Annotated in this window: 88 protein-coding genes (1 of these 88 running past the window's edge); 53 read left to right on the forward strand and 35 right to left on the reverse strand. The window is 73.2% G+C overall.

What is annotated here, in order from left to right; genetic code table 11:
- Positions 1-154: 154 nt before the first annotated feature.
- The gene (locus tag ACZ4Z1_RS31115) at positions 155-379 is read right to left on the reverse strand and encodes a helix-turn-helix transcriptional regulator (RefSeq protein ID WP_468489988.1); all 225 of its coding nucleotides are present in this window, start codon (positions 377-379) and stop codon (positions 155-157) included.
- A gap of 573 nt (positions 380-952) precedes the next feature.
- On the opposite strand from ACZ4Z1_RS31115, the gene ACZ4Z1_RS31120 reads away from it, so the two are divergent.
- Together ACZ4Z1_RS31120 and ACZ4Z1_RS31125 are read left to right on the forward strand one after the other, a co-directional pair.
- Positions 953-1,411, forward strand: a complete 459-nt coding sequence (locus ACZ4Z1_RS31120) for a hypothetical protein (protein WP_468489989.1) — start codon at positions 953-955, stop codon at positions 1,409-1,411.
- A gap of 380 nt (positions 1,412-1,791) precedes the next feature.
- Positions 1,792-3,057 carry a tyrosine-type recombinase/integrase gene (locus ACZ4Z1_RS31125; protein WP_468489990.1) on the forward strand — a complete coding sequence of 422 codons (1,266 nt, stop codon included), beginning with the start codon at positions 1,792-1,794 and terminating at the stop codon, positions 3,055-3,057.
- Between the two features lie 154 nt (positions 3,058-3,211).
- Here ACZ4Z1_RS31125 and ACZ4Z1_RS31130 read toward each other — a convergent pair whose 3' ends face one another.
- Positions 3,212-4,630 carry a sugar porter family MFS transporter gene (locus ACZ4Z1_RS31130; RefSeq protein WP_468489991.1) on the reverse strand — a complete coding sequence of 473 codons (1,419 nt, stop codon included), beginning with the start codon at positions 4,628-4,630 and terminating at the stop codon, positions 3,212-3,214.
- A gap of 379 nt (positions 4,631-5,009) precedes the next feature.
- Here ACZ4Z1_RS31130 and ACZ4Z1_RS31135 point away from each other — a divergent pair, with 379 nt between their 5' ends.
- The 4 genes from ACZ4Z1_RS31135 (at position 5,010) to ACZ4Z1_RS31150 (ending at position 8,923) form a co-directional block, all read left to right on the forward strand.
- A complete protein-coding gene (locus tag ACZ4Z1_RS31135; RefSeq protein ID WP_468489992.1) occupies positions 5,010-5,921 on the forward strand; it encodes an SIS domain-containing protein in 912 nt (303 codons plus the stop codon).
- A 221-nt stretch (positions 5,922-6,142) separates the two neighbouring features.
- Complete coding sequence (locus tag ACZ4Z1_RS31140; RefSeq protein ID WP_468489993.1) at positions 6,143-7,027, forward strand: class II fructose-bisphosphate aldolase; 885 nt, start codon at positions 6,143-6,145, stop codon at positions 7,025-7,027.
- Positions 7,028-7,280: 253 nt separating this feature from the next.
- The gene (locus tag ACZ4Z1_RS31145) at positions 7,281-8,084 is read left to right on the forward strand and encodes a DeoR/GlpR family DNA-binding transcription regulator (protein ID WP_468489994.1); all 804 of its coding nucleotides are present in this window, start codon (positions 7,281-7,283) and stop codon (positions 8,082-8,084) included.
- A gap of 95 nt (positions 8,085-8,179) precedes the next feature.
- On the forward strand, positions 8,180-8,923 hold the full coding sequence (locus ACZ4Z1_RS31150) for an N-acyl homoserine lactonase family protein (protein WP_468490111.1): 744 nt from the start codon (positions 8,180-8,182) through the stop codon (positions 8,921-8,923).
- Between the two features lie 78 nt (positions 8,924-9,001).
- Here the strand turns inward: ACZ4Z1_RS31150 and ACZ4Z1_RS31155 are convergent, their stop codons facing one another.
- The 3 genes from ACZ4Z1_RS31155 to ACZ4Z1_RS31165 form a co-directional block, all read right to left on the reverse strand.
- A complete protein-coding gene (locus tag ACZ4Z1_RS31155) occupies positions 9,002-9,787 on the reverse strand; it encodes an SDR family oxidoreductase (protein WP_468489995.1) in 786 nt (261 codons plus the stop codon).
- Positions 9,788-9,935: 148 nt separating this feature from the next.
- A complete protein-coding gene (locus ACZ4Z1_RS31160) occupies positions 9,936-10,883 on the reverse strand; it encodes an SDR family oxidoreductase (protein WP_468489996.1) in 948 nt (315 codons plus the stop codon).
- Positions 10,873-11,721, reverse strand: coding sequence for an SDR family oxidoreductase (locus ACZ4Z1_RS31165; RefSeq protein WP_468489997.1), 849 nt, complete (start codon positions 11,719-11,721; stop codon positions 10,873-10,875). The genes ACZ4Z1_RS31160 and ACZ4Z1_RS31165 overlap by 11 nt, the downstream gene beginning before the upstream one ends.
- Before the next feature lie 98 nt (positions 11,722-11,819).
- Between ACZ4Z1_RS31165 and ACZ4Z1_RS31170 the strand changes: the two genes are divergently transcribed.
- The 5 genes from ACZ4Z1_RS31170 to ACZ4Z1_RS31190 all read left to right on the forward strand — a co-directional run bounded on the left by ACZ4Z1_RS31170 (position 11,820) and on the right by ACZ4Z1_RS31190 (position 15,840).
- Positions 11,820-12,647, forward strand: a complete 828-nt coding sequence (locus tag ACZ4Z1_RS31170; protein WP_468489998.1) for an enoyl-CoA hydratase family protein — start codon at positions 11,820-11,822, stop codon at positions 12,645-12,647.
- Positions 12,644-13,555, forward strand: a complete 912-nt coding sequence (locus ACZ4Z1_RS31175; protein ID WP_468489999.1) for a CoA transferase subunit A — start codon at positions 12,644-12,646, stop codon at positions 13,553-13,555. Before ACZ4Z1_RS31170 ends, ACZ4Z1_RS31175 begins: the two co-directional genes overlap by 4 nt.
- Positions 13,552-14,349, forward strand: coding sequence for a CoA-transferase subunit beta (locus ACZ4Z1_RS31180; protein WP_468490000.1), 798 nt, complete (start codon positions 13,552-13,554; stop codon positions 14,347-14,349). The genes ACZ4Z1_RS31175 and ACZ4Z1_RS31180 overlap by 4 nt, the downstream gene beginning before the upstream one ends.
- Complete coding sequence (locus ACZ4Z1_RS31185; protein WP_468490112.1) at positions 14,346-15,401, forward strand: NAD(P)H-dependent flavin oxidoreductase; 1,056 nt, start codon at positions 14,346-14,348, stop codon at positions 15,399-15,401. Before ACZ4Z1_RS31180 ends, ACZ4Z1_RS31185 begins: the two co-directional genes overlap by 4 nt.
- A gap of 127 nt (positions 15,402-15,528) precedes the next feature.
- Positions 15,529-15,840 carry a hypothetical protein gene (locus tag ACZ4Z1_RS31190; protein WP_468490001.1) on the forward strand — a complete coding sequence of 104 codons (312 nt, stop codon included), beginning with the start codon at positions 15,529-15,531 and terminating at the stop codon, positions 15,838-15,840.
- A gap of 20 nt (positions 15,841-15,860) precedes the next feature.
- On the opposite strand, the gene ACZ4Z1_RS31195 is transcribed toward ACZ4Z1_RS31190, so the two are convergent.
- Genes ACZ4Z1_RS31195 through ACZ4Z1_RS31205 form a run of 3 tightly spaced genes read right to left on the reverse strand, consistent with a single transcriptional unit; the run spans position 15,861 to position 18,537 of the window.
- Positions 15,861-17,018, reverse strand: coding sequence for an acetyl-CoA C-acetyltransferase (locus ACZ4Z1_RS31195; protein WP_468490002.1), 1,158 nt, complete (start codon positions 17,016-17,018; stop codon positions 15,861-15,863).
- 55 nt (positions 17,019-17,073) lie between these two features.
- Positions 17,074-17,700, reverse strand: a complete 627-nt coding sequence (locus ACZ4Z1_RS31200; RefSeq protein WP_468490003.1) for a TetR/AcrR family transcriptional regulator — start codon at positions 17,698-17,700, stop codon at positions 17,074-17,076.
- Positions 17,701-17,721: 21 nt separating this feature from the next.
- Positions 17,722-18,537, reverse strand: coding sequence for an SDR family oxidoreductase (locus ACZ4Z1_RS31205; RefSeq protein WP_468490004.1), 816 nt, complete (start codon positions 18,535-18,537; stop codon positions 17,722-17,724).
- 112 nt (positions 18,538-18,649) lie between these two features.
- Between ACZ4Z1_RS31205 and ACZ4Z1_RS31210 the strand changes: the two genes are divergently transcribed.
- The 5 genes from ACZ4Z1_RS31210 to ACZ4Z1_RS31230 all read left to right on the forward strand — a co-directional run bounded on the left by ACZ4Z1_RS31210 (position 18,650) and on the right by ACZ4Z1_RS31230 (position 24,477).
- The gene (locus ACZ4Z1_RS31210) at positions 18,650-19,819 is read left to right on the forward strand and encodes an acyl-CoA dehydrogenase family protein (RefSeq protein ID WP_468490005.1); all 1,170 of its coding nucleotides are present in this window, start codon (positions 18,650-18,652) and stop codon (positions 19,817-19,819) included.
- Positions 19,820-19,847: 28 nt separating this feature from the next.
- The gene (locus ACZ4Z1_RS31215) at positions 19,848-20,852 is read left to right on the forward strand and encodes an acyl-CoA dehydrogenase family protein (protein ID WP_468490006.1); all 1,005 of its coding nucleotides are present in this window, start codon (positions 19,848-19,850) and stop codon (positions 20,850-20,852) included.
- Between the two features lie 50 nt (positions 20,853-20,902).
- Positions 20,903-22,723: an FUSC family protein gene (locus ACZ4Z1_RS31220; protein WP_468490007.1), complete on the forward strand. Its 1,821-nt coding sequence runs from the start codon at positions 20,903-20,905 to the stop codon at positions 22,721-22,723.
- A gap of 189 nt (positions 22,724-22,912) precedes the next feature.
- Complete coding sequence (locus tag ACZ4Z1_RS31225; RefSeq protein ID WP_468490008.1) at positions 22,913-23,419, forward strand: MarR family winged helix-turn-helix transcriptional regulator; 507 nt, start codon at positions 22,913-22,915, stop codon at positions 23,417-23,419.
- Between the two features lie 323 nt (positions 23,420-23,742).
- The gene (locus ACZ4Z1_RS31230) at positions 23,743-24,477 is read left to right on the forward strand and encodes a class I SAM-dependent methyltransferase (protein ID WP_468490009.1); all 735 of its coding nucleotides are present in this window, start codon (positions 23,743-23,745) and stop codon (positions 24,475-24,477) included.
- Between the two features lie 78 nt (positions 24,478-24,555).
- On the opposite strand, the gene ACZ4Z1_RS31235 is transcribed toward ACZ4Z1_RS31230, so the two are convergent.
- Positions 24,556-25,644: an oxidoreductase gene (locus ACZ4Z1_RS31235; RefSeq protein WP_468490113.1), complete on the reverse strand. Its 1,089-nt coding sequence runs from the start codon at positions 25,642-25,644 to the stop codon at positions 24,556-24,558.
- A 238-nt stretch (positions 25,645-25,882) separates the two neighbouring features.
- Between ACZ4Z1_RS31235 and ACZ4Z1_RS31240 the strand changes: the two genes are divergently transcribed.
- Positions 25,883-26,197 (forward strand): GNAT family N-acetyltransferase, encoded by a 315-nt coding sequence (locus ACZ4Z1_RS31240; RefSeq protein WP_365840652.1) that lies wholly within the window; start codon positions 25,883-25,885, stop codon positions 26,195-26,197.
- Positions 26,198-26,269: 72 nt separating this feature from the next.
- Here ACZ4Z1_RS31240 and ACZ4Z1_RS31245 read toward each other — a convergent pair whose 3' ends face one another.
- The gene (locus ACZ4Z1_RS31245; RefSeq protein ID WP_468490010.1) at positions 26,270-27,775 is read right to left on the reverse strand and encodes a sigma factor; all 1,506 of its coding nucleotides are present in this window, start codon (positions 27,773-27,775) and stop codon (positions 26,270-26,272) included.
- Positions 27,776-28,053: 278 nt separating this feature from the next.
- Between ACZ4Z1_RS31245 and ssgD (ACZ4Z1_RS31250) the strand changes: the two genes are divergently transcribed.
- The gene (gene ssgD, locus ACZ4Z1_RS31250) at positions 28,054-28,467 is read left to right on the forward strand and encodes a spore wall synthesis regulator SsgD (RefSeq protein WP_468490011.1); all 414 of its coding nucleotides are present in this window, start codon (positions 28,054-28,056) and stop codon (positions 28,465-28,467) included.
- A 137-nt stretch (positions 28,468-28,604) separates the two neighbouring features.
- Positions 28,605-29,573, forward strand: a complete 969-nt coding sequence (locus ACZ4Z1_RS31255) for an aldo/keto reductase (protein ID WP_468490012.1) — start codon at positions 28,605-28,607, stop codon at positions 29,571-29,573.
- A gap of 27 nt (positions 29,574-29,600) precedes the next feature.
- Here the strand turns inward: ACZ4Z1_RS31255 and ACZ4Z1_RS31260 are convergent, their stop codons facing one another.
- On the reverse strand, positions 29,601-30,212 hold the full coding sequence (locus ACZ4Z1_RS31260; protein WP_468490013.1) for a TetR/AcrR family transcriptional regulator: 612 nt from the start codon (positions 30,210-30,212) through the stop codon (positions 29,601-29,603).
- Positions 30,213-30,308: 96 nt separating this feature from the next.
- On the opposite strand from ACZ4Z1_RS31260, the gene ACZ4Z1_RS31265 reads away from it, so the two are divergent.
- The 3 genes from ACZ4Z1_RS31265 (at position 30,309) to ssgD (ACZ4Z1_RS31275) (ending at position 32,926) form a co-directional block, all read left to right on the forward strand.
- Positions 30,309-30,827 (forward strand): PH domain-containing protein, encoded by a 519-nt coding sequence (locus ACZ4Z1_RS31265; protein WP_468490014.1) that lies wholly within the window; start codon positions 30,309-30,311, stop codon positions 30,825-30,827.
- On the forward strand, positions 30,824-32,362 hold the full coding sequence (locus ACZ4Z1_RS31270) for a PH domain-containing protein (protein WP_468490015.1): 1,539 nt from the start codon (positions 30,824-30,826) through the stop codon (positions 32,360-32,362). The genes ACZ4Z1_RS31265 and ACZ4Z1_RS31270 overlap by 4 nt, the downstream gene beginning before the upstream one ends.
- Positions 32,363-32,518: 156 nt before the next feature.
- Positions 32,519-32,926 (forward strand): spore wall synthesis regulator SsgD, encoded by a 408-nt coding sequence (gene ssgD, locus ACZ4Z1_RS31275; protein WP_468490114.1) that lies wholly within the window; start codon positions 32,519-32,521, stop codon positions 32,924-32,926.
- Positions 32,927-33,070: 144 nt separating this feature from the next.
- Here ssgD (ACZ4Z1_RS31275) and ACZ4Z1_RS31280 read toward each other — a convergent pair whose 3' ends face one another.
- Complete coding sequence (locus tag ACZ4Z1_RS31280; RefSeq protein ID WP_468490016.1) at positions 33,071-33,823, reverse strand: polysaccharide deacetylase family protein; 753 nt, start codon at positions 33,821-33,823, stop codon at positions 33,071-33,073.
- A 188-nt stretch (positions 33,824-34,011) separates the two neighbouring features.
- Between ACZ4Z1_RS31280 and ACZ4Z1_RS31285 the strand changes: the two genes are divergently transcribed.
- The 6 genes from ACZ4Z1_RS31285 (at position 34,012) to ACZ4Z1_RS31310 (ending at position 41,036) form a co-directional block, all read left to right on the forward strand.
- Positions 34,012-34,722, forward strand: coding sequence for a response regulator (locus ACZ4Z1_RS31285; RefSeq protein ID WP_468490017.1), 711 nt, complete (start codon positions 34,012-34,014; stop codon positions 34,720-34,722).
- Positions 34,719-36,425, forward strand: a complete 1,707-nt coding sequence (locus tag ACZ4Z1_RS31290; RefSeq protein WP_468490018.1) for an ATP-binding protein — start codon at positions 34,719-34,721, stop codon at positions 36,423-36,425. The genes ACZ4Z1_RS31285 and ACZ4Z1_RS31290 overlap by 4 nt, the downstream gene beginning before the upstream one ends.
- A complete protein-coding gene (locus ACZ4Z1_RS31295; RefSeq protein WP_468490019.1) occupies positions 36,422-37,009 on the forward strand; it encodes a GerMN domain-containing protein in 588 nt (195 codons plus the stop codon). The genes ACZ4Z1_RS31290 and ACZ4Z1_RS31295 overlap by 4 nt, the downstream gene beginning before the upstream one ends.
- Positions 37,010-37,109: 100 nt before the next feature.
- Entirely contained in the window at positions 37,110-38,699 is a 1,590-nt protein-coding gene (locus ACZ4Z1_RS31300; protein WP_468490020.1) for a GMC family oxidoreductase, read from the forward strand.
- Between the two features lie 145 nt (positions 38,700-38,844).
- Positions 38,845-40,545, forward strand: coding sequence for a CocE/NonD family hydrolase (locus ACZ4Z1_RS31305; protein ID WP_468490021.1), 1,701 nt, complete (start codon positions 38,845-38,847; stop codon positions 40,543-40,545).
- Positions 40,546-40,637: 92 nt separating this feature from the next.
- Positions 40,638-41,036 (forward strand): VOC family protein, encoded by a 399-nt coding sequence (locus tag ACZ4Z1_RS31310; RefSeq protein ID WP_468490022.1) that lies wholly within the window; start codon positions 40,638-40,640, stop codon positions 41,034-41,036.
- A gap of 17 nt (positions 41,037-41,053) precedes the next feature.
- On the opposite strand, the gene ACZ4Z1_RS31315 is transcribed toward ACZ4Z1_RS31310, so the two are convergent.
- The gene (locus ACZ4Z1_RS31315) at positions 41,054-42,316 is read right to left on the reverse strand and encodes a DUF4185 domain-containing protein (protein WP_468490023.1); all 1,263 of its coding nucleotides are present in this window, start codon (positions 42,314-42,316) and stop codon (positions 41,054-41,056) included.
- 242 nt (positions 42,317-42,558) lie between these two features.
- On the opposite strand from ACZ4Z1_RS31315, the gene ACZ4Z1_RS31320 reads away from it, so the two are divergent.
- From ACZ4Z1_RS31320 to meaB, 3 genes are read left to right on the forward strand one after another with little or no spacing between them, the layout of a single operon-like run.
- Complete coding sequence (locus ACZ4Z1_RS31320; protein ID WP_468490024.1) at positions 42,559-44,451, forward strand: methylmalonyl-CoA mutase family protein; 1,893 nt, start codon at positions 42,559-42,561, stop codon at positions 44,449-44,451.
- A complete protein-coding gene (scpA, locus tag ACZ4Z1_RS31325) occupies positions 44,451-46,676 on the forward strand; it encodes a methylmalonyl-CoA mutase (RefSeq protein WP_468490025.1) in 2,226 nt (741 codons plus the stop codon). The genes ACZ4Z1_RS31320 and scpA overlap by 1 nt, the downstream gene beginning before the upstream one ends.
- Before the next feature lie 12 nt (positions 46,677-46,688).
- Positions 46,689-47,720 (forward strand): methylmalonyl Co-A mutase-associated GTPase MeaB, encoded by a 1,032-nt coding sequence (gene meaB / locus ACZ4Z1_RS31330; RefSeq protein ID WP_468490026.1) that lies wholly within the window; start codon positions 46,689-46,691, stop codon positions 47,718-47,720.
- A gap of 24 nt (positions 47,721-47,744) precedes the next feature.
- On the opposite strand, the gene ACZ4Z1_RS31335 is transcribed toward meaB, so the two are convergent.
- From ACZ4Z1_RS31335 to ACZ4Z1_RS31350, 4 genes are read right to left on the reverse strand one after another with little or no spacing between them, the layout of a single operon-like run.
- The gene (locus ACZ4Z1_RS31335; protein WP_468490027.1) at positions 47,745-48,119 is read right to left on the reverse strand and encodes a VOC family protein; all 375 of its coding nucleotides are present in this window, start codon (positions 48,117-48,119) and stop codon (positions 47,745-47,747) included.
- A gap of 57 nt (positions 48,120-48,176) precedes the next feature.
- On the reverse strand, positions 48,177-49,070 hold the full coding sequence (locus tag ACZ4Z1_RS31340) for a LysR family transcriptional regulator (protein ID WP_468490028.1): 894 nt from the start codon (positions 49,068-49,070) through the stop codon (positions 48,177-48,179).
- A gap of 13 nt (positions 49,071-49,083) precedes the next feature.
- Complete coding sequence (locus ACZ4Z1_RS31345; protein ID WP_468490029.1) at positions 49,084-49,896, reverse strand: SDR family NAD(P)-dependent oxidoreductase; 813 nt, start codon at positions 49,894-49,896, stop codon at positions 49,084-49,086.
- A gap of 5 nt (positions 49,897-49,901) precedes the next feature.
- Entirely contained in the window at positions 49,902-50,945 is a 1,044-nt protein-coding gene (locus ACZ4Z1_RS31350; protein ID WP_468490030.1) for a multicopper oxidase domain-containing protein, read from the reverse strand.
- Positions 50,946-51,264: 319 nt separating this feature from the next.
- On the opposite strand from ACZ4Z1_RS31350, the gene ACZ4Z1_RS31355 reads away from it, so the two are divergent.
- Positions 51,265-53,658, forward strand: a complete 2,394-nt coding sequence (locus tag ACZ4Z1_RS31355; protein ID WP_468490115.1) for a ThuA domain-containing protein — start codon at positions 51,265-51,267, stop codon at positions 53,656-53,658.
- Positions 53,655-55,574 carry an OmpL47-type beta-barrel domain-containing protein gene (locus ACZ4Z1_RS31360; RefSeq protein WP_468490031.1) on the forward strand — a complete coding sequence of 640 codons (1,920 nt, stop codon included), beginning with the start codon at positions 53,655-53,657 and terminating at the stop codon, positions 55,572-55,574. The genes ACZ4Z1_RS31355 and ACZ4Z1_RS31360 overlap by 4 nt, the downstream gene beginning before the upstream one ends.
- Before the next feature lie 68 nt (positions 55,575-55,642).
- Here ACZ4Z1_RS31360 and ACZ4Z1_RS31365 read toward each other — a convergent pair whose 3' ends face one another.
- Complete coding sequence (locus ACZ4Z1_RS31365; protein ID WP_468490032.1) at positions 55,643-56,158, reverse strand: lytic polysaccharide monooxygenase auxiliary activity family 9 protein; 516 nt, start codon at positions 56,156-56,158, stop codon at positions 55,643-55,645.
- Between the two features lie 290 nt (positions 56,159-56,448).
- Entirely contained in the window at positions 56,449-56,910 is a 462-nt protein-coding gene (locus ACZ4Z1_RS31370; protein WP_468490033.1) for an SCP2 sterol-binding domain-containing protein, read from the reverse strand.
- 326 nt (positions 56,911-57,236) lie between these two features.
- Between ACZ4Z1_RS31370 and ACZ4Z1_RS31375 the strand changes: the two genes are divergently transcribed.
- A complete protein-coding gene (locus ACZ4Z1_RS31375; protein ID WP_468490034.1) occupies positions 57,237-57,740 on the forward strand; it encodes a hypothetical protein in 504 nt (167 codons plus the stop codon).
- Between the two features lie 193 nt (positions 57,741-57,933).
- Here the strand turns inward: ACZ4Z1_RS31375 and ACZ4Z1_RS31380 are convergent, their stop codons facing one another.
- Positions 57,934-58,272 (reverse strand): hypothetical protein, encoded by a 339-nt coding sequence (locus ACZ4Z1_RS31380; protein WP_468490035.1) that lies wholly within the window; start codon positions 58,270-58,272, stop codon positions 57,934-57,936.
- 57 nt (positions 58,273-58,329) lie between these two features.
- Between ACZ4Z1_RS31380 and ACZ4Z1_RS31385 the strand changes: the two genes are divergently transcribed.
- The 10 genes from ACZ4Z1_RS31385 (at position 58,330) to ACZ4Z1_RS31430 (ending at position 69,924) form a co-directional block, all read left to right on the forward strand.
- A complete protein-coding gene (locus ACZ4Z1_RS31385; protein WP_468490036.1) occupies positions 58,330-58,722 on the forward strand; it encodes a cupin domain-containing protein in 393 nt (130 codons plus the stop codon).
- 93 nt (positions 58,723-58,815) lie between these two features.
- Positions 58,816-59,121 carry a putative quinol monooxygenase gene (locus tag ACZ4Z1_RS31390; RefSeq protein ID WP_468490037.1) on the forward strand — a complete coding sequence of 102 codons (306 nt, stop codon included), beginning with the start codon at positions 58,816-58,818 and terminating at the stop codon, positions 59,119-59,121.
- A 439-nt stretch (positions 59,122-59,560) separates the two neighbouring features.
- Entirely contained in the window at positions 59,561-61,135 is a 1,575-nt protein-coding gene (locus ACZ4Z1_RS31395; RefSeq protein ID WP_468490038.1) for an AMP-binding protein, read from the forward strand.
- Positions 61,136-61,352: 217 nt separating this feature from the next.
- A complete protein-coding gene (locus tag ACZ4Z1_RS31400) occupies positions 61,353-62,822 on the forward strand; it encodes an aldehyde dehydrogenase family protein (protein WP_468490039.1) in 1,470 nt (489 codons plus the stop codon).
- Positions 62,819-64,465: an APC family permease gene (locus ACZ4Z1_RS31405; RefSeq protein ID WP_468490040.1), complete on the forward strand. Its 1,647-nt coding sequence runs from the start codon at positions 62,819-62,821 to the stop codon at positions 64,463-64,465. Before ACZ4Z1_RS31400 ends, ACZ4Z1_RS31405 begins: the two co-directional genes overlap by 4 nt.
- 294 nt (positions 64,466-64,759) lie before the next feature.
- Positions 64,760-65,935 (forward strand): L,D-transpeptidase family protein, encoded by a 1,176-nt coding sequence (locus tag ACZ4Z1_RS31410; protein ID WP_468490041.1) that lies wholly within the window; start codon positions 64,760-64,762, stop codon positions 65,933-65,935.
- Between the two features lie 286 nt (positions 65,936-66,221).
- Positions 66,222-66,737, forward strand: a complete 516-nt coding sequence (locus tag ACZ4Z1_RS31415; RefSeq protein ID WP_468490042.1) for an XRE family transcriptional regulator — start codon at positions 66,222-66,224, stop codon at positions 66,735-66,737.
- Positions 66,738-66,931: 194 nt separating this feature from the next.
- A complete protein-coding gene (locus tag ACZ4Z1_RS31420) occupies positions 66,932-67,456 on the forward strand; it encodes a hypothetical protein (RefSeq protein ID WP_468490043.1) in 525 nt (174 codons plus the stop codon).
- Positions 67,457-67,465: 9 nt separating this feature from the next.
- Positions 67,466-68,710 carry an MAB_1171c family putative transporter gene (locus tag ACZ4Z1_RS31425; RefSeq protein ID WP_468490044.1) on the forward strand — a complete coding sequence of 415 codons (1,245 nt, stop codon included), beginning with the start codon at positions 67,466-67,468 and terminating at the stop codon, positions 68,708-68,710.
- Positions 68,711-68,718: 8 nt separating this feature from the next.
- Positions 68,719-69,924: a cytochrome P450 family protein gene (locus tag ACZ4Z1_RS31430; RefSeq protein ID WP_468490045.1), complete on the forward strand. Its 1,206-nt coding sequence runs from the start codon at positions 68,719-68,721 to the stop codon at positions 69,922-69,924.
- A 78-nt stretch (positions 69,925-70,002) separates the two neighbouring features.
- Here the strand turns inward: ACZ4Z1_RS31430 and ACZ4Z1_RS31435 are convergent, their stop codons facing one another.
- Entirely contained in the window at positions 70,003-70,749 is a 747-nt protein-coding gene (locus ACZ4Z1_RS31435) for a thioesterase II family protein (protein WP_468490046.1), read from the reverse strand.
- A 239-nt stretch (positions 70,750-70,988) separates the two neighbouring features.
- Between ACZ4Z1_RS31435 and ACZ4Z1_RS31440 the strand changes: the two genes are divergently transcribed.
- Positions 70,989-71,873, forward strand: coding sequence for a DUF2268 domain-containing putative Zn-dependent protease (locus ACZ4Z1_RS31440; protein ID WP_468490047.1), 885 nt, complete (start codon positions 70,989-70,991; stop codon positions 71,871-71,873).
- Positions 71,874-71,905: 32 nt separating this feature from the next.
- Here ACZ4Z1_RS31440 and ACZ4Z1_RS31445 read toward each other — a convergent pair whose 3' ends face one another.
- A complete protein-coding gene (locus ACZ4Z1_RS31445) occupies positions 71,906-73,297 on the reverse strand; it encodes a tetratricopeptide repeat protein (RefSeq protein WP_468490048.1) in 1,392 nt (463 codons plus the stop codon).
- 158 nt (positions 73,298-73,455) lie between these two features.
- Here ACZ4Z1_RS31445 and ACZ4Z1_RS31450 point away from each other — a divergent pair, with 158 nt between their 5' ends.
- Positions 73,456-75,486 (forward strand): M6 family metalloprotease domain-containing protein, encoded by a 2,031-nt coding sequence (locus tag ACZ4Z1_RS31450; RefSeq protein ID WP_468490049.1) that lies wholly within the window; start codon positions 73,456-73,458, stop codon positions 75,484-75,486.
- Between the two features lie 75 nt (positions 75,487-75,561).
- Here ACZ4Z1_RS31450 and ACZ4Z1_RS31455 read toward each other — a convergent pair whose 3' ends face one another.
- The 3 genes from ACZ4Z1_RS31455 to ACZ4Z1_RS31465 form a co-directional block, all read right to left on the reverse strand.
- Positions 75,562-76,320, reverse strand: a complete 759-nt coding sequence (locus tag ACZ4Z1_RS31455; RefSeq protein WP_468490050.1) for a lysophospholipid acyltransferase family protein — start codon at positions 76,318-76,320, stop codon at positions 75,562-75,564.
- Between the two features lie 147 nt (positions 76,321-76,467).
- Complete coding sequence (locus ACZ4Z1_RS31460; RefSeq protein ID WP_468490051.1) at positions 76,468-77,580, reverse strand: isoaspartyl peptidase/L-asparaginase family protein; 1,113 nt, start codon at positions 77,578-77,580, stop codon at positions 76,468-76,470.
- A 139-nt stretch (positions 77,581-77,719) separates the two neighbouring features.
- Positions 77,720-79,792 carry a phosphocholine-specific phospholipase C gene (locus ACZ4Z1_RS31465; protein ID WP_468490052.1) on the reverse strand — a complete coding sequence of 691 codons (2,073 nt, stop codon included), beginning with the start codon at positions 79,790-79,792 and terminating at the stop codon, positions 77,720-77,722.
- Positions 79,793-80,300: 508 nt separating this feature from the next.
- Here ACZ4Z1_RS31465 and ACZ4Z1_RS31470 point away from each other — a divergent pair.
- The 5 genes from ACZ4Z1_RS31470 (at position 80,301) to ACZ4Z1_RS31490 (ending at position 85,995) form a co-directional block, all read left to right on the forward strand.
- Entirely contained in the window at positions 80,301-81,257 is a 957-nt protein-coding gene (locus tag ACZ4Z1_RS31470; protein WP_468490053.1) for a hypothetical protein, read from the forward strand.
- Between the two features lie 372 nt (positions 81,258-81,629).
- Positions 81,630-83,081 carry an amino acid permease gene (locus ACZ4Z1_RS31475; RefSeq protein ID WP_468490116.1) on the forward strand — a complete coding sequence of 484 codons (1,452 nt, stop codon included), beginning with the start codon at positions 81,630-81,632 and terminating at the stop codon, positions 83,079-83,081.
- A 136-nt stretch (positions 83,082-83,217) separates the two neighbouring features.
- Positions 83,218-84,168, forward strand: coding sequence for a GNAT family N-acetyltransferase (locus tag ACZ4Z1_RS31480; protein WP_468490054.1), 951 nt, complete (start codon positions 83,218-83,220; stop codon positions 84,166-84,168).
- A 157-nt stretch (positions 84,169-84,325) separates the two neighbouring features.
- Entirely contained in the window at positions 84,326-85,204 is an 879-nt protein-coding gene (locus tag ACZ4Z1_RS31485; protein ID WP_468490055.1) for a sigma-70 family RNA polymerase sigma factor, read from the forward strand.
- Positions 85,205-85,215: 11 nt separating this feature from the next.
- Complete coding sequence (locus tag ACZ4Z1_RS31490; RefSeq protein ID WP_468490056.1) at positions 85,216-85,995, forward strand: GNAT family N-acetyltransferase; 780 nt, start codon at positions 85,216-85,218, stop codon at positions 85,993-85,995.
- Between the two features lie 24 nt (positions 85,996-86,019).
- On the opposite strand, the gene ACZ4Z1_RS31495 is transcribed toward ACZ4Z1_RS31490, so the two are convergent.
- Positions 86,020-87,150, reverse strand: coding sequence for a prephenate dehydrogenase (locus tag ACZ4Z1_RS31495; protein ID WP_468490117.1), 1,131 nt, complete (start codon positions 87,148-87,150; stop codon positions 86,020-86,022).
- Entirely contained in the window at positions 87,150-88,478 is a 1,329-nt protein-coding gene (locus ACZ4Z1_RS31500) for an aminotransferase-like domain-containing protein (RefSeq protein ID WP_468490057.1), read from the reverse strand. Before ACZ4Z1_RS31500 ends, ACZ4Z1_RS31495 begins: the two co-directional genes overlap by 1 nt.
- Positions 88,479-88,855: 377 nt before the next feature.
- On the opposite strand from ACZ4Z1_RS31500, the gene hppD reads away from it, so the two are divergent.
- The gene (gene hppD / locus ACZ4Z1_RS31505; RefSeq protein ID WP_468490058.1) at positions 88,856-89,953 is read left to right on the forward strand and encodes a 4-hydroxyphenylpyruvate dioxygenase; all 1,098 of its coding nucleotides are present in this window, start codon (positions 88,856-88,858) and stop codon (positions 89,951-89,953) included.
- The gene (locus ACZ4Z1_RS31510; RefSeq protein ID WP_468490059.1) at positions 89,943-91,133 is read left to right on the forward strand and encodes an alpha-hydroxy acid oxidase; all 1,191 of its coding nucleotides are present in this window, start codon (positions 89,943-89,945) and stop codon (positions 91,131-91,133) included. The genes hppD and ACZ4Z1_RS31510 overlap by 11 nt, the downstream gene beginning before the upstream one ends.
- Positions 91,134-91,245: 112 nt before the next feature.
- Here the strand turns inward: ACZ4Z1_RS31510 and ACZ4Z1_RS31515 are convergent, their stop codons facing one another.
- From ACZ4Z1_RS31515 to ACZ4Z1_RS31550, 8 genes are all read right to left on the reverse strand, one after another.
- Positions 91,246-91,467 carry a ferredoxin gene (locus tag ACZ4Z1_RS31515; protein WP_468490060.1) on the reverse strand — a complete coding sequence of 74 codons (222 nt, stop codon included), beginning with the start codon at positions 91,465-91,467 and terminating at the stop codon, positions 91,246-91,248.
- A gap of 58 nt (positions 91,468-91,525) precedes the next feature.
- Positions 91,526-92,740 carry a cytochrome P450 gene (locus ACZ4Z1_RS31520; RefSeq protein WP_468490061.1) on the reverse strand — a complete coding sequence of 405 codons (1,215 nt, stop codon included), beginning with the start codon at positions 92,738-92,740 and terminating at the stop codon, positions 91,526-91,528.
- An 8-nt stretch (positions 92,741-92,748) separates the two neighbouring features.
- Positions 92,749-93,939: a cytochrome P450 gene (locus tag ACZ4Z1_RS31525; protein WP_468490062.1), complete on the reverse strand. Its 1,191-nt coding sequence runs from the start codon at positions 93,937-93,939 to the stop codon at positions 92,749-92,751.
- A gap of 25 nt (positions 93,940-93,964) precedes the next feature.
- Entirely contained in the window at positions 93,965-95,482 is a 1,518-nt protein-coding gene (locus ACZ4Z1_RS31530; protein ID WP_468490063.1) for a tryptophan 7-halogenase, read from the reverse strand.
- A gap of 83 nt (positions 95,483-95,565) precedes the next feature.
- A complete protein-coding gene (locus tag ACZ4Z1_RS31535; protein ID WP_468490064.1) occupies positions 95,566-96,834 on the reverse strand; it encodes a cation:proton antiporter in 1,269 nt (422 codons plus the stop codon).
- A 70-nt stretch (positions 96,835-96,904) separates the two neighbouring features.
- Positions 96,905-97,129 carry an MbtH family protein gene (locus ACZ4Z1_RS31540; protein ID WP_468490065.1) on the reverse strand — a complete coding sequence of 75 codons (225 nt, stop codon included), beginning with the start codon at positions 97,127-97,129 and terminating at the stop codon, positions 96,905-96,907.
- Positions 97,126-103,722, reverse strand: a complete 6,597-nt coding sequence (locus tag ACZ4Z1_RS31545) for an amino acid adenylation domain-containing protein (protein ID WP_468490066.1) — start codon at positions 103,720-103,722, stop codon at positions 97,126-97,128. The genes ACZ4Z1_RS31540 and ACZ4Z1_RS31545 overlap by 4 nt, the downstream gene beginning before the upstream one ends.
- Positions 103,723-103,758: 36 nt before the next feature.
- Positions 103,759-115,343, reverse strand: the 3' portion of a protein-coding gene (locus ACZ4Z1_RS31550) for a non-ribosomal peptide synthetase (protein WP_468490067.1). 3,409 nt of this gene lie beyond the right edge of the window; 11,585 of the gene's 14,994 nt are visible here — the last part of the coding sequence; its start codon lies off the right edge, out of view — the gene reads right to left on this strand; the stop codon is at positions 103,759-103,761.

Here is a 115,343-nt window from a genome sequence, read left to right on the forward strand (position 1 = left end):
GGGACTCGGTCAAGACCAGCTCACCCGGCCGGTCTGGGATCATGTGGGACACGGGGTCCTCTTCTCTCTCGCAGGATGGATGCGTGCAGAGGGGTGGAACTCGTAGGCCCCGGCTGCCGGTGTGTGAGAGCCCGGCGGTTGGGGCCGCATACCGCTAGGCGGCGGCCTTGGCTTCGACCGGGGCGTTGGCCGGGTCGAGAGCGGGATTGGAGTGCGGGTCCGCCGCCTCCTGAGCGGCGAGCCAGGCTTCGAGCGCCGCGATGCGGTAGACGACTCGGCCACCTGCCCGGAAGCTCGCCGGCCCCTTCCTCTTGAGCCGCCACTTCCTGAGCGTGCTGGGCTCGTATCCGAGACGGTCGGCGGCATCCGAGAGCCACAAGCACCCAGGCGGGGCCTTCCGCGGAGTGTTCGACACGGCGATCCTTTCGATTGACATGGGCGTTCTACCGTCAAGCCGCTTCGTCTCGCGGCGGAGACGACGGGGGCACGAAAAGAGTCAGAACCGCCACGCCGACGGCCTCCGCGATGCCGTGCGCCAGATCGGGGCTGCAGTCCTTGCGCTCGCCACTCAGGAGGTGTCCGATCAGCGAGTGGTGACTGAGGCCGACGGCTTCCGCGAGGGATCGCACGGTGTACGGGGCGCCTCGGCCGGGGTGCTTCATGACGAACTGGAGCCACTCCCGGCTGCGCAGCGTGTATCGCGCTCTCAACGGCTCTCCATTGGGACGAAGCGTCTTCGATTGAGACCAGTGAAGCATCACCGAGACGATCCGTCTACACCCAGAGACGGCCGGATCTGAAGTTTCTGTGTAGTTGCAGCGGCGATAGCATCGCCCTGTAGACGAAATGTCTTTACAGCGGAATGGTTGTAGGGGCTGACCTGCAATTTGTAGAGTCGCCCCGACTCCATCGAGAGACAGTCGGTGCAAATGTGACGCGGAAGGATGGCGACATGGAGGCTGCGGCCCCGGACCGTGAACGAGACGGCAGCCCAACGCCCCTGCCCGACTCCCTGACGCACGACATGGACCGCGACGAGCTGAGCCGACTGATCCGCGAGGCGAACGACCGCGGGATGAGCTACCAGCAGATGGCTACGAAGGCCGTCGACCCCGAGACGGGCGAACAGGTCTCCAAGGCGTACCTGCAGAAGCTGGCCACCAACGTGATCACCGTGGCACCGAGCGCCGACCGCCTGAAGGCCATCGCTGTAGCGCTGGGCCGCCCCTTGTCCGTGATCCAGCGCGCCGCGGCGATCCAGTTCCTCGATTACCAGGCAACCGAGCTGTCCGGGTACGACGACGACGTGCGCGTCATCGTCGCCCATCTGGCAGGGATGCCTCCGGCGGAGAAGAGGAAGTGGCGCGCCATGATGGAGGCTGCAGAACGAGCCGAGCGCGACCTGCAGTGAGCCCGGAGGGCCATGCGCCGGCTCCGTACCGATACAGATCGTCTACGGACTGTTGTCCGTTCATCTTCTTGGCGGTAGCTTTTCGGGACTGAACACATTCGTCCCAGGGGAACCCCCACACCCCTGTGTGCGCGCATGGGGGTGCAGGATGCTCGATGTCCAGTACGTCTACTCCGAAGACCGGACCCTCGACGAGCCCGTAGCTGTCAGGGAAACCCGCGGAAAGATCAAGTTCGAACTCTACCGTGGCCTGTTCCTGCCCGAAGGGGTAGCAGCAATGAACTCGGCCACCGCCCAAGTCCTCGCCGGCGGACAATGGTTCCAGCTGTGGAGGGGCGAGGTCGTCTCCATACACTCGCCGGAACTGAGGGGGTTCACGCATGGCCGGGTACATCGAGGATCGCTGGTGGACCAAGCGCCCCGACCCGGAAACGGGTAAGAAACGCAAGACCGCCCTCTACGGCAAGGGTAGGCGCTACAAGGTCACCGGCATCCCCGGAGTACGCGCCAGGTCGTTCCACGCCAAAGCGGATGCCGACCGGTGGAAGGCCAAGGCGGAGAACGAGTCCCAGCAAGGGGAGTTCCTCGATCCCCGCCTCGGCCGGATCACGCTGTCCGATTACATCAAGGATCACTGGTTGCCCGCTCGCCACGACGACCCGGCAACCCGCAGGACGATCCTCGGCCGGCTGAAACACATCGAGGCACATCTCGGGGCTACCGAGATCGGCGCGATCAAGGCCCAGCAGCTGCGACTGTTCCTCAAGGAGCTGCAGTCCCGCATAGGTCCCAACACGACGCTTGCAGTGTGGGGCTACCTGTCGGCCATCTTGCAGGCTGCCGTAGACGACGAACGAATCCGCAAGAACCCCTGCAAGACCAGGTCGATCATGCTGCCGACGCTCCCCGATCGGGAAGTCCAGCCATGGGCCCGGGAGCAGGTCCGCGCCGTGCGATCCGCCCTGCCTGAACGCTTCCGAACAATGGTGGATGTAGGCGTCGGAGCTGGCCTTCGGCAGGGGGAGGTCCTCGGCTTGGCAGAAGACGACATCGACGTGGAGGGCGGCGTCATTCACGTGCGCCGCCAGCTGAAGAAGGTCGGCTCCAAGCTGGTCTTCGCCCTGCCGAAGAGGGGAAAGGTTCGCGCTGTCCCCGCTCCGCCCTACCTGCTGGCGCTGCTGAAGGCACATATGGAGGCGTTCCCGCCGAAAAAGATCACCTTGCCCTGGGGTAACCCGGATGCCCCTGCCTCGGAGAAGGAGGAGAAGGAGCGGGCCCCACAGACCTTCCCCCTTGTGTTCACGAGTGCCCGGGGGCGCGCAATCCGTCGCGATTCCTGGAACCAGTGGAGCTGGAAGCCGGCTCTCGCCGCGGCCGGAGTCATCCCCGAGCCGGAGATGGTTGCTCAAGGCTCCTCAGGGCGCATTGTCCCCCGCTACGCGGAGGCGCGGGAGGACGGCTTCCACGTCCTGCGACACACCTTCGCCTCGGTGCAGCTGCACGCGAGGGAGACGATCGTGGCAGTATCGAAGTGGCTGGGGCACGCCGATCCGTCGATCACGCTGCGCGTGTACGCGCACATGATGCCCGAGGCAGACGGCCGCGGCCGGCACGCGATGCAGCGGTGGTTCGAAGCAGATTCCTAAAAGATCTCCCTGTTTGCTCCCTGGGGCAGTTACCGGCCGCTCCGCTCAGGCGTCACGCCAGCGGTCGCAGGTACAGCCCTCTAAGAATCACCCCAGCCGACACCTATGCTGAGCTGGGGTGATCCCAAATTGGAGCCTTCTCGCGCCTCCGCCGCTACGGGGCCGGGGTGGGCCAGCGCCCCCCGTTGAGCCAGAAGCCCTGGATCTCCTCCAGTTGCCGCCCCTTGGTCTCGGGAGCGGTGCACGCGGCGAAGACCAGCGCGCCCAGCGCGAGGAGGCCGAGGCCCGCGAAGGTCGTCGCGGCCCCCGCCCAGGACATCAGGGACGGGAAGAACTGCGCGATGAGGAGGTTGGCGACGAGGTCGGCCGTCAGCATCGCCGACGCGCCGGTGGAGCGCAGCTGGGCGGGGAACGCCTCACTGGCGTACACCCAGATCAGCGACCCGAAGCCGAAGTTGAAGGCGGCGGTGAAGAGCAGGATGGCGCCGAAACCGATCCACGTCCCGGAGCCTTCCATGTCCCCGAAGCCGAACACGGCGGTCAGCACGCCGAGCATGGCCGTCATCGTGGCGATGCCGGAGAGCAGGACGACGCGGCGGCCGAGCCGGTCGATGATGAGGATGGCGAGGATCGTCGCGGCCAGTGAGGCCAGCTGCACGAAGGCCGGCAGCAGGAAGTTCTGCCCGTCGCCGGTGAAGCCCATCTCCTCGAAGATCTGCGGGCTGTAGTACGTCACCGCGTTGATGCCGGTGATCTGGCAGAAGAAGCCGAGCCCGACGACGAACAGCGCGGCGCGGGCGTACGGCCTGCGCAGCAGCGAGCGCAGCGAACCGCCGCTCTCCTCGGCCAGCGCGGCACGGACCGCCTCGGTCTCCGCGCGCGCGTCGACGTCGGGGTCGGTCAGCGCCATGACCTCGACGGCCTTCTCGGTCCGGCCCTTGAGGACGTACCAGCGGGGCGTGTCGGGCAGCCGGAACAGCGGGATCAGCACGAGGGCGGCGGGGACCGCGGACAGGCCGAGCATCAGCCGCCAGTGGCCGCCGTCGGACAGTCCCCAGTTCACGAAGTATGTGAGGGCGATGCCGGCGACCGTGGCGACCTGGTACGCGGCCACGGAGGCGCCGCGGGTGCGCGCCGGTGTCGACTCGGCGATGTACAGCGGGGCCGCCACGATCGAGATGCCGATGGCGACGCCGAGCAGGAACCGTACCGCGTCCAGGACGATGACGTTCGGGGCGAGGGCGGAGAGCGCCACGAAGACCGTGTACGAGCCGGCGACGATCAGCATGGCGGCCTTGCGGCCCAGCGTGTCGGCCAGCTTGCCGCCGATCAGCGCGCCCAGGATCGAACCGAACACCAGGATGCTGTTGACCAGGCCTTTCTCGGTGTCGCTGAGGTGAAAGTCCTTGCTCAGGAACACCAGGGCGCCGGAGATGCTGCCGGTGTCGTAACCGTAGATGACGCCGACGACGGCTCCGGTGAGGGCGAAGAGCCGGCCGGCGCGCCGGGGCGGCGGGCCCTCGGGGCCCGGCGGCGAGGACGGTGACTGCGTGGAGCGCGTTGCGACGGACATGGGGAGTCCTTTGTGACGACTGTCGGCGGAACGGCCTTGCTGCGTGACGATCACTGCGGCAGCTGCCGTCGGACGGCCGGTGACCGGACGTACCGCCCGGCGCCGGCGCTGCCCGCGCTGCCTGACGGCCGCCGCCCCACTGCGGCTGCATGAGTGATCCTGCGAGTATTTGACTCCTTTCCTTCATGTGTCAACAGTCACTTCGGGCGACCAGGTCTTTCGTATACCTCCTGTACGGAGCGCCAGTTCGTGGTCCATCCCTTCCCGCCTTACGGGCACTCCCACCCTTCCGAGGGATGGATTACGCCGCAGGGCGTGCGTAGAGTTGCTTGCAACCGAGCATGTTGTTGCAAGTTCACGCAGACAACTGGAGGGCGTCGTGAGCGGGACCTCGTACATGGAGCAGGAGCTGCGCAGCCAGCCGGGGACCTGGCGGGAGGCGGCGCGGATCGGCGGTGGGGACACCCCGCTGCCCGGCGCCGGCCGGCGGGTCGCGGTGGTGGGCTGCGGCACCTCGTGGTTCATGGCGCAGGCGTACGCGGCCCTGCGCGAGGGCGCCGGGCTGGGCGTGACGGACGCCTTCGCCGCCTCCGAAGCGTTCCTCGGCGCCGACCGGGGGTACGACGCCGTCGTGGCGATCACCCGCTCCGGGACGACGACCGAGGTCCTGCGCCTGCTGGAGCAGGTCAAGGGGCGCATTCCGGCCGTGACGGTGCTCGGTGACCCCGACACCCCGGCCACCGGACTGTCGGACGCGACGGTCACCCTGCCGTTCGCCGACGAGCGGTCCGTGGTGCAGACCCGGTTCGCGACGACCGCGCTCGCGCTGCTGCGGGCCCACCTCGGTGAGGACCTGACCGGCGCGGTGCGCGACGCGGAGGAGGCACTGACCGCGCCCGTGGAGAAGGAGTGGCTGGACGCCGAACAGTTCTCCTTCCTCGGCACGGGCTGGACGTACGGGCTGGCCAACGAGGCGGCGCTGAAGATGCGCGAGGCGTCGCAGAGCTGGACGGAGTCCTACCCCGCGATGGAGTACCGCCACGGCCCCATCTCCATAGCGGCACCGGGCCGCGTCACCTGGGTGTTCGGTCCGGTACCGGAAGGCCTGGAGGCCGATGTCGCACGGACCGGCGCCGGGTTCGTGCACCACGGGCGCGACCCGCTGGCCGACCTGGTGCTGGTGCAGCGGATCGCCCTGGAGCGGGCCCGCGCCCGCGGCCTGGACCCCGACAACCCGCGCAGCCTGACCCGCTCGGTGCTGCTCACGGCGCCGGAACCGACGGCCGGGTAGCGGGGCTCACGGGCCGACGGGGGCGTACGGCCGCCCTGGCCATACGGGCTGACCCGGCCGTACGGGCGGCCGTAGGGGCCGACCGGCCGGATGTGCCGTACGCCTCCTGAGGGCCCCGCCGACCCGCTGCCCCGCCCCCCGACCCGTCCCGACCCGTCCCGTCCCGTCCCGCCCACGAAACCGCCGGCAACGGCCCCGTCCCGCAAGGGAGTCAGGATCCCATGCCCCTCGTCCCCACCTCGTCGATCGTCACCGCCGCACGTGAGGCGCGGGCCGGTGCCGCGGCGTTCAACGTCATCCACCTGGAGACCGCCGAGGCGCTCGTCGCGGCCGCCGAACGCAGCGGATTGCCGGTCATCCTGGGCATCAGCGAGAACTGCATCCGCTACCACGGCAGCCTGCTGCCCATCGTCCGCGCCACCCTGGCGCTCGCCGAAGCGTCCGCCGCCCGGGTCGCCGTGCACCTGGACCACATCACCGAGGCGGAGCTGGTGCGCGAGGGCGTGGCGGCCGGGGTGCGGTCGGTGATGGTGGATGCCTCGGCCCTCCCGTACAAGGAGAACGTCGCCGCCACGGCTGAGCTGACCGCCTGGTGCCATGAGCGCGGCGCCTACGTCGAGGCCGAGCTGGGCGAGGTCGGCGGCAAGGACGGCGTGCACGCCCCCGGTGCCCGTACCGACCCCGACGAGGCGCTGGCGTTCGTCCGGGCGACGGGGGTGGACGCCCTGGCCGTCGCCGTCGGCTCCTCGCACGCGATGCACGAACGCACCGCCGTCCTGGACAAGGAGCTGATCGCGGCGCTGGCCGGGAAGCTGCCGGTGCCGCTGGTGCTGCACGGCTCCTCGGGTGTGCCCGACGACGAGCTGCGCCGGGCCGTCGCGGCCGGCATGACGAAGATCAACATCTCCACCCACCTGGTCTCCGTCTTCACCCGCAGCATCCGGGACACCCTGGATGCGGACCTCACCCTCGTCGACTCGCGCAGGTACGTGAAACCGGCGCGTGAGGCGGTGGCGCAGGAGGCCGCCCGGCTGCTGGCCCTGCTCGGTGCCCCGGCCGCGGTCCCGGGCCAGTCGGCCGCCGCGGAGGCGCCGGTGCAGGGATGAGCTGAAGCGAACGGATGGAAGCCGAGCGGGAACGGGCATGGCGGAGTGCGCGGGGGAACGGGGGCGTGCGGGGGTGGTGCGGGAGGGAGCATGTGCCGTCGGCTGGTTCACCCCCCTCCGGCAGATGACGCGAAAACGCTTGCGTACCCTCCCACCACGGGGTGTGTACGGCGCCTGCCCCTCCCCCGCGCCCGGCCGGCCGGCGGGCTCCCCGATATCACGCAGGCCGCCGGAGAGGACTTAGGCTCGCGCCATGAACCGCCATGAACGGATGAACGCCCTCCTGGAGCTGCTCGGCGAACGCGGCCGGGTGGAGGTCGAGGAGGCCGCGACCCAGCTGGAGGTGTCCGCCGCGACGATGCGGCGCGACATGGACGCCCTGGCCGACCAGCAGCTGCTGACCCGTACCCGGGGCGGCGCGGTGCTCAGCTCGGTGGCGTACGACCTGCCCATCCGTTACAAGCGGGCGCACCGCGCCGCCGAGAAGGAAGCGGTGGCGCAGGCCGCGGCGAAACTGGTCGAGCGCGGCGACGTGGTCGGCCTCAGCGGCGGCACCACGACCACGGAGATCGCCCGGGTGCTGGCCACCCGGCCGGAGTTCGCCGAGGCGGGGCCGCAGCCGCACCTGACCATCGTCACCAACTCGCTGAACATCGCCAACGAACTCGCCGTACGGCCGCAGATCAAGATCGTGCTGACCGGCGGCGTGGCACACTCCAGATCGTTCGAACTGGTCGGCCCGTTCAGCGAGCTGGTCCTCCAGCAGATCTCCGTGGACATCGCCTTCATCGGCGCCAACGGCATAGAGCCGGTGATGGGCGCGACCGTGCACGACGAGGCGGAGGCCCGGGTCAACCGCCTGATGGCCGAACGGGCCCGGCGCGCCGTGGTCGTCGCGGACTCCTCGAAGATCGGCGCCCGCTGCTTCGCCCGGGTCGGCGGCGCGGACGTCTTCGACACCCTCATCACGGACAGCGGCGCGAAGGAATCCGTGCGCCGGGAGTTCGGCGAACGGGGCCTGCGGGTGGTGGCCGCCCGGGCGGCCGCGGACGACTGACCGGAGCGCCCTGTCCCGCAACGGTGACCGGCCGGGACCGACACCGACACCTCGCCGGATCCGCCCTCCCCTGCCACGATGGCCGGATGGATGCCATGGGCCACGAGGTGACGGTACGCAGGCGTACGGCGCGCGGCTTTCCGGTGCGGGATGTGCGCAGGCTCGATCTCGGGTATTTCGTCCGTCCCGCGTCGGAGACCGGTGGAGCCGAGCCGCGGGTGGAGCCGGTGCTCGCGTACCTGGTGCGGCACGCTGCCGGGCTGCTGCTGTTCGACACGGGGATCGGGGCTGCCGATCCGGGGACCGAGGCGCACTACCGTCCGCGGCGCCGTCCCCTGGAGGCCGCGCTGGCCGCGGCGGGGCACCGGCTCGCGGATGTCTCCGTGGTGGTCAACTGTCATCTGCACTTCGACCACTGCGGCGGCAACCCGCTGCTGGGCGGGCGGCCTGTCCTGGTGCAGGCGGCAGAGCTGGCCCTGGCGCGCTCGGGCGGGTACACGGTGGACGCGCTGGTCGACTTTCCCGGCGTCGTCTACGAGGAGTTGCGCGGCGAGGCCGAGGTGTGGCCCGGCGTGCACATCATCCCTACGCCGGGGCACACCGCGGGGCACCAGTCCCTGGTGGTGGAGCAGCGGGACGGCGCGGTGGTCCTCGCGGGCCAGGCCCGCGACTTCGCCTCGGAGTTCGCGTCGGACCAGCTCGCCCGGCGGGCCGCCCTCGACGGAGTCGGCGCCCCGCTGCCCGGTCATCCGCCCTGGCTGGAGCGGCTCGACGCGTTCGATCCGCGGCGGGTGATGTTCGCCCACGACGGTTCGGTGTGGGAGCCGTCCGAACCGTAGGGGCGTACGGGCCCGTGCGGGCCGTCACCGGCCGACGCGACGTCACCGGCAACGCCACCAGCGATGTCGCCGGCGGCATCACCAGGTGCTGTCCCCCCGCAGTACCGCGTCGGCACCGCCGTCGAGGAAGACGACCTGCCCGGTGACGTGCGTGTTCTCGGGCGATATCAGCCAGGTGAGGAGCGCGGCGGCCTGTTCCGGGCGGGCGTGGCCGTGCAGCGGCATCGGCACACTGGAGTCCACGACCCGCCGCGTCTCCGGGTCGGCGAGCATGGGGGCGGTCATGGGGGTGAGGACGGTGCCCGGCGCGACGGCGTTGAGCGGGATTCCGGCGCCCGCCCAGCCGGCGGTCGTGGCGGTACGGCGGACCCAGCGGGCGACGGCGGCCTTCGAGGAGCCGTAGAGGAGGTATCCCTCGCCACGGTCGACGGCCGCCTCCGCCGCGGCGACCGCCGCCGGTTCGTCCCCGGCCAGCGCGGCATCGACGACGGCGGTGTCACAGGGGTGCACGGACGCCACCGAGGAGACGACGACCGCGCGCGGGTCGGTGCCGGCGGCGAGCAGCGGGCGCAGGCCCTCCAGGGTGGCCACCGCTCCGAAGTGGTTCACCTTGACGGTCAGCGGGTCGAAGGTGGCGACACCGGCGCAGGCGATCACCGCGTCGAGCCGGCCGCCGGTCAGTTCCCGGGCGCGGGCCACCAGTTCCGTACGGCCTTGTGGGGTGGCGAGGTCCGCCTGGATGTCGGCGCCGTCGAGGTCGGCGCCGAGCACGGTGTGGCCCTGCGCGCGGAGGCGGGCGGCGGTGGCCCGGCCTATGCCGGAGGCCGCTCCGGTGACGAGGCAGGTACGGGACGGGGACGGCATGAGGTGCTCCTCGGCGGGCGTGCTGATCAGCGAGTGGTGCGGCTCGCCAACCTACCCACGCACCACCGGCACCCTGACACCGCACACGCCACGGCCTCCCGTACCCCGCACCCACCGCCTCACAGCGCCCCCGCGCATCTCCCCCGCCTCACTTGGCCCCGTACACCGGCTCCGGCGCGCTCGCCTCGGCGAGGAGCCGGCGCGCCGTGTCGCCTGCCCCGGCCGGGGTGAAGCGGGCCTGCTGGTCGGCGGTGGGCCCCGAGTGCCAGCCCTCCATGACCGTGATGCGCCCGCCTTCGGCCGCGAAGACCCGGCCGGTGACGCCTTCGGAGGCGGTGGAGCCGAGCCAGACGACGAGCGGGGAGACGTTCTCCGGGGCCATGGTGTCGAAGGTGCCGTCCGTCGGTGCCGCCATGGTCTCGGCGAAGGTCCGCTCGGTCATGCGGGTGCGGGCGGCCGGGGCGATGGCGTTGACCTGTACGCCGTACCGGCCCAGTTCGGCGGCGGCCACGAGGGTGAGGCCGAGGACGCCTGCCTTGGCGGCGGAGTAGTTGGCCTGGCCGACGCTGCCGAGCAGGCCGGCTCCCGAGCTGGTGTTGACGACGCGGGCCTGCGGCGGCCGACCGGCCTTGGCCTCCGAGCGCCAGTGTGCCGCCGCGTGCTGGAGCGGCAGGAAGTGGCCTTTGAGGTGGACGCGCAGGACGGTGTCCCATTCGTCCTCCGCCAGGTTGACCAGCATCCGGTCGCGTACGAAGCCCGCGTTGTTGACCAGGGTGTCCAGGCGTCCGTAGGTGCCCAGCGCGGTGGCGACGAGCGAGGCGGCGCCGGCGGGCGTGGCGATGTCACCGCCGTGGGCGACCGCCTCGCCGCCCGCCGCGCGGATCTCCGCGGCCACCTCCTCGGCGGGGCCGCCCGCGCCCTCGCCCGGGGCGCCGTCCGGCCGTGCTCCCAGGTCGTTGACGACGACGCGGGCGCCCTCGGCCGCGAAGGCCAGGGCGTGGGCACGGCCGAGGCCGCGGCCCGCACCGGTGACGGCGACCACGCGCCCGGCGCAGAGGCCGGCGGAGGTGTTCTCGGTCGGGTGGTCAGCGGTCATGTCCGCCCTCCGGGTCGGCAGTGGCGGCCGGGGTGGCCGTCGGGAGTGGGTCCGGCGCGCCGGGCCGCTGCCCGGCCGCCGCCAGGAAGGCCGGCCGTTCGCCCCCGCCGTGGACGGCCAGGCTCGCGCCGCTGACGTAGGCGCACCGGTCACTGGCCAGAAAGGCGCAGAGTTCGCCGACTTCGTCGGGGGTCGCGAGTCTGCCGAGCGGGACGGTACGGCCGACGGCGGCGATGCCCGGTTCGTCGCCGTAGTGCAGGTGGGAGAGTTCGGTGCGGACCATGCCGACGACGAGTGTGTTGACGCGGATGTGCGGTGCCCATTCGACGGCCATGGCGCGGGCGAGGTTCTCCAGGCCCGCCTTCGCGGCCCCGTAGGCGGCGGTGCCGGGCGAGGGGCGGGTGCCGCTGACGCTGCCGATCATGATGATGGAGCCGCCGGTCGTCTGCCGCGCCATGACGGCTCGTGCGGCGAGGGAAGCGGTCAGCGGCGCGGTGAGGTTCAGTTCGACGACGCGGGCGGCCTGCCGTGGTGAGGAGTCGTCGAGGAGCCGGTACGGGGTGCCGCCCGCGTTGTTGACGAGGATGTCGAGGCGTCCGTGGCGGGCCCGTACGCGCTCGAAGCACGCGGCGACCGCGTCGGGGTCGCGTACGTCCACCGGTTCGAAGGCGGCGGCGCGCCCGTCCGTCGCCGCGACCGGCCGCTCGGGCGGGCGGCGCGCGCAGGCGACGACCTCGGCGCCCGCCGCCAGCAGGGCCCGGCCGATGCCGGCGCCGACGCCTCGCGTGCCGCCCGTGACGACCGCGACGCGTCCCGACAGGTCGATGTCGAGCGCCAATTCGCCACCTCCGCCCTCCCGTTGCGGGCGTCGCGCTGCTACCTTCTCCAGCAGCCTGCACCTAACAAACGTTTGGTGGAAAGGTAGCTGATCCGCCCATGGGTGTCTCCACCACCGTCACCGCCTCCCGCCCCGAGGACGGCATCGCGCTCGTCACCGTCGACCGGCCGCCGGTCAACGCCCTGCCCGTACAAGGGTGGTTCGACCTGGCCGACGCGGTCCGCACGGCCGGCCGCGACCCCGGGGTCCGCTGTGTGGTGCTCGCCGCCGCCGGCCGCGGGTTCAACGCGGGCGTGGACCTCAAGGAGATGCAGCGGACGCCGGGGCACGCGGCGCTGCTCGGCGCCAACCGCGGCTGTTACGAGGCGTTCGCGGCCGTGTACGACTGCGCGGTGCCAATCGTCGCCGCCGTACAGGGCCACTGCCTGGGCGGCGGCATCGGCCTGGTGGGCAACGCGGACGCGATCGTGGCGGGCGACGACGCGACGTTCGGCCTGCCCGAACTGGACCGCGGTGCGCTCGGCGCTGCCACCCACCTCGCCCGGCTCGTCCCGCCGCATCTGATGCGCACCCTCTACTTCACCTCGCGCACCGTGACCGCCGCCGAACTCCACCGGCACGGGGCGGTGTGGGACGTGGTGCCGCGTGCCGAGGTGCTGCCGGCGGCACTGGCGCTGGCAGGGGAGATCGCCGCGAAGGACGGGTACCTGCTGCGGCTGGCCAAGGCCGCCATCAACGGCATCGACCCGGTCGACGTCCACCGCAGCTACCGCTTCGAGCAGGGCTTCACCTTCGAGGCCAACCTCAGCGGCGTCGCCGGCCGGCACCGGGACGCCTTCGCACGGAAGAGCGCCCCGGAAAACGGTCCGGGAGACGGCCCGGAACGCGCACGCGGCGCCGGCACGCCCGGAGAGGAGCCGAGGTGAGCGACAAGACCATGACCGCCGACGACGTGGCGGCCCGGCTGGAGAGCGGGATGACCATCGGCATCGGCGGCTGGGGCTCGCGCCGCAAGCCGATGGCGCTCGTACGGGCCCTGCTGCGGTCCGGGCTGACGGATCTCACCGTCGTCTCCTGCGGCGGCCCGGACGTGGGCCTGCTCGCGGCGGCCGGAAGAATCCGCCGGCTGGTCACGCCCTTCGTCACCCTGGACTCGGTCCCCCTGGAGCCCCACTACCGCGCCGCCCGCGAGCGCGGCGCCCTGGAACTGACCGAACTGGACGAGGCGATGTTCCTGTGGGGACTGACCGCGGCGGGCCAGCGGCTGCCGTTCATGCCGGTGCGGGCCGGGCTCGGGTCCGACGTGCTGCGGGCCGGCCCCCGCATCCGTACGGTCACTTCGCCGTACGCGGACGGTGAGGTGCTGGTCGCCGCCCCGGCGCTGCGGCTGGACGCGGCGCTGGTGCACCTGAACCGGGCGGACGCGCGGGGCAACGGGCAGTACCTGGGGCCCGACCCGTACTTCGACGACCTCTTCTGCGAGGCGGCGGACGCGGCGTACGTCTCGTGCGAGCGGATCGTGGACCCCGCGGACCTGTCCCGGGCGGGCGGCCCGCAGACCCTGCTGGTCAGCCGGATGTTCGTCAGCGGTGTCGTCGAGGCGCCGTACGGGGCGCACTTCACCTCCTGTGCGCCGGACTACGGCCGGGACGAGGCGTTCCAGCGGGCGTACGTCCGGGCGGCGGCGGACCCGGACGCCTGGGCCGCGTTCGCCGAGCGCTTCCTGTCGGGCGACGAGGGCGACTACCGGGCCGCGGTGGCGGCCTTCGCCGACGAGACCGGGATCGCGACCGCGACCGCGACCGCGACGGGGAACGCGAAGGAGCGCCCATGACAGCCGACACCGACACGGGCACCGGCACCGGCACCATCACCCGCGCCGAGTACTGCGTGCTGGCGTGCGCCGAAGCCTGGCGCGGCGCGGGCGAGGTGCTCGCCTCCCCCATGGGCACCGTCCCAGCTCTCGGGGCGCGGCTGGCGCGGCTGACCTTCTCCCCCGATCTCCTGCTGACCGACGGCGAGGCGCTGCTCGTCGGCGACGCACCGGAGGCGGGCTCCGGACCGGCGGTGGCGGAGGGCTGGCTGCCCTACCGCCGGCACCTGGCGCTGGTCGCCACGGGCCGCCGGCACGTCATGATGGGCGCGAGCCAGATCGACCGGTACGGCAACCAGAACATCTCCTGCATCGGGGACTGGGCGCGCCCGTCCCGCCAGCTGCTCGGAGTGCGCGGTGCGCCCGTCAACACCCTCAACAACCCGACCAGTTACTGGGTGCCGAGGCACTCGCCGCGCACCTTCGTGGAGCGGGTCGACATGGTCTGCGGCGTCGGGTACGACCGGGCCGCGGCGGCCGGGCCGTCCGCCACCCGCTTCCACCGCATTCCGGAGGTCGTCAGCGACCTCGGCGTGTTCGACTTCGAGACGCCCGACCGCACGATGCGGATCCGGTCGCTGCATCCCGGTGTACGGCTGGAAGACGTACGGAAAGCCACCGGGTTCGCGCTCCTCGTGCCGGACGGCGGGGTACCGGCCACGCGTGAGCCGGACGCCGCCGAGCTGCGGCTGATCCGCGAGGTGCTCGACCCGCGCGGGCTGCGCGACCGCGAGGTGCCGCCATGCGGCCCCTGACCACCGCGCTCACCGAGCTGACCGGCGTCCGGTGCCCCATCGTCCAGACCGGCATGGGATGGGTCGCCGGGCCGCGCCTGGTCTCCGCGACCGCCGAGGCCGGGGCGCTCGGCATCCTGGCCTCCGCCACCATGCCGACCGGGCGGCTGCGTGCCGCGGTCCGTGAGGTCGCCGCCCGTACGGACCGGCCCTTCGGCGTCAACCTGCGGGCGGACGCCGGGGACGCCGCCGAGCGGGTGCGGATCATCGTCGAGGAGGGCGTACGGGTGGCCTCGTTCGCCCTGGCGCCCTCACGGGAGCTGATCGCCCGTCTGAAGGACGCGGGGGTCGTCGTCATCCCGACCGTGGGGGCGCGGCGGCACGCGGAGAAGGTCGCCGCGTGGGGCGCGGACGCGGTGATCGTCCAGGGCTCGGAGGGCGGCGGGCACACCGGTGACGTGGCGACCTCGGTCCTGCTGCCGCAGGTCGTGGACGCGGTGGACATCCCGGTCGTGGCGGCCGGCGGCTTCCACGACGGGCGCGGGCTGGTGGCCGCCCTGGCCTTCGGGGCGGCCGGTGTGGCCATGGGGACGCGTTTTCTGCTCACGTCCGACAGCACAGTCCCGGCCGCGGTCAAGGCGCGCTATCTGGCGGCCTCGGTGCAGGACGTCACCGTGACCCGCGCGGTGGACGGGCTGCCGCACCGGATGCTGCGGACGGACCTGGTGGCCGCCCTCGAACGGTCCGGGCGCCCGGCGGCCCTGCTGCGGGCCGCGCGGCACGCGGCGGCGTTCCGCAGGCAGGCGGGGACGGGCTGGGCCCGGACGGTGCGCGACGGGCTGGCCATGAAGCGCGGCGCCGGGCTGGCCTGGAGCCAGGTGCTGCTGGCCGCGAACACGCCGATGATGCTGCGGGCCGCGCTGGTGGAGGGCCGTACGGACGCCGGGGTGATGGCGTCCGGGCAGGTGGCCGGGGTCATCGACGACCTGCCGTCGTGTGCGGAGCTGGTCGGCCGGATCATGGCCGAGGCGGCGGCGACGCTGGACCGGCTGGGTCCGGGCGGCACGGCCTGAAGGGACCGGCCGGCCGGGACCACGACCCGAACACCGGTCTGGATTTCGCCGCACTACGGTGGAGAATGACCATCGAAGGCCGCCCGGGGTCCCACCGCGGGCAAAGGTTTCCATCGGGGGAGATCACATGCGTAAATTCCTCGCCACGGCCGTCGCGGTGACGGCGCTCAGCACGACGCTGGGTCTGGCCACGGCCTCGCAGGCCGCGGCGGCCCCGCGGGCACCGCAGTGCGCCAAGGTGATGAAGTACTTCACCAAGGACCACCAGCGGTTCGTCCGCCTGAAGAACCTCTGTGCGCAGCGCACGGCCTGCTACACGATCGTCGTGCCGGCCCGGCCCGCCGTGAACGGCCGCCTCGCCAAGGGTGCGACGAAGGACGTGCGGTACGGGACGGACCGGGGGCCGCGCGCGCTGTACGTGAAGAACCGGGCCTGCTGAACGGCTGCCCGGCCGGACGGTCACAGCCGTTCGATCACCGTCACGTTGGCCTGCCCGCCGCCCTCGCACATCGTCTGGAGGCCGTAGCGCCCGCCGGTGCGCTCCAGCTCGTGCAGCAGCGTGGCCATCAGTTTGCAGCCGGTCGCGCCGAGCGGGTGGCCGAGCGCGATGGCGCCGCCGTTGACGTTGACCCGGGCGGGGTCGGCGCCGGTCTCCTCCAGCCAGGCCAGGACCACCGGCGCGAACGCCTCGTTGATCTCGACGAGATCGATGGCGTCGATGCTCAGCCCGGTCTTCTTCAGCGCGTGCGCGGTGGCCGGGACCGGTGCGGAGAGCATCCGGATCGGGTCCGCACCGCGTACGGACAGGTGGTGGACGCGGGCGCGCGGCGTCAGCCCGTGGTCCCGTACGGCCCGTTCGCCCGCCAGCAGCAGGGCCGCCGCGCCGTCGGACACCTGGGAGGAGACGGCCGCCGTGAGCCGGCCGCCGGGCACCACCGGCGCGAGGGCCGCCATCTTCGCCGCCGAGGTGTCGCGCCGTGGGCCCTCGTCGGCCGTCACGTCCCCGTACGGGACCAGCTCGCGCGCGAAACGGTCCTCGTCGGCGGCGCGCACGGCCCGCCGGTGCGAGCGCAGCGCGTACTCCTCCATGTCCGTACGGGAGATGCCCCACGCGTCCGCGATCAGTTCGGCGCCGTGGAACTGGTCCACCGGCCGGTCGCCGTAGCGGGCGCGCCAGCCCGTACTGCCCGCGTAGGGCCCGTCGGCCAGCCCGAGCGGTTCGGCGGCCCCTCGGCTCGCGAAGGCGATGGGGATCATCGACATGTTCTGCGTGCCGCCCGCGACGACCAGGTCCTGGGTGCCGGAGAGCACGCCCTGCGCGGCGAAGTGGACGGCCTGCTGGGAGGAGCCGCACTGCCGGTCGACGGTGACGCCCGGCACCTCCTCGGGGAGCCCGGCCGCCAGCCAGCTGGTGCGGGCGATGTCGCCGGCCTGCGGGCCGACGGCGTCCAGGCAGCCGAAGACCACGTCGTCCACGGCGGCCGGGTCCACGCCCGTGCGGTCCATCAGCGCCTTCAGCACGTGCGCGCCGAGGTCCGCCGGGTGCGCGGCGGCGAGCCCGCCGCCGCGCCTGCCGACGGGGGTGCGCAGCGCGTCGATGATGTAGGCCTCTGCCATGCCGGCTCCTCGGTCGTCGGGGCGTGCTCTGTCTGTCGGCTGTGAGGCGGTGCGGTCAGTCCCGTACGGCGATGCCGTCCAGCACCATCGACAGGTACTGGCGGGCGATCTCCTCCGGGCCGTGCAGGCCGCCCGGCCGGTACCAGCCCGCGGCGACCCAGACGGTGTCGCGGACGAACCGGTAGGTGAGCCGGACGTCGAGGTCGGGGCGGAAGACGCCGTCGGCGACGCCGCGTTCCAGCGTGCCGAGCCATGCCTTCTCGAACTTCTGCTGGGAGTCGGCGAGATAACCGAAGCGCGGCTTTCCGGCGAGCTGCCGGGATTCCTTCTGGTAGATGGCGACGGCGGCGCGGTGCCGGTCGATCTCCCGGAAGGACTCGGTGACCAGGGCCTCGATGGTCTCCCGGGGGCCGAGTCCGGCCGCGAGCACCGCGTCGTACCCGGCCCACAGCTCATCCAGGAAGCTGCTCAGGATCTCGTCCAGCATCGCTTCCTTGGAGTCGAAGTGGTAGTAGAGGCTGCCCGCGAGCAGACCGGCCCGGTCCGCGATGCGGCGTACGGTCGTCGCGTCGTAGCCGTGGGCGGCGAACACCTCGGCGGCGGTGGCGAGCAGTTCACGGCGGCGGGCGGGCGACGGCGGGGTCGCGGCGGCCGGTCTGTCGTTCTTCTTCGCGGTGGGCACCGGCTCATTGTCCCTCTGCGGTCACGCGCGCTGACTGCTGACCGGGACCGTCTCGCCGGTCATGTACGAGGCGTAGTCGCTGGCCAGGAAGACGATGACGTTGGCGACCTCCCAGGGCTCTGCGGAGCGCCCGAACGCCTCCCGGGCGGTCAGCTCGGTCAGCAGCTCCTCGCCGGTGACCTTCGCCAGGTGCGGGTGGACGGCCAGGCTGGGCGAGACGGCGTTGACCCGGACCCCGTAGGCGGCGGCCTCGGCCGCGGCGCAGCGGGTCAGCGCCATCACCCCGGCCTTGGCGGCGGCGTAGTGCGCCTGGCCGCGCTGGGCCCGCCAGCCCACGACCGAGGCATTGTTGACGATGACGCCGCCCCGGCCGCCCGCGCGCATCCGGCGCAGGGCGGCCCGGGTGCAGCGGAAGGTCCCGTTCAGGGTGACGTCGAGGACGGCGGTCCACTGCGCGTCGGTCATCTCCACCAGGTCGGCGGTGCCGCCGAGTCCGGCGTTGTTGACGACGACGTCCAGCCGTCCGTGCCGCCGCTCGACGGCGTCGAAGAGCGCGTCGATCTGCGCCGCGTCGGTGACGTCGCAGGGCTGTGCGGTGACCCGGCCGGCGCCGAACTCTGCGGTGAGCGCCGTCTCGGATTCCTTCAGGCGCCGGGTGTGCGCGTCGGAGAGGACCACGTCCGCCCCCTCTTCGAGGAGCTTGCGGGCGGTGGCGCCGCCGATGCCGGTGCCCGCGGCGGCGGTGACGACGGCTGTGCGGCCGGTGAGCAGGCCGTGTCCGGGGACGTAGGGGGGCGGGGATGCCGGGTGCGCCGTCGGAGGCTTCTCGGGCGTCATGGCCGTACGCTAACCTACCAAACACTTGTTAGGGAACGGTCCCGGGCAGCCCCGCGGCCCCCTGGAACGCCGCACCGGAGCCTGCCGCCACCGCAGGGGAGGCCGCTCGTCGATGGATCTCGAACACGCCCCGGAGGACGAGGAGTTCCGGCGCCAGGCACGGGACTGGTTGACCGCCCACGTGCCCGCCGAGCCGCTGCCCTCCCTGGAGACGGCCGAAGGCTTCACCGCCCACCGGGAGTGGGAGCGCGAGCTGCACACCGGCCGCTGGTCGGCCGTGACCTGGCCGGAGGAGTACGGCGGGCGCGGCGCGTCGGTGCTCCAGTGGCTGCTGTTCGAGGAGGAGTACTACACGGCGCGTGCACCCGGCCGGGTCTCCCAGAACGGCGTCAGCCTGCTCGCGCCCACCCTCTTCGAGCACGGTACGGACGAGCAGCTGGCGCGCGTCCTGCCCGCGATGGCGAGCGGCGCGACCATCTGGGCGCAGGCGTGGTCCGAGCCCGGTGCCGGTTCCGATCTGGCCGCGCTGCGGTCGGCCGCCGTACGGACCGAGGGCGGCTGGCTGCTGCGCGGGCACAAGACGTGGTCCTCCCGGGCGGCCTTCGCGGACCGGGCCTTCGGGCTGTTCCGCAGCCACCCCGGCGCGGACCGGCCGCACCACGGCCTGACGTATCTGATGTTCGACCTGGCCGCGCCGGGCGTGACGGTGCGGCCCATCGGCCGTCTCGACGGGAAGCCGGCCTTCGCCGAGCTGTTCCTGGACGACGTGTTCGTGCCGGACGCGGACGTGATCGGCGAGCCGGGGCACGGCTGGCAGGTCGCCATGAGCACGGCGGGCAACGAGCGCGGGCTCACCCTGCGCAGCCCGGGGCGCTTCACGGCCGCCGCCGCCCGCCTCGCCGCCCTGTGGCGGGCCACCGCCGACCCCACGGACACGGCGCTGCGCGACCGGGTCGCCGACGCGGTCATCGGCGCCCGCGCCTACCAGCTGGCCGCCTACGCCGGCGCCGCACGGCCCACGGCGGGCGGCACCCCGGGCGCCGGGGCCAGCCTCGGCAAAGTCTTCTGGTCCGAACTCGACATCGCCCTGCACGAGACGGCGCTCGACCTCCTCGGCCCGCACGGCGAGCTGGCCGCCGACGCCGCCGCGGCGCCGGACCACGGGAGCTGGGCCGACGGCTGGATCTTCGCGCTGGCCGGTCCGGTCTACGCCGGTACGAACGAGATCCAGCGCGACATCATCGCCGAACGGCTGCTGGGCCTGCCGAAGGGACGGCGCTGAGCACGCCGCGCCGGCGAGAGGAGTGGGGATGCGGTTCCTGCTGGACACGGAGCAGGCGGAATTCGGCCGGACCCTCGGCCGGATGCTGGCGGCGGCGGACACCCCGGCCGCCGCGCGGGCGTGGGGCGCCGGCGACAGCGGTCCGGGGCGCGCGGTGTGGCGGCGGCTCGGGGAGGCCGGGGTGTTCGGGCTGGCCGTACCGGAGAAGTACGGGGGTGCGGGGTTCCTGCCGGTCGAACTGGTCGTGGCGTGCGTCGAGGCGGGGCGGTACGCCGTCCCGGGCCCGGTGGTGGAGACGGCCGCGGCGTCCGTACTGCTCGACCGGCTCGGCGATGCGGGCCCGGCCGCGGAGTGGCTGCCCGCCGTCGCGGCCGGGGCGGCGCTGGTGTCGTACGCGGATCCGGCGTGCGGGCCGTACGCCCTCGACGCGGCGGCCGCCGATGCCACGCTCCTCGTGAGCGGCGGCACGCTGCGGCAGGCGGACGGGGGCGGGCCGGTCCAGCCGTCGGTCGATCCGGCCCGGCGGCTGTCCCGGTACGAGGCGGACGGCGGAACCGTGCTGGCCGGCGGGCCGGCCGTGCGGGCCGCCGCCGCGCACGCAGCGGACGCCGCGCGGCTGCTCACCGCGGCGCAGGCGCTCGGTGTCGGGCGGCGGCTGCTGGACGACACCGTGGCGCACGTCAAGCAGCGCACTCAGTTCGGTGTCGCCGTCGGCTCGTTCCAGGCGGTGAAGCACCGGCTGGCGAACGTGCTGCTGGGGCTGGAGTTCGCCGAGCCGCTGGTGTACGGGGCGGCGGTGGAGCTCGCGGGCGGCGGGGAGGCGGGCGGCGGCATCGCGATGGCGAAGGTGGCCGCGGGAGAGGCGGCCTACGCCGCGGCGCGGGCGGCGCTCCAGCTGCACGGCGCCCTGGGCTACACCGACGAGCTGGACCTCTCCCTGTGGATCCGCAAGGCGCGAGCGCTGCGTGGCGCCTGGGGCACGCCCGCAGAGTGCCGGATCCGGGTACTCGCCTCCCCCGTTCCGGGCGGGTGAGTCCGCAGAGGCAAATCTTTTACGAGTAAAACACCTGTTAAGGTTTTGGTATGGGGAAACATGCCAGACCTACGGGAAAGCGAGCGGCGGCCCTCTCAGGGAGCGGCAGCACGGTCCGCGCGCGCCCACTGCCCATCCGCAGCACCGTCCTGCTGCGCCGCCCCGTGGACATCTGGCACAAGCCCGCGCTGAGCGCGGTCGTCGCCCTCGGCATCCCCGAATTCACCCTGCTCGCGCTGGGCCGCCTGGACCTGGTGCTGTACACCTCGGCCGGGGCCATGTGCGCCCTGTACGCGCACGGCCTGCCGTACGCCGCCCGCGCCCGCACCCTGGCCTGGGTGATCCTCGGCATGGTCGCGAGCCTCGGCGCCGCCCTGACCGCCGCATCCCTGATCAGCTCGGTCCCACTGCTCGTCCTCCTCGCCTCACTGGTCGCCGCCGCACACAAGACGGTCTGCGACGCCACGCGCGTCGGCCCGCCGGGAAACCTGATCTTCACCTTCATCTCGGCGTCGGCCTTCTTCGTGCCGCAGCGCATCGGGCAGGTGCCCTTCCACCTGTCGCTCGCCCTGGGCGCGGGCGCGCTCGCCTGGCTGGTGTGCATGGCGCCCGCGCTGGTCCGGCCGCGCGGGCCGGAGCGGATCGCGACGGCGCGGGCGCTGGAGGCCGCCGCGGCGCTGCTGCGCACCGGTCCGGCGTCCGGCGACGCCCCCGCCGGTCCGGACCGCGCCCGGCACGCCACCGCCGCCGCCGTGAACGCCGCCTGGCACACGCTCTTCCAGGTTCCCGGCCGTACGGCCGCCGCGGCCGCCGACCGCTCCGGTCTGGAGCGGCTGCTCGTACGGGCCGAATCGGCCCTCGCTGCACAGCAGGCCGACACGGAAGAGGCCGAGCGCTGCACGGCGTGGGCCCGCGACCTGCGCCGGGGCCGGGCGCTGCCCGAGGTCGCGCTCACCGGGGCCCAGTCCGGCGAGCTGGCCGGGATCGCCGCGGAACACGCGGACCACGAAAAGAATCCGGGCCCCGCGGGCCTGGAGCCACGCCGCCCCGCGCCCGGTCACCCGCGCGGTATCCGGGCGGTGCTCCACCGCCTGGCGCCCGGCTCACCGCTGCTGCCCATCGGCGCGCGGGTGGCCGCGGGCTGCGCGCTGGCGGGCTGGGGTTCGATGGCGGCAGGCGTCGGCCACCCGTACTGGGCCGTGGTCACCGCGGCCTCCATCTACCAGGCCAACACCACCCTCTCCTGGCAGCGGGCCCTGCAGCGCACCATCGGCAACCTCCTCGGGCTGCTGCTCTTCACCGCCCTGCTGCCGGTCATCCACACCGGCCACCTCGCGATGATCCTGCTGGCGCTCACCTTCCAGTTCTGCGCCGAGGCGAGCATCACCCGCAACTACTGGCTCGGGTCGGTCTGGGTCACCCCGATGGCCCTGCTGCTCACCGAGTTCGGCAGCCACCTGCCCGCGCGGACGCTGGTCACCGACCGCTGGACCGACACCGTCGTGGGGGCGGCCGTGGGCCTGGCCTGCTGCGTCCTGGTCACCAACCGCCGCGCCGCCGACCGCATCGAGGCGGCGCTGGACCGGGTGGCGGCCGCCGAGGCCGCGGCGCTGCGGCTGCTGGACGGCTCGGCCGCAGGGGAAGAAGGCCTGGACGCCGCGGTACGGGACGACGACGCGCGCGAGACGGGCTGGGCACGCGACCGCCTGGCCGCGAGCCTGGTCGAGCTGCGGGAGGCGGTGGAGGTGTCGGCCGGCGAGTGGTGGCAGCGCGCCGTCCCCGAGGAACGCGTCACCCTGGCCGAGCAGCAGGGACACCGCACCCTGGCCCGGCTCGTCCGCCGGCTGTCCGCGCCGGCCCTGGCCGCGTAGCCGCGTGCCGCACCCGTACCGCAGGGCGCGCGCCCGTACCCGTACCGCCCCGCCCTGCTGCCCGCGGCGGCACCAGGCAGAATTGTCCGGGCGCAGCGCGGCACGGGGCCTGCACCGCGGCCCGCGGCACGCTCTGCGCGCATCAGTTCGCCGACGGGGGCCGGGAGTGCCCGGGAAGAAGAGGTGCGCGTGACCGAGGACATCGTCGCGGGGGTGCTGCGGCAGTGGCAGCAGGTCCACCCGGGGCTGGACACCGGCCCGATGGCGGTGATCGGGCGGCTCAACCGCTGTTCCGCGCTGCTCCAGCAGGCCGCCGACGCGCCGCTGCGGCGGGAGGGGCTGACCCGTCCGGAGTTCGACATCCTCGGCACGCTGCGGCGGATGGACCGCGAGCTGACGCCCGGCCGCATCGCGCGCGAGACGTTCGCCTCCGGGGCGGCGGTCACCAAGCGGGTACGGCAGTTGGAGACGCGGGGGCTGGTCGCGCGGCGCCCCGACGAGCGGGACCGGCGGGTCTCGCACCTCTCGCTCACCGACGAGGGCCGCGCGGTCATCGACCGGCTGCTGCCCGAGCAACTGCGCTACGAGGCCGGTCTGCTGGAGGGCATCGACGGCAAGCGGCGGGACGAACTGTCCGAGGGGCTGAGCGAGTTGCTGGTGCTCCTGGAGGGGCGGCTGGGGAGCCTGCTGGACTGACGGCTCCCGGAGAGAGAGGGGCCCGGGCGTTGCCGCGGCGGCGCGCCGCCCGGCGCCTCCGCGGCAACGCGCGCGGGCTGCGGAATGATGCCTTCCGTGAAGGCTCCCAGGTGCCCGGCCGGCGGACACCGCGGCGGTGCCGGTGCTGTGCGGGCGGAGGGAGGAACGCCGGTTTGCCTGATCGCACGCCCGCCCCCGCGGGAGGCCGTCGGGAACGGCTCCCCGCCGCCGGCGGACGCGGGCCCCCGGGCACGTACCCCGCCGCGCCCGTCCGTCCACCGCCCGCCCCGTCGCCCGGCGACCCGCACTCCTGAGGCAGCGTCATGACCACCCAATTCGACGGTATGGCCGCTCTGCACGAGCGCAGCATCGACGAGCTGCCCTTCAGACGGCACATCGAGATGCCCTCCGTCCTCGCCGCGGCGGACGGCGTCGAGGGGCGCCGGGTCCTGGACCTCGGCTGCGGTTCGGGGCACTACGCCCGCTTCTTCGCCCGCAACGGGGCGGGCAGCGTGCTCGGCGTCGACCGGTCCCCCGGGATGATCGCGCACGCCCGGCACCGGGAGGAGGTGGAACCCCTCGGCGTGTCCTACCGCGTCCTCGACGCGGTGACCGCCGACACGCTCACGGGAGCCTTCGACGTGACCGTGGCCGTCTACGCGCTGTCGTACGCCGCCACCCCGGCCGCGCTCACCCGGCTGTGCGCCGCCGCCCGCGACACGCTCGCCCCGGGCGGCCGCTTCGTGGCCGCCACGCTCAACCCGGACTTCGCGACGGTCCCGCACTACTACCGGCCCTACGGCTTCGACCTCACCGTGGCCGACGCCCACCTGCGGGACGGGGACCCCGTCGGCCTGCACGGCCGGGCCGACGAGGAGACCTTCCAGGTGACCGCTTACTACTGGTCCCGCGAGGCGCACGAACGGGCCCTGACGGAGGCCGGGTTCACCGGCATCGCCTGGCAGCCGCCGCGCACCGCCGCCGGCGGCAGCGCGTCACTGTTCGCGCGCTACCTGGCGGCGCCGCACGTCCTGGCCGTGTCGGCGCGCGCCGCCTGAAGACCGGGGCGGCTCCACGGTCCGGCCCCAGACCGGTCCGAGGGGCCGATCCCGGGCCGCCGCCCGAGGGGCGGCGCGTCACGGCTCCAGGCGGGCGACGCGCCCGTCCTCGCCCGCCGCCCAGCAGCCGAAGTCCGCGGCACAGTCGACGGTGTCGTACGAGCCGCCGTCGAATCGGTGCCAGCTCCGGCCACCGTCCAGCGTGACGTCGCTGCCCGTCGGACCGACGGCCAGCGCGACGCGCGTGGTGCGGGGGAACCAGGCCACACCGGACCGGTAGCGCTTCGGCGGTCTGGCGGACGCCTGCCAGGACGCGCCGCCGTCCGCGCTCACCGCGGCGGCCTTCGGCGAGGGCCTGCCGGTCCGGTGGTCGCCGCCGACCGCGAGTCCGTGCGTACGGTCGCGGAAGGCCAGGCCGAAGACACCGCGCGCCGGGTCGCCCGCCGGGACCGGCGTCTCGGACACCGTCCAGCTGCGCCCGCGGTCCGGGGAGTACAGGACCCGGCTCTTCGCCGCGCCGCCGGTGGCGAACCACGCGTCGTACGCGCCGGAGCTGACCAAGCACTGGCCGCTGGCCGCGAAGGACGCCTCACCGGGCTGGGCCGGCGGCATCCCGCGGGTGGGCAGCACCCGCCAGTTGCGGCCGCCGTCGACGGTGGACAGGATGCGGTACGTCCCGTCGACGGGGTCGGCGAGCGCGATGCCGTGGCTGCCGTCGAAGAACGTCATGCAGTCGTAGAAGGCGCGCGGATCGGTGTTGCGGAAGCTCTCGGTCCAGGTGGCGCCGCCGTCGTCCGTACGGAAGACCCGGGACGCCGCCCCCTCGCCGGCCGCCAGGACCACGGCGTGCCGCGCGTCGAACGCCTCGATGTCGCGGAACTCCAGGGCCTCGGCGCCCGGCGGTGACACGTCGCGCCAGTGGTCGCCGCCGTCACGGGTACGCAGCACGGTCCCGTCGGTGCCGGCGACCCAGGCGGTACTGCGGCTGACGGCGGCCAGGCCGCGGAAGCGCGCGTCGGTGTCGGTGTCCTTCAGGTCCCAGCCGCCGTCCAGCAGCCCGGAGGCGGCCGGCGGTGCGGCGGCGGGCCGTGCTGCGGCGGGCGTCTGTGCCGACACGGGGGCCGCACCCGCGGCACCGAGCGCCGCGGCACAGAGCACCGCCCACATCGCGCGCGTGCGTCTCCCGCGCCCCGGCCGTCCTGACTGTCCCGGCTTCCCCTTGACCCTCATGACGCTGGAAGCTAGCCCAGCCGGGACGCCCCGTCCAGACATTCCCGTACCGCCTCCGTACGACGCCTCGCCTCGCGCGGGCCGGGTGCCCCTCCTACTGTGCTGCACAGGGGTACGGAAGCAGCCGGGGGAGGACGCAGGAGGAGACGGTGATGGTCCGGCAGGAGATCCGCTCATGAACGCGCCGGCCCCGGTGACGGTGACCGACGACCGCGCCGCGAACCGCTACGAGGCCCGGCTCGGCGGCGAAGTCGCGGGCGTGGCGGCCTATCTGCGCGCCGAGGGGCTCATCGCCCTCGTGCACACCGAGGTCGACCCGGTGTACGAGGGCAACGGCGTCGGCTCGGCGCTGACGCGGCACGCGCTGGACGCGGCGCGGGCCGACGGGCTGCGGGTGCTGGCGGTGTGCCCGTTCGTCGCGGGCTGGATGGAGCGGCACCCCGAGTACGGGGATCTCGCGTACGAGAACCGCAGCGCGGTCACGGACTGACGGCCGTCATGGGCTGACGTCGCCTCTGCCGTACGGGCGCGAGCCCCGGCCGGTCCCGGCCCGGCGGGAAGGTCAGCCGGTGCGGCAGACCCAGACCGGGAGCCGGCCCCACCAGACCCAGCCGCAGTGCGCGGGCGGGGACGGGTCGGTGGTGGGTGCGGGCGTGGGGACGGCGGTGGGCGTGGGTGTGGGCGGGGACGAGCGGGTGGGCGTCGGTGCCGGGGTGGGCCGGTCCGTGGGGCTGCCGGTCGGTGCGGGGGTGGGAGCGGCGGTCGGAAGTGTGGGCCCGCCGGTCGGTGCCGATGCCGTCGGGTCCGGGCCGGGGCTCGTCGAGGGGCTGCCGGGGCCGGGGGCAGGGCCCGGCCGTCCGGTCGCGGTCGGCGCGGGGGTTTGCGAGGCAGTCGGTGCGCCCGCGCGGGGCGCCGGGGTCGCACTCGCCGTGCCGCGCGCCGCCGGTGCGGACGGAGCACCGGTGGGTACGGAGGTCGCCGGCCGCTCCGCCGTGGCGTCGGGCACCGCCCGGCCCGCGCCGCTTCCGGGCGCCTCCGGGGCCGCTGCCGCCCGCTCGGCCGGCGGCGCCGTGTTGTCACTGGTCAGCGCGATGCCCGCGGCGACCGCCACCCCGGCGGCCACCGCGACGCCGAGGCCCGCGACGGTGGCGGCCGCCGGCCCGGCCTGCCCGATCTGGCCGCGCAGCAGATGCCGTACGGACTTCTGTACGGCTTCGTGCACGCACGTGAGCGCCTTCTGCGCGGAAGCGGCCGCGCCGCTGCCCGCCGTGTGACCGCTGCCGGCCGCGGCGGCCCCGGCGCCCGCGAGCGGCAGCAGGAACTTCGCCGAACCGCCCGCCAGGAGCACCAGCAGCGCGGGACCGGTGAGCGCGGGCAGCCGGTCGTTGGCCCGGGTCAGCAGCGCCATCCGCGCCCGGCAGTCGGGGCAGTCCGCGAGGTGGCGGGCGATCCCGTCGGCCTGTTTCGCGGTGGCCTCACCCCGTACGAACGCGGGCATCCGCTGCCAGTGCGCCTCGCACGCCGGGTCGTCCGGCGTCCCGGGGACCGAGCCGAGGAACGCCTGCCGCATACCCTCCCTGGCCCGGTGCAGCAGTACGGCCGTCGCGCCCTTGCCCGCCCCGATCGCCTTGCCGACCGCCTCCAGCGGCTGGTCCTCGGCCTCCGCCAGCCACAGCGCCGTCACCCAGCGCCGCGGGAGCCGCCCCATGACGCGGGCGAGCAGGTCGACGTAGGCGACGCGCTGCGCCGGGTCGGCGTGCTCGGCCGCCGGACCGGTGCCGGGCCACGCCTGCCCGTCCTCCGGGTCCCGCGGTATCTCGCGGGCGGCGACCGCGCCGACGGCCGAGGCGAGGTGGCGGATGGTGGTGCGGAGGTAGGCCGGGACGTTGTCGATGGGGTGCCCGGAGCGGATGCGGCGCCAGACCCGGAAGTGCGCCTCGGCGACGAGGTCCTCCGCGAGCCAGGCGCTCGTCGTCAGCGACCGCGCGTAGGCGACCAGGCGCGGGTGCTCGCGCTCGTAGAGCCGGGTGTAGTCGTCCGCCGGGGACCCTGCGGATGCTTCGGACATGAGCGGACAACCCCTGACGTGTCGCCGCCGGCGCCGGAGGTGCGCCCCGCTCCCGGCCGGGCGTCCGGGACCCGGTCACCAGCTCTCACGTGTGGGCAGACCCGTTCCGGTTCTGGCGGCCTTGCATGGATTTCGCAAGCGTAAGGAGCACATATCCCCGCAATCAAAAGTTCGTGATGCACCTCACGCGGTCATTCGGTGCACTGGCGTCATACGCGGCGCGTCTTACGGGTCGTAGAGGCAGAGACCCGTCCGCACGAGCACCCAGGGAGCCGACGATGTCCCACGTCATCGACCAAGCCGTCCACGCCCGACTGATCGCGACCGTGCCCCGGTCGCGCAAGGTCCCCGCCCGGCTGCGCTACGACAGCGGGGACCCGCTCGCGGTGCACGTCGTCTTCCCGCCCGCGGCGTCGCTGGACGGGGCGGAGGTCGTGTGGACGTTCGCCCGCGACCTGCTGGCGGAGGGCCTGCGCGAGCCGTCCGGCAAGGGCGACGTGCGCATCTGGCCGTGCGGCCCGGATCACACGATGCTGGAGTTCCACACCGCCGACGGCCTGGCCATGGTGCAGTTCCAGGCTCGTGACCTGCGCAGGTTCCTGATGCGGTCGTACGGTGTCGTGGCCCTGGGCACCGAGGGCCGGCACCTGGACGTCGAGGGCGACCTCGCGGCCCTGCTGCGCGAGGCATAGGCCGCCGGGTGCGGCCGTCCTGCCTCTGCCGTACCCGCGGTGTCCGCGCCGTCGCGGCGACCGCTTGACTTCGAGTGCGCTCCAACAGGAAGAGTGAGCGGCGAATCGATCAAGCACTCTCTCCGAGGAGCTCCACCATGCGCACCACCACGCTCGGCAGCACCGGACCCGAGGTCGGCGTCATCGGTCTCGGCTGCATGGGCATGACCCACGCCTACGACCCGGCCGGCCGGGACGACGCCACCTCCGTCGGCGTGCTCCGGCAGGCGATCGACCTCGGTGTGACGCTGATCGACACGGCCGACGTCTACGGCCCGTACACCAACGAGGAACTGGTGGGCCGGGCGCTGGCGGGCGGCCACCGGGAGCGGGTGGTCCTGGCCACCAAGGTCGGGCTGGAGTCCGCCGCGGACAAACCGGGGGATCACACCGCGCTGGTACGCAACGGCCGTCCCGAGCACATCCGCCGCTCCATCGACGCGAGCCTGCGCCGCCTGGGCACCGACTACGTGGACCTGTACCAGCTGCACCGGGTGGACCCGGAGGTCCCGGTCGAGGAGAGCTGGGGCGCGCTGGCCGAGGCCGTGCAGGCGGGCAAGGCCCGGCAGATCGGCCTGTCGGAGCCGACCGTCGAGGAGATCCGGCGCGCGCAGGCTGTGCATCCGGTCGCCTCCGTGCAGTCCGAACTGTCGCTGTGGACCCGCGAGGCGCTCGACGAGGTCGTGCCGTACTGCGAGGAGCAGGGCATCGCCTTCCTGCCGTTCTCGCCGCTCGGCCGCGGCTTCCTGACCGGCAGCATCGCCTCCTTCGACGAGCTGCCGCAGGACGACTTCCGCCGCCGACTGCCGCGCTTCCAGCAGGACGCGCTGAAGGCCAACCTGGAGATGGTGGGCAAGGTTCGCGCCATCGCCGGGCAGCTGGGCGTCTCCGCCGCGCAGGTCGCCCTCGCGTGGGTGGTCGCCCAGGGGCAGTACGTCATCCCGATCCCCGGCACCAAGACCCCGAAGTACCTGGTGGACAACACCGGCGCGGCGGACGTCACCTTGCCGCCCGCCGCCCTGGCCGAACTGGACGCGCTGCCGGCGGCCGAGGGCACCCGCTACTGAGGACGCCCGTTCGTCCACACCCCGGCGTCAGCCCGCCCCCGCCCCGTCGAACAGCTGCGCCAGCCGCATGTCGAGGAGCTGGACGGCCTTCTCCGGGGTGTGGACGTCCAGCAGGATGTATGTCGAGAGCCCGTCGACGAGGCTGATCAGCACCATCGCCTCGTCGTCGGCGTCCAGGTCCGGGCGTGCCTCGCCGCGTTCCATCGCCTGCCGCAGCTGGTCGGCGAAGAGGTCCCGCAGTTTGGGGATGCCGTCGCGGATGTCGGTGCGCAGGGCGGGGTCGTGGACGGCCCGGTGGAAGTGGGCGATGCCCACCAGGAAGCCGATGCGGCTCTGTTCGTCCAGGGGCAGCATCCCTGTCAGGCAGGCGCGCAGGATGTCGTAGGGGGTGGGCTCCCCGTCGAGCGCTTCGATGCGTGCGCGGATGCGCTGCTGGGCGAGGGTCTCGATGTAGCGCAGCGCGAAGACGAGCATCTCGTCCTTGGTGCGGAAGTAGTGCTGGAGCCGCCCCAGGGAGATGCCCGCCTCGGCGGCGACGTCCCGCAGGCTCGCGCCCTCCAGTCCCCGGGTGCTCGCGATCCGCCACAGCGCCTGGGAGATCTCCCGGCGCCGCGCCTCATGGTCCACCTTCTTCGGCACGTAACCGTGGCCTCGCCTTCTTTTTTACAAGTCGCTCGTACCGTTATAACGTACCGCTACTCAATACAAGCGACTTGCCAAAGAACGGGGTCCCTCATGCCCACGCCCGCCACCCCCCTGCTGCGGCCGCCCCGCAACCGGGTCGATCCCCGCGCCCGCCGCTGGTGGACCGTCCAGGCGTTGCTGACGGTCAGCGGGCCGACGCTGCTCACCGCGCTCGCCCTGGCGGTCTGCTCGGTACTGTTCTTCCCCGGCGCCCTGCCCTGGCTCGGACCGCTGCTGCTGGTCGTCCTCGTCCTGCCGGCGCTCGGCTATCTGCTGGTGATGCCCCGGTGGCGGTACTCCGTGCACGCCTGGGAGCTGGGCAGCCGCGCGGTGTACGCGGCGGGCGGCTGGTTCCGGCAGAAGCGGCGGATCGCGCCGCTGTCGCGGGTGCAGACCGTGGACACCGTGCGCGGCCCCGTACAGCAGCGGTTCGGGCTCGCGACGGTCACCGTCACCACCGCCTCCACCGCGGGCGACGTGAAGATAGCCGGGCTGTCCGACGCGGACGCCGAGGAGCTGTCGCGGCGCATCGGCGAGGCTGCGCAGGCCGTACCGGGTGATGCCGCATGACCACCGCCACCTCTCCCGTCACCGGCGCGCCGCCCCGCTGGCACCGGCTGGACCGGCGCACCCTCCTGGTGCACTGCGGCTGGATGGCCGCCCCGCTCGGCTCGCTCGCCCTGACCGCGCTGGCCACCGGCGGCCGCATCGGAACCGGCGCCTGGATCACGCTGGCCTCCATCGCGGCGAGCTTCGCGGTCCTCACCGCGATCGGGTCGGTCCGCTGGGCGCGTACGGACTACCGCGTCACCCACGACTCCTTCGAGGTGCGCAGCGGGGTGCTGACCCGGCGGCTGCGGTCCGTACCGCTGCACCGCATCCGCACGGTCGACCTGACGGCCTCGCCGCTGCACCGGCTGCTCGGTGTCACCGTCCTGCGGGCCGGCACCGCGGGCTCGTCGGACGGCGGCGGCGAGCTGTCGCTGGAGGCGCTGACGACGGCCGACGCAGAGCGGCTGCGGACCGTGCTGCTCGCCCGCGCCGGCACCCGGGCGACGGACGAGGACCCGGTCGTCTCCCGCGTCAACTGGCGCTGGCTGCGCTACGCGCCGCTCACCTTCTGGGTGATCGGTGGCGTCTTCGCCGCGGCCGGCGGCGCCTACCGCGTCCTGGACGGCGCCGGCATCGAGCCGTGGAAGCTGGGCATCGTGCGCAGCGCGTTCGACGAGTTCGGCGCCGGTGCGCTGTGGGTGACGATCCCGCTCGCGCTGCTGGCCGTCGTCGCCCTCGGCACCGTCGGCGCGCTGGCCCTCTACGTCGAGGGCTGGTGGAAGTACCGCCTCGAATGGACCGACGCGCACACGCTGCGGGTGCACCGCGGCCTGCTCACCACCCGGTCGGTGACCATCGAGCGGGCCCGGCTGCGCGGCGTGGTCCTGCGCGAGCCGCTGCTGCTGCGGGCGGGTGGCGGCGCCACCGTACGCGCGGTCGCGGGCGGCCTGGGCAACAAGGAGGAGAACCGCAAGCGCAGTGTGATCCTGCCGCCCGCGCCGCGTACGGAGGCCGTGCGCACGGCGTCGGGCACGCTGCGCGGCGGCTTCACCGACGCCGGACTGCGCAGGCATCCGCGAGCCGCCCTGCGCCGTCGCCGTATGCGCGGGCTGCTCTTCGTCACGCTGCCGGGCACGCTCGCCCTCGGGGTCCTGGGCGTCCTGCTGACTCCCGTACTGCTGCACTGCGCCTGGGCGTTCGCGCTGGTGTCGGTGCCGGTGGTGCTGTGGCTGGCCCGTGACGCGTACCGCAATCTGGGGCACGGCCTCGACGGGCGGTTCCTGATCGCGCGCTCCGGCACGTTCAGCCGGGACACCGTCGTGCTCCAGCGCGAGGCGGTCGCGGCCTGGACGTTCTCCAGTACGCCGTTCAGCAGGCGGACCGGGCTGGTCACCCTCACGGCCGCGGTCGCCGCCGGGGAGGACGGTTACCACATACGCGACATCCCGGCGGACGACGCACCGGCCCTGGCGGCGGCAGCGGCGCCCGGGATCCTGGAGGAGTTCCTGGCTTACGGCCCCGCGAAGCCCCGTGCAGCCCGGCACCGGGCGTGACCACAAACCCTTGTCAACCCACGCGTTGCCCACCAACCATGACGACCTGGACATGACATAGATCACACCCCTGTCACATGCACGGCGAGGGCGGGCACACCGTCCTACATGGTGTAAGCCATGTCCCGACCCGACATCCGTAAGGGAGCAGCCGCGGTGCAGAGTGTCATCGACCAAGCCGTCCAGGTACGTCTCATCGCGACCGCGCCCGGCTCCCGGACCGTGCCCGCGGTGCTGCACTATCACCCGGCCGACCCGCTCGCGGTGCGGATCACCTTCCCGCCGGAGATCTCGCTGGACGGCGCCGCGGTCGACTGGGCCTTCGCCCGCGAACTGCTCGCCGACGGCCTGCGGTCCGCGGCGGGCACCGGCGACGTACGGGTGCGCCCGCTGGGCCGGGACCGCACGGTGCTGGAGTTCCACGTCGAGGACGGGGTCGCGATGGTCCAGGTCGACACCGCGGACCTGCGCCGCTTCCTGGACCGCACGTACCAGGCCGTGCCCGCGGGCCGCGAACTGCTCGACGTGGACCGCGGCCTCGCGGAACTTCTCGGCGACGCGTGAGGGCCGACGCCCGCTGAGGGCCGTGGTTCGTCGAGGGCCGTGGCCCGTTGAGGAGCGACGCCCGTCGGGGATCGACGCTTGTCGAGGGCCGTGGCCCGGTCCCCGGTCTCGCCCGGGGATCCGGTGCCACTCCCCTCCCCCGCGTCAGCGCTGCGGGAACCCGAACCCGTACCCCTGCTGCTTCATCCACGGCAGCAGCCGGTCCAGCGCCGCGACCGTCTGGCTGCGGTCGCCGCCGCCGTCGTGGAACAGGACGGTCGGGCCGTTGCGCAGTTCCCGGCGCACGGTGCGCACGATCGCGTCGGTGCCCGGCCGCTCAAAGTCCTTGCTGTCCACGTTCCAGCCCAGCGGGCGCATCCCGTGCTCCGCGGCCAGCTTCCTGCTGAACGGGGTGAACGCGCCGCCCGGTGCCCGGTAGTAGTCCACCTTCGGGCCCCCCGCGGCCTGCTCGATCATCTGCTGCGCCGTGGATATCTGCCGCGCCTGGTAGTTCTCGGGCTGGTGGTCCATGCCGGTGTTGTGGCTGACGGTGTGGTCGCAGAGCTTGTGTCCGGCCGCCGCCACCTTCTTGACCAGGTCCGGGTGCGCCTTCGCCGACGGGCCGATCATGCAGAAGGTGGCCTTGACGTCGTACTTCTTCAGCACGGACAGCACCTTGGGGGTCCAGACCGGGTCCGGGCCGTCGTCGATGGTGATGTTCAGGCTCTTGCCGGGCCGGTCGGAGGCGTGCACGATGCTCGGATCGACCGCGGCGGGCCGTGCCTGTTCCGTGGTGTCCGCGTGCGCCTCGGAGGTGGCGCCGGACTGTCCGAACGTCAGATAGCCGGCCACTCCGAGCGACGCCGCCGCCACCGCGGCCACCCCGATGATGCCGCTCCGCCTGCCGTGCCGTGCCATGCGTATCCCGTCCCTCTTGCCGTGCGCGGGCCGCCGCGGACCTGTGTACGGATGCCGCCGTCGGCGCCGTACGATTCCCCCTGCGGCGAGCTCGCGCGATTACTGCCTTGCATCACGACAGATGCGAAGAATTACGGGCAGGATCCGTCTGTTACCGATCCATCATGAAACTTATTGATACTGGTGCCATGCCCCGAGTACTTCTCATCGAGGACGACGCCGCCGTGCGCGACGGAGTCACCCTCGCGCTCCGCCGGCGCGGCCACGAAGTGGCGGCCGCGGCCAGCGGCGAGGACGGCCTGGACCTCCTCCCCGCCTTCCGCCCCGACATCGTGCTGCTGGACCTGATGCTCCCGGGCAAGGACGGCTTCGAGGTCTGCCGCCGCATCCGCGCCGACCGCCAGCTGCCGATCATCATGCTCACCGCCCGCGGCGACGACCTCGACGTGGTGCTCGGGCTGGAGGCGGGCGCCGACGATTACATCGTCAAGCCCGCGCGCGGCGAGGTGCTGGAGGCCCGCATCCGCGCGGTCCTGCGGCGCACCGCCCTGCCCGCCGACGGGGACGCCGCCGGACCCGCCGAACCGGGCCCCGCGCCCGTGGAGACCTACGGCGAACTGGCCGTGGACCGTGCCGGGCTGGTCGTCTCCAAGGGCGGCGCCGACCTCCCCCTGGCCCCGTCCGAGATGAAGCTGCTGCTGTTCCTGTCCGCGACCCCGGGGCAGGTCTTCAGCCGCCAGCAGCTGCTGGAGCACGTCTGGGAGCACAGCTATCACGGTGACGCGCGCCTGGTGGACGCGTGCGTGATGCGGCTGCGCACGAAGATCGAGGACACTCCGCGCAGCCCCCGGTACGTGCAGACCGTACGCGGCTTCGGCTACCGCTTCGGTCCCCTGTGAAGCGCCCCAGGCCCGCGGGCGGCGCGCGGCGGCCGCTGCTGCCGCGTTCGGTCCCGCGCGGTCTGCGGGCCCGGCTCGTCGTCGCCTTCCTGCTGGTCGGCGCGGTCAGCGCGCTGACCACCGCGGCGCTGACCTACCGCGAGGCCCGCAACGCCATCCTCCAGCGCTCGCAGGACACCGCGATCAAGGACCTGCGGGGGCAGGTCAATTCGCTCGCGCCGGACCTCGCCGTGCCGCCGACCCGTGCGGACGTGGACGAGTTCACCCGGCAGCTCGACCGCTCCGGCAAGGCCCGGGACTGGGACGTCTACGTCCAGTACAAGGGCGTCGCGGAGAACGACCGGAGCCGGCCGCGCCGCGTGATCGTCCCCGCCGAGCTGCGGGAGTCGGTCGAGACCCGGCACGTGACGGCGTTCCAGCGGGTGGACCGGGAGGGCGAACCGTGGCTGCTGATCGGCATGCCGGTGATGCAGTCGCAGACCGAGACCCGCACGGCGTCCCCGCTGTCCGTCTACGCCCAGCTCCCGCTCCGCGCGGAGGAGGCCAACGTCGAGGCGCTGGTGAGCGCCGCGCAGCGCGGTGCCCTGCCGGTGCTCGCGCTGGCCGTGGTCCCGGCGCTGCTCGCGGCCCGCGGTGTGCTGCGGCCGGTGCGCGGGCTGCGGCAGGCCGCCGGGCGGATCGCCGAGGGCAAGCTGGAGACCCGGCTGGAGGTCAAGGGCGCCGACGAGCTGGCCGACCTGTCGAGGACGTTCAACGACATGGCCGCCAAGCTGGAGGAGAGCGTCGCCGACCTGCGCCGTATGGAGGCCAACGCGCGGCGGTTCGCGGCCGACGTCTCGCACGAGCTGCGGACCCCGCTCGCCGCGATGACCGCCGTCACCGACGTCCTGGACGAGGACGCCGACGCGCTCGACCCCGACACCGCCTCCGCCGTCCGGCTGATCAGCCAGGAGACCGGCAAGCTGGCCCGGATGGTCGAGGACCTCATGGAGGTCTCGCGCTTCGACGCCGGGGCCGCCGCGCTGCACCTGGACGAGGTGGACGTCGCCGAGACGATCCGCAAGACGCTGCAGGCCAGGGCCTGGCAGGACCGGGTGGGCGCCGAGCTCCCGGACGGTGTGCGGGCGCGGCTGGACCCGCGGCGGCTGGACGTCGTGGTGGCCAACCTGGTCGGCAACGCGCTGCACCACGGCGGGGAGCCGGTACGGGTGCTGCTGCGGGCACCGGATCCGGGCGACGGCCGGCTGGTGATCCGCATCGTGGACAGCGGCCCCGGCATCGACCCGGAGGTGCTCCCGCACGTCTTCGACCGCTTCTACAAGGCGGACTCGGCGCGCGCCCGTTCCGAGGGCAGCGGGCTGGGCCTGGCGATCGCCATGGAGAACGTACGGCTGCACGGCGGGACCATGCGGGCCGCCAACTGCCCCGAGGGCGGCGCGGTGTTCACCGTGGAGCTGCCGCTTCCGGAGCAGGAGGCGGGCACCCTCACGGAGGGGGAGGCCGTGACGGAGGAGGGCGCGGACACCGTCGCGGACACTGTCACGGACGCCCAGGAGGCTGCCGGGCAGCCGGCACCGGAGCCCCCGGACCGTACGGGCCACAGCCCCGCCGGTACGGACGGCGGCCAGGACACGACGGACGGCGGTGACCGCCGCCCGAAGAATCCGGCGGCCGCACCGGCCGGGAAGGCGGACCAGACGTGAACGTCCCGAACTCCGCGCGGGCCCGGCGGATCGCGCTGGGCGGGCTGCTGGCGGGCGTGCTGGGCGCCCTGTCGGCGAGCACCCTCACCGGCTGCGGCATCGAGCCGACCGGGGTGATCGACGCGGGGGAACCCGCCCACGGCCTCAAGGCACCCGGCAAGCCCGCGGCCGACGTGCAGCTGTACTTCCTCGGCCCGACCGGCCTGCGCCCCGCGAGCCGCCCGGCGACCGCGCCGGTCGGCCCCGAAGAGGCGATCAACCTGCTGCTGAAGGGCCCCAACGACGCCGAACGGCAGCGCGGCCTGACCAACGTGCTGCCCGTCCTGCCGGGCGGGGTCACCGCCGAGGCGGAGGAAGGCCGGGTCACCATCCACCTGCCGATGAACGCCAAGCGGCTCGACACCCCCTCCATGAGCCAGCTGGTGTGCACCGCCGCCAACGCCTCCGTCCCCGGCGGCCGCAGCCCGTCGGACGTCCTGGTGACCCTGGTGGGCGGCAACCTGCGGGTCGGCCCGATGGTGTGCGGCGGCACCAACGCCTTCCCGTTCATCCAGCCCAGCCCGTCCGCCGCGCTTCCGGACTGAAGGCCGGAACCTGCCGCCCGCCCGGCCCCTTGCCCTACGATCACTACCGGCAAGTACGGGTGCGGGGCGGGACCTTGAGGCATCGGGAAGGCGGGCTCGGATGGCCGGTGCGCAGCGGTACGACCAGGTTCACGACTACGTCGTCGTCGGCGCCGGATCAGCGGGCTGTGTGCTCGCGGCCCGGCTGTCCGAGGACCCGACGGTCCGTGTGGCACTGGTGGAAGCGGGCGGGCCGGACCGCCGGCAGGAGGTCCGCGTCCCGGCGGCGTTCCCCAAGCTCTTTTGCACACCGTACGACTGGAACTTCACGACCGCGCCCCAAGCAGGCCTGCACGGGCGGGAGTTGTACTGGCCGCGCGGCCGGACCCTGGGCGGCTCCTCGTCGCTCAACGCGATGATGTGGGTGCGCGGCCACCGCGACGATTACGACGGCTGGGCCGAGTCGGCGGGCGAGGAGTGGTCCTGGGACGAGGTGGCCCGCTACTTCCGGCGCGCCGAGCACTGGGCCGGACCGCCCGGCGGGACGGTGCACGGCACCGCGGGCCCGCTGTGGATCTCCCCCGCGCGCGGCCTCCACCCGCTGACCGCCGACTTCCTCGACGCCTGCGAGGAGGCGGGGCTGCCGCGGCTCGCCGAGCTGAACGGTCCCGACCACAGCGGCTGTGCCCCCACCCCGCTCAACCAGCGGCGCGGACGCCGGTGGAGCGCGGCCGACGGCTATCTGCGCCCGGCGCTGCGCCGCGCGAACCTGCGGGTCGTCACGGGACAGCAGGTCCGCCGGGTGCTGTTCGAGGACGGCCGGGCGTACGGCGTCGAGCTGCCCGGCGGCGTACTGCGGGCCCGCCGCGAGGTCATCCTGTGCGCGGGCGCGATCGGCTCGCCGCAGCTCCTGCTGCGCTCCGGCGTCGGTGACCCCGACCAGCTGGCGGAGGCCGGGATCGAGCAGGTGGCCGAGCTGCCCGCCGTGGGCCGTCACCTCCAGGATCACCTGTCCGTACCGGTCCTGATGCGCACCGCGCTGCCCCGCACACTCACCGGCGCCGACACCCCGGCCGGCATCGCCCGCTACCTGCTGTCCCGGCGCGGCCCGCTGACCTCCAACATCGGCGAGGCCGTCGCGTTCCTGCGCAGCACCGACGACCTGGCCGCGCCGGACCTGGAGCTGATCTTCGCGCCGGTCCCGTTCGTCCGGCACGGCCTGCGGCCGCCGACCGAGCACGGTGTCACCATCGGCGTCATCCTGCTCCGGCCGGAGAGCCGCGGCCGGATCGCCCTGGGCGACGGCCCGGACGCGCCGCCGCTCATCGACCCCGGCTATCTGACGTCCGAGGCGGACCTGCGGCGGCTGCTGGCCGGTATCCGCTTCGCGGAGCGGCTGTACGGGACGCGGGCGCTGGCCCCGCACGTCACCGAGCCACTGGAGCCGTGGCCGGGCGAGCAGGACGACAAGGCCGCCGGGGAGACCGTGCGCGCCCTCGCGGAAACGCTGTACCACCCGGTGGGCACCTGCCGGATGGGCACCGGCGACGACACCGTCACCGACCCGCGCCTGCGGGTGCGCGGTGTGAGGGGCCTGCGCGTCGCGGACTCCTCCGTCATGCCTGCCATCCCCCGCGGGCACACCCACGCGCCCACCGTGATGATCGCCGAACGGGCCGCGGACCTGCTGCGCACCGCCCGGTCCCGATGAGCGCGTACATGCGCGATGCGCCGGAAGGCCGGACACTGGATCACCCGGGGCGACCCCGGAGCCGCACAGGCAGTGACGACCATGGACACTGCGTGACGCGTCGCACGGGGGCGACGGACGCCCGAACGGACGATGGGAGGGTCCGATGGCGGACATCATGCTGCGGGACCGGACCGGGCGGGCCTTCGGCCGCCTGGTGGACCGGTATCTGGACATGCCCGAGCCGGTCACACCCGACGTCGAATGCGTGCGTGACCTGCGCGTCCCCATGAGAGACGGCACCGTCCTGCTGGCCGACCGCTACCGGCCGCGCGGCGCCGGACCGCTGCCGGTGGTGCTGCTGCGCACGCCGTACGGCAAGCACAAGCCCGACATCAAGCTGTTCGCGGGCGTGCTGGCGCGGCGGGGCTTCCAGGTGGTGGCGCAGAACGTCCGAGGTGTCTTCGGCTCGGGCGGCGAGTTCCGCGCCTTCGTGCACGAGAAGGACGACGGGCTGGTCACCGCGGCGTGGCTGCGCGGACGGGCGTGGTGCGACGGGCGGCTGGCCACCGCCGGAGCCAGCTACCTCGGGCACGCGGAGTGGGCCATCGGCCCGTACCTCGACCCGCCCCTGGAGGCGATGTGCCTGGGCATCACCACCTCCGGCTTCCCCGCCGCGTTCTACCCGGGCGGCGTGCTGGCGCTGCACAACATGCTGGTGTGGTCCTCGGCGACGGGCACGCAGGAGGAGGCTCCGCTCGGCGGCCTGCTGCCCAATCCGCTGCAGACCCGCAGGGTGCAGCGCGCGATGCGGACGCTCCCCGTCGGCGAGTCCGATCTCGCGGCCATCGGGCGGCCGGAGCGTTTCCTGCGCGAGGTCAGCGCGCACGCGGAGCCGGGGGACGACTTCTGGGCGCCGATCGACCACAGTGCCGCGGCGCTGCGGATGACCACGCCGACCAGCATGGTGACGGGGTGGTGGGACCTGTTCCTGCCGTACCAGCTGCGGGACTTCACCGCGCTGACCGCCGCCGGGCACCGCTCGCGGATCACGATCGGGCCGTGGGCCCACGACCGGAACGCGCTCAAGGCGACACTCACCGACCACGTGTCGTGGCTGAGCGCCCAGCTGGCCGGTGACACCACCCAGCTGCACCAGTCGCCGGTCCGGCTCTACCTCCAGCGGGCGGGCCGCTGGCTGGACTTCGACCGGTGGCCGCCGCCACAGTCCACCCCGACGCCGCTGCACCTCCAGCCGTCCGGCGGGCTCGACTGGCCGGAGCCGCCCGGCGGTTCGCCGGACCGGTTCACCTATCACGGCGCCGACCCGACCCCGTCGACCGGCGGCCCGCTGCTGCTGCCGGGCGAAATCCGGCAGCAGGACAACACGGCGGTGGAACGGCGGCCCGACGTGCTGGTGTTCACCGGCCGGCCGCTGCCCCGCGATCTCGACCTGATCGGCCCGGTGTCGGCCGTGGTGCACGTGCGGACGGACTCCGGGTACGGCGATGTCTTCGTACGGCTGTGTGATGTGGACCGGGCGGGTGTCTCGCGCAACGTCACCGACGGCATCCTGCGGCTGCGCCCGGGCTCGCCGGAGGCGGACGCCGACAAAGTGGTGGCGGCGCGGGTGGAGCTGCATCCGACCGGCTACCGGTTCCTGCGCGGGCACAGCCTGCGGGTGCAGGTGGCGGGCGGCGCGTTCCCGCGGTTCGCGCGCCATCACGGGACCGGTGAGCCGGCCGCGTCGGCGGTCGCCTGCCGGCCGATACGGTTCGAGGTCTTCCACGAGCCGGGCCGCCCCTCCGCGGTGGTGCTGCCCCTGATGACCGCACCGGCCCCGCACGGCGGGAGTGAACCGGCCTGACCGCGGTACTCGTCGTCCCGGCCCGCGCGCCGCGCGGCCGGCACCGGGGACGGTGCCCTGCCGAGGAGGGCCCACGGGGCCGAGGAGATGCCATGGGACTGGTCAAAGCCGCCGTGATCGTGCTCGACTGCGCCGACCCGGAGAAACTGGCGGACTTCTACGCCGACTTCCTGGAGGGCGAGGTCCGCACCGAGCACCTGCCCGACCGGGTGGAGGTCGTCGTCGACGGCACCCAGATCTCCTTCCGCCGCGACCTGAACATGACGCCGCCGACCTGGCCGCGTCCCGACAGTTCGCTCCAGGCCCATCTGGACCTGCTGGTCGACGAGGCGGACATGGACGCGGCCGAGCGCAAGGCGGTCAGCCTCGGCGCGCGCCCGCTGGACACCAAGGACGACACCGGCCCGCGCGAGGTACGGGTCTACTCCGACCCGGCCGGGCACCCGTTCTCGCTGCGCTGCTCCCTGCGGTCGGGGCCGAAGACCGACTGAACGCCCGGCCCCGCCGGTCACGTGCGGCTGAAGCGCAGCCGCAGGAACCGCGGCCGGTACAGCTCGACGTCGCTGTTGACCTGGGCGACGGAGGGTGCGCCCGGCGGGCCGAGCCAGTTGACGTCATAGCTGACCAGCAGCCCGCCGCCGTCCGTGAACTCCGGGTGGACCTGCGGATTGTAGACGGCGACGCGCTGCTGCCCGGTGGGGTCGGCCGGCCGGGGCGGGGTGATCCGTCCGGCCGGCCCGTGCCACGGGCCCTGCGCCGAGCACGCCCAGTACGCGGTGACGGACGACAGGCCGTCGCCCGGCGGCCCGGGATCGTCCATCGTCAGCAGGACCCAGGTGCCGCCGTCCCGTACGACGGTGAAGGCGCTGCCCACGCCGCGCCCGCGGCCCTCGCGGATCACCGGGGCCGCCCGGCCGGCGTGCGGCTGCCAGCCCCGCCCGTCCCAGAACTGCCAGCTGCGGGCCTCCCCCAGCTGCCCGGTCGGCACCCGCGCGAGGTAGGCGTTCGAGCCGGCACGGCCGGGCCCGTCGTCGCCGCCGTAGACGTACGTCCATGCGCCGTCCTGTACGGACGCGGTGCCGTACAGGACCCGGTCTCCCAGGCTGCGTACCGAAGTCTGGTCGACGGCCGGGGCGATGCCCTCCAGCCGCAGGTCCGGCAGGGACAGGGTGGCGATCTCGGTCGCGCGGGGCACGCCGAAGACCCACGGGCCCTGGCCCGGTGTGCGGTTCCACAGCAGGACGCGGACGACCTGTTCGGGTGATCCGGGGGTGCGCGGTTCGACGTGCGCCTGGACCGGCCAGCGCCAGCCGTCCGGGGTGTCGGGGAAGAACGGGCCGGGACCGGCGCCGGTGCTGCCGGTCAGGGTGCGTTCCAGGCGGCCGGCCCGGTCCATGACGACGAGGGAGTTGTGGGTCAGGGCGGGTGCGCGGCCGGTGTCGGCGGAGCGCCAGGGGTACGGCTGTCCGTACGGATTGGGCGCGGGCTGCACCCGGTCGAGGAAGGTGTCGGAGAAGAGCCACAGGATCCGGCCGTCGGGCAGCCGGACGGAGTGGGTGCCGTCGCCGCCGGTCCAGTCGTCCACGCGGGTGTTGTCGTTGCCGTACCGGGTGAACTCGCCGGTGAGGCGGGACTCGGCGGCCCACGAGCCGATCTTCCGCCCGGTGCACGGCGGGCCCTCGCGGCCGGGGAGCGTGAGCAGCAGGACCACTCCGGCGATCAGGGCGAGCACCGCCGCCACGGCGACGGTTCGCCTCACCGGCACGCGCATGTCCCTCCTCGTCACGGTGGCGGGCCGCCCACCGTACAGAACCGGCCGGACGGCGGCCGCGAATCGCCCCGACATGCCGAGAATGCGGCGATCCACCCGCTCCGGGGTGTCTACTCGCGGGTACACACACCGCCGGAAGGGCGATCGTAGAGCTTCCCAATGGAGCAATCCCAGGTCAACGAGTGCAAGGTCACAGCCCGATGCCCTGCTGCGGCTAACGACCGTTCGCCTAGCCTGCTGCCATGACCGCCCAGTCCCCCGAACTCCCTCTGGCCGCCGCGTTCCCTGACGCGGACCGCGAGCAGTGGCAGCGCCTGGTCGAAGGCGTCCTGCGCAAGTCGGGCGCCGCGGAGGCGACCGGCACCGCCGCCGAAGACGCGCTCGCCACCGCGCTCCAGGACGGCATCCAGGTCCGTCCGCTCTACACCGCCGAGGACGCGCCCGCCGCCGCCGACGCCACCGGCCGTCCCGGATTCCCGCCGTTCGTACGGGCCGGCCGCGCCACCGGCAGCACCGTCGCGGGCTGGGACGTACGGCAGCGCCACGCGGACACCGATCCGCGGCGCGCCAACGAGGCGGTCCTCGCCGACCTGGAGAACGGCGTCACCTCGCTGTGGCTGACCGTCGGGGACGGCGGGGTGCCGACGGCGGACCTGGCGACCGCGCTCGACGGGGTCTACCTCGACCTGGCGGCCGTCGCCCTGGACGCGGGCCCGGACTTCGCGGCGGCGGCCGAGGCGTGGTTCGGGCTCTGCGCCGACAAGGGCGTGGCGCCGCCCGGGACGGCGGGCACCCTGGGCGCCGATCCGCTGGGTGTGGTGGCCCGTACCGGCCGCGCGGACGGCCTGGCCGGGCACCTTGAGGCGGCCGCCGGACTGGCCCGCCGCTGCGCCGACGAGGCGCCGCGGATGCGCGCGCTGGCCGTGGACGCGCTGCCGTACCACGAGGCGGGCGGCTCGCCCGCCGAGGAGCTGGGCTGCTCGCTGGCCACCGGCGTGGCCTACCTGCGGGAACTGACCGCGGCGGGCCTCGGCGTGGACGCCGCCTGCGCGCAGCTGGAGTTCCGGTACGCGGCCACCGCCGACCAGTTCCTGACGATCGCCAAGCTGCGGGCCGCCCGGCGGCTGTGGTCACGGGTCGCCGAGGTGTGCGGCGCCTCCCCCGCGGCCCGGGCGCAGCGGCAACACGCGGTGACCTCGACGGTCATGATGACCCGTCGGGACCCGTGGGTGAACATGCTGCGCACCACCGTGGCGGGTCTGTCGGCGGGTCTGGGCGGCGCGGACGCCGTCACCGTCCTGCCGTTCGACGCGGCGCTGGGGCTGCCGGACGCGTTCGCCCGCCGTATCGCGCGCAACACCCAGTCGATCCTGCTGGAGGAGTCGCACCTGTCGAAGGTGATCGACCCGGCGGGCGGCTCCTGGTACGTGGAGCGGCTGACCGACGAGCTGGCCCGTGCCGCCTGGGCGTGGTTCCAGGAGGTCGAGGCCGCGGGCGGGCAGGCCGCGGCGCTCGGCTCGGGGATGATCGGCGAGCGGCTGGCCGCGACCTGGCGCAAGCGGTCCGAGGACCTCGCGCACCGCCGCGAACCGGTCACCGGCGTCAGCGAGTTCCCGTTCCTGGCGGAGCCGGCGGTGGAGCGCGAGCCCGCGCCCGTACCGGCGGGCGGCGGCCTGCCGCGGGTGCGCAGGGACGAGGCGTACGAGGCGCTGCGGGCCCGGTCGGACGCGCACCTGGCGGAGACGGGCAGCCGCCCGAAGGCGTTCCTCGCGGCGCTCGGCCCGGCCGCGGTGCACACCGCACGCGCCACCTTCGCCTCCAATCTCCTCCAGGCGGGCGGCATCGAGCCGGTGCACGACCCGGTCTCGGTGGACGCGGCGTCGGCGGCCGAGGCGTTCGCGGCGAGCGGTGCGGGTATCGCCTGTCTGTGTTCGAGCGACGCGCTGTACGCCGAGCAGGCCGCCGAGGTCGCGGCGGCGCTCAAGGAGGCGGGCGCGCGGCAGGTGCTGCTGGCCGGGAAACCGGGCGGGCAGCGGGAAGCATATGAACGAGCCGGAGTGGACGCCTTCGTCTTCGCGGGCTGCGACGCGGTCGGGGTGCTGTCCTCGGCCCTGGATGTCATGGAGGTGGCGTGATGGAGCACGTGACAGGGCAGGCGGGCGCCATCCCGGACTTCAGCACGGTCGAGCTGGGCGAGCCGCAGGCCCCCGAGGGCGACGCCGCGCAGTGGACGGCCGCCGTCCAGGAGTCCACCGGCAAGGGCGTCGACGACCTCGTGTGGGAGACGCCCGAAGGCATCGAGGTCAAGCCGCTGTACACCGGCGAGGACCTGGCCGGGCTGGACTTCCTGCGCACGTACCCGGGCATCACGCCGTACCTGCGCGGCCCGTACCCGACCATGTACGTCAACCAGCCCTGGACCATCCGCCAGTACGCGGGCTTCTCCACCGCCGAGGAGTCCAACGCCTTCTACCGGCGCAATCTCGCGGCCGGCCAGAAGGGCCTGTCCGTCGCCTTCGACCTGCCGACCCACCGCGGCTACGACAGCGACCACCCGCGGGTGACCGGTGACGTCGGCATGGCGGGCGTCGCCATCGACTCCATCTACGACATGCGGCAGCTCTTCTCCGGCATCCCGCTGGACAGGATGACGGTGTCGATGACGATGAACGGCGCGGTGCTGCCCGTCCTCGCCCTGTACATCGTGGCCGCCGAGGAGCAGGGCGTACCGCCCGAGAAGCTGGCCGGGACCATCCAGAACGACATCCTCAAGGAGTTCATGGTCCGCAACACCTACATCTATCCGCCGCGCCCCTCGATGCGGATCATCTCCGACATCTTCGCGTACACCTCGCAGAAGATGCCGCGCTACAACTCCATCTCCATCTCCGGCTACCACATCCAGGAAGCGGGCGCGACGGCCGATCTGGAGCTGGCGTACACCCTCGCCGACGGCGTGGAGTACCTGAAGGCGGGTATCGACGCGGGGATGGACGTGGACGCCTTCGCGCCGCGGCTGTCGTTCTTCTGGGCGATCGGCATGAACTTCTTCATGGAGATCGCCAAGCTGCGCGCCGCCCGGCTGCTGTGGGCCAAACTGGTCCGGCGGTTCGACCCGAAGAACCCCAAGTCGCTGTCGCTGCGCACCCATTCGCAGACTTCCGGCTGGTCGCTGACCGCGCAGGACGTCTTCAACAACGTCACGCGTACGTGCGTGGAGGCGATGGCCGCGACGCAGGGCCACACCCAGTCGCTGCACACCAACGCGCTGGACGAGGCCCTCGCCCTGCCCACCGACTTCTCCGCCCGCATCGCCCGCAACACCCAGCTCTTCCTCCAGCAGGAGTCGGGCACCTGCCGGGTCATCGACCCGTGGGGCGGCAGCGCGTACGTCGAGAAGCTCACCCACGACCTGGCGCGCCGCGCCTGGCAGCACATCGAGGAGGTCGAGGCGGCCGGCGGCATGGCCAAGGCCATCGACGCGGGCATCCCGAAGCTGCGCGTGGAGGAGGCCGCGGCCCGCACGCAGGCGCGGATCGACTCGGGGCGGCAGGCGCTGATCGGCGTCAACAAGTACCGGGTGGACACCGACGAGCAGATCGACGTGCTGAAGGTCGACAACTCCGCCGTGCGCGCGCAGCAAATCGACAAGCTGCGGCGGCTGCGCGAGGAGCGCGACGAGGCGGCCTGCCAGGACGCGCTGCGGGCGCTGACCGCCGCCGCCGAGGCCGGTCCGGGCCAGGGCCTGGAGGGCAACCTGCTGGCACTGGCCGTGGACGCGGCGCGCGCGATGGCGACGGTCGGTGAGATCTCCGACGCACTGGAGAAGGTCTACGGGCGCCACTCCGGGCAGATCCGTACGATCTCCGGTGTGTACCGAGACGAAGCAGGGCCGTCCTCCGGCGTGGACCGGACCCGGGACCTGGTGGCGGAGTTCGAGCGGGCCGAGGGACGCCGGCCGCGCATCCTGGTCGCCAAGATGGGCCAGGACGGCCACGACCGCGGCCAGAAGGTGATCGCCACGGCCTTCGCCGACCTGGGCTTCGACGTGGACGTCGGCCCGCTGTTCCAGACGCCGGCGGAGGTCGCCCGGCAAGCGGTGGAGGCGGACGTGCACGTCGTGGGCGTCTCCTCGCTGGCCGCCGGCCACCTGACGCTGGTGCCCGCGCTGCGCGAGGAACTGGCGGCGCAGGACCGGGAGGACATCATGATCGTGGTCGGCGGGGTGATCCCGCCCGGTGACATCCCGGCGCTGCACGAGGCGGGCGCCGCGGCTGTCTTCCCGCCCGGCACGGTGATCCCGGATGCCGCGTACGACCTGGTCAAGGACCTCGCCGGGGTCCTCGGCCACGACCTGTGAGCCACGACGCCGATGCCTGAGACATCCCGGCCCCGAGCGGCCCGCAAGCGACCGACGATCGACATCGACCAGTACGCGGCAGGCGTGCGTGAGGGCTCCCGGGCCTGGATCGCCCGCGCCATCACCCTGGTGGAGTCCACCCGGGCCGACCACCGGGCGCTCGCGCAGCGGCTGCTGGTCGAGCTGCTGCCGTACTCCGGCGCGGCCCGGCGGGTCGGCATCAGCGGGGTGCCCGGAGTCGGCAAGTCGACGTTCATCGACGCGCTGGGCACCCAGCTGACGGGGGCCGGGCACCGGGTCGCCGTGCTGGCCGTCGACCCGTCGTCCAGCCGGACCGGCGGCTCGATCCTGGGCGACAAGACGCGGATGGAGCGGCTGGCCGCCGACCCCGCGGCGTTCGTACGCCCCTCCCCCACCTCGGGCACGCTCGGCGGGGTGGCGCGGGCGACGCGGGAGTCCATCGTCGTGATGGAGGCCGCGGGTTACGACGTGGTGCTCGTCGAGACGGTGGGTGTCGGCCAGTCCGAGACGGCCGTCGCCAACATGGTCGACACGTTCCTGCTGCTCACCCTGGCCCGCACCGGCGACCAGCTCCAGGGCATCAAGAAGGGTGTCCTGGAGCTGGCGGACCTGGTGTCGGTCAACAAGGCGGACGGGCCGCACGAGCGCGACGCGAAGTCGGCGGCCCGGGAGCTGTCCGGCGCGCTGCGCCTGCTCCAGCCCCCGGACGCCGCCTGGACCCCGCCGGTGCTGACGTGCAGCGCCCGGGAGGGCACCGGCCTGGACACGGTGTGGGACCGTGTCGAGCAGCACCGCAAGCTGCTGGAGTCCACCGGGGCACTGGCGGAGAAGCGGCGCGGCCAGCAGGTCGACTGGACCTGGTCGATGGTCCGTGAACAGCTGCTGAACCGGCTCCAGGACCACCCCGGCGTACGGGACGTGGCCCCGGAGGTGGAACGGGAGGTACGGGCCGGCGCGCTGACGGCGACGCTCGCGGCGGAACGCATTCTGGGCGCGTTCGGGATGCCGGGCGAAGGACGGTAGGGCGGCAGGGCGGCCACCGGTGGCTCACGCCGGGGACATCACCTCGTACAGGTTCCCGGTGTCGTCCGTGAAGAACAGGCCGCGCGGGCACAGCGGGTGGTCGGTGCGGCCGTTGTCCGGGTGGGCAGGGTCGCTGCCGTAGGGCACGCCTGCGGCCCGGATGCGGGTGAGGATCCGGTCGAAGGTGTCCGGGTCCACGTCGAAGGCGAGGTGGTGGCCCTCGGGCTCGGGCACCGTCATGAAGTCGAGGGTCAGCCGGTCGTTGACGCGTACGGGGGCGAAGTGCCCGTTGCGGCCGGCCGGGGGCAGTTCCTCCAGGCCCATGACCGAGGCGAAGAACCGGGCCGCCGCGCGGTGGTCGGCGGCGGGCACGACGGTGTGGTTGAGGGTGACGGGCACGGGTGCTCCCCAGGGGTCGACGAGACACCCCACCGTACGGAGTGAGTACTCACTCCGTCAATGATCTGCCCGGCCCCGCTGCGCGAAGTGCGCGACGGCCGCCTCCTCGAACTGCCGTTCCGCCGCCGAGACATACCGGTCCGCACGCCGCACCAGACACAGGGTCCGACGGCAGTCCGGCACGGCCAGGCGCAGCCAGCGCACCGGCGCCTCCGCCGTCTCGTTGCGGGCGAGCGCCGGAATGAGCCCGATACCCAGCCCGGCGGCGATCAGGAACTGGGTCGCGGCCGGCTCGTCCCCCTCGCAGGTGATGACGGGCGCACGGCCCGCCGCCGCGAACAGCCGGTCGAGCAGCTCGCGCTGCCAGTGCCCGGGGCGGGTCGTGACGAACGGCTCGTCCACGACGTCCTCCAGACCGACACTCCCCCGCCCCGCCAGCGGATGACCGACCGGTACGGCCAGCAGTACCTCCTCCTCCATCAGCACCACCGAACGCAGCCCGGCCCCGCGCAGGGGTTGTGAGGCTACGCACAGGTCCACCTCACGCTCCGCCAGCTGACGCCCCATCACTGCGGCGGTCGACTGATGGAGACGTATCCCGACGCCGGGGTGCGCGGCCCGGTAGGCCGAGAGCAGCGAGGTGAGCGTCAGCAGCGTCTCGGCGGCGACCACGACCTGCCCCTGGTCCAGCCCCGCGGCGTCCGCCAGCTCGCGCCGCGCGTCGTCCAGTTCACCGAGCGCGCGCTCGACGCGGCGCAGGAAGGCGGCGCCGTACCGGTTGAGACGGACCGAACGCCCCTGCCGGTCGAAGAGCAGCACACCCAGGTCGGCCTCCAGCCGGGCGATCGTCCGGCTCACCGCGGGCTGCGCGATCCGCAGTTCGGCCGCGGCCCTGCTGATGTGCTGGTGCCGGGCCACCACCCGGAACGTCCGCAGGGACGTCAGGTCCACGCCGGGCCCCCGCTCAGACGGTCAGGCCGCCGTCGACGGGCAGGATCGCGCCCGTCACGTACGAGGCCCGGTCGCTGAGCAGCCACGCGGCGGCCTGCGCCACCTCTTCGGGGGCGGCCGCGCGGCGCAGCGGCGTACGGGCCGTGAGCCGGTCGACGACGTCCGCTTCGCGGGCGGCCCAGTCCTCGATCATGGCGGTCATGGTCGTGCCGGGGGCGACGGCGTTGACACGGATGCCCTGGGGTCCGTACTCGACGGCGGCGGTCTGCGTGAGGCTGTTCACGGCCCGCTTCGAGGCGCCGTACAGGCTCATCCCGGCTGACGGCTTCAGGCTGCCGACGCTGCTGTTGTTGACGATGGCGCCGGTGCCCGCGGTGGCGAGAATCGCGCGTATCTCGGCGGCCATCGCCAGCCAGACGCCCCGGTGGTTGACGGCGGTGATCCGGTCGAAGTCCGCTACGGGGATCTCGGCCAGCGGGGCGTGCCCGACGCCCATGCCCGCGTTGTTGAACGCGCCGTCCAGGCGGCCGTGGCGCTCCACGGCCGTGTCCACCGCCCGCTGTACGGCGGCCGGGTCCGCCAGGTCGGCGACGACGTGGTCGGCGGTGCCTCCCGCCGCCCGTATCTCCCGGGCCACCGCGGCCAGCTCCGGGCCGGTCCGCGCGGTCAGCACGACGGCGGCCCCCTCCCGCGCGAACAGCCGTGCCGCGGCGGCGCCGATGCCGCGTCCCGCGCCGGTGATCAGCAGGACCTTGCCGTCCAGCAGCCTGCCGCCCGCACCCGGCGCCGTGTCCGTACCCGCGTCCGTACCTGTCGTCTCCGTCATGGCGATCATTGTGCAGGAGGCCGTCGCGGCGTCCCTCGGCGACCTCCGTGGCTGCCGTGCCCGTCGCGGCTGCCGTGCCCGTCGCGGCTGCCGTGCCCGTCGTGCCCGGGGATCGTGCCGTCCGGCTTGGCGATCAGGAGCAGGCCGGCCATGCCCATGTCGGAGTGGCTCTGGACGTGGCAGTGGTACATCCACGCGCCGGCGCCCGCCCCTTCGCCCGCCAGGAACTGGAAGCCGAAGGAGTCGGCAGGGCCGGTGATCCTGTTGTCGATGACGCGGCTGGGATCACCCGGGCCGTCCAGGAGGCCGGTGCGGTTGTCCGCCCAGCGGTGACCGTGCAGGTGGAAGGTGTGGTAGTACTCGCCGTGAGTGATCGAGATGATCTCCACGCGGTCCCCCACCGTGGCCGTGAAGTCCGGCCCTTTCGGCAGGTTGTTGATCGTCATGTCGTTGAAGACGATGGTGAACTGCCGGTCGGGCAGCGGGTCGCCGGCGCGCCGTACGACCACCGGCCCGTACAGGCCCCGGCGGATGCCGCCGGTGCCGTGCTCGGTGCCCACGACGTGGTCGTGGTAGTGCCAGTAGCCCGCGCTGCCCGGCCGCCAGGTGCCGTCCGCGCGCCGTCCGGGAACGTGGGTGCGCCAGGTGTACGTACGGGTGGCGCCGGGTTCCAGGTGGCTGCGGTTCATCCGGGTGCCGTCGCTGGCCACGTCGTAGTCGAGGCCGTGGACGTGCAGACTGGCCGCGGTCTTCAGAGTGTTCTCGCACTCGATGTGCAACGTGTCGCCCTCGACCAGCTCGATCAGCGGGCCCGGAACGGTCGCCTTCCCCCTCTCCAGGCCGTATCCGAGCTGCCCGCCCGGCAGTTCCTCGATGTAGAGCTCGAGGTGCTTGACCGCGCCCCCGGCGGTGGCGGAGCGGCCCGTCCGCGCCGGACGGCCGGCGGCGACGGCCGGGGCGGCCGCCGTGCCGAGTGCCGCGGCGGCGGCGCCCCCGGCGAGGAGACGGCGGTTGAAACTGCGCCTGGGGACGTCGGCTTCCTCGGTCATCGTGCTCCCACAGCAGGAGGGACGGGTCGGAGGGGATGCCTGGGACGGTAGCCGCACGATCTACGTTTATCCACACTCAGGACAAAGTTGGACGGGTTGCGGCCATAGCTCTTGGCGAGTCACCGAAAGGGGTCTAGCTTCAACGGCTGCTGCTGTCCGTGGCCACAGAGGGGCGGGTGCACCCGTGCGACGATTCCGGCGCCGATCACCGCGGCCGCTGCGCGCGTTGACGCGCACCGGCAGACGCAGACCACCCGAGCGCCGCCCGGCCGGCCGGGCCGCCGGCCTCCCCGCGCTGGTGCTGGCCGTGTCGGCCGCCCTGCTCGGCGGCGCGCCCGCCAACGCCTCCGGACCGGACGCCGGGTCACGGCTGCCCACTCCCCCGGGCGGGGAGAACGTCCGCGTCCTGGTCTTCCACGCCTCGGCGGGCACGGAGCCGCCCACCGTCGACGCGGGGATCGAGGCGGTCGAGCGGATCGGCCGCCAGGGCCCGCCCGCCGAGCACTTCGCGGTGGACGCGACCGACGACGCGTCCGTCTTCACCGACCCGCGCCTGGGGACGTACAACGCGGTCGTCTTCCTGACCGGCGGCGGCGACCTCCTCGACCCCGAGCAGGAGGCGGGCCTGGAGAGCTATCTGGAGGCCGGGGGCGGGTTCGTCGGCATCCATGACGCGGCCCGCGCCGAACCGTACTCGGACTGGTTCACCGGCCTGATCGGAGCCCGGCCCGCGGCCACCGTGCCGGGTACGGCGCAGCGGGCGGTCGTCGAGGCCGGCGACCGCCGCCATCCGGCCACGAAGGACCTGCCCGTCGAGTGGAAGCGCCCGGACCGGTGGCTCAACTGGGCGGTCAATCCCAGCGGTTCGGTGCACACCGTGGCCCGGGTACGGGAGAGCACCTACCGGCCGGGCCCCGGCGCCAACGGCTGGGACCACCCCGTCTCCTGGTGCCGCGACTACGACGGCGGCCGGTCCTTCTACACCGCCATGGGCGGCACACCCGACAGCTTCCGCGAGGCCGACTTCCGTACACATCTGCGCGGCGCGCTGCTGTGGACCACCCGACTGGTCCGCGCCGACTGCCAGGCCGCCATCGCCTCGCACTACAAGGCCGAACGGCTGACCGCCCCCAACCAGCCGGGCACGTCGGATCAGATCGGCGAGCCGCACGGGCTGGTGACCGCCGAGGACGGCCGGGTCTTCTACATCGGCCGCGGCGGCGGTGACGCGAACGCCCCGGTCGTCACCGACTGGAACGACCCGGCCGTCGGCAAGGGCGAGGGCACCGTCCACGTCTGGGACCCGAAGACCGGCAAGGTCTCACTCGTCGGCACGGTGACCGTCTTCGGCAACAAGGGCGGCGGCGACGAGCTGGTCAAGAACGAGGAAGGGCTGCTGGGCATCGAACTGGACCCGGCCTTCCTCACCAACGGCTGGGTCTACCTGCACCACACCCCGCACTCCGGCGTCGACCGGACCACCCGCACGGCCGAGCGCCGCGTCTCGCGCTTCACGCTGGACCCGAGGACGGGCAAGCTGGACGCGGCCTCCGAGAAGGTCCTGCTGAAGTGGCCGGTGCAGGTGCACAGCTGCTGCCACGCGGGCGGCGGCATGGCCTGGGACTCGAAGAACAACCTGTACATCGCCACCGGTGACAACAACTCCTCGCGCTTCAGCGGCGGTTACTCCGGCAACAATCCGCAACCGACGTACAAGGGCGTCGCCTTCGCCGACGCGCGGCGTACGGCGGGCAACACCAACAACCTCAACGGCAAGATCCTGCGCATCCACCCCGAGCCGGACGGCACGTACACCCTCCCCGAAGGCAACCTCTTCACCGGCAAGGAGCCGGACGAGGGCGGCGGGAAGACCCGCGGCGAGATCTACGTGATGGGCGTGCGCAACCCGTCGCGCATCTCCGTCGACCAGAAGACCGACACCCTGTACGCGGGCTGGGTCGGGCCGGACGCGACCGAGCCCAGCACCACCTGGGGCCCGGCCAAGTACGACACCTTCGCCGCGATCACCCACGCGGGCAACCGCGGCTGGCCGTACTGCATGGGCAACGACCAGCCGTACCGCGACCGCAACCTGCCCGACCCGGAGAAGCCGCTGGGCTGGTACGACTGCAAGCACCTCAAGAACGAGTCGCCGCACAACGACGGCCTGGTCGCCATCCCGCCCGCCGAGCCCAACAACATCTGGTACGCGCCGCAGGGCGGCGGCCCCGACTTCCCGCGCGACGCGCAGGGCGTCCCGAGCTACCAGCTGTCCGGGCAGAAGCTGCTCCTCCCCTGGCTCAAGGGCGGCGGCCAGGCCGCGATGGACGGCCCGGTCTACCGCCACGACGCGGCTTCCGGCCGCGCGGGGGCCTGGCCGGCGTACTGGGACGGCAAGTGGTTCGTCGGTGACTTCTACGACGGTGACCAGCCGCGGCACGCGCTGGTGATGGACCCGCGGACGGCGGGCTCGGGCGGTCTGCCGGCGCACGCGGAGAGCCTGGACAAGATCGTGCCGGTCGGCGCGAACGGCATCCGCAACCTGATGGGCTGGACGTTCGGCCCGGACGGCGCACTGTACGTCCTCGATTACGGGCGCGGCTTCTTCACCTCGGACGCCAAGTCCGCGCTGTGGCGGGTGACGTACACCGGCGGCGGGCCCACCCCGCGCGCCGCGGACCTGGTCCGCACGGGACGGGAGGCACGGCGATGACCGCACGGCGCAGGTGGGCGGTGCTGCTGGCCGCCCTGCTGATGCTCGTCGGCCTGACCGGCACGGCAGCACACAGCCGGACGGCCGCACGGCCGGCGGCGCCCGAGCCCCCGGCGGCGCGGCAGACCCTGACCTGGACCGCGGGCGACGACATCACCAAGTACGCCTCGGCGCCCACCACCGCCGTGGCCGGCCGGACCACCATCGTCTTCGAGAACAGCACGGCCACCGGCAACACCATGGGCATGCCGCACACCCTGACCTTCGACGTCTTCGACCCGCGGTACAACCACGACGTGCCGCTCAACATCCTCGCCAACCCCGGCGACGCACAGGGCGGCAAGTACACCACCGAAGTCACCCTGACCCCCGGCACGTACCGCTACCACTGCACCATCCCGGGCCACGAGGCGATGCAGGGCATCCTGGTCGTCACGGACGGCGGCGGCCCGGACACCACGCCGCCGGAGACCTCCGCGACGGTGGACGGCGTACGCAACGCCGACGGCGCGTACGTCGGCGGGGCGACGGTGACGGTCGCCGCCTCCGACACCGGGTCCGGCGTCGCCACCGTCGAGTACGCGGTGGGCGGCGGGGCGTTCCAGCCGTACACCGCGCCGGTGCTGTTCCGTGAGCCCGGTGCGTACCAGGTCCGCTACCGCGCCGCCGACAAGGCCGGCAACACCGCCGCCGAAAAGACGGTGGCGTTCACGGTCGTGGCGCCGCCCGGTGACACGACGCCGCCGCGGACCTCCGCGACGACCGAAGGACAGCGCAACTCGGACGGCGAGTACCTCGGACGGGCCACCGTGACACTCACCGCCACCGACGACGGCTCCGGTGTCGCCACGACCGAGTACTCGCTCGACGGCGGCCCGTTCCTCACGTACACGGCGCCCGTCGTCGTGGACCGCACCGGCCGGCACACCGTCGCGCACCGCGCCACCGACCGGGCGGGCAACACGTCCGAGGCGGTACGGGTCTCCCTGACGGTCGTCCCGGGCGGCGGGGTGCCCGCGCCGAACTGTCCCGAGTGGGACGAGCGGCGCACCGTCGTGGTCGGCACGGTCGACACGGGCGTGCCCAACCGCGTCACCCGCAACCGCTGCACCGTCAACGAACTGATCGAGGACGAGAAGGACTGGTCCTCCCGCGCCCTGTTCCTCAAGCACGTCCGGGCGGTCACCGCCAGGCTGCTCGCGGACGGTGTGCTCGACGAGCGCGAGAGCCGGACCGTCGACGCGGCCGCCGACAGGTCCGGCATCGGTACGCCCGGCCACCACACCGGCTACCGCGACCTGTTCGACGGGACGAAGGCGTCCTTCGACCGCTGGCGGCAGGTCGGCGGCGGCGCCTTCGGGCTGACCGCCGACGGCTTCATGACCAGCAGTTCCACGGTGCCGGGCATGGGGATGCTGTGGTTCCCGCGGCGTACGTACGACGACTTCTCGCTGCGGCTGCGGTTCCGCGACGACGCGCCGGGCACCGGCAACGCCAACGGCGGTGTCTTCGTCCGCTTCCCGTACGTGTACGACCATCCCGAGGAGCCCCGCCCGGAGTGGGTGGCCGTCGAGTACGGGCACGAGATCCAGATCCTGGACCGGCCGGACGGCGACCTGTACAAGACGGGGTCGGTGTACGGGTTCGACCGCGTCGGGCTCGGCGGCGCGGGCGTCACGCCGAAGGGCACCTGGAACGACTACGAGATCCGGGTGGTGGGCCAGCACTACTCGGTCTTCCGCAACGGTGTGCTGATCAACGAGTTCGACAACACGGGCGGTCAGCAGTTCTTCCCGCCGCGGGCGGACGATCCGGGGACGGACGGGCGCCGGTACGCCACGGGCTACATCGGCCTCCAGGTACACGGGACGACCGACGTCATCTCGTACCGCGACGTCCGCATCAAGGAGCTGTAGGAATCCGGGACTTGACGGCCGAGAGGGCGGGGCGGCGGGTGTGTGCCCGCCGCCCCGCCGCCCCGCCATCAGCGTATGTTGACGTCGATGCAGGCGTAGAAGGCGTTGGAGGTGTCCGCGACGTTCCAGACGGCGAGCACCTTCTGCTTGCCCTTGATGCCCTGGAAGTTCACGTTGTGCGTGACGGTGGCGGGCGGCTTGGCCCCGTGGTCGTCGACCTCGGCGATCTTGCGGCCGCCGATGAAGTACTGCCAGGTGCTGGTGCGGTGCTGGGCCGTCAGCCGCCAGGTGAAGTTCTGGGAGCTGCCTACCGAGGTGGCCTTCCAGCCCTTGCTGTCGTCGTCCAGCTCCCTGAACCGGGCGTTGCCGCCGCTGCAGCTCTTGAGGCCCTTGGGCCCTTCGACGCTCTGCGGCTCCCATTTGATGTCTCCGCAGGAGACGGTGCCCGCCGCACACTGCGCCTGGCGGCTGGCCGGGGCGTTCACATAGCCGTGGGCGCTCGCCGAACTCGCGGGCAGGGTCACGACGAGGAGCGGAGCCAGCGCGGCGCCGACGGCGGTGGCGATCTTCCTCTTGTGGTGCATGTCGACTCCTTCACGGTGGGGCCCGGTGCGGGCAGGCGCGTACCGGCGCTGTCGCGCGGTCCGTCCGGTCCGGGTGGGGCCCCGCTGGTGGGGGTGGGGTGACGCGAAGGGGTGGTGCCGGCGTGCGAGGACCGCGGCCGCCCGGGGCGCAGTGCCGACTGCCTGGGGAAGGCCGGATTCCCGCTCGCCAATTGGTCTAGACTTTACCGATTGGCAGACCCCGGTCAAGAGGGTGGACATCAACTCGTCCCGCCCCAGGAGTCACCCGCGCCCCACGCGCCGGCGTTCGCTCAGACCTTGGGGATGTCGAAGTACCGGTTCATGCCGGCGGCCAGCCCCAGGTCACCGGAGACCTTGATCTTGCGGGTGAGGACCATCGTCACCGGATTGCCGTTCCCCGACACCAGCCGCAGGAACTCCGCGTCGCCCAGGGTCAGCGTCAGCCGCGGCTCGGCCGTACCGGCGCCCGCACGGACCGAGCACACCCCGTCCGCCAGGACGGTCTCCCACACGGCCTCCCGCTCGCCGGTGATCCGCCAGCGGATCACCGCGTGCACCCCGGCCGCCGCGTCGGGACGGAACTGCCGCCCCATCCTGCCGAAGACCTCGCCGAGCACCCGGTCCCGCAGCTCGCCCCGCGCCAGCGCGGTGATCTCCTGGGTCGACAGCCCCTTCACGATCCGCGCGAACTCCTCGGGCGTGACGCTCGCGAAGTCGAGCTCGGCCAGCAGCGACCTGACGTCTCGGGTCACGGCACTCTCCTCGTCGCATGATTGTTTCCCCCTGCATGGTGCCCCCACGGCACCGCGCGGCGCCCGCCGGGTCCGGTACCCGGCGCGTTCCGGCTGCCCCACCGGCCGCATCCGGCCGCCGGGGCCACGGATCACGCCGTTCCTCAGCGCGTACGGCCCGCGCAGGGTTGGCGGCCGCTCTGCCGGATACCCGTCGGCCGTACACCACGCGGAGGCGGCCGTTCCGACGTACCCGCCCCCCTCCCGCACAGCGCACCCGGCCAGCGGCCGCCGCCGTCCGCACGGCGCACCGGCGGAGGGGAGGCAGCGCAAGGAGGAGCCTCACCATGTCCGGACACCGGACCGTCCGCCGCGCCGCCCTGGCCGCCGCCCTGTCGGCCTTCGCCGTCACCGCGCCCGCCGGATCGAGCGCCACCGCCGCGCCCGCACCGGCGCCGGCCGGCGACCGGGCCGAGGTGCCCACCCGGAGCGGCCGTACGGACTCGGCCGTCGACCGGGTCGCCGACTTCTACGGCAGCTACCTCGACGCCGTCACCGACGACGGGCGCGGCACGCTGGCCCAGGCGCTGCGCACCCACTACCTCACCCCCGAACTGCGGGCCCGCCTGGCCAACTGGGAGCAGCGCGAGCACACGGACGGCGTGCTGCGCGCCCAGAACACCCCCACGGCCTGGCGCGTCACGTACAACGACAGCGCCATGGGCCGCGCCTGGACGCGGGTCCGCCTCACCTGGGGCGGACCCGAGCAGCCGCGCCACACCCATCTGCTCGTCACCTCCGACCTGAACACCCTGCGCATCTCCGACATCCAGCCGGACACCGGGCAGTAGCCGCCGGTGCGCGGCCTCCGGGCGGCCCGAACACACACAGCCGCCGCGCCGGGCCGCGCTGTGCAGCGCGGCCCGGCGCGGCGTCCCTCGAGGACCGGTCCTCAGCAGTTCGGGTAGGCCACGTGGATCCACACACCGGTGCGGCCGCCCCACAGATCGCCCATGACCCAGTTGCCCTGCTGACCGCGCAGGTTCAGCTTCTGGCCGGCGTTGACTCGCCCAGGACGGGGAAGTTCTCGCCGGGGCCGCCGCGAAAGTTGACCCCGTTGTCGTTGACGGGGCACACCGCGGCCGCCTGCTGCTGGGCGGCGTGCGAAGGGGTGGCGGCGCCCTGCGTCCGGGCGGCGGCGTGGGCGGCGCCGGTGCTCGCGACGAGCGCGCCGGCGGCGGTGGTCGCGACGCCAGCTTGGCGATCGTCCTGCCCGGCGGCGGTGTGCCGGATGCGCCAGGAAGAGGGCCGAACACCGTGGCAGAGCTGCCGAAGCTGACGAACGGTCGTCCCTTCGGCCTCCAGCGGTGACTCGACGGCCACCGCGGCCTGCTCGAACCCCCGGACGGCAACGCCCGGTTGCGGGAAGAGGTCGGCCTGATGGTCACCGTCGGCGGCCGTCCCGGCCGGCGCACCGACTTCCACGAGGGCGACGTCTTCCCGCTTCCGCCGCACGTGCGGCACTCCCCGCAGCGACCCGAGCCGGACAGCGTCGGCATGGTCGTCGGGTACGCCCGGCCCGCCGGTCAGCTCGACGGTGTCGCGTGGTACCACACCGCCTGCCGCCGCCTGGTGCGCCGCTTCGAGCTCCAACCGCGTTCCCTGGTCCGCGATCTGCCGTCGGTCTTCGAGACGTTCTACGCCGGTGACCGCCGCTCCCGCACCGCGGCGCCGTCCACCCGGGCCGGGAGTGGCCGGCGACGATGCGGCCGCGCACCCGCCCCCGTACCTGACTGCTCCGGTTCCGCGTCACCGGCGCCGCCGCGGGTCTGACGACACGTCCGGTTTCCCGATCTGGCATTACGGCCTCCGGCCAGCGGTGGGATAGGTTCGTCCGACATTCCGTTCGCCCTGGAGGTCACAGGTATGCCCGTCGTAGTCGCCACGGTCAGGACGAAGCCCGGCGAGCTGGAGACGGCGCTCGACGTCTTCCGTTCGCACGCGCCCGCCGTCCACGAGGAGGACGGCTGCCTGCTGTACGCGGTCCACGCGGGAGAGGACCGGGTGGTGGTCGTGGAGAACTGGGCGGACGGCGCCGCGCTGGACGCCCACTCCAGGGGCGCCGCACTCGCCGGGATCGCCGCGGGGGTGAGCGGGCTGCTCGCCGCACCGATGGATGTCGCCGTCCTGGACTCCGTTCCGATGGGCGACCCGGGCAAATCCACGCTTTAGGCACATCCCGCGGGGCGCCTTGCGCAAAAAGCAGGCAAATACTCCGTCAATTCGTCGCCAGCGGAAGCCCGTCATTTCGGACGTTACGCATTTCCCGTGAGCGGCCACCGCCTCATTGCGCGTGGCCGCTCCCGTCCGTATACCGTCCGAACGGTCCCGCACCCCGGCAATCGGCCATTCTCGCGACGCCTCCGGCTTCCCTCGCCACTGGCTTGACCTGCCGCTTCGCGAGCCCTGAAGGATCCGGGGAGACGGTGGCGCCCGCGCGGGCGCCCGTATCCGACCCGACGCATTGGCCGAATGTCCGCGCCTCGGTAAAAGGCCCGCCAACGCGCGTTCGTGCCAACTTGGAACCCTTGATCGACGACCGTTAGCATGGAAATGGTTGTCCGGGGCAACTAACTATCCGTCGTGCCCCGGAATCAAGGAGGAATCACCTATGCCCGACACCGCGCACGACTTCCGCACCTACGTGGAGGAGAACCTCGACGCCCTGGGGACCGACCCCGGGCGCGTGGCGCTGGTGCACCAAGGGCGACGCGTCACCGCGGGTGAGTTCCGCGCCCTCGTCCACCGCACGGCCCGCGCCATGCGGGGTCAGGGCATCGACCGCGGCCAGACCGTCACGCTGCTCAGCGGCAACCTGCCCGAGACCATCGCCGCCCGCTACGCCGCCAACCTCATCGGCTGCCGGGTCAACCACCTCTACAACAAGCTCTCGGCCGAGGTGCAGGCCACCATCGTCAAGGACGTGGAGACCAGCACCCTGATCGTCGACCCCCGCTTCGACGACCGCGCCGCCGAGCTGACCGCCCTGGCGCCGGTGCCGACCGTACTGACGCTGGGCCCCGCGAAGTCCGGCACCGACCTGCTGGAACTGGCCTCCGCCGAGAGCGACGAGCCGTTCCCGAGCCTCGCGCAGCCCGACGACATCTGCACCATCCGCCACACCGGCGGCACCACCGGCCACCCCAAGGGCATCTGCACCACCTACGGGCAGGTCCGCAACTTCGTCGCCGACAACGACGAGGACGCCGGCGACGCCAAGGTGATCTGGCAGCGCCCCTCGGAGGAAGAGGCGGCCCACCTGCTGGTGTGCACCACGCTGGCACACGCGGGCGGCATGATGGCCGACGTCACCCTGCGCGAGGGCGGCCTCGTGGTGCTCCACGAGGACTTCGACCCGGCCGAGGTGCTGGCCACCGTCGAGCGCGAGCGCATCACCCACCTGTTCCTGCTGCCGCCGCTGCTCTACCAGCTCACCGACCACCCGGACGCGGCCACCACCGACACCTCCAGCCTGCGCTGCCTGACCTACGGCGGCTGCCAGTCCTCGCCCGCCCGCATCGCCGACGCGATCCGCCGCTTCGGCCCGGTGCTCGTGCAGTTCTACGGGCAGAACGAGGCCGGCGGGATCAGCGTGCTGCCCGCCGAGGAGCACGACCCGGACAACCCGGAGCGGCTGCGTTCCGCGGGCCGCGTCCTGCCCAACGTGGAGGTGGCGGTCCGCGACGAGAACGGCCGCGACCTGCCGCGCCGCACGCACGGCGAGATCTGCATCCGCTCCGCCGGCATCATGCAGGGCTACTGGAAGCAGCCGGAGCTGACCGCCGAGGTGCTGCGCGACGGCTGGCTGCACACCGGCGACATCGGCTTCCTGGACGACGAGAACTACCTGACCATCGTCGACCGGATCAAGGACATGATCGTCGTGGTGGGCGGCCATGTGTACACCACCGAGCTGGAGGACCTGCTCAACACCCACCCGCAGGTCGCGCAGAGCGCCGTCTTCGGCGTACGCGACGAGGACCGGATGGAGCAGGTGTACGCCGCCGTGGTGCCCGCCACCGGCGAGAGCGTCGACGAGGACGGCCTGCGCACGATGGTGCGCGAGGCGCGCGGCGCGATGTACGAACCGGCCCGCATCCAGTTCGTCGACGAGCTGCCGCTGACCGACGCTGGCAAGCCGGACAAGAAGAAGCTCCGCGAGCTGGCGGCGAAGACGGCCGCCTGACCTCCGGTGTACGGCCGGACCGGCTCCTGCCTCATGGAGGCGGGGGCCGGTCCTTCGTTCGGCGGGCTTCCGTACGCCCGCGAGCCCCTGAGGCAGCCACCCGGAGCAGCGCGCCATGCGCGCACACCACCCCACGCCTACGCTCGGTACGCAGATCATCACCACGGGTGGCCCGGCCGGTCCGCCCGACCGCGCGCACAGGCACGGAGGCTCACCCATGCCGGAGCTGTTCATCGGGGGTCAGTGGACCGCCGCGGCCGACGGGGAGGTACGCGAGATCCGCTGCCCGGCGGACGGCACGCTGGTCGCCACCGTCGACGAGGCGGGCACCGCGGACGCGGCCGCCGCCGTCACCGCGGCCCGCTCGGCGTTCGACGACGGGCCGTGGCCGCACACCCCGGCCGCGGAGCGCGGGGCGCTGCTGCTGCGCGTCGCCGGTCTGCTGGAGCGCGACAAGGACACGTACGCGCGTGCCGAGTCCCTGGACACCGGCAAGCGGTTCGTGGAGAGCCAGTACGACATGGACGACATCGCCAACTGCTTCCGCTACTTCGGCAACCTGGTCGCGTCCGGCAACGACGGCCGGGTGGTGGACACCGGGCAGCCGGAGGTCGACAGCCGGGTCGTGTACGAGCCGGTCGGCGTCTGTTCCCTGATCACGCCGTGGAACTACCCGCTGCTGCAGACCGCCTGGAAGGTGGCCCCGGCCGTCGGCGCGGGCGACACCTTCGTCCTCAAGCCCAGCGAACTGACCCCGCACACCGCGATCCTGCTGATGCGGACGCTGGCCGAGGCCGGGCTGCCGGACGGGGTGGCCAACCTGGTGCTGGGCGCCGGCGCCGCCGTCGGCGCGCCGCTGACCACCGACGAGCGGGTGGACCTGGTGTCCTTCACCGGCGGGCTGGTCACCGGGCGGAGCATCATGGCCGCCGCCGCGCCCACCGTGAAGAAGATCGCGCTGGAGCTGGGCGGCAAGAACCCCAACATCGTCTTCGCCGACACCGACTTCGACACCGCCGTCGACTACGCGCTGATGGCGGTGTTCCTGCACTCCGGGCAGGTCTGCTCGGCCGGTGCGCGGCTGCTGGTCGAGGACGGGCTGCACGACGACTTCGTGGACGAGCTGGTGCGCCGGGCGCGGGCGATCCGGCTGGGCGGGCCGTTCGACGAGGATGCCCGCAGCGGGCCGCTGATCTCCGCGCAGCACCGCGACAAGGTGGAGAAGTACGTGGCGGCGGGCCTGGCCGAGGGCGCCGTACTGCGCTGCGGCGGCGCGCGGCCCGACGACGCGGCGCTGCGGGACGGCTTCTACTACCTGCCGACCGTGCTGGACGAGTGCTCCCCCGGCATGTCGGTGATCCGCGACGAATCGTTCGGCCCGGTGCTGACCGTGGAGCGGTTCCGCAGCGAGGAGGAGGCCGTCGCGCTGGCCAACGACACCGTCTACGGGCTGGCCGCGGGCGTGTGGACGCAGAGCGTGGAGCGTTCGCACCGGGTGGCGTCCCGGCTGCGCGCCGGCACCGTGTGGATCAACGACTTCCACCCGTACGTGCCGCAGGCCGAGTGGGGCGGCATGAAGCAGTCCGGTGTCGGGCGGGAGCTGGGCCCGGCCGGGCTCGGGGAGTACCAGGAGGCCAAGCACGTCTGGCGCAACACCGCGCCCCGGCCGCAGCGGTGGTTCGAGTGAGCGGCACCGGGCCGACGGCGGGCGGCCCCGCACCGGGCGACGGGCCGGCGGAGGACGGCGAGGCGTACGGCGGGCGGGCGGCCGGCGAGGAGGCGAACGGCACCGCACCGGACGCCGACGACACCGCCGCCGACAGCTCCGACGACGAGTCGCTCGCGGAACTCGGCTACAAGCCCGAGCTGAAACGCACCCTCGGCAACTTCCACACCTTCGCCGCCGGCATCAGCTACATCTCCATCCTCACCGGCACCTTCCAGCTCTTCTACTTCGGCGTCAACCACGGCGGGCCCGCCTACTGGTGGTCCTGGCCTATGGTCTTCTGCGGCCAGCTGATGGTGGCCCTGTGCTTCTGCGAGCTGGCCGCCCGCTACCCGGTGGCCGGTTCGGTCTACAACTGGTCCAAGCAGCTGGGCGGCCCGCACGTGGGCTGGCTCGGCGGCTGGATGATGATGACGGCGACCATGGTGTCGCTGGCTGCCGTCGCGCTCGCCTACCAGGTCACGCTGCCGCAGATCTCCTCGTTCTTCCAGTTCATCGGCGACGGCACCGGACGGACCGACCATGCCGCCAACGCCGTACTGCTCGGTGCCGTACTCGTCGTCTTCACGACGCTGATCAACGCGTTCGGCGTCAAGCTGATGGCCCAGATCAACTCCGCCGGTGTGGCCATCGAGCTGATCGCCGCGCTGGCGCTGATCGTGCTGCTGGCCGCGCACATCACCCGCCCGCCGAGCGCGGTGACCGAGACCTACGGGCTGGCGCAGGGCCAGTCGCTGGGCTACCTCGGCGCGTTCCTGACCGCGTCGCTGGCCTCCGCCTACGTCATGTACGGCTTCGACACGGCCTCGTCGCTCGGCGAGGAGTCCAAGGACCCCGGCCGCAACGCGCCGCGCGCGATCCTGCGGGCCCTGTTCGCCTCGTTCCTCATCGGCGGACTGATCCTACTGTTCGCGCTGCTGGCCACGCCGGACCTGCACGCCAAGGAGCTGTCCGTGGACGGGCTCCAGTACGTCGTGCTCAGCACCCTCGGCCCGACGATGGGCCAGATCATGCTGTGGTGCGTGGTCATCGCGATCACGGTGTGCGCGCTGGCCGTGCACACCGCCGGCATCCGGCTGGCGTTCGCCATGGCCCGGGACACCAACCTGCCGGCCGCCTCACTGCTCGCCCGGGTCAGCCCGCGCTTCCAGACGCCGGTGGCGCCCGCGGTGATCATCGGGTGCATCGCGGTCTGCATCCTGCTGATCAACGTGAACCAGCCGCAGATCTTCTCGGTGATCACCAGCATCGCGATCATCATGATCTACGTCGCGTACCTGATGGTGACCGTGCCGCTGCTGGTACGGCGGCTGCGCGGCCAGTGGGTACCGGCCGAGGGGAAGTTCTCGCTCGGCCGGTTCGGGCTGCCGGTCAACATCCTCGCCGTACTGTGGGGCACCGCGATGGCCACCAACCTCGCCTGGCCGCGCCCCGAGGTCTACAACGCGACCGGCCCGCAGCACTGGTACCTGCGCTGGGGCGCGTTCCTGTTCGTCGGGATCGTCGCCGTCGGCGGGTTCACGTACTACTGGTTCGTCCAGCGCAAGCGCACCTGCGTCCTGGCCGGACATGCCGCGGAGACTCCGGAGGACGCCGCTTCCTGACCTTCCCCTTCGGGTCCGCCCCCTCCGAGACGCAAGGCGTCCGCGTATCGCGGGCGCCTTCGTCGTGCCCCGTGCCCCCTCCAAGAAGCGGAATCTCACGTTCCGCCAGCTCGACGTACACCCGTACCAATCTGTGACACAAATATCCGTTTCTCCAGGCAACCGATCATGCGGTGTCACCCGTCTGCATGTACGGCGGTTGCCCGCGACCGGGTTCCGGCGGTCGGCGCGACCGCACCGGAGGCCGGGCGGTGCCCGCCACAGCCTGTTGTGTTGCTTTGGAGGGAACCGCTCGTGCACGTCAGATCAGCCCGTCGCACCGTTCTGCTGTCCGCCACCCTGGTGGGAGCCGCGCTGCTGACCGCGTGCGGTGCGGACGGCGGCTCGCAGACGTCCGACAAACCGGCGGCGAAGGTGACCGTGACCCCGGCGGCGGGCAGCAAGTCCGCCAAGCTCGGCTCCCCGATATCGGTGAAGGTGGACGGCGGCAGCCTGACCTCCGTCGAGGCCAAGGACGACAAGGGCGGCAAGGTCGACGGCAAGCTGTCCGGCGACGGCTCGTCGTGGACGTCCGAGGGCAAGGTCAAGCCCGGGACCACGTACACCGTGCGTACGAAGACCAAGTCGGGCGACGGCAAGGAGTCGTCCGCCGACTCGTCCTTCACCACCGAGCAGGCCGACAAGGTCAACAAGCTCACCAACACCCCGTCGGACGGCCAGACCGTCGGCACCGGCATGCCGATATCCATCCTCTTCGACCACCCGGTCGCCAAGGACCGGCGCGCCGAGATCCAGAAGGCCCTCAAGGTCACCACGCAGCCGCAGGTGGAGGGCGCCTGGGGCTGGGTCAAGGACTGGTCGGGCAAGGACCGCATCGACTGGCGGCCCAAGACCTACTGGCCGTCCGGCACCAAGGTCTCCGTCAAGGGCGGCCTGGGCGGCATCAACTCCGGCAAGAGCGGCGGCTGGTTCGCGCGCGACTACGACTTCGGGTTCACCATCGGCCCGGACCACAAGGCCGTCATCGACGTCCCGTCGCACAGCATGACCCTGTACGAGAACGGCAAGGCCGTCGACACGATCCGGGGCTCCGCGGGCTCGCCGCAGGACCCGACCCGCGGCGGCGTGCACACCGTACGCAGCAAGAACGCCGCCGAGACGATGGACTCCTCCACCATCGGCCACGGCAACGAGTGGATGCTGGACTCGAAGTGGGTGACCCACCTCACCGCGTCGGGCACCTTCCTGCACTCCGCGCCCTGGAACAAGTCGGTCGGCGTGGTCAACAACAGCCACGGCTGCTTCGGCATGACCACCTCGGACGCCAAGCGGGCCTACGACTTCCTGACGATCGGCTCCACGGTCGAGGTGAAGAACACCACCAGCACCAAGAAGACCGACGTCGGCAACGGCCTGGAGGTCTGGCAGGAGACCTGGGAGCAGTGGCAGCAGCGCAGCGCGGTGAAGTGACCGCCGCGCGGTACGGGCGCTCCGGCGCCTGAGTGTGCGAGCGTGAGGTGGGGCTCCCCCGGAGGCGGGGCGGGCCCCACCCGCGGTTGCGGACGGGTTCGGACCACACCCCCGTGCCGGTCCGAACTGTCCGCCCCGCGTCACACCAGAGTCTTTGACTCAGGTGTGAAGAATAGAGGGTCCGGGCGGAGCTTGCCAGCCCACCGGGCGGGAGCGCCCATCCGCCCCGGCGACCGGACCACTACAGTGGAAGTCTCACGTTTGGCCTTGAAGGGAGCGCGGCGCGATGGGGGACGAGGACCGCGGGCTGGTCAGCCTGGCCGAGAAGCTGGACCGGCTGTTCCAGGAACGAAGTCGCGAGCGGGGCAAAGCGCTGTCCGCGAACGACGTCGCCACCGAGATAAACATCAGGGCCGGCGAGCAGGTGATCTCCGGCAACTACATCTGGCAGCTGCGCAAGGGCAAGAAGGACAACCCGACCAAGCGCCACATCGAAGCGCTCGCGGAGTACTTCGGCGTGCCCGCCGCGCACTTCCACGACCAGCGGGACACGGGGCCCGGCGGCACGGCGGCCGACCGGACCGGCCGGCCCCCCGAGCTGCTGGAGGCCATGCAGGACGCGGGGGTCATCGCGATGGCCGCGCGCTTCATGGACATGTCCGCCGAGTCCCGTACGGCCGTACTGGAGATGATCGACCGGGTGCGGAAGCTGGAAGGACTGCCGGACGTCGGCAGCGCCACGGGCAACGGGGCGGGAAATCCGGTGGGCAACACGGGAGAAACCTGGCGCAGCGCCCGCTGAACCATGACCCTGACCGATGTACGCCCCGCGCCGTCCCCGGCCACTGCCCCGCGCCTTCCCGGGCCGGACGGCCGGACGGCCGGGGCCGCGGCAGCCCGCGGGCCCGCGCACGACCCCGCTGGGGAGGGGCCATCCGGCGCTGCATGAGACTGGCACGTGTACCTTTCATGGCTGAGGCCGAAGGAGAGCACGCCATGAAGTTCACACGGCGACCGGACCGTGTGCTTGCCGACTGTTCGGACCGGCTGCGGGGACTGCACATCCCGCGCCCCTTCGAGCTGGGTGCCTTCCTGGACCGGCTCGCCGAACAGCGCGGCCGCCCGATCCACCTGGAGCCGCAGGTCACCCCGCCCGCCGGGCCGTGCGGCCTGTGGATCGCCACGCGGCGGGCGGACTACGTCTTCTACGACGCGGCCACCACCGCGCTGCACCGCGACCACATCGTGCTGCACGAGGTCGGCCACATGCTCAGCGGACACTCCAACCTGCTCTCCGGAGAGGTCGCGCAGGCCCTGGTACCCGACCTCGACCCCGGCTCGGTCGAATCCGTCCTCGGACGCAGCCACTACAGCGACCAGGACGAGCAGGAGGCCGAGATGCTCGCCTCGCTGATCCTGCGGCGCGCCGACCGCACCCCCGCCCGCCGCCCGGCGACGTCCCAGCAGGCCGAGGTCCTCAGCCGCATGGACGACGTCTTCGGCTCTCCCAAGCGACGGTAGACACCCCAGATGGTCAACGTTCTCTTCCTCTCCATAGCCGCCGTCCTGCTGCTGGCCGCCGCGTACAAGGCGCGGCCGCTGCTGCGCCGGCCGCGGCCGCGGGGCCTGGGCGCCCTGTGCGGGTTCCTGACCGGGCTGGGCGCCTCGCTGGTGTTCCTGACACCGGCCGTCGGCGACGCGCTGAGCGTCGTCACCCCCAAGCTGGGCCGGCTGCTGGGCAACTGCAGCACGCTGGCCGCCGCCACCTGCATCTCGATCCTCCTGCTGCGCTTCAACGAGGAGCCGCCGGACGCGGACCGCAAGGCGCGCCGCCGGCTCGTCTCGCTGGGCGTCGTCCTGGTCGCGATGGCCGTCCTCTTCTTCGCCTCGCCGGTGGACGACGCCCCCGGCGCCCCCACCTTCGGCGAGCTGCCGCGCACCGAACCGCTGCTCAACATCTACGTCCTGGTGTTCACCGCGCACCTCGGCGCGGCCATCGTCGACCTGCTGCGCCAGGCGCTGCGCTACTCCCGGCACGCGCCGCGCACCAGCCTGCGCTACGGGCTGCGCGTCATCGCCGCCGGCTGCGCGCTCGGCATGGTCTACATCGCGTACAAGATCGTCCACGTCGTCGGGCTGTGGACCGACGCCGCCTGGCTGCCGCCCGAGCAGCTGTGCAGCTCTCTGGTGACACCCGCGACCTGCACGTTCAGTGTCGGCCTGCCCGCCATCTGCAGCCTGCTGCTCGTCATCGGCGTCCTGCTGCCCGCGATCGGCCCGGCCCTGGCCTGGCCCTGGCGGCGGATCCGCCTGTGGCACCTGCATCGCGGACTGCATCCGCTGTGGGCCGCGCTGTCCGCGGCGGTACCGGAGATCCAGCTGACCGCCACCGAGAACCGGTACGCGGCGCCCGACCCCGAGTTCCGGCTCTACCGCCGCGTGATCGAGATACGCGACGGCATGCTGGCGCTGCGCCCGCACCGCAGCGACGACGTACGCCGCGCCGCCGAGGAACGGCTGCGCGCCGACGGGGCCGACGCCCGGGAGCTGGATGCCGGTGTCGAGGCGGCGGTGCTCGTCGCGGCACTGGAGTCGCGGCGCGGCGGCGGCGCCCCCGCACACCCGGTCAGCGCCGAGGACGCCACCCTGACCCGTCCCGAACTGACCAATCTGATCGACGAGGCCCGCTGGCTGCGCCGGGTCTCGCACGCCTTCGTGTCGTCCGGCGCAGGACCCGCGCCGGCCGAACCGTCCCGGCCCGCCGCAGGAATCTGAGGTCATACGTGAGCCACCCCATGGAGTCCCCGGAGTTCTTCCGCGACCCGTACCCGCTGCTCGCCGCCCTGCGCGAGCGCGGCCCCGTCCAGCAGGTACGGTCCGGACCGCACGGCGCGACCTGGCTGGTCACCGGGTGGGCCGAGGCCCGTACCGCGATGGCGGACCCCCGGCTCTCCAAGGACACCACCCGCTACTTCGCGGACAAGCCGTCCAAGCGCGACCTGGCCCCCGCCGTCAGCGCCACCATGCTCGCCACCGACCCGCCGGACCACACCCGGCTGCGCCGGCTGGCCGTCAAGGCGTTCACACCGGCCGCGGTGGCCCGGCTGGAACCGCGCATCACCGGGACCGCGAACGGCCTGCTGGACCGGATGGCCGCCCGCGGCGGCACCGCCGACCTCGTCGAGGACTTCGCCGTACCGCTGCCCATCGAGGTCATCGGCGACCTCCTCGGCGTGCCCCGCGAGGACCGCGCCGATCTGCGCCGCTGGTCCAACGACCTGTTCGCGGCCGGCGCCCCGGACACCATCGACACGGCCTCACACGCGATCAGCGACTACATGACGGAACTGATCGCCGAGAAGCGGGCCGCGGGAGTGGCCGCAGGCGGTACCGGCCCGGGCGGCGACCTGCTGACCGAGCTGATCGCCGCGCGCGACGACGGCGACCGGCTCAGCGAGTTCGAGCTGGTCTCGCTGGCCGTCCTCCTGGTCGTCGCCGGTCACGAGACGACCACCAACCTGATCGGCAACGGCGCGCTCGCGCTCCTGCGGGACGACGCGCTCCGTGCCCGGCTGCGGCAGGATCCCACGCTCGTCCCGGCCGCCGTGGAGGAACTGCTGCGGTACGACTCCCCCATCACCACGGCCACCTTCCGGTACGCGGCCGAGCCCCTCACCCTCGGCGGCGCCGAGATCGCCGCGGGCGACGTGGTCCTGGTCTCACCGGGCGCCGCCAACCGCGACCCCGCCCGCTTCACCGACCCCGACACCCTCGACCTCGGCCGCTCCTGCGGCCACCTCTCCTTCGGCCACGGCCCCCACCACTGCCTCGGCGCCCCGCTGGCCCGCCTGGAAGGCCGGATCGCCTTCCAGGCCCTGCTCAGCCGCTTCCCGGACCTGCGCCTGGCCGTACCGCCCGCCGAACTTCAGTGGCGCCGCACCCGTCTGATGCGCGGTCCGGCCCACCTGCCGGTCGTCTGCACGACCTGACCCGCCTACGGGGCCGGTACGGGCCTCAGTGCCTGGGGCACGGCCCTGGCCAGGTGCCCGGGGCCATGCCCCAGGCGCTCACTCCGCCGCCACGAAGCGTTCCACCGCGCGGCAGACCGCGGCCGCGTGGTCGGCGAGGTAGAAGTGGCCGCCGGTGAAGGTCTCCTCGCGGTACTCCGCGACGGTGTGGGACTTCCAGGCGGCCGCTTCCTCACGGGTCACGCGGGGGTCCGCGTCGCCGGTGAGGCACAGGAGCGGGATGTCGAGCACGGCGTCGGCGGCGGGCCGGTACAGCTCGATCGCGCGGTAGTCGTTGCGGATCGCCGGCAGGATCAGCCCCACGATGTCCGGGTCGTCGAGGAGTTGGCTGTGGGTCCCCTCCAAGCGGCCGACCTCGGCGAGGAGTTCCTTGTCGGTGGCCTGGTGGAGGTACCTCTCCTCGCGGAACGTCGAGGGCGCGCGGCGGCCGGAGACGACGAGCCGGCGGGGCGCCGGCCGGCCGAGGTCCGCGAGCCGCCTGGCGGTCTCGAAGGCGACGGACGCGCCCATACTGTGCCCGAACAGCACCAGCGGGGTGGTGTCGTGCGGGCTCAGGCAGCCGACCACCTCATCGGCGAGGCCCTCCACGGAGGTGACGAACGGGTCGTTCCACCGGTCCTGGCGTCCCGGGTACTGGATCGCCGACACATCGAACCGCTCGTCGAGATGGGCGGCGAACGGCCGGTAGTACGAGGCGGATCCCCCGGCGTGCGGGAAGAAGATGAGGTGGGCGGCGGGCCGCGGCCCCCGGCGTACGTCCCGTATCCAAGTGTTCTTCCCCGTCATGTGCGCGTGCTCCTGTGCTGGTGGGCCGGTGGTCGGGCTGCTCGTCCGCGTGGCCGGCCGACGAGCCGGACCGTACGCGGACGAGTCAAGGATGACCGGTCCGGGGGGTGTCGGGCCAGCAGGAAACCGATCAAGAGGGAAACGGAGGACGTCGGTCCGGAGGAAATCGCTTCCGAGGGGCACGCTTCCGCCCGCACGGCTTGCACCTCACGTAGCGGGAGGTCTTACGGTCCCGGGACATGAAGATCATTGTTCATGACACCGCGTCCGCCATGTCCGCCCTCCTCCGCCTCCCCCTGGAAGAACGGGCCGACGCCCTCCGGGACATGCTCAGCCCCCTGCAGGCCGTGATGTCCGGGACGGGAGGCCCGGACATGGTCCAGATGCACCAGCTGGGCGGCGGCTTCCGTATCGACCGCGAGGACCCACGGTATCCGGCCGCCCTGGAGCGGATGCGGGACGCCGGGGTGTGGGACCGCGTCGAGGACTGTCTGGCCGCGGCGTGGGAGCGGCTGAGCGGCGCGGCACCCGGTGCCGAGACCGCCGCTACCGTGCATGTCGTGCTGGTGCTCGGCAACCCCGACGACGAGCTGGTGACCCGTAACGCCGGCTACTTCGGCTTCGGCGGCTTTCCGGGGGCGATCCAGCTGACGGTCTGGCCCACCGCGACCAGCCTGGCGAAGATCGGGTATGCCGCTGCCCATGAGCTGCACCACAACGTGCGGTACGCCAATGTGGTCTGGGACCCGGCGGCGGTCACGGTCGGCGAGCAGGTCGTGGCCGAGGGGCTGGCCGAGGCGTTCGTACGGGAGCTGGCGGGCGAGGCGGCCATGGGGCCCTGGGCGACGGCGCTGTCCGGTGCCGAGCTGGACAGCGCCTACGAGAAGGTCACGGCCGCGATCGATGTGGCCGGAATGCAGAACCTGCCTCCGTACGTGTACGGCGACGCCACCGCCCGGCGCATGGGCCACGAGCCCGCCGGACTGCCGGACTTCGCCGGATACGCGGTCGGTCTGCGCATCGTGGACGCCCACCTGGCGGCCTCCGGTCTGACCGCCGCCCAGAGTGTCACCCTGTCGGCCCGTGAGGTCCTCACCAGCGCGGGCGTGCCGACGAGCGCGTAGCACCGATCGGGGCCGGAACCGGAACCGTCCCCTCACCGCGCCAGCGCCGCGGCCCCCTGCGCCGCCTGTTCGGCGGCGCGGGTCCGGGCCGCGGCCGCCTTGGCGGTGTCGCCGAGCCGGTCGGCGAGGCGGGCCTGGGCCAGCCAGTTGTAGGGGCAGACGGGGCGCAGGCTGATGCGCTCGCTGAGCAGGGTGCGGGCCGTGTCGTCGCGTCCGGCGCGGAGTGCGGCCTCCAGCAGGGTCTTCTGTACGGCGTCCCGCTGGGCGTGGCTGCCGCCGAAGGTGTTCAGGCGGTAGCGGATGGGGGTGAGGAGGTCGACGGTCCGGTCGTACCGGCCCTGTCCGTAGGCGATCAGGGCGCGGCAGACGGGCAGGCCGATCCCGGCGGTCATGGTGGTGTTGGACAGTTGGGGCCGGGCGTGCGCGAGCCAGGCCTCGCGTTCTGCGACGAGGCGTTCGGCGTCGGCGATGCGGTCGGCGCCGACGTACGCCATGACGGCGTGCACGTCGTTGAAGGCGTAGTACGGCGGGTCCTGGCGGGCCGCCCAGGCGTCGGCGAGGCGGTTCCAGCGGGGGCCGGCGTCGCGGTCGGCCAGCAGGAGCCGCCACAGGAGGGCGGCGGCGTCGAGGAGTTCCATGGCCAGGCCCGGTGACTGCTCGTGGTGCAGTACGGCGTCGTAGATCTCCAGTGCCCGGCCGGTGTCTCCGGATTCGAGGGCGTAGAGGCAGTAGTGCCACCAGTTGTGGACGTTCAGGTAGTTGCCGGAGGCCCAGTCCTCCATACGGGCGTCCAGGAAGCGGATGCCCTGCGCGAACCGGCCCTGCATCTCGTACGTGTGCGCGACCGCGTGGATGCCCCACACGTCGCGCGGGTTGTGCTGGACGGCGGCCAGGCCGGTTTCCTCCGAGCGGGTGTAGTGGCCCGTCTCCTCCAGGCCGAAGGCGTACATGCCGAGCAGGTGGCCGTAGTGCGGGTCGTCCTCGGACCAGGCGGTGAGGGCGCCGCCGACGCGGTCGCGCAGGCGGGCGGCGTCGCCGGTGAGGAAGTCGATCTGGTGGCCGACGGCGAGGGCGAGTTCGTCGCGCGGGAAGGTGACGGTCAGCTCGCCGAGCACGTGTCCGGCGCGGTGGATGTCGCCGTTCAGCCAGGAGGTGGCGGCGGCGATGTGCATCCGCTCGCGGTCGGTCGGCCTTCCGGCGCTCACGCAGTCGGCGAAGCCGCAGAACGCCTCCTTGGCGGCGGTGGCGTCCTTCGCCTCCGTACCCAGCAGGCCGAGGTAGGCGGCGAGGACGTTGCCCATGACGGACTTCGGGGCGGCTGCCAGGACCGCCTGGGACGCGGTGGCGACCTCACCGCGGAAGAAGAGCAGTTCGTGCAGCGCGTTCTCGTAGTGGGACACGGCTTCCGCGCCGGTCCCCGACATCGCGTGACCGTGCCGGTCACTGACCGTTCGCGGCATCATCGGCTCCTCACGGCACTCTGGCGTCACTCCGCCCCCCCGCCTTACCTTGTCGGGGGTAGGAATTCTGTTCGATCACCTTGTCATGTCCTGGACTTGAGATCACAGACAAGAGGTGCGCCTTGTTCCTTCCCCACAGACCGGCCCTCCCATACCGCGACGGGGCCGGCAGACTGGGTGTTCTCGCCCTCCTCCTCGGTGTCCTGGCCTCCGTCGCCGCCGGCCCCGCCCGCGCGGCCCCCGAGGCCGCGCCCGCGGCCCGGCCCCCGCTCGTCCGGCCCATCGACCCGCAGAACTGGCGCAATCCCGACGACATGACGTGGGCCGAATACCGCTCGGTCCCCGGTACGAACTGGGCCGACCCCGCCGCCAAGCCCACCCGGCGCATGTTCCGGGGCGCGCTCGTCCTGCTGGACTACCCGGACGAGGAGTTCAGCGTCAGCAGGCCCGCCGGCTCGTCCGTCTTCGGCAACCCGCAGCCCAGCGCCCACGACATCCCCCGCGCACAGGTGCCCGCGTTCTACCGGGACTTCCTGAACAAGCCGGGCAAGCTCAACCACGGCCACACCATCAACGAGTACTGGATGGAGGACTCCGGCGGCCGGCTCGGCGTCGAGCTGACGTCGTTCGGTGTCTACCGGATGCCCTTCAAGTCGTACCAGTACGGCATCGAGCCGTCCATGAACCCCGGCGCCTGCCCCCTCGGCGACACCTGCGGCAAGAACATCCGTACCGACGGCAAGGCCGCCTGGGTCGCCGACGTGGGCGACGCGCAGACCAGGAAGTACGACTTCATCTTCTACCTGACCGCGGGCCAGGACGAGTCCGCCGCCTGGCAGGAGTTCGGGCAGATGAAGTTCGCCTCGCCCGGGGACGTCCCGGCCGCCTGGGGACCGCCCTCCCCCATCCAGGGCGGCGGCAACGCGGCCCGCACCCGCTATGTGCCGTGGACCTCCTGGAAGGCCGCCGCCCGCATCTGGCCCAACGCCGAGACCGGTTCCTCCACCCAGGCCGAGAGCTCCGGCATGGCGGTGTACGCGCACGAGTTCAGCCACATCCTGGGCATCGCGGACAACTACAACAACCCGTACGGCACGCCGATGCGCCGGGCCTACACCGGCATCTGGAGCATGCTCTCGCGCGGCTCCTTCAACGGCCCCGGCGGCCCGCACACCCGCTGGCAGATACCGGCCGCCAACGGCGCCTCGATGGGCTCGCAGCACGTCCTGCGCGACAAGCTCAAGCTGGGCATCGTCGACGAGAAGAACGTCCTGCGCCTGGACCGGGACGCCCTGAAGACGTCCGGCGTCGCCGTCGCCAAGGTCACCGCGCGCTCCGCGCCGCCCGGCGCCAAGGGCCTGTCCGGCGTGAACATCACCATGGGCCGGGACCTGGCACCGCCCTGCTCCACCAGCACCGACCCGCTGTGCGACGGCGGCGGTTACGACAATTACACCGTCGAGGTCGTCGACCGTATGGGCATGGACTCCTTCACCCCGGACAACGGGGTGCTGCTCTCCAAGACCAAGAACGAGGACCGGGCCCCGTTCGCGTGGGTGATCGACGCCCACCCGGAGGACATCGGCATGGTGGACTTCCGGCGCCCCGACGGCACCCCGCAGATGATCACCATGGGTGACTACCGGCAGCTCAGCGACGCGCTGTTCCACGCGGGCGCGGACTCCGGCAGCGCGTACGAGTACGTCGACCGGGCCAACCGGCTGCACTTCTACGTGCTGGACATCGAGCGGGGCAAGAAGGGCGTACTGAGCTACACCGTCGCCGTCCGGTCGCTGGACGGCGCGGGTTCGCAGCGCCGCGGGGTCCAGCTGCGGCACGGCACGGCACACGGCAAGCCCGCCAAGGGCCGGGCGGTGTGCACCTTCCCGCTGACCAACACCGGCCGCCCGGGGGGCGGGGGCGCGCACCTGGACTCCGACGTGTACCGGCTCTCGGCCGCCGCCACCGGCCACGGCTGGTCCGCCTGGCTGCCGAACCGGCTCGCCACCGCCAGGTCCGGCAGCACGGTGAGCGTCCCGGTCGCCGTCACGGCGCAGCCGGACGCCGCCCGGCACGGCCGGGTCGTCCTGAAGGCCCGCTCCGAGAGCGATCCACGCAAGTCCGTCCGGGCCACCTGCGCGCTGGGGCGCTGACCCGGCGCTCACCCTGGGGTGAGCGCGTGCCGCTCACCCCAGGGTGAGCGGCACGGAGGCCGGGCGGCGCGTCCGTCAGCCGGCGCGGACGGCCGGTACGGCGTGCCGCGGCGCGTCCTGTGCACCGGTCTTCGCCCCGGCCCCGGGGCCGCTCCCGTGCCCCGCCCGCGCCTTGGCCTCCGCCGCGTACGTGTCGACGTACTCCTGCTCGGAGAGGTTCAGCAGGGCGTACATGATCTCGTCCGTGACGGCCCGCAGCACCAGGCGCTGGTCGGCCATCCCGGCGTAGCGGGAGAAGTCCAGCGGCTCCCCGAAGCGGATGGTGATCGGGACGACGCGCGGCAGCCGGCGGCCGGCCGGCTGTGCCTCGAACGTGCCGATCATCGCGCACGGCACCACCGGCGCGCCCGTACGCAGCGCCATCTCCGCCACGCCGGTCTTCCCCTTGTACATCCGGCCGTCGTGCGAGCGGGTGCCCTCGGGGTAGATGCCGAGCAGGTCACCGCCGCGCAGCACCCGGATGCCTTCCTCGACGGCGGCCTGGCCCGCGCTGCGCCCGGAACGGTCCACCGGAATCTGCCCGCAGGCGCGGAAGAAGGCTGCCGTCAGCCGGCCTTTGACGCCGCGTCCGGTGAAGTACTCCTGCTTGCACAGGAAGGTGATCCGGCGCTTGACCGTCGCGGGCATCAGGAAGCTGTCGCAGAAGGAGAGATGGTTGCCGGCGATGATGGCGGCGCCGGACGCGGGCAGGTTCTCCAGTCCCTCGACGCGGGGGCGGAACAGGCACCGCAGCAGCGGCACCAGGACGATGGATTTGAACAAGTAATAGAACATGTAACTGATCCCCTCCCCAGAGTGATCCCCCCGCGTCGGGGGACGGTAGTGCCGCTCCGGTTCCGGAGGGAGAGGGCCTATTGAGCCAACGTCAGGCCGACGGGTGCGGATCACGCCACCGGCCGCGCCGGGGTGTGGGGGTCCTGCTCACCGGTCCGCCGGTGTCTCGTCCGCGAAGACCTTGGTGACGACGCGGCCGTCCTCGGTCAGGTAGCCGTGCAGCATCCCTTCGCTGCTGTGCGGGGCGTCGAAGACGCCTTTGGCGTTCAGGGCGATCACGCCGCCCGTGCCGCCCAGTTCCGGCAGCCGCTCGACCAGTACCTCGTACGCGGCGGCGGCCAGGTCCCGGCCGCCGAATTCGATCAGGTTGGAGATCGTGACGGTGGCGGCGCCCCGGAGGAACACCTCGCCCGCTCCCGTGGCGCTGGCCGCGACGGTGCCGTTCTTGGCGTACGTGCCCGCGCCGATGACGGGCGAGTCGCCGACCCGGCCGGCCATCTTGTTCGTCAGCCCGCCGGTGGAGGTCGCCGCCGCCAGGTTGCGTCCCCGGTCCACGGCCACCGCGCCCACCGTGCCCTGAGTCAGCGTCTCTCCGGAGCCCTTCACGCGCCCCTTGGCCTTCATCAGTTCCTGCCAGCGCTTCTCGGTCCAGAAGTAGTCCTGGGTCACGGTCGGCAGGCCGCTGCGGGCCGCGAAGTCGTCGGCGCCCTCACCCGCCAGCATCACGTGCCTGGTCTTCTCCATCACCAGCCGCGCCGCGGAGACGGGATTGCGTACGTTGCGGACCCCGGCGACGGCCCCTGCCGCCAGGTCGGAACCGCGCATGATCGACGCGTCCAGCTCGTGGCCCGCGTCCTCGTTGAACACCGCGCCCCTGCCCGCGTTGAACAGCGGGTTGTCCTCCAGCCTGCGCACCGCGGCCTCGACCGCCGCCACACTGCTGCCGCCCATGCCCAGGACCTTGTGCCCGGCGCGCAACGCCTCGGCCAGCCCGTCGCGGTACGCCTTCTCCTGTGCGGGGGTGGTGTCCTCGCGCTTCAGCGCGGTGCCCGCGCCGCCGTGCACGGCGATGACGACGTGGCGGGCGTCCGGCCGCGGCTCGCCCTTGGCGGTCCGTCCCGCGACGGTCTCCGCGGCGGGTTCCGCGGCTCCGGGGCGGCCTGCGGAGACCGCGCTGCCGGGCACGATCGCCAGCAGCGCCGCCACGGACAGCGCGCCGGCGCACACACGTGTCAGTCGCCGTACCGAGTTCCTGGCCATGGGCTCACTCCCTTGAACGGGTGATCAGGCGTCGGCACGATATCGCGCACATGCCAAGCGGAAGCCGTCATGATCCGGACAGCCGGACAGCGCGACGGGCCGCCCGCTCCGCGCGCGGGGAGGACGGCCCGGCAGCCGCTCACACGGTGCGGATCCCGGGGTCGCTCACCCCGGCCGTGCCGTTCTCCACGTGCCCGGCGAACCGGCGCAGGAAGGTGCGGTCCGCGTCGCAGACCACGCTCACGTCGTACCAGCGCTTGCCGGCACGCAGGTCCACGGTGTGGGTCAGCCGCTGCCCAGGGCGCACGGTGAGCTTGCGGGAGGCGCCGCCGTACGCGTTGGTGACCGTGAGGGTACGGGCGCCGTCGCCCGCGTTGGTCAGGACCAGATCGAGGTTGCCGGTGGCCCCGTTGTGCCGCGCGGTCACCTCGGGTCCCGCCGTCCGGCCCGGCCCCCGGAAGGTGCGCAGGAAGCCGTTCGGGCCGAACACCGAGAGGTCGTAGGTGCCCTTGGAGTACGCCGTGTTCCAGCTGTCGGAGTCCGCCTTGCCGCGCTCGGTGGTGTACGTCCACGGGCCGTCGCCGCGGTTCGGGGCCGTCACGTGGAACTGCGCGCCGGAGGTGTCCCCGCCGCTGAAGGTCAGGCGGTACTTCCCGGTCGCGGGGTCGGCGGCACCGTCGACGTACGGCGCGTAGGGCAGCGGACGGGTGGGGCGGGTGCCGCGCTCCTGCTTGGGCAGGCGTCCTGCGGCCGGCGGCTCGGGGTGGAAGTCGGCGGGCTGCGGGTGGATCGGCGTGTAACCGCCGGTGTCCGGCAGTGCGCCCGGCTTTCCCGTACGGCTGAAGTCGAACGCCGAGGTCAGGTCGCCGCAGACGGCGCGCCGCCACTGGGAGATGTGCGGCTCGGGGACGCCGAAGCGGCGCTCCATGAAGCGGATGATCGAGGTGTGGTCGAAGGTCTCGGAGCAGACGTATCCGCCGGTGCTCCAGGGGGAGACGACGAGCATCGGTACGCGCTGGCCGAGGCCGTAGGGGCCGGCCTGGAACCCGCCGCCGCCGGGGTAGAGCTCCAGGTCGGTGGAGACGGTGGACCGGCCCTGGGAGGCGTCGGCCGGCGGGTAGGGCGGGACGACGTGGTCGAAGAAGCCGTCGTTCTCGTCGTACGTGATGAACAGCGCCGTTCTGGCCCAGACCTTCGGGTCGGAGGTGAGCACGTCCAGCACCTTGGAGATGTACCAGGCACCGTAGTTGGCGGGCCAGCTCGGGTGCTCGGTGTACGCCTCGGGGCAGGCGATCCAGGAGATCTTCGGCAGCCGGCCGTTCTTGACGTCGGCGCGCAGGTCGTCGAGGAGCTTTCCGCCGCCCTTCACGTCGGAGCCGCGCCGCGCCTTCTCGTAGAGGGGGTCGCCGGGCTTCGCGTTGCGGTAGGTGTTGAAGTACAGCAGGGAGTTGTCGCCGTAATTGCCCCGGTAGTGGTCCTTGATCCAGCCCCAGCTGCCGGCCGCGTCCAGGCCGTCGCCGATGTCCTGGTAGATCTTCCAGGACACCCCCTTCGCCTCCAGCCGCTCGGGGTACGTCGTCCAGCTGTACCCCTTCTCGTCGTTGTCCAGGACCGGGCCGCTGGGGTCGTCGACGCCCTTGCCGTCGTTGCCCGTGTAGCCGGTCCACATGTAGTAGCGGTTCGGGTCGGTGGAGCCGATGAAGGAGCAGTGGTAGGCGTCGCAGACGGTGAAGGTGTCGGCGAGTGCGAAGTGGAACGGGATGTCCTTGCGTGCGAGGTGCGCCATCGTCGTGGACGTCTTGGCCGGGATCCACTGGTCGTAGCGGCCCTTGTTGAACGCGCGGTGGCTGCCGTTCCAGTCGTGGTTGAGGTCCTCGATGAAGGTGAGGCCGAGGTTGTCGTCCTTGACCTGGGGCCGGAACGGCAGCACCTCCTTGCCCTTGCCGTCGGTCTGGTGCCAGACCGGCTTGCCGCTGGGCAGCGTCACCGGCCGCGGGTCGCCGAAGCCCCGTACGCCCCGCAGGGTGCCGAAGTAGTGGTCGAAGGACCGGTTCTCCTGCATCAGTACGACGATGTGCTCGACGTCCTCGATGGAGCCGGTGCGGCGGTCGGCGGGGATGGCGGCGGCGCGGGCGATGCTCTGCGACAGCGCGGAGAACGCGGTGGCCCCGCCGGTGAGTTGCAGGAACCGCCGCCGGTTGAGTTCTGGCATGGCTGAAATGACCCCTTGGGATGGGAGGGTACGGGCGCGTCTGGAGTGTTCCAAGAGGAACGAGGCCGGGGGAAGACACCATGACGCCCCGGTGAAAAGTCGCAAGATGAGACGTGAACAGGCGGAGGAGGTCTCTCCGTTGCCACGGCACCGGGCATACCGCGCCCGGCCGCCCATACCGGTCCGCCGCCGTTCGAGGCGGACAGTTGACGACGTGTCGGGCCGAAAGCCTGCCGGACGGCACCCTTCCAGCGGCCGGGCATATGCCAATTGCATACCGCTGGTTTTCCGCCGCCGCATGATCGACCGATTTCGCCGCCAATGTCGCGCACGCCGCCGTTGTGGAATCAGGTAATTCCGATCACCAGTTTCGAACCGAGTTGCTGCTGAGTAGGGTGTGGCACTGCCGGTGGAACTGGGGGAACAGTGCGTACCGGTCGATTTCGGCATGGCTGAAAATGCGCTGGTGGCCGACCTCACCGGCAGAACGGCAGGAGCGGCAGGGGACATGACCGCTGGGTTATTCGAGGGGCAGTACGTGTGGCATCCGGCAGCCGATGACCTCCAGCTCGCCCGGGCCTGTGTGGACATACGGGCGGGCCGCTACTTCGGCGCGCGCGAAATCCTGCGGGAGGCGCGCGGGGACCACGGCGTACGCGCACACCGCTCCCTGGTGCTGGCCTCCGAGGCGGCCGATTCGGACCTGGCGGAGCGCTGGCTGGCCGAGGAACCCGGCCGGGAAGCGGCCCTGCTGTGGGCACGGGTCGCGGTCCTGCGGGCGGTCCGCGCGGCCGACGGCGGCGACCGACGGGCCGAGGCCCTCGGCCGTATCGCGGTGGCCGCCTGCGACCGCGCCGCCGAGGAGGCGCCCGACGACCCCACACCGTGGTCGGCCAAGCTGACCCTCGCCCGCCTGCAACAGCCCCGCGACCCCGCTCCGCAGGGGCTGCTCACCGCGCCGCCCGGCCCCTGGACGCTCTTCTCCCACATCCTGCGGCTCGACCCCTGGAACCGCGAGGGCCACCACCGCTTCCTGTCGTTCTTCTTCCCGCGGTACGGGGGCGAGGCGAACGCGTCCTGGGACGTCGCCGCGTTCCTCAGCCAGCGGGCACCGGCCTCCTCGCCGCTGCGGCTGCTGCCGCTGGTGGCCCTGGTGGACGGCTACAACCCGGACTCGCTCCTGGCGGAACGCACCTGGGAACAGCCGCAGTGGAAGGCGACCGCCCTGAGCGTCTACCGCAACTGGCTGCCGCACGTCGCCGGTTACCGCTTCACACCGGTGCTGGACCTCGCCTACCTGGCCCACGCGCTGCACATGGCGCAGTGCTCCTTCGAGGCGCGGGCCGTCTTCACGGCCATGGGCCCGTACGCCTCCCGTATGCCGTGGAGTGTCTTCGGCGACCCCGAGGAGCAGCTGAACAAGGCGAGACGCGCGTGCGGTCTCCCGGTGCCCGATGCTCCCTGATCCTTTCACCCGCGGTTCCCGGACGGCACCGCTCGCCGGCTCCGCGGGCCGCTGCCCCACTTCCGCAGGCCACTGCCGGCCGTCCGCCGCCCGGCGCCCCGTGGGCGGCCGTCCGCCGCTCGCCGCTCACCGGGCCGGCGGCCCGCCGCCCGACCGTCCCCCGATCCCCCGGCCTGCCGGAAGCGGCCTCCCCCGGCCCCGGCACGCCCCGAAGACAGGTGCCGACACCGCGTATCGACGCTCCGCGCCGATGTCTTCCTGTCCCCCACCAGAAAGGTTGCGGTTGTGTCCGACCCCGTGTCCCCCACCCGTACCAGAACCCGCCGCGCCGCGGATCCCGTCACCCTCGACGACGACGCGACGCTGCACGCCATGGGCTATCCGCGGAAACTGACCCGGCGGTTCCGCGCGTTCGACAATTTCGCCATCTCTTTCACCATCATCAACATCATTTCCGGCATCTTCTCCTCCTTCGGGTTCGGAATGAACGCCGGCGGGCCGGTGATCCTCGTCTTCGGCTGGATAGCCGTCGCCGCGATGGTGCTGTTCGTCGGCGCCTCGATGGCGGAGATCGCCTCGGCGTACCCGACCAGCGGCGCGCTGTACTTCTCGGCCGGGAAACTGGCCAAGCGGCACCGCGGCGCCTGGTCCTGGTACACGGGCTGGCTGAACTTCGCGGGCCAGGTCGGCGGTACGGCCGCCACCGGTTACGCGGCAGCCACCTTCATCCAGGCCTTCATCGCCATGCAGTGGCCGTCCTACGAGGCCACGCCGCAGCGGGCGGTCCTGATCACAGCGGCGATCCTGCTCGTCCAGGCGCTCGCCAACACCTTCACCGTGCAGCTCGTCGCGGTGCTGAACCGTATCTCCGTGTGGTGGCTGCTGATCGGCCTGGTCGTCATCGTCACCGCACTGGTCGCGCTGCCCTCGCACCACCAGTCCCCGTCGTTCGTGACGCACTTCGTCAACAACACCGGGTTCACCAACGGCCTGTACGGCGCGATGCTCGGCCTGCTCGTCACCAGCTGGACGTTCACCGGGTTCGACGGCAGCTTCCACATGTCCGAGGAGACGGTCCAGGCCACCGTCAACGCCCCCAAGGGCATCATGCGGGCCATCGGCTACTCCGCGGTCGCCGGTCTGGTCCTGATGCTCGCCCTGGTCTTCGCGATCCGCGACTACGCGGGCGCGGCGAGCGCCGAGGCGCCGCCGGTGCAGATCCTCATCGACGCGCTCGGCGCGGGCACCGCCAAGTTCCTGCTGCTGATCGTGATCGGCGCGATGCTCTTCTGCGGCCTGGCCAACATGACCAGCAACACCCGGCAGATCTTCGCCTTCTCCCGGGACGGCGCGATGCCCGGCTCCCGGTGGTGGCACTCGGTCTCCTCGCGCACCCGTACCCCCGTCAAGGCGGTCTGGCTGGCCGCGGCCTGCTCCCTGGTCCTCGTCATTCCGGGCTGGTGGTCGCACACCGCGTTCACCGCTGTCGTCAGCATCAACGTCGTCGGGCTCTTCCTCGCCTACGCGGTGCCGATCTTCCTGCGGCTGCGGCTGGACACGTTCCAGCCCGGGCCGTGGAACCTGGGGCGGTACGGCAAGCTGGTCGCAGCCGTCGCGGTGACCTGGATCGTGATCAGCAGTGTGCTGTTCATGCTGCCGCAGGCCTCGCCGATCACCGCTGGCTCGTTCAACTACGCGCCGATCGCGCTGGGCGTGGTGCTCGTCATCGCTACGGTGTGGTGGTTCGCCACCGCCCGGCGGCGCTTCCAGGGACCGGTCAGCTACGGCCGGCCCGACGAAGTGGCCGCCATGGACCTGATCTGACGGACACCACGCCGGTACGGGCCCGCACGCCCGGCCGGGCCGGCCGCCCCTGACCAGGGCGGCCGGCCGATGCCCCCGCCGCCCCGCCGCCCCGCACGGCAGCGGGGCCCGATACAGCCAAGGACGTACACCAGGTATGACCTCCCCCGGTGAGACCCCGCGCCAGCACGCCACCACCGACACCCCGGCCGCCGCCCCCGGGGCCGCCACCGCGACGATCACCACCGTCCCGGGCGCCCCGGCCGGCGAGTTCACCGTCCGCCCCGCCACCCTGGAGGAGTGGCGCGGCGTCGCCCGGTGGGCCGCCGACGAGGGCTGGAACCCCGGCCTCGTCGACACCGACTGCTTCCACGCCACCGACCCGGACGGCTTCTTCATCGGCCTCCTCGACGGGCAGCTCGTCTCGTCGGTCTCCGTCGTCAACTACTCACCGCGGTACGCGTTCCTGGGCTACTACCTGGTGCACCCGGACTTCCGCGGCCGCGGGCTCGGCCTGGCGACCTGGCGCGCCGCCGTACCGCACGCCGGGGACCGGACCATCGGCCTGGACGCGGTCCCGGCGCAGGAGGCCACGTACCGGCGCTCCGGCTTCAGCACCGCCTACCGGACCACGCGCTACCGCGGCCGTCCCGTACGGCCCGGTACGCCCGCGGTGCCGGTCGTGCCCGTCACCGCCGGTCATCTGGACGAGGTGGCCGCGTACGACCGGCAGTGCTTCCCGGCCGGCCGGCGGGCGTTCCTCTCCCGCTGGCTCACCGCCGCCGGCCACCACGCGTACGTCCAGGTGCGCGACGGGAACGTCGCGGGGTACGGCGTGCTCCGGCCGGCCCGCGACGGATACCGCCTCGGCCCGCTCTTCGCCGACACCTCCCGGGGCGCCGAGTCCCTCTTCGACGCGCTGACCTCGCATCTTGGCCCCGACGACACGGTCCACGTCGACATTCCCGACCCGCACCACAGCGCACGTTCCCTGGCCCTGTCCCGGGGGCTGGTCCCGGACTCCCACACGATGCGCATGTACACGGGCCCGGTCCCCGCGGTCCGACCGGAACTCGGCTACGCGGTGACGAGCCTGGAACTGGGCTGAAGCGGGCCGGACAGCCCGCCGGTACCTCTCCCGCCGCCGCGCAGCGGGACCCCCAGACAGTCGAACCTCCGTACGCGAGACTCGTGTTCACGCGACGTCAGTACCCTCGCTGGGGAAGATGTCGATGGGTGGGTCGGGTGAGGCACGGGAGGCTTCGATGGGTGAGGACGCGGCGGCGTTCTCCCGGTTGGGGGCGCGGTATCGGGCGGAGTTGCACGTGCACTGTTACCGGATGCTGGGCTCGTTCGAGGAGTCCGGCGAGCTGGTGACGGAGACGCTGTCACGGGCCTGGCACGAGCGGGAGTCCTTCGCCGGGCAGGCGACGTTCCGTACATGGCTGTACCGGGTCGCCACCCACGTGTGCCTCGACCACCTGGCCTCCCGGCCGCGTCCCCCGTCGGCGAACACGTTGCCCTGGGTGCAGCCGTGTCCCGACACGTTGCTGGAACAGGTGGCCGGTGAGGTGGTGGCCGAGGAGACGATCGGGCTGGCGTTCGTGGCGGCGCTCCAGTCACTGCCGCCGCGTCCGCGGGCCGTGCTCGTTCTGCGGGACGTGCTGGGCTGGCCGGCGCGGGAGACGGCCGCGGCGCTGGGGGTCAGTGTGGCGGCGGTGAACAGCGCGCTGCAGCGGGCCCGGCCGAGGCTGCGGGACCGGCTGCCGGGCAGAGGGCCTGGAGGGCCTGGAGGGCCTGGAGGGCCTGGAGGGCCTGGAGGGCCTGGAGGGCCTGGAGGGCCTGCGGATTCTGAGGGGAGTGTGGTCCTCCGGCATTACGTGGAGGCCCTGGAGGAAGGGGATGAGGCGGCCCTTGCCGCCGTTCTGGGAGAAGGCCCGCGCCCCCGGCCTCCGGGGCTCCGCTGTGTGCCCACCCGGATGAACCGGCAGCCTGCTGTGGCTCTCTACGCCCGGGGACCCGGCGAGCGTGTCCACCATGCGTACGGTCTCGAAGTGCTCCGCGTCGAGGACGGCCGTGTCGCGGAGATCATTGTTTTCGGTCCCGGTCTCTTTCCGGCCGTGGGCCTGCCCACTGTTCTGTGAGGACTTCACACATGAAGAGAAGTGAGATCGCCGGTCTGCTGGCGCGCCTCGACGAGGAGCGCCGGGCTTCCGGTACGCCCGACCCGGACAGCGGGGTCGTGCGGGAGACCGCTCCGGACGGGTCGGAGTGCCGGATCGTCTTCGCGCGGTGCACGGAGGAGGACGCCGGCTCCGTGATACGCGCGGAGACCGCCCGTGCCGATGCGCTCGGCTACGCGTTGGAGTGGAAGCTGTACGGCCATGACGTCCCGGCCGGTATGGAGAGCCGGCTGCGCGCTGCCGGGTTCGAGCCGGAGGACGTGGAGAAGGTGCTGGTGCTGCCGGTGAGCGAGGAGACGGCAGCGGCGTTCGGTGCTCCGGCGCACGACGTCCGCCGGGTCGGGGACGCGCGGGGCCTGGACGACGTCGCCGAGATCTCCCGGGACCTTGGGCGCAGCGATGCCGAAGAGGAGCGGCGGCAGTTGGGGATGCGCCTGCGGGACGCGCCCGGGGAGATGAGTGTCTACGTCGCCTATGTGGACGGTGTGCCGGCGGCGTGCGGGCGGGTGCACTACCGGCCGGGCGGTGCTTTCGCCGAGCTGGCCGGCGGGCGGACCCGGCCGGCGTACCGGAAGCAGGGGCTGTTCACCGCGCTGGTCGCCGCCCGGCTGCGGGAAGCGTGCGTCCGCGGCCGTACCCAGGCGATCGTGGACGCGCTTCCCACGTCCGAACCCACGCTGGCCAAGCGCGGGTTCGTGTGCGTGACGACCACCCAGCCGTTCGTGTACGAGCCCGGGGCGCGCGTCAGGTAGACAGGGACAGGGCGGCGTCGGCGTTCACCCGCTCGCCGGCGTGGTGCTCGCGGCGTGCGCCGGCAGGCCGTCGGCATCGGCGTCCCAGCCCTCGGCTGTGACGCGGGCGATCAGGGGGCCGGTCACGGCGGCGGGCACGGCGAGCCGGACCGCCAGGTCGCCGTGCGGCCCGTCGGCGGGGCGCACCTCGGCGTCCTCGGGGCTGATGCCCAGTTCGGCGGTGGCGGTCAGGAGCCGGGAGAGTTCGCCGGGGCGGTCGGCGATCCGGACACGTACGGACGCGGAGCACGGCGGGCGGCCCGGGTGGCCGCTGGACATCCCGTCCAGTCCGGCGATCCCCCGGTCGAGGAGGTCCACGACCGTGCCCAGGCTCTGCGCACTGCGCCGGCCGGGTCCTGCCAGGTCGCGCAGGGCGGTGAGGAGTTCGGCGAGGTCGGCCTGGAGGTCGGTGAGGACGCCGGCGACGGCACCGGCGTTGGCCTGGAGGATGTCGCTCCAGAGCCGGGAGTCGCCGCCGGCGATCCGGGTGACGTCGCGCAGGCCCTGGCCCGCGAGCCGCGGCGCCTGGGGCGGGCCGTTCCCGAGCCGGGCCGCCATCAGGCTGGACACCACGTGCGGCACGTGGGAAGTGAGCGCCACCGCGTCGTCGTGCGCCTTGCTCTGCATGACCAGCGGTACGGCACCGCACAGCCCGATCAGGGAGAGCGCGCGGTCCAGGGCCGTACGGGACGTGAGCCGGGACGGAGTGAGCACCCATACGCGGTCCTGGAAGAGATCCACGCGGGCCGCGAGGGGGCCGGAGCGCTCGCGGCCGGCGAGCGGGTGGCCGCCGATGTAGCGGGTGGGGTCGGGCGCTTTGGCCAGGACCGCCCGTTCCGGCTCGTACTTCACGCTGGCGACGTCGGTGTACGTGCTGGCCAGCCCGCGTGCCTGCTGCTGGGCGAGGACGGTGGCGACGAGGCTGGGCGGGACGGCGATCACGGCGAGGTCGACCGGTTCGGGCGGCGGCCCCGGTATGCCGGCGCCCAGGGCGGCGGCGGTCCGTACGGCGGACGGGTCGCTGTCCTGGAGGTGGACCGTGACGCCCTGGCGGGCGGCCGCGAGGGCGAGAGAGGTGCCGATCAGTCCGGTGCCGACGACGGCGAGGGTGCGGATCACCGGGCACCGCCGTTGGCGCGGAGCCGTTCGGTGATGAGCGCGGCGAGCCGGTCGAGGCCCTGCTCGATGCGTTCGGGGGTGAGGGTGCTGATGGACAGCCGGAGCTGGCGGCACTGTGCGGACGCGCCGTAGAAGTGGTGCATCGGGGTGAACAGCACGCCGTGGCGGCGGGCCGCGTGCTCCAGGAAGGCGTCGGTGACGGTGAACGGCACGTTCAGGACGACGAAGAAGCCGCCGGTCGGCTCGTTCCACGTGACGCCGGGGCAGTCGGCGAAGCGCCGGGCCAGTCCGGACAGCACCTGGCTGAGGTTGCGCCGGTAGACGTCCGTCTCACGGCGGTTGGCCTCGACCATGCTGCACCTGTGGCGGAGCAGCTTGCCGCCGATGACGGCCTGGGCGATCGGTGAGGTGTTGACGGTGAGCATGCTCTTGATCTTCGACAGTTCGTCGGCGAGGAGGCGGTCGCCGCCTTCGCCGGTCACCCGCTGGTCGGCGACCACGTACCCGACGCGGGCCCCGGGGACGCCGGTCTTGGCGAACGAGCCGAGGTAGACGACGCGGCGGTTGCGGTCCAGGGACTTCAGCGTCGGCGGCCGCTCGGCGGACGTGTGGAAGACGCCGTAGGCGTTGTCCTCCAGCAGCAGGAGGTCCTCGCTCTCGGCGATCTCCAGCAGGCGGTGCCGCTCGGCCGGTTCCATGCTGGCGCCCACCGGGTTGGCGAAGTCGGGCGTCACGTAACAGGCGCGCACCCGCCGGCCCGCGACCCGCGCGCGGCGCAGTTGGGTGAGCAGGTCGTCCAGGTCGATGCCGTGCTCCCCGGTGTGCACCGGCAGCACGGGCAGGTCGGCGAGGAGCGCGGCGCCGGTCAGGCCGACGTAGGCGGGTCGGGGCGCGAGCAGGGCGTCGCTGCTGTCGGCGCGCAGCGCGCGCAGGACGAGGAACATCGCCTCCTGGCAGCCGACCGTGACCACCACGGACCCGTCCACGGCCTCGATGCCCTCGTCCACGGCCAGACCCCGCGCGATCAGCGGGGCGATGATCCCTTTCGTCTCGCCGTACTGGTACAGGGTCCGCGCGATTTCCGCTTCCGTCATCCGGCGCTCGGTACGCAGGTGCTCACAGAAGATCTCAAGGTATTCATGCACCTGGGATGCGTCATAAAATCCTTCGTACGGCCGTCCCGCCGCGAAAGAGATCGCTTCCGGATACTCGTCGGCGATCTGATTCAGAAGATTCATGGACTCCATAGCGGCGTCGGCCAGCGACGCGTGCAGCGTCGCGGCATTCAACTCTGCGGCGGCGATTTCCGGTTGCATGATTTCCATGACTGCCTTCTGTCGGTCAGGAAGGGGTACGGCGCGCGCGTCCGTTGGGCCGCGCCGCACCTCAGCATCCCCCAGGGCCGGATCGACAGCAATGGTTCTCGCGGGCGCGTACGGGGTCAAGGAGATACCGCGCCGGGCCGGCCGGCCGGAGCGTAATTCTTGACAGGTGCGACAGCGGTAGTGCCGGTGTAATGTCGGGCACCACCGAAATTGTTCGCCTTCCGCTGTCCGGCGGCAGTGGCGAACTCACGAAGAAGTCCACGGATTAGGCCGGGCCGGGCACCGGCGCCGGTCGTGCGGCAGGTAATCCGTCCACTCCGGTAGGCGAGCCGGCTCGACGAGCCGCGCCGAGATCATTCCTTCAAACGGGGACTCTCATGACAGTTTCGAAAACCACAGCGGCAACGGCTGCTGTCAGCGATCTCGCGATCGACCACGTCGAGATGTACGTGGAAGACCTGGACGCGGCGGCGTTCGCCTGGGTCGACCGGTACGCGTTCACCGTCGTCGGCACCGGCGGCTCCACCGAGCACCGCAGCATCGCCCTGCGGCACGGCACGATCACCCTGGTGCTGACCATGGCGACCTCCGACCGGCATCCGGCGTCGGTGTACGTCCTGGCGCACGGCGACGGCGTCGCGGACATCGCGCTGCGCACCGCCGACGTCGAAGGGGCGTTCGCGCACGCGGTGGCCAACGGCGCCCAGCCCCTGCGCGAGCCCGCCCGGCACGAGCCCGGCGGCGGCGTCACGGCCACCGTCAGCGGCTTCGGCGACGTGGTGCACACGCTGGTGCAGCGCGCCCCGGAGGAGGGCCCCGGGCTGCCGGCCGGCTTCGTGCCGACGCTGCACTCCCGGCAGCCGGTGCCCAGCGAGGTGGGGCTGCTCGAACTGGACCACATCGCGGTGTGCCTGAACCACGGCGACCTCGACGCGACCGTCGCGTACTACCAGCGGGCCCTCGGCTTCCGGGAGATCTTCGAGGAGCACATCGTCGTGGGCGCGCAGGCGATGGACTCCAAGGTCGTCCAGAGCCCCACCGGCCGGGTCACCCTGACCCTCATCGAGCCGGACACCACGGCCGACCCCGGGCAGATCGACGACTTCCTCAAGAGCCACCACGGGGCGGGGGTCCAGCATCTCGCGTTCTCCTGTGACGACGCCGTGCACGCGGTGCGTACCCTCGACGGCCGCGGCGTGGAGTTCCTCAGCTCTCCCGGCGCGTACTACGACCTGCTGGGCGAGCGGATCTCGCTCAGCGACCACAGCCTGGACGACCTGCGCTCGACCGGTCTGCTGGCGGACCAGGACCACGGCGGGCAGCTGTTCCAGATCTTCACCGCCTCCACCCACCCGCGGCGCACGATCTTCTACGAGATCATCGAGCGGCAGGGTGCGCAGACGTTCGGCAGCTCCAACATCAAGGCACTGTACGAGGCCGTGGAGCTGGAGAAGAAGGGCCAGCGTGTCCTGTGAGGACCCGGCGCCCGGCGGCACCGCGGCGGCGGACACGCTCCTGACCCTGGAGGACATCGAGCGTGCCGCCGCCGCGGTGCTGCCCGCCGGGGTGCGGGACTTCGTGGCGGGCGGCAGCGGGCGCGAGCGCACCCTCGCCGCCAACCGGGAGGCGTTCGACCGGGTTTTCGTGCGGCCGCGGGTGCTGCGGGACGTGTCGCGGCTGTCGACCGGCGCCGAACTGCTGGGACGTCCGGCGCGGATGCCGGTGGCGGTGGCGCCGGTCGCGTACCAGAGCCTGGTGCATCCCGACGGTGAACTGGCGGCGGCCCGGGCGGCGAAGGCCGCGGGCGTGCCGTTCACGGTCAGCACGCTGAGCACCGTGCCGGTGGAGGAGATCACCGCGCTCGGCGGCCGGGTCTGGTTCCAGCTGTACTGGCTGCGCGAGCCCGGCCGTGCGCTGGAGCTGGCGCGACGCGCGGAGGACGCCGGCTGCGAGGCGCTGATGCTGACGGTGGACGTGCCGTGGATGGGCCGGCGGCTGCGCGACGTACGCAACGAGTTCGCGCTGCCGGAGCGGGTGCGGGCGGTCCACCTGGACGGCGGCGGGGCCTCGGCCGCCCACCGGCGGGCCGCCGGGGCGTCGGCGGTGGCCGTCCACACCGGCCAGGAGTTCTCCTCGGCCCTGACCTGGTCGCAGGTGGCGGAGCTGCGGGCGCGGACCCGGCTGCCGCTGCTGCTCAAGGGGGTGCTGGCGGCCGAGGACGCGGTGCGTGCCGCGGAGTTCGGCGTCGACGCGGTCGTGGTGTCCAACCATGGAGGTCGTCAGTTGGACAGCGCCCTGCCGAGCATCGAGGCGCTGCCCGAGATCGCCGAGGCGGCCGGCGGGAGCTGCGAGGTGCTGCTGGACAGCGGCGTCCGCTCCGGTACGGACGTGTTGAAGGCGCTGGCGCTGGGCGCGTCCGGGGTGCTGGTCGGGCGGCCGCCGGTGTGGGGCCTGGCCGCGGCCGGGGAGGCGGGCGTACACCGGGTGCTGGGCCTGCTGGCCGCCGAACTGGCCGACGCCCTGGGCCTGGCGGGCTGCGCCACGGTCGCGGACGCGCGGCGGCTGCGTACGGTGCGGAGCGGGGCCGCGGCCGGGCCGGTCGGGCCCTCCGGGGACCGGACCGGCGGCGTGCGGGTGGAGGCCGGTGGCCCGTAGCGCCGGCGCCCTGCGGCAACGCGGAAGCTCCTGGTGGCCGGGGTCCCCGGCCACCAGGAGCTTTTCGTAGCGTATTCCGGTGGTCCGGCGTCGTCGTGCCGGGCCGGTGGCGCTACGCGCCGGGGGCGTCCGTCTCCGTCTCGTGCACCGCGATGGCACCGGCCGGGCACCGCAGGGCCGCCGTTCGCACCTTTGCCGCCAGTTCCGCGGGAGGCGTCGCGTCGGTGAGCAGCACCGTGCCGTCCTCCTCCGACTGGTCGAAGACCGCGGGCACCAGCAGCGTGCACATGCCGGAAGCGGCGCAGATCTCCGGGTCCACCCGTACCTCGACCATCGTGCTCTCCTCATTTCCGGGGTGTCCGGGCGCCGCGCGCCCTGGTGGGTCCCGGCCGTCACCAGGCGACCGGGAGGTGCTCCAGGCCGTAGGCGATGGAGTTCGTCTTGTGCGGCACCTCTTCGGCGGGCACGGCCAGCCGCAGGCCGGGGAAGCGGCGCCACAGGGCCAGGTAGGCGGTGCGCAGTTCCATCCGGCCGAGGGCGGCGCCGATGCAGTGGTGGATGCCGTGCCCGAAGGCGATGTGCGGCAGCGGGTCACGGTCGACGTCGAGCCGGTCGACGTCGGGGGCGAGCACCGGGTCGCGGTTGGCCATCGGGATGGAGCAGACGACCTCCTCGCCCGCCTTGATGAGCTGCCCGGCCACGACCACGTCCTCGACGGCGGTGCGCGGGGTCGGCGCGTGGGCAACGGACAGGAAGCGCAGCAGTTCGTCGACGACGCGGTCCACGTTCTTCTCGGGGTCCGCCAGCAGCACGGCGAGCTGGTCCGGGTGTTCCAGGAGGGCCAGCACGCCGAGGCTGACCATGCCGGTGACGTTGTCGAGGCCGGCGAGCACCATCAGGCCGCAGATGCCGAGCAGTTCCTCGTCGTCGAAGTTGTCGCCGTGGTCGCGGATGAGCTGGCCGATGAACCCCTCGTCGGGGTCCTTGCGCTGCCGTTTGACCAGCGCGCGCAGGTAGCCGGAGGTGTACGCCTGGGCGGCGGCCCGGTCCTTTCGGCTGCGGTCCTGCTCCAGCTGCCACTGATGCTTGACCAGGAACTCGCGCCGGTCGTCGCGGGGCACGCCGAGCAGTTCGCACAGCACCGCGCCGGAGATCGGGCTCGCGTACAGCTCGACGAGGTCGGCGGGCGGCCCGTTGCGCTCCATGGCGTCCAGGCAGCGTTCGGCGATCTGCTCGGTGACCGGCTTCAGCCGCTGGATGCGGCGGACGGTGAACTCCGGTGTGAGCATCCTGCGGAGCCGGGTGTGCTCGGGCTGGTCGTAGTCCATGAGGTGGCCGGACATCTCCTGCGGGCGGTGTTTGCTGCCGCCGCGGGTGACCTTGGCGCGGAACCGGCGCTGGTTGCTGAAGCGAGCGTGGTCGCCCATCACCTGCCGGACCGCCTCGTACCCCAGGGCCATCCAGATGGGCTCGGTCGCGGCTCCGGGCGCCGGAGCCACCTCTTCCTTGATGATGGCGCCTTCGGCGCGCTGGCGGCGGATGTCGTCGGACGGGCCGAAGCCCGCCCTGCGGGCGTGGTCGAACTGGTGCTGGGTCTCCTCCGGCATTGCGCCTCCTACCATTCGACGGGCAAGGATTCCAGGGCGTACTGACGTGACCGGGCGGGCCGGAAGCGGACCTTCTCGGGCGGTACGGCCAGCCGCAGGCCGGGGAAGCGGCGCAGCAGCGCCGGGAAGGCGATGCGCAGTTCCATCCTGGCGAGCGGGGCGCCGAGGCAGTGGTGGATGCCGTGCCCGAAGGCCATGTGCGGGGTCGGTTCCCGGGTGATGTCGAAGCGGTCCTCGGGCTCGCCGGCGGCCGGTACCCGGTTGGCGGCCAGCAGCGAACAGGCCACGCTCTCCCCCGCCTTGATCTCCTGGCCGCCGATGGTGACGTCTTCGAGTGCGGTGCGGGGCGACGCGGTGTGGATGACCGTGAGGTAGCGGAGCAGCTCCTCCACGGCCCGGTCGGTCAGCTCGGGGTGCTCGCGCCACAGGGCGAGCTGGTCCGGGTGCTCCAGGAGCAGCAGGGTGCCCAGGCCGATGATGCTGGCGACCTGTTCGAAGCCGGCGGCCATCACCGTGGCGCCGATGCCCGCCAGTTCGGCGTCGGAGACGGCGGTGCCCTGTTCGCGTACCAGGTTGCCGAGCATGTCCTCGCCGGGGTCGCGGCGCCGGCGCTCGGCGAGCTGTCCCATGTACGCCCAGTAGGCCTTGCCGGCGGCCAGCTGCTGTTCCTGGGTGCGGCCGACGTCGCGGGTGACGTCGAGGTAGCGGGCCAGTTCCGTCTGGTCGTCCCGGGGCACGCCGAGCAGCTCGCAGCTGACCAGCCCCGGGATCGGCCAGGCGAAGTACCGTACGAGGTCCGCGGGACGCCCGATCCGCTCCATCGTGTCGAGGCTGTCGGTGACGATCTCCTCGACGCGGGGCTCCAGCCGGCGCATCCGCCGCACCGTGTACTCGGCCGTGAGCAGTTTGCGCAGCCGGGTGTGGTCGGGCGGGTCGTACTGGAGGAGGTTTCCCGCCTGCACCAGGCTCTGCGCGTCCTCCTCGCTGTCGGCGGGCGGCCGGGTGCTGAACCGTTCGGCGTCGGAGAGGACCGCCCGTACCTCGGCGTGTCCGGTGGCCACCCAGCCGAGCTGCCGGGAGGGGCCGATGGTCACGTCGGTCTCGACCAGGGGGGTCTCCCTGGCCATCCGGAGGAGTTCGGGCACCGGGTCGAAGCGGTCCCTGCGGTAGTGGGCGGGAATCTCGGGTGTCTCGGGCATCCGCGGATCCTTTCCTTCCTGGTGGTCAGCCGCCGCTGGCGGGGAGCCAGAACATGCCGTCGGGGGACGAGACGAGTCCGCCGGGGACGAGGGGGGCCTCCGGTTCCGCGTCCGCGCCCAGCAGGGACCGCATCTGCACCTGCGAGCCCTCCCGTGTCGCCTGGCTGACCACGGCGGACTTGAACAGCGGCAGCATGCTGCCGTCCTCGCTGTGGGCCAGCTGGTCCACGGCGCCGGCGAACTCGGCCGAGTCGGCGCGCAGCCGCTCCGCCATCGCGTCGGCGTCGGAGAGCGCCGCCTCCCCCGACGAGACGCCGCCGACCAGGTCGACGAACGCCTCCACCTCGGACCGCGCGTGGCGGGTGACCTTCTTGGCCTGCCAGAAGTAGGACTGCTCGCTGTGGTGCATCTCGTAGAACGAGAGCAGGAACTCGTAGAAGACGCTGTACTCGCGCCGGTAGCGCGCCTCGAACTCCCGCATCGCCACCGTCTCGTCGACCAGCCCGGCCAGCGCGCTGTTGATGCTGCGCGCGGCCAGCAGGCCGCTGTAGGTCGCCAGGTGCACGCCGGAGGAGAACACCGGGTCCACGAAGCACGCCGCGTCGCCCACCAGCAGCATGCCGGGGCGGGCGAACGTGGTCTGGTGGTACGAGTAGTCCTTGCGCACGCGCAGTTGGCCGTACTGGCCGGTGGTGACCCGCCGGGCGCCGGAGAGGTACTCCGATATCAGGGGGCACTCGGCTATCAGGGCCGTCAGGGCCCGCTCGCGGTCACCCTGGATCTTGTCCGCCATGTCGCGCCGTACCACCGCGCCCACGCTGGTCAGGGTGGGGCTGAGCGGGATGTACCAGAACCAGCCGCTGTCGAAGGCGGCCGAGAGGATGTTGCCGGAGTTCGGCTCGGGCAGCCGCTTGCCGCCCTCGAAGTAGCCGAACAGGGCGAGGCTGCGGAAGAACTCCGAGTACTTCCGCTCGCCGCCGACCCGCTGGAACAGCCGGCTCTTGTTGCCCGAGGCGTCGACCACGTACGTCCCGTACGCCTCGCGCTCCACCCCGTCGGCGTCGGTGTAGCGCACGCCCCGTACCCGCTCGTCGTCCGCGATGACGTCCGCGACGGCGCACCCCTCGCGCACCACCGCGCCGGACCGGCCGGCGTGCCGCAGCAGGATCTCGTCGAACTTCGAGCGTTCCACCTGGTACGCGTACGAGGTGGGCCCCGCCATCCGCTCCGAGACGGAGAAGGAGAACGTCCACGGCTCGGGCGTCGCGCCCCAGCGGAAGGTGCCGCCCCGCTTGCGCGTGAACCCCGCCGCCGCCAGGTCGTCCGCGACCCCCGTCAGCCGGCACACCCCGTGCACCGTCGACGGCAGCAGCGACTCGCCGATCTGGTAGCGGGGGAAGAACTCCTTCTCCAGCACCAGCACCCGGTGCCCCTGCCGCGCCACCAGCGCGGCCAGCGTCGAGCCGGCCGGCCCGCCTCCGACGATCACCACGTCGAACGTCTGTGAGCGAGCGGAGTTCCCTGCGTTCGCTGAATTCGCCACGGCCCTCTCCCCCATTCTCGGGCGGAATGCATCTGTGTATTCGACACAGATTTCCTGTCCGCCTGCTATTCGATTGTTAATTTTTACTGAGAACCCGTCAAGGAAGGCGATTTGACACCGGGCCGCGGTGTACTGCGCCGTTCGATCAGGGACAGCAGTGGTCCGGTCATGAAGGTGGTGATCAGCGCCATGAGCACCAGTACGGTGAAGAGATCGGGCCCGATGACACCGGATTCCAGTGCCACGTTCAGCACGATCAATTCGGTGAGGCCCCGCGTGTTGACCAAGGCGGACACCTGCGCCGACTGGTGCCAGTCGAGCCGGCTCAGACGCGCCGCCGTGTAGGCCGGAACGAGTTTTCCGACGGTGGCGACGGCCACGATCAGCAGCAGCAGGAGCCCGGCGTCCCGGTCCAGCGAGCCGAGGTTGAACGACAGGCCGGTGGTGACGAAGAACAGCGGCAGCAGCAGACCGGCGCTCTGTTCCATCGGGCGCAGCACGTCGGTGTCGGGTACGCCGCCGCGGCGGGGCATGGTCAGGCCGGCGAGCAGTCCGCCGAAGACGGGGTGCAGGCCCAGCGACGCGGTGACCCAGGCGCTGCCCAGGGCGAGGGCCAGGGCGATGGTGACCTGGTTGGCCGGCAGCGCCCTGGAGCGCCGCAGCCACCGGCCGAGCACCGGGCGCACCACCAGGAACATGCCGGCGACGAACACGGTGAGCAGCAGCAGCGTCAGGGCCCAGGGCCGGCCCGGTTCGTGGCCGGTGCCGACGAGGGCGGCGGCCAGCACCAGCCACGCCGCCACGTCCATGAACCCAGCGGCGGTGGTCGCCACCGTACCGGCGGGCGTGCCCGCCAGGCCGCGCTCGCGGACGATGGCGACCAGGACCGGCAACGCGGTGACCGAGGCGGCCACCGCCATGAAGAGCAGGAAGGAGCGGCCGCCCGCGTGCTGCGGGTCGACCGCCTCGTAGACGCCGGGCAGCAGCTGTACCGTTCCGGCGCTCAGCCCGGCGGGCACCAGCAGCCCGAACAGGGCAACTGTCGCCGCCGCCCGGCCGCCGCGGCGCAGCTGGCGGGTGTCGATCTCGTAGCCCGCCACGAACATGAACAGCACGATGGCGACCTGGGACAGCACGGTCAGGAACGGCAGGACCTCCTGCGGGAACAGGTGCGCCGTCGGATTTCCGGGGAGCCGCCCCAGCAGGGTCGGCCCCAGGGCGATGCCGGCCACGATCTGGCCGATGACGGCCGGCTGGCCGATCCAGCGGGCCGCCGCTCCCAGCAGCCAGGAGACGACGACGATCAGTGCGACGTCGCCGATGACCACGGTGACCACGGTTTCCGTATGCACTTCGCGACCCTCCCCCGCGGGGGCGGCCCGCGTCCAGACCGCCCCCTCCATGGCCGTACCGCGCCGGTGTCTAGGACGCGTTGCCGTTCGCGCTCATTTCCGCGATGAGGCTCTTCGGGCGCATGTCGGTCCAGTGCTCGTCGATGTAGTCGAGGCATTCCTGGCGGCCGGCTTCTCCGTGTACGGAGGTCCAGCCCTCGGGAATTTCCGCGAACGCGGGCCAGAGCGAATGCTGGCCCTCGTCGTTGACGAGCACCAGGAAGGTGCCGTTCTCGTTGTCGAACGGATTGGTCATGACGGGTTCCTTTCCCCTGTCGGCCGCACGGCCTGGAGCTTTTCTGCGACGATGCGCCCGATCTGTGCCAAGGGCGCGGACTGGAGCATGTTGTTGTGGTCGACGGCGATGTCGTGGGTGTCGATGTCCCCCGCGACGAAGGGCCGCCAGCTGGCGACGGCGTCCCACGCCTGGGAGTTCTCGGCCCGGTCGACGGTCGCGACGAAGACGTCGAGGTCACCGCCGAACCGCTTCGGGGTGTAGCCGTAGGAGAGCCGGCCGGAGTTGACGGTCACTTCCCTGATGTTGGCCAGGAGCTGTTCGTCCAGGCCCAGTCCGGTGGCGGTACCGCCGCCGGCGTCACCGCCACCGTCCGGCGGGCCCTGTTCGCCCAGTTCGCGGCGCATGGTCACGTCCTCGCCCTCACGGGCGGCGGGCGTCTCGCCGAAGAACTCGCCGGTGTCCCCGCCATGGTAGGTGTCGAGCAGCGCGAGGAGGGCGACCTTCTCGCCCTGGTCCTCCAGTGCGGTGGCCACCGCGTAGGCGACCGTACCGCCGAAGGACCAGCCGAGGAGGTGGTACGGGCCGGTGGGCTGGACGGTGCGGATCTGGTCGGCGTAGTCCGCGGCCATCTCCTCCATGGTCAGCGGCAGCGGCTCCGGCCCGGCCAGGCCGCGGGCCTGGAGCCCGTAGACCGGCCGGTCGGCGGGCAGGTGCGGCAGCAGGCCGCGGTAGCCCCAGCTCAGCCCCAGGCTGGGGTGGACGCAGAAGAGCGGCGGCAGGCTGCCCTGGGTGCGCAGCGGCAGCAGGACGCCCAGGTCGCCGCGGCTGGTGCCGCGGGCGGCGCCGGTCCCTCCCGGGCGTACGCTGCTCGCGTCCGCCACGGTGATCAGGCCGGCCGTGGTGCGCCGGGCCCGGTCGCCGGTGTGCAGCATCCGTTCGCCCGGCGGGCCGAAGGGACCGGCGACGAACCGTTCGCCGGTTCGCGCGGGGCTGCCCGCGTAGCCGCGTGCGGTGGCCGCTCCGGCCACGTACAGGTCGCCCGGGACGCCGGGCGGGACCGGCCGCAGCAGGTCGTCGAGGACGTAGGCGCGGGTGCCCGGCACCGGCCGTCCCGTGGGCAGCGCCGACGGGAGGGGCTCGCCCGGGGCGGCGCGGTGTTCGAGCCAGGGGCCCGCCGTCCCGGCGGCCGCGTGGCCGGTGACCACGGTGACGTCCGGGTGCGTCGCCCGCCACTTCGGCAGGTCGTCGTCGGCCTCCGGCGTGCCCGCCGACACCGCGAGGACCTCCGTGGGCCGCTGCCCGTCCGGCAGTTCGGTGAGCGTCGGCAGCAGGTCCCGGGTGGTCACCAGCAGCTGCGTGGTGCCGGGCCCGGCCGGTGTACGGACGTCCTCCGGGGTGCCGAGCCGGACGCTGCCGCCGCCACACAGGGCCGCGAGCAGCGGGGTGACGAGGGCCGCGGCGGGTGCCCGGGTGTCGATCAGCGCCGTGCCGCGGACCGCCGGGGTGGCGTCGGCGCGGTACGCCGTCTGCCGGGCCAGCGTCCGGTGGTCGACGACCACCGCGGCACCGTCCGGTGCGGTGCCGTCGAGCACCAGCGCGGGCTGTGCGGGCAGCGGCGGGCGGAACTCCGGTCCCGGTACGGCCGGCGCCGCGTCGTCCAGGACGACGGTCGGCACCGGGCCGTCCGCGGACAGCCGCCCGGCCGTGGCCGGGGTGCAGACCAGGGCGGCGGGCCGGCTCTCGCACAGGACGGTCTCGATGTCGTCGACCGGCCGGTGGGAGTCCACGGGGCGGCAGGCGGCGCCGGCCTTCAGGATGCCGGTCAGGGCGACCAGGAACGCGGCGCCGACCGGTTCCGCCACGGCCACCACGTCCTCGGAGCCGATGTTCTGCGCCGTGAGCCGGCGGGCCAGCAGGCTGCTCGCGGTGTCCAGGGCGCCGTAGGTGAGCGTGCCGTCGCGGTCCGTCGCGGCCACCGCGTCGGGGGTGCGGGCCGCCTGCGCGGCCAGCTGCTCGACGACGGTACGGTCCGGGGCCCCGGCCGCCGTGCCGTCGAACTCCGCCACCAGCCGGCGGAACTCGTCCTCGCCCAGGAGGATGTCCACCTGGTTCAGGCACAGTTCGGGGTCGGCCGCGAGCTGTTCCAGCACGCGCACCAGCCGGTCGGCGAACGTCTGCGCGGTGTCCTGGTCGAACAGGTCGGTCGCGTACGTGAGGTGGCCGTCCATGCCGTCCGGGCCGCCGTCGGCGCGCTGCCGCTCGGTCAGGTCGACCGACAGGTCCAGCTCGCCGGTCGCGCCGTCCACGTCGAGGCGGCCGGTGCGCAGCCCGGGCAGCTCCCACGGGTCCCACACCTCGGTCCGGCCCTCATGGAGGTTCAGACCGACCTGGAAGACGGGGTGCCGGTCCACGGAGGGCGGCAGCGGCAGGGCGTCCACCAGGCGCTCGAAGGGGACGTCCTGGTGGTTGACGGCTTCGCGGTGGGTCTGCTGGACCCGGCGCAGCAGTTCGAGGAAGCCGGGGTCGCCCGAGGTGTCCGTACGCAGCGGCAGCGGGCCGTCGAACGGGCCCACCAGCCCTTCCAGGCCGTCCTCGTCCCGGCGTGCGCGGGTGGTGCCGAGGACGATGTCGGTGCCCGCGCCGAGCCGGGTGAGCAGCAGGGCCAGTGCGGCCTGGACGACCATGAAGCCGGTGGCCTCGCGGGGTCCGGCCGCCTCCATCAGCCGGGCGTGCGCCGCCGCGTCCAGGCGCAGCGGTACGCGTGCGACGCGCCGGGAGGGCAGTGCGGGCCGCGGCCGGTCGGTGGGCAGGTCCAGTTCGCCGGCCAGCCCGGACAGGGCGTCCTGCCAGTACGTGAGCTGGTCGCTGACCAGGCTCTCCGGCTCGTCGGCGCCGCGGAGCAGCTCCTGTTCCCACAGTGCGTAGTCGGCGAATTGCAGGGGCAGCGGTGCCCGTTCGGGTGCCCGGCCCTCGCAGCGCGCGCCGTACGCCGCCGACAGGTCGCGGAAGAGCGGGTCGAGGGACTGATCGTCCGCGGCGATCCGGTGGACGGTGACCAGCAGGACGTGCTCGGTGTCCGACAGCGTGAACAGGTGCGGCGCCCAGGGCGCCTGCCGGGTCAGGTCGAAGGTGCACGCGCCGTGCGCGGCCAGCAGGTCCGGCAGCTCCTCCTCGGTCGCCGCGGTCACCGGCAGCCGCGGGCGGGCGGCGGCGTCGGTGGCGGGCACGATGTGCTGGCGCAGCTCGCCGCGGGTGCCGGAGAAGGTGGTCCGCAGGATCTCGTGGCGGGCCGCCACGTCGCCGAGGGCGGCTTCCAGCGCCGTACGGTCCAGCGCGCCCGTCAGGCGCAGCGCGGCCGAGAACTGGTGGGCCGGGCCGCTGTCGTGCAGCCGGGTCAGCAGCCAGGTGCGCAGCTGGGCGACGGTCGCGGGCGCCTCGCCGGTGTGGCCGGCCGGGGTCAGCACCGGGCGGGCCTTCGTCGCCAGGGTGCGGGCCACGCCCGCCGCGGTGGGCGCGCTGAAGAACTGCCGCAGGTTCAAGGACGCGTCGAACTCCTCGCGGATCCGCCCGATCAGGCGCATCGCCAGGCCGGACTCGCCGCCCAGCTCGAAGAAGTCGTCGTCGGCGCCGACCTCTTCGAGCTTGAGCACGTCGGCGAAGAGGCCGCAGAGGATCTCCTCGGTCTCGTTCTGCGGTGCGCGCCGGTCGGCCCGCCCGGCGAAGTCGGGGGCGGGCAGGGCCTTGTGGTCGACCTTGCCGTTGGCGGTGACGGGCAGCGAGCCCATCACGATCACGGCGGCCGGGACCATGTAGCCGGGCAGGACCTTTGCGGCGTGTTCGCGGATCTCCTCGGAGTCGGCTTCCTGGCCGTCCGGGACGACGTAGCCGACCAGCAGCCGTTCGCCGGGCCGGTCCTCGCGGGCGGCGACCACGGCCTGGCCGACCGCCGGGTGCGCGGCCAGGGCCGCCTCGACCTCGCCCAGCTCCACCCGGAAGCCGCGGATCTTGACCTGGTCGTCGGCGCGGCCGGCGAACAGCAGCTCGCCCTCCTCCGTCCAGCGCACCAGGTCTCCGGTGCGGTACATCCTCCCCCGGCCTTCGGCCGGGGGGACCCCCATGCCGGGCGGGAACGGGCAGGCCACGAAGCGTTCCGCGGTCAGTGCAGCGCGGCCGAGGTAGCCGCGGGCCAGCCCGGCGCCGGCCACGTACAGTTCGCCCGGCGTGCCCACGGGCACCGGCTGGAGGAAGGCGTCCAGCACGTAGACCTGACGGTTGCCCAGGGGGCGGCCGATCGGCAGCACCGCGGCGGGTTCCTCGCGCGGCCGGGTCAGGTGCCAGGTCGCGCACAGCGTGGTCTCGGTCGGTCCGTACAGGTGGCGGACGGTCACCTCGGGGCATGCCGCGCGCACCCGGGCGACGGCCGCTGCGGGCACCACGTCGCCGCCGGTCAGCACCTCGCGCAGGCCGCGCAGGCACTCCGGCGACTCCTCCGCCACGACGCGGAAGGTGCCGGCCGTCAGGTGCACCGCGCTCACCCCGGCGCCCACCGCGGCCCGGATGTCCTGGGAGTCCACCGCGCCCGGCGCGGCGACCTGCACCCGGCCGCCGGAGGCCAGCGGTACCCAGATCTCGAAGAGGGAGGCGTCGAAGGCGTGCGGCGCGTGCATGAGGACCGCGTCGCGCGGGCCCGTCGACCAGCCCAGGTCGCCGACCAGGCCGGCCACGCTGCCGTGCGGTACGGCAACGCCCTTGGGGACACCGGTCGAGCCCGAGGTGTACATGACGTACGCGAGGTCCTCCGCTCCCACGCGTACGGGCACCGGGGCGCCGGCCGGGGCCGCCGCGACGACGGCCTGCACCCGACTGTCGTCCAGCTCGACCAGTTCGGCGGCGGCGTCGACCGGCACCGCGTCGCGGGTGGCCCGCGTGCACACGACCGCCGACGGGCCGGAGTCGGCCAGCAGGAACGCGACCCGCTCGGCCGGCTGCGCGGGGTCCACCGGGACGTACGCGGCGCCGCTCTTCCACACCGCGAGCAGGGTCACGAGCAGGTCGGCGGAGCGTTCCAGCAGCACCGCGACCCGGTCGCCGCGCGCCACGCCGCGCTCCGCGAGGCAGGCCGCGAGCCGGTCCGACTCGCGGACCAGTTCGGCGTACGACAGGGAGCGCCGCGAGTCGGTCACCGCGATCGCGCCGGGGACCTGCGCGGCCTGCGCGGCGATCAGTTCCGGCACCGAGGTGCCGGGGGTCTTGGCGGCGGTGGCGTTCCAGCCCGCCACCACCAGGTCGCGCTCCTGGTCCTCCAGGACGCCGATGCGGCCCACCGGCATCGTGGGATCGGCGGCCAGCTGGGCGAGCACCCGGACCACCCGCTGTCCGATCAGCCGGGTGGCCTCCGCGCCGAACAGGTCGGGGCGGGAGGACAGCCGCAGGCTGATGCGGTCGCCGGGGAACACGCCGAGGGTGATCGGGTAGTGCGCCGCGTTGCGGGACAGCCCGGCCGGCTCCAGGGTCAGGGCCTGCGGGTCGTCCGGTCCGGCGGGCGGGCGCGGGAAGCTCTCGTAGACCACGAGGGTGTCGAAGGACGCGCCGGGCCCGGCGAGCTGCTGCACCTCGGACAGGCCCAGGTGCTGGTGCGGGAGGAGCACCGACTGGCGCTCCTGGAGCGCGCTGAGCATGTCGATCGCGGGCTGTCCGCCGTCGAGCCGTACCCGTACCGGAAGGGTGTTGATGAACAGGCCGACCATGGACTCGACGTGCGGCAGGTCGTGCGGGCGGCCCGCGACGGTGGCGCCGAAGACCACGTCGGTGCGCCCGGCCAGGCGGGCGAGGACCAGCGCCCAGGCGCCCTGGAAGAGGGTGTTGAGGGTCAGCCCGTGGCGGCGGGCCAGGTCGGCCAGGCCGCGGGAGGTGCCTTCGGGGATGTCGATCAGGACATCCTCGGGCACCACACTGGCCCGGGTCCGGTCCGCCGGGACCACCAGCGTCGGCTCGTCGGCACCGGCCAGCTCGGCGCGCCACGCCTGGCGGGCGGCGTCCTTGTCCTGCCGGTTCAGCCAGGCCAGGTAGTCGCGGTACGAGGCGGTCGGCGGGAGGGCGGCGCCGTCGCCGCCCGCCGCGTACGCCGCGGACAGCTCCCTGAGGACGATCGGCATCGACCAGCCGTCCATGAGGATGTGGTGGCTGGTGACGACCATCCGGTGCCGGTCGGCGCCGAGGCGGATCAGCAGGACGCGCAGCAGGGGCGCGGTGGCCAGGTCGAAGCGGCGGGCGCGCTCGGCGTCGGCCAGCCGTCCGGCCTCCGCCTCTGCGTCGTCCGGCGCGCGGCCGGACAGGTCGGCCTCCTGCCAGGGAAGTTCCACCTCGCGGGCGATGACCTGCACCATGCGGGCCCCGCTGACCCGGCGGAAGCAGGCGCGCAGTGCCGCGTGCCGGGCGACCAGGGTCTCCCATGCCGCGCGCAGCCGGCCCGGTTCCAAGGGTCCGTCGATGGCGTGTGCGGACTGCACCGTGTAGACGTCCGGCCCCTCCTCGTCAAAGGTGGCGTGGAAGAGCAGCCCCTCCTGCAGTGGTGACAGCGGCCACACGTCCTCGACCATGGATCGGGTCATCGCTTTCTCCTCACAACGCCTCGTCGTGCTCGGTCGCTAGCGCTTGTCATCGGTGAATCCGGCTTCCAGCTCGTCGATCTGCCCCTGGGCGAGATCGAGGAGGCCGAAGTCGGAGGGGGTGTGGCCGCCCGCCGCCGGGTCGGTGGTGTGCGCGGCCAGGCCGGCCAGCAGGTCCAGCCAGGCCCGGCCGACGCGCTCGGCCGACGCGTTTGCGGTGTGGGCGGCCCGGCCGAGCGTGAGGATCAGTTCCGGCTCGTCCGGGGTGCCCCGGAGGACGGCGTTCGCCTCCAGGTCGTACGGGGCTCGCAGGTCCGGCCGGGCCGTGCCGCCGGCCGCGGCGGGGCCGGCCGGCTGCCAGGGCGTGTCCGCGGGTCCGGTGCGGGTCCGGTCCCGGTGGGTGAAGGAGAGGCGGGGTTCCGGCAGGGCGTCCGGGACCGTGCCGGCCCCGGGGTCGGCACGCAGGTGTTCCTTGACGGCCTTCAACAACGTACCGGCCGCCGGTCCCCCTGCCCAAGCCCCGTCCAAATCGGCGCCGGACAGGTCCAGCCGTAGGGGGCGGGTGCGGGTGAACCTGCCGACCGTGCGGGCCAGTTCACCGCCGTCCGCGTCGGCTCCTGGCTGCCGGCCGTCCGTCTCGACGGCCACCAGGACGCTTTCGCCGGCCTCTTCGCGGGCGACCGCGCCCGCCAGGGCCGCGAGCAGCACCTCGTGGATGTCGCAGTGGTAGAGGGGCAGGGTCCGGTGCAGCAGGGTGGCCGTGGTGTCGCGCGGTACGGTCCACGAGCGCCGGTGTGCGGCGGCGTGCGGCTCCGGGAGCCGTCCGGCCCTTTCCGCTTCGGCCGGCTGCCCGTCCAGATCCGCCGCCCACCGGCGGTAGGACGTGCCGACGGGGGCGAGTTCCGGTACGGCACCGGCCGCCACGGCGGCGCAGGCTGCCGCGAGGTCGGCGACCAGGATGCGCCAGGACGGCTCGTCCACGACGAGGTGGTGGGCCGCGAGGGCCAGCCGGCCGGTGCGCCCGGTCCCGGCGTCGAGCCACACGGCACGGAGGGCGGGCCCCGCGGCAGGGTCCAGCTGTTCCGCGGCCTCGCGGCCCGCCCGGTCCGCGACGGTGTCCAGGTCGCCGTCGGGGATGCGGGTGCCGTCGATGCGGATGACGGCGGATGCGGCGTCCACCGTGCCGCGTTCACCGGCCACCAGCGCCGGGTGCCCGTCCTCGCCCGGCTCCACTCGGGCCCGCAGCATGTCGTGCGTGTCCAGGACGGCGGCGAGTCCGGCGGTCAGCGTGTGCGTCCGGAGTCCGGCCGGCGCGGTGACGACGAACCATTCGGCGAGGCCCCGGTCGAAGGCGTGCCCGCCGAGCGCCCGCACGGCGGGGGTCGGCGCGATCGCGCCCGTGCCCACGTTCCCGGCCGCCCGTGCGCGCTCGGCCGCCTGCGCCGATTCCACGGCCTCGGCGAGGCGTTCGGGTGTCGGCTGCTCGAAGACCTGACGGGGCGTCAGGGCCAGTCCGGCGCGGCGGGCCCGGGAGGCCAGCTGCATCGACATGACGGAGTCGCCGCCGACGTGGAAGAAGTTGTCGTCGATGCCCACCCGTTCGAGGCCGAGCACCTCGGCGAACAGGGTGCACAGCGTCTCCTCCACCGGGGTGCGCGGTGCGCGTCCGGAGACCTGCCCGGCGAAGTCCGGCGCGGGCAGCGCCGCGCGGTCGGTCTTGCCGTTCGGGGTGAGCGGCAGCCGGTCCAGCGGCACCAGGGCCGCGGGGACCATGTACTCGGGCAGCCGCTCGGCGACGTGGGCGCGCAGGGCGGCCAGCAGCGCCCCGGTGTCGCGGCCCGCGGCCGGCGCGTTGGTCCACACCCTCAGCGGGGCCTCCGGGCCGGCGGTGCCCCCGGCGGGTACGTACGTGTCCACCGGCGCGCTGCCGTCGGCCAGTTCGGCGCGGACGAACGTGAGGTCCAGCGTCTCCGGCGTGCCGGTGGACCAGGTGGCGCCGACCCAGTAGCCCAGGCTCTCCCCCAGCTCGTGGAACGCCTCGACGTCGGGGGCGTCGCCGCCCGGCGGGCGGTGGTCTCCCGTACCGCCGCCGGACGTCAGCCGCGCCGGGTCCCCGCCGTCCTGGACGGTACGGGCGAGCGCCGCCTCGTACGCGACCCGGGTGTTGGGCACGCCGGTGACGCGCAGCCGGTCCGGGCGTTCGCCGTCCAGGTGGCGCCGCAGCGCGGCGAGGCCGCCGTCGTGTGCCGCCCAGTCCCGCTCGGGCGCGCCGCCGAGGGAGAGCACGGCGGCTCCCCGCTTGTGCAGCGTCACGTCGTAGCGGTACCGGGTCAGCTCGTTGTGGTGGTGCCCGCGCTTGAGGCGGATGTCCACGCCGGCGGTGTCCGGCAGCCGGTCCCGCAGCGCGGTGAAGAACTCCGGGTCGACCAGGAGTTCCTTCTCCAGTACGACGCTGCGCTCCACGGCCCGCCGCAGTGCGGGCATGTCGCCGTCATGAGCCGCGCGGCCCACGTGCACGGCGGTGGCCAGGGCCCGCAGGAGGCGGACGTTGCGTACGTCGCCGACGAACAGCGCGCCGCCCGGTGCCAGCAGCCGTACGGCCAGTTCCACGACTTCTTGGAGGTACCCGGCGTTCGGGAAGTACTGCGCGACCGAGTTGAGCACGATCGTGTCGAAGTACCCGGCGGGCAGTCCGTCGGCCTCGTGTGCCGCCTGGGTGCGCAGCTCGACCCGCTCCGCCAGCTCCTTGTCGGCGCTCACGTGCCGCCGCAGTTCCTCGATCGCCGAGGCGGAGAAGTCGGTGCCCCAGTACGTCTCGCAGTCGGGGGCGAGCCGGGACAGGAGCAGGCCGGTGCCCACACCGATCTCCAGCACCCGGCGCGGGCGCAGGGCGCGGATGCGGGCGACGGTCTGCGCCCGCCATTCGCGCATCTGCTCCAGTGGGATGGGCTGCCCGTCGTAGCTGCTGTTCCACCCGGCGAAGTTCTCGCCGAGGACGTCGGACCCGGGGTTGGCGTGCAGCGTGTCGTACAGGTCCTGCCATTCGCCGACCTGTTCCTGTTCGAGCCGCTCGTCGCGGTCCCCGGTGGCCGTGTCCGCGACCACGTAGCCGACCAGGCGGCGTTCGCCCGGGCGGTCCTCGCGGGCCACCACGACGGCCTGGGCGACGGCCGGGTGGGTGGCCAGCGCGGCCTCCACCTCGCCCGGCTCGACGCGGTACCCGCGGACCTTGACCTGGGCGTCGGCGCGGCCGACGAAGACCAGCTCGCCGTCCGGCGTCCAGCGCGCCACGTCGCCGGTGCGGTACATCCGCTCGCCGGGCACGAAGGGGCAGGCCACGAAGCGTTCCCCGGTCGGCCCGGGGCGGTCGAGGTAGCCGCGGGCGAGGTTGACGCCGGTGACGTACAGCTCGCCGGCGACGTCCGGCGGGACCGGCTGGAGGAAGGCGTCGAGCACGTACGTACCGGAGTTGGCGACCGGCCGGCCGATCGGCACCACCCCGGCGTCCGGTGTCAGGGGTGCGCTCATCGCCGCGCACACCGTCGTCTCGGTCGGCCCGTACGCGTTGATCATCCGCCGGGAGCCGGCCCAGCGGGCGGGCAGCGCCGGCGGGCAGGCCTCGCCCGCCACGGTCAGGGTCTCCAGCGACGCGGGCAGTTCCTCGGCCACCGCCAGCACGCTCGGCGGGACGGTGGCGTGGGTGATGTCCCAGCGGCGCAGCGCGGCGCCCAGCGCCACGTGGGGCGGCAGCCCCTCCGGGCCGGGGACGACCGAGGCCGCGCCGGACAGCAGGGCCATGCACAGTTCGGAGACCGCGGCGTCGAAGCTCAGCGACGCCATCTGCAGGACCCGGGAGTCCGGTGTCACGGCGAACCGTTCGATCTGGGCGCGCGCCAGGTTCCCCACGCCCGTGTGCGGGACGACGACGCCCTTGGGCCGTCCGGTGGAGCCGGAGGTGTAGGTGACGTACGCGGCGTGGGCCGGGCGCAGCGGCGCGGTCCGTTCGGCGTCGGTCAGGGGGCCGCCCGGCAGCGCGGCGATGCGGGCCGCCACCGCCGTGTCGTCCAGGACGACGACGTGTCCGGCGTACCCGTCCGGTACGGCGTGGCGGGTCTGCGTGGTGCACAGCACCACCGGCGGTCCGGCGTCGGCGAGGACGTACGCCACGCGCTCCGCGGGGTGTGCCGGGTCCACCGGTACGAAGGCGCCGCCCGCCATCGACACGGCCAGCACGGCGGTCACCATGGCCGCCGACCGCTGCACGGCCACCGCGACCCGCTGCTCCGGCCCGACGCCGAGCCCGGTCAGGCAGCGGGCCAGACTGCCGGCCTCCTGGGCCAGTTCGCCGTAGGTCAGCGTGCGGTCGTCCGTGACCAGCGCCGTCGCGTCGCGGGTCTGCGCGGCCTGACGGGTGAACAGCTCCGGCAGCGTGGCGGCCGGGGCGGGCACCGCCGTCCGGTTCCACCGCGTCTCGACCAGTTCGCGTTCGTCCTCGCCGAGCAGCCGGACGCGGCCCACGGGCGTCATCGGGTCCGCGACCACCTGTTCCAGGGCCCGGACCAGCGCGGCCTGCATCCGCTCGGCGCGGGCGCGCGGGAAGACGTCCGGGCGGTAGATGAAGTCGCCCTGTGTGCGCTCGCCGGGCGCCACGATCCAGGTGAGGGGGTAGTGGCCGCGGTCCTCGGGGATACCGGCCGGGCGTACGGCGAGGGAGTCCGGGTCGGCGGGCGACTCGGGCGGCTGCGGGTAGTTCTCGTAGACCACGAGCGTGTCGAAGGTCGCGGCGGGCCCGGCGAGGTGCTGGATCTCCGGCAGGCCGACGTGCTGGTGGGCCATGAGCGCGGTGCGGCGCCGCTGGAGGTCGGTGAGCAGCTCGGCGGCCGGCTGCGCGCCGTCCAGGTGGACCCGTACCGGCAGCGTGTTGATGAACAGGCCGATCATCGACTCGACGCCCGGCAGCTCGGGCGGGCGGCCGGCGACGGTGGTCCCGAAGACCACGTCGTCGCGGCCGGTGAGCCGGGCCAGCAGGAGGGCCCACATGCCTTGCAGCACGGTGTTGGCCGTCAGGCCGAGGCCGCGGGTCAGCTCGGTCAGCCCCCGGGTGAGGTCGTCGGACAGCTCGAAGCGGATGCGTTCCGGCACGGCGGGCGCCCGGACCAGTTCGGCCGGGACCACGCTGGTCGGTTCGTCCACCCCGGCCAGTTCGGCCCGCCACGCGGCCCGGGCGGCCTCCTTGTCCTGGCGGTCCAACCAGGTCAGGTACTCGCGGTAGGAGGTGGCCGGCGGCAGCGTGCGGTCGTGGCCGCCCGCCGCGTACACGGCCGCCATCTCGTTGATGAGCACCGGCAGCGACCAGCCGTCCTTGACGATGTGGTGGCTGGTCAGCACGAGCATGTGCCGCCGCTCGGCGAGCCGGACCAGCAGCAGCCGCAGCAGCGGCGCCACCGTCAGATCGAGCCGGTGCTCACGGTCGCTGTCGGCCAGCGTCCGAAGGGCGGCCGGTACGTCGTCGGCGGGCAGCCCGGACAGGTCCGCCTCGCGCCACGGCAGTGGCACGTCACGGGCGATGACCTGCACGGTCTCGCCCGACGCGCGCGGGTGGAAGCTGGCCCGCAGGGACGGGTGCCGGAGCAGCAGCGTCTCCCAGGTGGCCCGCAGCCGGGCGACGTCGAGCGGGCCGGCCAGCTCCATCATCCGCTGGCCCTCGTAGATGTCGGGGCCCTCCTCGTCGAAGGCGGCGTGGAACAGCAGCCCTGCCTGGAGGGGCGACAGCGGCCAGATGTCGGCCAGGGACGGTACGGCGGCCTCCAGTTCCTCGACGGCGTCCTGGGTCAGTTCCAGGAGGGTGAAGTCGGAGGGGGTGTGCCCGCCCGCGCCGGGACCTTCTGTGTGTGTGGCCAGACCGGTGAGGGCCGCGAGCCAGTCCTGCCCGAGCCGCTGCGCCGCGTCCTCGTCCAGGAGTCCGCCGGGCCAGCTGAGGGTCAGGGTCAGTGCGGGCCCGTCGGGGCCGTCCTGGACCACCGCGCCCGCTTCGAGGGCGTGCCGGGCGGGCATGTCCCCGTCCACGGAACCGCCGAGCGCCGTCTCGCCGGCCATTTGCCAGGGCTCCACCGTCTCGGGTGCGGCTCCGGCGGTGAACCGGCCGAGGTAGTTGAACGCGATCTGCGGGGCCGCGAGCGCGGCCAGCTCCGGGCCCGTCTCCGGGTTGAGGTGGCGCAGCAGCTCGTATCCGAGACCGTCGCCGGGCACCGCACGTGCCTGTTCCTTGACGGACTTCAGCAGCGCGCCGGCCGCGGGCCCGCCCGCCACGGCCTGGGCCAGGTCGAGGCCGGCCAGGCGCAGCCGCAGCGGGTGTGTGCTGGTGAACCAGCCGACCGTACGGGAGAGATCGGCGCCCGCGACCGGCTCGCGTCCGTGTCCTTCGATGTCCACGAGGACTCCGGCACCGGTGTCCTGGCCGCGCCGCTCCTGCCGCCGGGTCACGGCGGCGGCCAGCGCGGCCAGCAGCACGTCGTGGACGCCGCAGTGGAAGGCAGCCGGTGTCCTGGCCGCGAGGACGGCGGCCGCGGTACCGGGGACGGTCCAGGTGAGGCGGCGGACGGTCGCCGCGGTGTCCTGCTCCGGGTCCAGGGCGCGGTCGCCCACCAGCGGGTCGGGACCGTCCAGCAGGGTGGTCCAGTGCTCCAGTTCGGCGGTGCGCGCGGGGTCCGCCGCCTGTTCTGTCAGCAGGGCCGACCACTGTTTGAAGGCCGTACCGACCGGGTCGAGGTCCGGTTCCCGGTCCGCCGCCACGGCTTCGCAGGCGGCTTGCAGGTCCGGCATGAGGACGCGCCAGGAGACGCCGTCCACGACCAGGTGGTGGACGGCGAGGACCAGCCGGCCGGTCCGCGCGGGACCGGCGTCCAGCCACACCGCCCGCACCAGTACACCGTCGGCGGGCGCCAGGCGCCGTACCGCCTCCCGCGCGGCCCCGTCCGCCAGCCCGTCCAGGTCGTCGTCCGGTACGTGCGCGGCGTCGATGCGGCTGACCAGCGCGGTGGCGTCCACCGTGCCGCGCGGGGAGACGCGCAGCGTCGGCTCGGGGCCGTCGGTCACACGGGCCCGCAGCATGTCGTGCGTGTCCAGTACGGCGGCCAGCCCGGCGGCCAGTACGTCCTCGCCGAGCCCGGCGGGGGCTCCCACGACCGCCCACTGTGCGAACTCGCCGCGCGTGGCGGCCGGGATGCCGAGGGCCCGTACGACCGGGGTCCAGGCGACCTCGCCCGCCCCGTCGTCCGTTGCCCCGGCGTCCGCTGCCCCGCGCCCGGATCCGGCGTCGTCCCCGGCCGTCTCGGCCACCTCGGCCAGCCGCTCCGGGGTCTTCTCCTCGAAGACCTGCCACGGCGTGACGATCACCCCGGCGCGCCGGGCCCGCGCCACCAGTTGCAGCGACATGATCGAGTCGCCGCCCAGTGCGAAGAAGCTGTCCGCCACGCCGACCCGGTCCAGGCCCAGCACCTCGGCGAACAGCGCGCACAGGGTCTCCTCGGTCCCGGTGCGCGGGGACCGCTCCGAGGCGCGTGCGGCGAAGTCGGGCGCGGGCAGCGCGGCCCGGTCGACCTTGCCGTTCGCGGTCACCGGGAGCGCGTCCAGGACCACCACGGCTGCCGGGACGAGGTATTCGGGCAGCAGCCCGGCCACGTGCCCGCGGACCGCCTCGGCGTCCACGGGCGTCCCGTCCGGCACGACGTACCCGATCAGCCGCCGCTCGCCGGGCCGGTCCTCGCGGGCCGCCACCACGGCCTGGGCGACCGCCGGGTGCCCGGCCAGCGCCGCTTCCACCTCGCCCGGCTCCACCCGGTAGCCGCGCACCTTGACCTGGGTGTCCGCCCGCCCGGCGAAGACCAGTTCGCCGTCGTGCGTCCAGCGCGCCAGGTCGCCCGTACGGTACATCCTCCCCCGGCCTTCGGCCGGGGGGACCCCCATGCCGGGCGGGAACGGGCAGGCGACGAACCGCTCGGCCGTCGCACCGGCACGGTCGAGGTAGCCGCGCGCCAGGCCGGTGCCCGCCAGGTACAGCTCACCGTCCACACCGGGCGGTACGGGCCGCAGGAACGCGTCGAGCACATACGCCCGGCGGCCGTCCAGCGGGCGCCCGATCGGCAGCACGTCGTCCGTCACGGGCTCACCCGGCCGGAACTGCCGCCAGGTGGCGCACAGGGTGGTCTCGGTCGGTCCGTACAGATGCCGTACGGACACCTCGGGGCACGCCTCGCGTACACGGGCGACGGACCCGGCCGGGACCACATCGCCGCCGGTCAGCACCTCACGCAGCCCCGCGAAGCACTCCGGGTCCTCCTCGGCGACCACCCGGAACAGGCCCGCCGTGAGGTGCACGGACGTCACACCCGCCGCCACCGCCTCGCGTACGCGCCGGGCATCGACCGTGCCGGGCCCGGCGACCACCACGCGGCCGCCCGTGGCCAGCGGCGCCCAGATCTCGTACAGGGAGGCGTCGAAGACGTGCGGGGCGTGCGTCAGCACCGCGTCGTCCGGGCCGAGCGACCAGCCGCGCTCCCCCGCCAGAGCTGCCACGCTGCCGTGCGGCACGCCCACCCCCTTCGGCACACCGGTGGAGCCGGAGGTGTACATCACGTACGCCAAGTCGCCTGCGCCCAGCGGCGGTTGCGGAGCCGAAGCCTTCGCCACGGCCGCCCGTACATCCGGCGCGTCCAGTACCACCACCTGCCCGGCCACGTCCGCCGGAACCGCCGCCCGCGTCGCCCTGGTGCACAGCACGGCCGACGGCCCCGCATCGGCCAGCAGGAACGCCACCCGCTCCGCCGGGTACCCGGCGTCCACCGGCACGTACGCGGCTCCCGCCTTCCACACCGCCAGCAGCGACGTGACCAGATCGGCGGACCGCTCCATCACCACCGCGACCCGGTCACCACGCCCCACGCCCAGATCACTCAGGTGCGCGGCGAGGCGGCCCGACTCGGTGTCCAACTCGCCATATTGGACGGTTCGCCGCCCGTCCGTCACGGCGACCGCCGTGCGGGCCCGGGCCACCTGTGCGGCGAAGAGTTCCGGCACCGAGGCGGCGGACGGCTGCCCGGCTGCCGCCGGGTTCCATTCCGTCACGGCACGGTGGTGTTCCGGTGCGGCCAGTACGCCGATCCGGCCGACGGGTGCCCACGGGTCGGCCACGACCTGTTCCAGTACGCGCACGACGCGCTCCCCCAGCTGCCGGGCCTCGCGCCGGTCGAACAGGTCCGGGCGGTACGTCACGTAGACGCGGAGCCGGTCGCCGGGGACGACGCCCACGGCCAGCGGGTAGTGGGTGCCCGCCACCAGGTTCGCCTGGGAGATCGTCACCTCGCCGCCCGCCCGCATGGAGCCGGACAGGGTGGCGGTGGTGCGCGGGTAGTTCTCGAACATCAGCATGGTGTCGAAGACCGCGCCGGGGCCGGCCAGGCCCTGCACCTCCGGCAGGCCGAGGTGCTGGTGGGCCAGGAGCGCGGACTGGCGCTCCTGGAGGCCGGTGAGCATCCGCAGGACCGGCTCGGCGCCGTCGAGGCGTACCCGTACCGGCTGGGTGTTGATGAACAGGCCGACCATCGACTCGACGTCGGGCAGCTCCGGCGGCCGGCCGGAGACCGTGCCGCCGAACACCACGTCGGTCCGCCCGGCCAGGCGTGCCAGCACCATCGCCCAGGCGCCCTGCACCACGGTGTTGACGGTCAGGCCGTGCTGCCGGGCCAGGTCGGTCAGGGCCCGGGTGCCGTCCTCGGAGAGTTCGGCGGCGCCGGTCTCCGGCTCCGCCGGGGCCCGGCCCTGGTCGGAGCGGGCCACCAGCGTGGACTCCTCGGCGCCGGCGAGTTCCGTCTGCCAGGCGGCCCGCGCGGCGTCCTTGTCCTGTTCGTCCAGCCACGCCAGGTAGTCGCGGTACGAGGTGGTGCGCTTCAGGTCCGTGCCGTCGCCGCCGGCGGCGTAGGCCGCGCCGAGTTCGTCCAGGACGATCGGCATCGACCAGCCGTCCAGGAGGATGTGGTGGCTGGTCACCACCAGGAAGTGCCGGTCCGCTGCCAGGCGTACGAGCAGCAGCCGCAGCAGCGGGGCCGTCGCGAGGTCGAAGCGCCGGGCCCGCTCGTCGGCGGCGAGGCGTTCCAGCGCGGCCTGCCGCTCGGGTTCCGGCAGTGCCGACAGGTCCGCCTCGCCCCAGGGCAGTTCCACGGCCCCGGCGACGACCTGCACGGTGTCGCCGGACTCCCGCTGGTGGAAGCTGGCCCGCAGCGCGTCGTGCCGGGCCAGCAGCGTCTGCCAGGACGCGCGCAGGCGGGCGGCGTCCAGGGGGCCGGTCAGTTCCAGCAGCCGCTGGGTCTCGTAGACGTCCGGGCCTTCCTCGTCGAAGGCGGCGTGGAACAGCAGCCCTTCCTGGAGGGGCGACAGCGGCCAGATGTCCGCCAGGGCCGGCACGGCGGTCTCCAGCGCTTCCACGCTCTCCTGGGTGAGGTCCAGGAGCGGGAAGTCGCCGGGGGTGTGCCCGCCCGCGCCGGGTCCTTCGGTGTGGGCGGCCAGGCCGCCGAGGAGGTCCAGCCAGGCCTGGCCGAGCCCGGCCACCGCGGTCTCGTCGAGGAGGGCGGCGGGCCAGCTCAGCGCGAGGTCCAGGGCCGGGCCGTCGGGGGTGTCGCGGACGACGGCGCTCGCCTCCAGGGCGTGCTGGACGGGCAGGTCCGGCGCGGCCGTACCGCCGATCGCGGTGGCACCGGCCGTCTGCCACGGGCCGACGGAGCCGCCGTCCGCGCCGGCGGTGAACCGGCCGAGGTAGTTGAAGCCGAGCTGCGGGGCCGGGAGGGCGGCCAGCGCGGGGCCCGTCTCCGGGTTGAGGTGGCGCAGGAGTTCGTACCCGAGCCCGTCGCCGGGTACGGCGCGTGCCTGTTCCTTGACGGTCTTGAGCAGCGCGCCGGCCGCGGGTCCGCCGGTGAGGACCTGCGGCAGGTCGATGCCGGAGAGGTCCAGGCGGACCGGGTGGACGCTGGTGAACCAGCCCACCGTGCGGGACAGGTCGGTGCCGTCGAGCGGTTCCCGGCCGTGCCCTTCGACGTCCACCAGGAGGCCGGTGCCGGTGCCGGGCCGCCAGTGCGCGACGGCGCCCGCCAGCGAGGCCAGCAGCACGTCGTGCGCTCCGCAGTGGAACGCCGCCGGGGCGCGGTTGAGCAGGGCGGCGGCCGCTTCGCCGGTCACCGTCCAGGAGCGGCGGCACAGGGTGGCCGCGGTGTCCGTGTCCGGGTCGGGCGTGCGGGTGCCGAGCTGCGGGGCCGTGGTGTCGAGCAGGGTGGCCCAGTCGGCGAGTTCGGCCGTGCGGGCCGCGTCGGACGCCTGGGCGGCGAGGAGTTCGGCCCAGCGGCGGAAGGAGGTGCCGACGGGGTCGAGTTCGGGCGCTTCCCCCGCGGTCACGGCATCGCAGGCGGCCCGCAGGTCGGGCGCGAGGATGCGCCAGGACACGCCGTCCACGACCAGGTGGTGGGCGACCAGGGCCAGTCGCCCGGTCCGGTGCGGACCGGCGTCCACCCACACCGCCTGGACCATCACGCCCGCGGCCGGGTCCAGCCGGGCGGCGGCCTCACGGGCCGCGTCCTCGG

The organism is Streptomyces sp. NPDC030165 (assembly GCF_055573595.1).

What these genes read in the sequence shown, in the direction of transcription:
- ACZ4Z1_RS31155 (WP_468489995.1), bottom strand. Translation starts at nt 9,787, where the DNA reads ATGCCGTCCCCGTCCCGTACCTGCCTCGTCACCGGAGCGGCCTCCGGC.
- ACZ4Z1_RS31540 (WP_468490065.1), bottom strand. Translation starts at nt 97,129, where the DNA reads ATGACCAATCCGTTCGACAACGAGAACGGCACCTTCCTGGTGCTCGTC.
- ACZ4Z1_RS31190 (WP_468490001.1), top strand. Translation starts at nt 15,529, where the DNA reads ATGCGTAAATTCCTCGCCACGGCCGTCGCGGTGACGGCGCTCAGCACG.
- ACZ4Z1_RS31145 (WP_468489994.1), top strand. Translation starts at nt 7,281, where the DNA reads ATGAACCGCCATGAACGGATGAACGCCCTCCTGGAGCTGCTCGGCGAA.
- ACZ4Z1_RS31285 (WP_468490017.1), top strand. Translation starts at nt 34,012, where the DNA reads ATGCCCCGAGTACTTCTCATCGAGGACGACGCCGCCGTGCGCGACGGA.
- ACZ4Z1_RS31400 (WP_468490039.1), top strand. Translation starts at nt 61,353, where the DNA reads ATGCCGGAGCTGTTCATCGGGGGTCAGTGGACCGCCGCGGCCGACGGG.
- meaB (WP_468490026.1), top strand. Translation starts at nt 46,689, where the DNA reads ATGCCTGAGACATCCCGGCCCCGAGCGGCCCGCAAGCGACCGACGATC.
- ACZ4Z1_RS31300 (WP_468490020.1), top strand. Translation starts at nt 37,110, where the DNA reads ATGGCCGGTGCGCAGCGGTACGACCAGGTTCACGACTACGTCGTCGTC.
- ACZ4Z1_RS31130 (WP_468489991.1), bottom strand. Translation starts at nt 4,630, where the DNA reads ATGTCCGTCGCAACGCGCTCCACGCAGTCACCGTCCTCGCCGCCGGGC.
- ACZ4Z1_RS31345 (WP_468490029.1), bottom strand. Translation starts at nt 49,896, where the DNA reads ATGACGGAGACGACAGGTACGGACGCGGGTACGGACACGGCGCCGGGT.
- ACZ4Z1_RS31500 (WP_468490057.1), bottom strand. Translation starts at nt 88,478, where the DNA reads ATGGAAATCATGCAACCGGAAATCGCCGCCGCAGAGTTGAATGCCGCG.
- ACZ4Z1_RS31515 (WP_468490060.1), bottom strand. Translation starts at nt 91,467, where the DNA reads ATGGTCGAGGTACGGGTGGACCCGGAGATCTGCGCCGCTTCCGGCATG.
- ACZ4Z1_RS31280 (WP_468490016.1), bottom strand. Translation starts at nt 33,823, where the DNA reads ATGGCACGGCACGGCAGGCGGAGCGGCATCATCGGGGTGGCCGCGGTG.
- ACZ4Z1_RS31310 (WP_468490022.1), top strand. Translation starts at nt 40,638, where the DNA reads ATGGGACTGGTCAAAGCCGCCGTGATCGTGCTCGACTGCGCCGACCCG.
- ACZ4Z1_RS31420 (WP_468490043.1), top strand. Translation starts at nt 66,932, where the DNA reads ATGAAGTTCACACGGCGACCGGACCGTGTGCTTGCCGACTGTTCGGAC.
- ACZ4Z1_RS31125 (WP_468489990.1), top strand. Translation starts at nt 1,792, where the DNA reads ATGGCCGGGTACATCGAGGATCGCTGGTGGACCAAGCGCCCCGACCCG.
- ACZ4Z1_RS31230 (WP_468490009.1), top strand. Translation starts at nt 23,743, where the DNA reads ATGACCACCCAATTCGACGGTATGGCCGCTCTGCACGAGCGCAGCATC.
- ACZ4Z1_RS31485 (WP_468490055.1), top strand. Translation starts at nt 84,326, where the DNA reads ATGGGTGAGGACGCGGCGGCGTTCTCCCGGTTGGGGGCGCGGTATCGG.
- ACZ4Z1_RS31360 (WP_468490031.1), top strand. Translation starts at nt 53,655, where the DNA reads ATGACCGCACGGCGCAGGTGGGCGGTGCTGCTGGCCGCCCTGCTGATG.
- ACZ4Z1_RS31140 (WP_468489993.1), top strand. Translation starts at nt 6,143, where the DNA reads ATGCCCCTCGTCCCCACCTCGTCGATCGTCACCGCCGCACGTGAGGCG.
- ACZ4Z1_RS31475 (WP_468490116.1), top strand. Translation starts at nt 81,630, where the DNA reads ATGGGCTATCCGCGGAAACTGACCCGGCGGTTCCGCGCGTTCGACAAT.
- ACZ4Z1_RS31210 (WP_468490005.1), top strand. Translation starts at nt 18,650, where the DNA reads ATGGATCTCGAACACGCCCCGGAGGACGAGGAGTTCCGGCGCCAGGCA.
- ACZ4Z1_RS31170 (WP_468489998.1), top strand. Translation starts at nt 11,820, where the DNA reads ATGGGTGTCTCCACCACCGTCACCGCCTCCCGCCCCGAGGACGGCATC.
- ACZ4Z1_RS31180 (WP_468490000.1), top strand. Translation starts at nt 13,552, where the DNA reads ATGACAGCCGACACCGACACGGGCACCGGCACCGGCACCATCACCCGC.
- ACZ4Z1_RS31255 (WP_468490012.1), top strand. Translation starts at nt 28,605, where the DNA reads ATGCGCACCACCACGCTCGGCAGCACCGGACCCGAGGTCGGCGTCATC.
- ACZ4Z1_RS31240 (WP_365840652.1), top strand. Translation starts at nt 25,883, where the DNA reads ATGAACGCGCCGGCCCCGGTGACGGTGACCGACGACCGCGCCGCGAAC.
- ACZ4Z1_RS31305 (WP_468490021.1), top strand. Translation starts at nt 38,845, where the DNA reads ATGGCGGACATCATGCTGCGGGACCGGACCGGGCGGGCCTTCGGCCGC.
- ACZ4Z1_RS31440 (WP_468490047.1), top strand. Translation starts at nt 70,989, where the DNA reads ATGAAGATCATTGTTCATGACACCGCGTCCGCCATGTCCGCCCTCCTC.
- ACZ4Z1_RS31520 (WP_468490061.1), bottom strand. Translation starts at nt 92,740, where the DNA reads ATGCCGGAGGAGACCCAGCACCAGTTCGACCACGCCCGCAGGGCGGGC.
- ssgD (WP_468490011.1), top strand. Translation starts at nt 28,054, where the DNA reads ATGTCCCACGTCATCGACCAAGCCGTCCACGCCCGACTGATCGCGACC.
- ACZ4Z1_RS31320 (WP_468490024.1), top strand. Translation starts at nt 42,559, where the DNA reads ATGACCGCCCAGTCCCCCGAACTCCCTCTGGCCGCCGCGTTCCCTGAC.
- ACZ4Z1_RS31390 (WP_468490037.1), top strand. Translation starts at nt 58,816, where the DNA reads ATGCCCGTCGTAGTCGCCACGGTCAGGACGAAGCCCGGCGAGCTGGAG.
- ACZ4Z1_RS31425 (WP_468490044.1), top strand. Translation starts at nt 67,466, where the DNA reads ATGGTCAACGTTCTCTTCCTCTCCATAGCCGCCGTCCTGCTGCTGGCC.
- ACZ4Z1_RS31445 (WP_468490048.1), bottom strand. Translation starts at nt 73,297, where the DNA reads ATGTCGGGGACCGGCGCGGAAGCCGTGTCCCACTACGAGAACGCGCTG.
- ACZ4Z1_RS31395 (WP_468490038.1), top strand. Translation starts at nt 59,561, where the DNA reads ATGCCCGACACCGCGCACGACTTCCGCACCTACGTGGAGGAGAACCTC.
- ACZ4Z1_RS31160 (WP_468489996.1), bottom strand. Translation starts at nt 10,883, where the DNA reads ATGACCGCTGACCACCCGACCGAGAACACCTCCGCCGGCCTCTGCGCC.
- ACZ4Z1_RS31365 (WP_468490032.1), bottom strand. Translation starts at nt 56,158, where the DNA reads ATGCACCACAAGAGGAAGATCGCCACCGCCGTCGGCGCCGCGCTGGCT.
- scpA (WP_468490025.1), top strand. Translation starts at nt 44,451, where the DNA reads ATGGAGCACGTGACAGGGCAGGCGGGCGCCATCCCGGACTTCAGCACG.
- ACZ4Z1_RS31215 (WP_468490006.1), top strand. Translation starts at nt 19,848, where the DNA reads ATGCGGTTCCTGCTGGACACGGAGCAGGCGGAATTCGGCCGGACCCTC.
- ACZ4Z1_RS31205 (WP_468490004.1), bottom strand. Translation starts at nt 18,537, where the DNA reads ATGACGCCCGAGAAGCCTCCGACGGCGCACCCGGCATCCCCGCCCCCC.
- ACZ4Z1_RS31455 (WP_468490050.1), bottom strand. Translation starts at nt 76,320, where the DNA reads ATGTTCTATTACTTGTTCAAATCCATCGTCCTGGTGCCGCTGCTGCGG.
- ACZ4Z1_RS31490 (WP_468490056.1), top strand. Translation starts at nt 85,216, where the DNA reads ATGAAGAGAAGTGAGATCGCCGGTCTGCTGGCGCGCCTCGACGAGGAG.
- ACZ4Z1_RS31465 (WP_468490052.1), bottom strand. Translation starts at nt 79,792, where the DNA reads ATGCCAGAACTCAACCGGCGGCGGTTCCTGCAACTCACCGGCGGGGCC.
- ACZ4Z1_RS31480 (WP_468490054.1), top strand. Translation starts at nt 83,218, where the DNA reads ATGACCTCCCCCGGTGAGACCCCGCGCCAGCACGCCACCACCGACACC.
- ACZ4Z1_RS31525 (WP_468490062.1), bottom strand. Translation starts at nt 93,939, where the DNA reads ATGCCCGAGACACCCGAGATTCCCGCCCACTACCGCAGGGACCGCTTC.
- ACZ4Z1_RS31545 (WP_468490066.1), bottom strand. Translation starts at nt 103,722, where the DNA reads ATGACCCGATCCATGGTCGAGGACGTGTGGCCGCTGTCACCACTGCAG.
- ACZ4Z1_RS31315 (WP_468490023.1), bottom strand. Translation starts at nt 42,316, where the DNA reads ATGCGCGTGCCGGTGAGGCGAACCGTCGCCGTGGCGGCGGTGCTCGCC.
- ACZ4Z1_RS31460 (WP_468490051.1), bottom strand. Translation starts at nt 77,580, where the DNA reads ATGGCCAGGAACTCGGTACGGCGACTGACACGTGTGTGCGCCGGCGCG.
- ACZ4Z1_RS31220 (WP_468490007.1), top strand. Translation starts at nt 20,903, where the DNA reads ATGGGGAAACATGCCAGACCTACGGGAAAGCGAGCGGCGGCCCTCTCA.
- ACZ4Z1_RS31245 (WP_468490010.1), bottom strand. Translation starts at nt 27,775, where the DNA reads ATGTCCGAAGCATCCGCAGGGTCCCCGGCGGACGACTACACCCGGCTC.
- ACZ4Z1_RS31270 (WP_468490015.1), top strand. Translation starts at nt 30,824, where the DNA reads ATGACCACCGCCACCTCTCCCGTCACCGGCGCGCCGCCCCGCTGGCAC.
- hppD (WP_468490058.1), top strand. Translation starts at nt 88,856, where the DNA reads ATGACAGTTTCGAAAACCACAGCGGCAACGGCTGCTGTCAGCGATCTC.
- ACZ4Z1_RS31120 (WP_468489989.1), top strand. Translation starts at nt 953, where the DNA reads ATGGAGGCTGCGGCCCCGGACCGTGAACGAGACGGCAGCCCAACGCCC.
- ACZ4Z1_RS31470 (WP_468490053.1), top strand. Translation starts at nt 80,301, where the DNA reads ATGACCGCTGGGTTATTCGAGGGGCAGTACGTGTGGCATCCGGCAGCC.
- ACZ4Z1_RS31150 (WP_468490111.1), top strand. Translation starts at nt 8,180, where the DNA reads ATGGGCCACGAGGTGACGGTACGCAGGCGTACGGCGCGCGGCTTTCCG.
- ACZ4Z1_RS31415 (WP_468490042.1), top strand. Translation starts at nt 66,222, where the DNA reads ATGGGGGACGAGGACCGCGGGCTGGTCAGCCTGGCCGAGAAGCTGGAC.
- ACZ4Z1_RS31435 (WP_468490046.1), bottom strand. Translation starts at nt 70,749, where the DNA reads ATGACGGGGAAGAACACTTGGATACGGGACGTACGCCGGGGGCCGCGG.
- ACZ4Z1_RS31235 (WP_468490113.1), bottom strand. Translation starts at nt 25,644, where the DNA reads ATGTGGGCGGTGCTCTGTGCCGCGGCGCTCGGTGCCGCGGGTGCGGCC.
- ACZ4Z1_RS31375 (WP_468490034.1), top strand. Translation starts at nt 57,237, where the DNA reads ATGTCCGGACACCGGACCGTCCGCCGCGCCGCCCTGGCCGCCGCCCTG.
- ACZ4Z1_RS31385 (WP_468490036.1), top strand. Translation starts at nt 58,330, where the DNA reads ATGGTCACCGTCGGCGGCCGTCCCGGCCGGCGCACCGACTTCCACGAG.
- ACZ4Z1_RS31195 (WP_468490002.1), bottom strand. Translation starts at nt 17,018, where the DNA reads ATGGCAGAGGCCTACATCATCGACGCGCTGCGCACCCCCGTCGGCAGG.
- ACZ4Z1_RS31265 (WP_468490014.1), top strand. Translation starts at nt 30,309, where the DNA reads ATGCCCACGCCCGCCACCCCCCTGCTGCGGCCGCCCCGCAACCGGGTC.
- ACZ4Z1_RS31350 (WP_468490030.1), bottom strand. Translation starts at nt 50,945, where the DNA reads ATGACCGAGGAAGCCGACGTCCCCAGGCGCAGTTTCAACCGCCGTCTC.